Below are 111,601 nucleotides of genomic sequence, written 5' to 3' on the forward strand. Positions count from 1 at the left end.
CAGCTCGAAGGAAATGTTCTTGAGGCCCACGCCATGCAGCTCGCTGGGGGCGAGGGTGAGATCATTGACGACCAGGCGCGGCACGGTGGTGCGTCGCTCGGCCGGCGGCTTCACTTGCTTGATCTCGGTTCCCACCATCATGCGGGCCAGCGAGGCAGCCGTCTCCAGCTTCGGATTGCAGGTCGCGACCTTCCTGCCGCTGCGCAGGATGGTGGCGGTGTCGCACAGCCGCTTCACCTCCTCGAGCTTGTGGCTGATGTAGAGGATGGCGCGGCCTTCTGCTTTCAGTCGCTCCAGCACGACGAACAGCTGGTCGGCCTCCTGCGGCGTCAACACGGCGGTGGGCTCGTCCAGGATGAGGAATTTCGGACTCTGCATCAGCGCCCGCACGATCTCGATGCGCTGCCGCTCGCCGACCGACAAATGCCAGACCTCGCGCTTCGGATCGAGCGGCAGTCCGTAGTCGCGCGCGACGTCCGCGAGCCGCGCTGACATGGCCTTGAATGGCTCTTTGCCGTCGAGCCCGAGCGCCACGTTCTCAGCCACGGTGAGGTTGTCGAACAGGGAGAAATGCTGAAACACCATGCCGATGCCGAGAGATCGCGCCTCGGCCGGGCCGGACAGCTTGATGGGCACACCCTGCCAGCGCAACTCACCGGCGCTCGGCTGCACCAGTCCGTAGATCGTCTTCACCAGCGTCGACTTGCCGGCACCGTTTTCGCCAAGCAAGGCGTGAATCTCGCGTGGCCGGATCTCGATGTCGATCTTGTCGTTGGCAAGGAAGTCGCCATAGCGCTTGGTCAACCCGATCGTCTGCAGGAGCGGAGGCGTAGGGTTCGGATCGGCCGGCGCGGGTTCAGGCATTTGCTGCGTCGTGGGCAGGGGAACGAAGATGCCTCAATTGTGATCTAATTTGCCGCGGCGCGTAAGAGGCGAAAAGCGCCATCCTCTGCCCAACTCTTGTCCAAGCGCCCATCGCGCGGCGATCGGCGAATGCAGCGCGCCCTTGGTTGCAAGCAGCGTACGCTGCAATCAGCTGTGATCGATAAAGCTCTGTGGCACTTTTGAGACACTGGCCGGAAATCGATCCGCCGCGGCAAGCTGCACGTTGGATGAGCAGCGTCATCCAATACGCGTCAGGGGCGCGCTTGCGCCCAGGCTTGCTCGCGAAAGCGCGCGGAAGGCCACGCGGGGGCTTTCGGAAAAACTTCTGCAATGTGAAGCGGCAAGATCGGAATTTGGGAGCATCGCGGCCGCGGCCAATCGTCCCATGTTCAGGCCAGCATCTGCTGTCGTCGCCGCTGCAATACGGCGGAACCTTGATCAAACTGCGGGCAAGTCCTGGAGAAAGTTGAGGCTTCTCCAGCCGGTCGAACGGCGCAACTGTGCATGCAAGTCGGGAATCGGCGCTTGTCAACTGGGGGTGTTCTGAATGTCGTTACGTCAAACAATCGCGGCGGCCGTCGCGCTGGGCGCGGTAGCGCTTAGCTCAGTCGGTGTCGCAGGGGCTGCTGACCTGCCCGCCAAGGCGATCGCGAAGAAGGCTCCGGCCGAGGTGCCGTTCTTCCTCGTCGTCGATAATCGCGTCACCTACTCCTACATCTTCGATGCCAGCCAGCCTGGTGCATGGAGCGTCAACGGCAACGGCACGTTCAACGCCAAGACCGCCAAGCAGGTCTATTCGTTCACCCATTTCGACGTCTGGGGTTACGGCACCAACTTCTTCACGATCTCGCTGTTCAAGTCGGACCACAACGACCCGGCGGGGCCCTGCACGCAGACCGGCGGCATCGTCTCGCCCAACGCGGGCTTCGCGTTCACGCCGGCGAGCTGCGCCGGTGCGACCGAGATCTACGGCCTGTTCCGCTCGACCTTCGGCTGGAACCAGATCTTCAACACCAAGGCCTTCACGGTGGGGCCGCTGCAGAACATCTCGTTCGAAGTGGGCATGGATGCCAATACCGAGAACCGCTACTTCGGCGCGGCCAAGCGTGACGTCGTCGCCGGTCTGCAGTTCGCGTTCAACCTGCCTTACAAGGGCTACTTCAACGTCGCTCCCTTGATGTACTGGGAGTTCGCCAACCACAACTCGTTCTCGCAGTGCGGCGCCGGCTGGTCGAACCCCTGCATCTCCGACGGCAACACCTCGTTCAAGCCAACCTGGGCGGTCGAGACCAACTACTACATGGATCTCGGTTTCCTGCCTGAGAGCATGCAGTTCTTCTCGATCTCGGGTCGCGCCGGCTGGTACGGCAAGAAGGGCACCGATACCGAGCCGCTCCCGGCCAGCGTCGCGAACGGCGTCTATCCGACCAAGGTCGAGTTCAACTCCGAGCCGATCCGCCTGACCTTCGATGCGTCGAAGGCGATGTGGGGTGAGAAGCAGAGCCACATGATCGACGTCTGGGTGGCCTATCGCTACTGGCAGAACAAGTTCGGCCTCGACCACAACAACGCGGTCGGCTGTTCCGTCGCCGGTGGCGGCGGCACTCGCGTCGCCACGGGCGCTTGCACCGAGTCGTCGCTCTACTCGGGCGTGACCGTGAAGTTCTGATACGGATCGAAGCACTCGAAGAAGGCGCCGCGGCTCGGTCGCGGCGCCTGCTTCATTTGTCCCAGGCTCCTTCATGCAGCGCCGCGGCTTCCTCCTCCAACAAGGGGCCGACAATCTCGGTTGCGCGCTGGCCGCTCGCGAACACCTCGCGGCAGGGCAGGTCGAGCGTCGGGTTCTCCGGATGGTTGCCGGTAAGGTCGCGTAGCCGCCGCTCGCTGAGGCCGTAGACCACGCGTCCGATGCCGGCCCAGTAGATGGCGCCCGCGCACATCGCGCACGGCTCTGCCGACGAATACAGCGTAGCCACAGCTCTGATCTCAGGGGCAATCGACGTGCAGGCCTGCGTCGCGACCAGTCGCTCTGCATGCGCTGTGGCATCGCGCGCTGGCAGGTAGCCGTTTTCACTTTCGATCAGGACCCTGCCGTCAGCATCGACGAGAATGGCGGCGAACGGGTGATTGCCGTGTGACATCGAGCGGAGGGCGACAGAGAAGCTGTGGCGCAGGAAATGCGCGTCGCGCGCCTGTGTGTCGGCAAATCCGTCTTCGTCCGCAGGGGCCTCGCCATCGATCTCCACTAGACTGCTCCGCTGTCTGTCCGGCGATCCTGAGCCGTCCGGACGAGCTTCGCAAGGGAGGCGATGTCTGCAACCTGCGTTGCGGGGCGGCGCACGAAGCGGGGCAGGCGGGCAGGCTACGATGGCCGCGAACGCGGATTCCAGGATTGCCGTCTACGCAGCGCCGACGATGATGAGAATGAGAGTAACGATATTGGGTGCGCGTCCGATTCTGCTCTTGGCTGGGGCATGAGATGCGTATCAAAGCCAAGCACCGGGCTCGTTCCTAATTTGGCGCAGCTACGACGCGTGGTGCGCTCAGCAGCACAATGACGAGCAGTGCGGCCAACATCCAGAACGCGGCCGGCAGGCTGGTGGCCGCGGCGACGAAGCCGATGCCGGCGGGCCCAAGCAGTACGCCGGAGTAGCCGGCGGTGGTGACGGCGGCGACGGCCAGCCCGACCGGCATCGCTGTCTGCGCGCCGGCCCGGCGGAACAGCACTGGGACCAGGTTCGATGCACCCAAGCCGATCAGCGCGAAGCCGGCCATGGCAGCAACAATCCAGGGAACCGCGAGCAGCACGACGAAGCCGGTGATCGCGATGACGCTGCCCCCCAGCAACGTCGCGCGATCGCCGATCCGTGCAACCACGGCATCGCCGACGAGACGCCCGGCGGTCATTGCGATCGAGAACATGATGTAGCCCAGCCCGGCTTGCGCGGCCGGCAGGCGGTCCGACCCGGCAAGCAACAGCGCGCTCCAATCGAGCATCGCACCCTCGACCAGGAACATGATCGCGGCGAGCGCCGCCAGCAGCAGCACTGCGCCGTGAGGAAGCACGAGCAGAGGGCCCGATTGCGCCGGTTTGCTCGCTATCAGTCGTGGGGCAGCCACGGTCATCGCGGCCAGGGCGAGCGCACAGCAGGCGAGCGTGCCGAGCAGCGGCGCGACATCGAACGCGAGCAGCGCAGTCATGACGCCGGAGCCTGCGAAGCCGCCGATGCTGAACTGCGCGTGGAAGCCGGACATCAGCGGACGCTCGCTCAGCCGCTCGACGTCGATCGCCTGGATGTTCACGGCGACGTCGAGCGAGCCGAGCGCCGCGCCAAAGGCGAACAGCGCAAGCCCGAGCGTGGCTGGCGTTGAGGCGATCGTCAGCGGGGGCAGCAGCATGCTCAAGGCGATGCCGCTGACGATGACGACGGGCTTGCTGCCGTAGCGGGCGCTCAGGAGACCTGCCGCCAACATCGATGCGACCGAGCCCACGCCGAGCGAGAGCAGCAGCAGCCCGAGCGTCGCATCGTCGACCCCCAGTCGCTGCTTGGCGAACGGCACCAGCGGCGCCCAGCAGGCGATGCCGAAGCCGGCGACGAAAAAAGCCAGGCGTGTCGCGAGCCGCGCCGCGCGGTGATCCGAACTCATCTGGAAGATTCCTGAAACTCTGAAGGCGCCGTCATCCGGGCGGGGTGGCGGTCATGATGGTAGCTCCCGCCCGTCTGAGCAGGGCGAGTCGGGCCGCCGGCGCATCATGCTCGACGGTGAGCTGGCTGATCGTCTTGGCGCCGGCGATACGGTGGGGGGCTCGGGTCTCGAGCTTCTCGTTGGTGACCATTGCGACGCTTACGCGGCTCAGCGACAGCAGCGTTCGCTTGAACGTTGCGTCAGTCGGATCAACCGCGCTGATGCCGCCTTGCGCCGATACAGCGCAGGCGCCGATGAAGCAGCGGTCGATGTTCAAGCGCTGTACCTGCATGATGGCGTCGGCGTCGACACAGCCGCCGACTGCGGGGTGAACGGAGCCGCCGATCACGATCAACTGCAGGTCCTGCCGATGCAGCACGGTTGCGGCAATGTCGATGGCGTTGGTCGCGACGGTGAGATCGAAATCATCGGGCAGGACTTCAGCGAGGGCGAGATTGGTGCTGCCACTATCGAGGAAGAGAAACTCCCCACGCGCGATGCTGCGGGCGGCCGACCGGGCGAGCGCCAGCTTGCGTTCGCGATCTTGCCCGATACGCGCCGCCATCGGTGCCATGCCGCCGACGATGGGCAATGCGCCGCCATACACGCGGCGGCAGCGTCCTTCGGCGGCAAGCGCGCGAAGATCGCGCCGGATCGCATCCTCGGAGACGCCGAACTCGTCGGCGAGGGCGGTCGCGATGACCGCTTGCCCCGCAGAGAGGCGGCCGGCGATCTGGTCGCGGCGCGCCAGTGGAAGGTCTGACATGCCGCTTGTTACCATGCATCAACAAGAATAACAACGTGCATAATCGTGCATGATGCAATTTGTTGTTTGCGTGGCCCGCCCGGCGTGCCATTGCCAGATGTGGAAGTGTTCGGGAGCAGGATGTGACCGCCGTCTATTCGTCAGCAACGCCGGCCTTTGTCGCCGTCGACTGGGGAACCTCCAGTTTCCGTGCCTGGCTTATGGCCGGAGACGGGACGGAGCTTGCCGAGAGCCGTGGTGGCGAGGGCATGCTGCATTGCGCGACATCAGGCTTCGCGCCGGTGCTGCGCGATCATCTGGCGAAGCTTGGCGCACCGGCCGATGTTCCGGTGCTGATCTGCGGCATGGCCGGCGCGCGGCAAGGCTGGGTCGAGGCGCCGTATCTGCACACGCCCACCCGTCTGGATGCGCTGTATGCCGGAGCGATCAGTGTCGACGCCGACCGCGACGTCAGAATTCTGCCGGGACTGGCGCAGGTTCGCGCGGACCGGCCGGACGTGATGCGCGGCGAGGAAACCCAGCTGCTCGGAGTCACCGAGCCGGATTTCACTGGGATCGTCTGCATTCCGGGCACCCACAGCAAATGGATCCAGATCGATGCCGGCGTGGTGATCGACTTCGCCACCTACATGACCGGTGAGCTGTTCGCGGTGGTCTCTCAGCATAGCATCCTGATGCATGCCGTCGAACCGGAAGCCTCGACCGTCGAGCACGACACGGCGTTCCGCGAGAGCCTCGCGGCGGCGCTGGCCGCGCCGACGGCACTGACGAACGCGCTGTTCCGGCTGCGCGCGGCGCAGCTCCTCGGCTTCGAGCGGCGGTCCGATGGAACTGCAAGGCTCTCCGGGATTCTGATCGGCAGCGAAATCGCCGATGCGCGCGCGCGGTTCGGCGCCGAGCTTCCACTCCGGTTGATCGGAGCGGGCCGGCTCGGCCGCCTCTATGGCGAGGCGCTGGCCGCTGCTGGTTTCGACGTGAATGAATGCGATGCCGAACAGGCGTCACGCCGCGGCCTGCTCAAGGCCGCGCGGCAGATCTGGGGAGCGCGTTTCTGAAATGACACAGTCCGTCGCCTGGCCGCATGTGAAGCGGTCGCTCGTTGCGATCCTGCGCGGTATCAAACCCGACGAGTCCGAGGCCATCGTCGATGTCCTGATCGAAGCCGGTTTCGAGCTGATCGAGGTTCCTCTCAACTCGCCGGAACCGTTCGTCTCGATCGAGCGTCTGGCATCTCGGTTCGGCAAGGACTGCCTGATCGGCGCAGGAACGGTCGTCAATGCCGCGGATTGCGTGCGCGTTGCGGAGGCCGGCGGGCGCCTGATGGTCAGCCCGAACGTCGACGTCGAAGTGCTGGCGACGGCGCAGGCCTATGACATGGTGACCATGCCCGGGGTCTTCACGCCGACCGAGGCCTTTCTGGCTTTGCATTGCGGCGCCTCGGCCCTGAAATACTTTCCGGCGTCGGTGCTCGGTCCGTCGGGGATTGCAGCGCAACTTGCAGTCCTGCCGAAAGGCGTCGTGGTCGGCGCCGTCGGCGGTGTGTCGGACAAGACGCTCGCCTCCTACGTCGCCGTCGGCGTGTGCGCCTTCGGTCTCGGCTCGAGCCTGTACAAGCCGGGCATGAGCGCGAGCGATGTGCGGGAGACAGCTCGAGCCTCGGTCGAGGCGTATGACGAGGCTATTCGCGGTCAGGGCTGAGCTGGTAACTCGTGACAGTTTCGTGACTGTTCCCGAAACCCGTTGTGAGGGCTCGGCGTTGTAGGTGAACATATTGTTCGTCCTTCGCAAGTGCCATGATCCGCGCCATCGGGAAGAAGATCACACCGGCAATTTCGGTGCCCTTTCGCAAGCAAAGTTCCGCCACGGCCATCCACGTCGAGCCGACCAAGGCGGACCGCATCATTGCGGACGTAGCTGCACGAACCACGGAACCGTGGCTGCAAAAGCTCGCACGCGGCCTCGCGTGGGGGGCGGACGAGAAGGTGTGGTTGGCCCTGACATCGGTGGCTTGGCTGGTGACGCGCGGCCAAAGCAGCCGCGTTCGCGCGACGACCACTCATGCATTGCTGGTCACGGTTGCGGCTTCGGCTCTGCCGCATGCCTTGAAGGCCATCTTCGATCAGACCGGCCGGATCGCACCACCTTGCGCGGCCATCTCCACGGCGTGGCGCCGTCCGGCCATGCACAGGACGCCTTTCCCTCGGGACATGCGCTGCACATGGGTGCGCTCTACTCCGCCGCCGGTCCGCTGCCGGCACGCGCAAGGATTGCGGTGAGGAGTGCTGCCGTCGGGCTCAGCATCACGCGCGTGATGCTGCTTGCGCATTGGGCCAGCGACGTCGTTGTCGGATTCATGCTCGGCGCTGCCCTCGAGCGCAGCTTGCGCCCGTGGACCGGCTACGAACCACCGGGAGCAAGCCGGACATGACCGAATACATCATCCGCTTCCTGATCGGCGGCGTCATCGTTTCGGCATTCGCGATGATTGGCGACGGGCTGCGTCCGAAGAGCTTTGCCGGATTGTTCGGAGCCGCGCCCTCGGTTGCGCTGGCGACGCTTGGCATTGCGATCGTCACACATGACGCCGCCTACGCGGCGGTCCAGAGCCGTTCGATGATGTTCGGCGCCGTCGCGCTCTGTCTCTACAGCATGATCGTGTGCCAACTGCTGATGCGGCTGCATCTGCGCGCGTTGACTGCGAGCCTGCTCGCGACGGTCGTCTGGCTGGTGGCGGCGCTCGGACTCCAGGCGGTCTTCTCCGGAGGCGCGTGATGCTGATCCGCATCTCGCCCTCGGCGCTGAAGGACGGCAAGTGGCACGAATACGTCATCCGCTTCGCGCTGGGCGGCGCCGCGACAGTCGCCGCGGGGCTCATTGCCAAGGCCTTCGGTCCTGCGATCGGCGGCCTCTTCCTGGCATTGCCCGCCATCTTCTGCGCCAGCGTCACCCTGATCGAGGCGCACGAGATCAGGCGCAAGCGCCAACAGGGATTCTTCGGCGAGCGGCGCGGACGCGAAGCGGCTGCGCTCGACACCGTAGGCGCGGTGCTCGGCAGCCTCGGCATGCTGGCGTTCGCGGCCGTATTCTCCACGCTGGTTCAGCTAAGCGTCGCGACCGCCTTCGTCGCCGCAGCGACGGCGTGGCTCGTCGTCTCGGTGACAGCGTGGGCGATCCGACGCAAGCTGCGCGTCGCAGCAACGGCCCGCAAGGCTGCGGGCCGTTGCGATACTGCTCGGCCGCAGCCTCCGCTGGTCAGCTCGCGGCGGCGTTGATCTCCAGCGATTCGCCTTCTTCTGCAGACTGGGTGAACGCCTGCAGCGCCTCCGCCATCCGCATGCGGCCGCCGACGCCGGTGATGACGACGTCGACCATCATGAACGACGAATGGAAGTGGCCGTGCGCCTTGAGCTGTCCGACCGGCACGCCCGCGGCGGCGAGGGCTTCCGCATAGGCAATCCCCTCGTCGCGCAGCGGATCGAACTCGCAGGTGACGATGTAGGCCGGCGGCAGGCTCTGCAGCTTGCCCCGCAACGGCGATGCGCGCGGATCGGTGCGATCCGCCGGCGAGCAGTAGATGTCCCAGAACCAGTAGATCAGCGACCGCGTCAGGAAGTAGCCGGTCGCATTGTCCGTGTAGGACGGACGATCGAAGCTGCAGTCGGTGGCCGGGCACAGCAGCAGCTGGCCGCCGATATCAGGCCCGCCGCGATCTCGCGCGAGCTGGCAGGTGACCGCCGCGATGTTGCCGCCGGCGCTCCAGCCTGCCACCAGCACCGGTCCCTCGCGTCCGCCGAGCTCGGCGGCGTGGTCGGCCACCCAGCGCGTCGCCGCATAGCCGTCCTCAGCCGCCGCCGGGAAGCGGTGCTCGGGCGCATGGCGATAGTTCACGCTGACGAAAATCATGTTGGACCGGCGGCACATGTCGCGGCAGAACGGATCGTCCGACTGCTCGTCGCCGAGGACCCAGCCGCCGCCATGGAAGTACACCACGATCGGATGCGGGCCGGGCGTCGCCGGACGATAGAGCCGGTAGGCCAGGGGACCGTCAGCGCCCTGCAATGTGCCATCCTTGACTTCGCCAACGGGACGTCCAGGCGGCCTCGTCGCGTTGAACTGCGCGACGAATTCACGGGCGCCGGCCGCGCCCATCGATTCGATCGGCGGCAGGTTCATCTCGGCCAGCATGTTCAGCACCAGCCGGACATCCGGCTGCAGCCGCACGATCTCGCCGTCATTGCATTGGGACGCGCCGTTCGGACCTGACAGCTTGAAGCCGAGCATGCCGCGGCTGACGATCTCGTTGCAGATGCCGCGATAGGGGCCGACGCCGCCGGTGTAAGGCATCAGCGTCTGCGGCTTGCCCGGCACGTTGGCGCCGGTGTACCAGGTGTTGGCGAGCCGATGCAGCGTCACGGTCGCGCAGTCTGCCATGTGGCGGGCCCAGCCGGCCTGCGCGGTCTCCGTGGGCTCAATGGTGGTGAAGCCGTCCTCGCGAAGGGCGATGAGACGGTCGACCACCCAGTCGACATGCTGCTCGATCGAGACCGCCATGTTCGACAGCACTGACGGGCTGCCGGGACCGGTGATCAGGAACAGATTGGGAAAGTCCGCGACCGTGAGTCCGAGATAGGTTTGCGGTCCGTTGGCCCAGACATCCTCAAGTGATTTGCCGCCGCGCCCGGTGATCGGATGCACGGCGCGGATCGCACCGGTCATGGCGTCGAAGCCGGTCGCGAACACGATGACGTCGATGTCGAAGCTGCGCCTGTCGGTCTTGATGCCATCAGCGGTGATGGACGCGATCGGCTCCTGGCGCAGATTGACCAGCGTGACGTTGGGGCGATTGAACGTCTGATAGTAGTTGGTGTCGAGGCAGGGGCGTTTGGCGCCGAACGGATGGTCATGGGGCGTGAGCGCTGCGGCGGTCTCGGGATCCTTGACGATCTCGTGGATCTTCTCGCGGATGAGATCGGCGAGCAGCGCGTTGCCGTCGGGGTCGACGCCCTGGTCGGCCCAGAGCTGCGTCAGCATGCCGACGAGGTCGCCAGAGGCCCACAGCTTCTCGAAGCGCTCGCGGCGCTCGGCCTCGCTCATCTGCCAGCTGAACTCGGTGGCCGGCGGAATCGGCACGCCGGTCATCGACCAGCGCGCCTGCTGGCGCAGCCCGTTGCGATCCTCTGCAAGCTGCGCGGCGCGATCGGCCGGGAGCGGACCATTATGCGCAGGCAGTGCGAAGTTCGGCGTGCGCTGGAACACCGTGAGCTGCGCTGCCTGCTCGGCGATGAGCGGGATCGACTGGATGCCGGAGGAGCCGGTGCCGATCACGGCCACGCGCTTGCCGCGGAGGTCGACGCCGTCGTGCGGCCAGCGGCTGGTGAAGTAGATCTCGCCCTTGAAGTCGTGCACGCCGTCGATTTCCGGCGGCTTCGGCTGCGACAGGCAGCCGGTCGCCATGATGTAGTGGCGGCAGGAGACGGCGGGGCCCTTGTCGGTCGTCAGCAGCCAGCGCTCCTTGGCATCGTCCCAGGAGGCGCCGAGGACACGGGTGCCGAAGCGGATGTCGCGGCGCAGATCGTAGCGGTCGGCGACGAAGCCAAGATAGCGCAGGATCTCCGGCTGGGTGGCGTATTTCTCCGACCATTGCCAGGCCTTCTCGAGCTCGGGATCGAAGGTGTAGCTGTAGTCGACGGTCTGGATGTCGCAGCGCGCGCCGGGATACCGGTTCCAGTACCAGGTGCCGCCGACGTCGTTTGCGGTGTCCAGCGTCACGGTCGAGAAGCCCGCCTTGCGCAGGCGGTGCAGCAGGTAAAGCCCCGCAAATCCGGCACCCACGACGGCGACATCGACCGTCTGCGTTTCACCGGCCGACACCTCCGACGCGCGTGTCTCGACAACCCCGTCTGACATGCTGACCTCCCGATGATTTTGTGATTGGAAGAAAGGCTAGCTCTGCTCGCATGGTTTGTCAGCAGCCAAAACAGCGATCTCCGGTTGTTGCAGTGCAGGCCGTGCGGTGCGTCCGGTATGCCAGGCGCTGATTTTGCATCGCAGGCCAAAATGCCGGTGCGGAGTGGACAAGACCCTGGGAAAGCGACAGAAAGCGTTCCTGCCGCGTCGCATTCACCAAGTTTCAACGCATCGCGACTGTAACAACCGCTACACTACGCCACACCCACGACTGAATCAGGCCAGGCCCATGCCGCTATCGCTGCCCAAGCAAAAGATCCGCGTTCTGCTCCTTGAGGGCGTGAACGACTCGGCCGTCCGCATGTTCGAGGCCAACGGCTATACGGAAATCGAACGGCTGCCGAAGGCGCTCGGTTCGGCGGAGTTGAAGCGTATGCTGTCGGGCGTGCACATGCTGGGCATTCGCTCGCGCACGCATCTCACCGCCGACGTGCTGCAGGCCGCCGACCGGCTGATGGTGGTCGGCTGCTTCTCCGTCGGCACCAACCAGGTCGATCTCGATGCCGCGAAGCGGCTCGGCATCCCCGTGTTCAATGCGCCCTATTCGAACACCCGCAGCGTCGCCGAGCTGACGATCGCCGAAGTCGTGATGCTGATGCGCCGAATCTTCCCGCGCTCGGTGTCGGCGCATGCCGGCGGCTGGGACAAGTCGGCCAATGGCAGCCGAGAGGTGCGCGGCAAGACGCTCGGCATCATCGGCTATGGCAACATCGGCTCGCAGCTGTCGAACCTCGCCGAGGCCATGGGCATGCGGGTGATCTTCTTCGATCTCACCGACAAGCTCCGCCACGGCAACACCGAGCCGGTCGAGAGCCTTGATGAGCTGCTGGCGATGAGCGACGTCGTGTCGCTGCACGTGCCGGAGACGCCGGCGACCGCCAACATGATCGGCGAGCGCCAGATCCGTCACATGAAGGACGGGGCCTATCTGATCAACAATTCGCGCGGCACCGTGGTCGACATCGAAGCGCTGGCCAGCGCGCTGCGCGAGGGCAAGCTCGCCGGCGCCGCGGTCGACGTGTTCCCGGCGGAGCCGGCATCGAACGCCGATCCGTTCGTCTCGCCGCTGCAGGGCCTGCCCAACGTGATCCTGACCCCGCATGTCGGCGGCTCCACCGAGGAGGCGCAGGACCGAATTGGTGGCGAGGTCGCGCGCAAGCTGATCGACTATTCCGACGTCGGTTCGACTTTTGGCGCCGTCAACTTCCCGCAGGTACAATTGCCGGCGCGCCCGACCGGCACGCGCTTCATCCATGTCCACCGCAACGTGCCGGGCGTACTGCGCCAGGTCAACGAGGCGGTGGCGCGGCACAACATCAACATCCTCGCGCAATATCTTCAGACCGATCCCGAGGTCGGCTATGTCGTGCTCGAAACCGACGTGGTCGGCGGCGAGGGCGAGGCGCTGCTGTCGGAGCTGCGCGCGGTGGAAGGCACGATCCGCGTCCGCGTGCTGTATGATCACGACCGGCCTTGAGGCCGTGGAGGCTGCTGCGCGATGACCGGCCAGTCTGCATCGTCTTCAGCCTCGTCCGTCGTTCTCAGCACGACGGTTCCCGCGCGCGTGCTGCGCCATGATCCGCAATATGGCATGTCGACGCTGTTCTTTGCCGATGGCGAGCTGCGCGTGCCGATGGTGGACGCGGCGATCGACGCCGGCGTCTCGGTGACCATCGAGGCCCGCGACGTCTCGATCGCGCTGTCGCGGCCGATGGACGTGTCGATCACCAACCGGCTGCCGGGCCGGATCGAGCAGATCCTGCCGCTCGAGCCGCCCTACGTGCGCGTCACCTTCGATCTCGGCGCGACCAGGCTGCATGCGCTGGTGACGCTGGAGTCGGTCGAGCGGTTGGCGCTGGAGCCGGATCTGTCCGCCTGGGCGATGATCAAGAGCGTCGCGATCGGACCCGGCGCGGTTCGGCCTTCGGAGCTGCCTCGGCCGCGCCGCTGGCCCGCTTCTGATAGCGGGGATCCGTAGCCTTCTGCAGCTCGCCGAGCGCGGCGGCCGTTGCGGTGCGCGTGCGCCGCTCCATCGAGCGGTACAGCGCGATCAGCCGCTCGCCGAACGGCGTGATCTCCGCGCCGCCGCCCCGGCGCCCCGGATGAGTCTCGAACACCGGCGTCTCGAAGGTGCGGTTGAGCGCATCGACCATCAGCCAGCATTTGCGGTAGGAGATGCCGCTCGCGCGCGCGGCGCCGAGGATCGAGCGCTCCCTCCGGATGATATCGATCAGCAGCAGATCCTCCGGGCACAGGCTGCCGCCATTGCCGAAGTTGATGGTCAATGCGATTTGAGCTTCGCGCTTCATCCCATTCCGATCCGCTCGCGTTGAGAGCCAACCATGTCACGGGTGGCTCGCGATGTCACCCAGCGGCCGTACCGCGCCTCGATCCAGCCCGGTCGGCGCGCGATATCGGCGTCAATGTGCTCGGCGAACGCGCCGGCAAAGCGCGTCCACGCGTCCATCATCGCCGGTGAGACCGCCGTGATGACCGGGAGGCCGGCTGCGATGGCGGAGCCGAAGGCATCGGCAAGGCCACCTCCTGCCGCTTCCTGCTTGCCGAACTTGCTGAGGATCACGATGTCGGTGCCCCGCGAGATCGACTGCTGCACGGCGGCGCAGGCGAGCACGAGGCCCTCCGGGTCGAGATTGCAGGCCTGCGACTCCGGGCCGAGATCCTGAGAGATCGCGAACACGCGGCCATCGTCGAGGCTGCGCAGCATCATGGCCTTGCACGGCCTGGCCTTGTCGGCGCTGCTCTCGATCACGCCGGAGACACGCAGGCCATTCTCCGAGAGCCGCTTGGCGAAATCGCCGAGCATCTCCTGGATCACGCTGGACGCTGCGCCCTGCAGCGCCACGATCTGACAAGTCCCGACGTCAGCGACACCCATGGCAGTCCTCCTCATACGTTGGCGGAGACGCGGCCCGCCTTCCGACCGGTTTGCATGATCTGGTGAAGGGCCGCGACGACGCTCGCCGCGATAGCCTGTCCGCGCTCGTCCATGCCGGTCCAGGCGGCTTGACGGCCGCGCGGATCGATCTCGAGCAGCTTGACGTTGGCCGGCACGCGTACGCCGTCGCGGGCGATGCCGCGCAGCGCGCCGTCGAGCGGTGCGAGCACCGGCGTGCCGCCGAGCGAGCCGAGCTGCAGGCCCTTGTAGACCCGGGTGCCGATGTCGAGCGGGGTGTGCCAGACGGCCTCCTGGTCCGAATAGACGAAACGCTCGCGGCCGGCGCCGCCGAGATCGCGTGCCTTGCCGTCCGCATCGCGCGTCGTGCCATGGGCCAAGATCGTGCCGGTCTCGCGGGGATGAGTCTCGATCGCGACGTCGCAATTGTGCCCGATCGCGAAACGCGGCCCGATGCCGACGGCGATACCGGCGACGCCGCGCAGATCCGGCGTCACCAGATGCTTTTGCATGCGGGCGTCGACGATGACGGCCGGATAGCGGAAGGCGATGATGTCGGTCAGATGCATCCCGGTCACGGCGGCCTGGTCTGGCTCACGGTGAATCCGCACGACATCGGTGATGCTCTCGGCGCGGGAGCCGATCACGCCGTCGAGGTCGCGCATCTCGCCGAACAGGACATCATGGAAGGCCATGCCGCGCCGGATCACCGGCGGAAAGGCGTCATGGCATAGTACGACCGCGAAGCGGGCATGATTGAGCTTGGCCGCGACGGCGGAGGCGATCTCGTTGGTGCCCAGCACCAGCGCAAGCGGCTTGGGCGCGTTCGGATGCCAGGTGACGGCGGCTTTCATGCTGATGACCTCTTGTTGCGAGATCCAGGTAGCAAGCACCGGGCCAGACGATGTCCTGCCGCTCAACTCGTTCATTGCATTGACGAAATCAAAGCGCCTGTCGCTTTGTCTCATCCGAAGTTGTATTGTTTACGATATAACATGAGGGGGGCTATTGTCACGTATGCAACATCGCGCGATGTTGCCGAATGCCAGGTGTTGGATTCAGGCGATAGGCTCTTCGCGGCGGACGAGCGCGACACCCTTGACCTGGGCATAGACCGCAAGCCCCGCCCGCAGGCCGAGCTCGTTCCACGAGCGCTGGGTGACACGCGTCAGCAGCCGCGCGCCGTGACCATCCTCGCCGAGTCCGAGCAAGGCCGTGACGCGGTGGTCCGACTGGCTGCGGATCTCGAGTATTCTGGCGCGGAGCACGTTGACGATGGTGCTGCGGCTCGGCGTTTCCAGCGCGAGACTGACGTCGTCAGCGAGCACGCGCAGGCGGCGGCGCGCGCCCGGCGTGAGGGGCTCGGCCGGGAGCAGGAACTGGCCGCCGGGGACTTCGAGTGTCGCCATGCCATCGGCCGTATCCTGGGCGGTGACGGTGGCGTCGAGGCTCACGGCGGCGTCGCGCGACAGCGCGAGCGGCAGCGACAGGTCGGCCTGCAGCACGGACAAGGGGCCCGAAGCCAGGACCGCGCCATTGCGCATCAGCACCAGCTGATCGGCAAGCCGCTCGACCTCAGCGAGGTCGTGGCTGATATAGAGGATCGGCAGGTCGAGGGCGGCGTGCAGCCGCTCCAGATACGGCAGGATCTCATCCTTGGTCATCTGGTCGAGCGCCGACAGCGGCTCGTCCATCAGCAGCAGCTTCGGTTGGCTGAGCAGCGCGCGGCCGATCGCGACGCGCTGCCGCTCGCCGCCGGACAGGTGGCGCGGCGAGCGGTCGAGCAGCCGTCCAAGGACGAGCAGCGCGACGACCTCGTCGAAGCCGATCGCGGCCGCGCTGCTCGAGCCAGGATGGCCGTACATCAGGTTGCGGCGGACCGAGAGGTGCGGAAACAGATTGGCTTCCTGGAAGACGTAGCCGATCGGACGCTGATGCACGGGACGAAAATGCTTTTCGTCCTGCCAGACCTCGCCGGCGACGGAGCATAGCCCGCCGGCGAGATGGTTGAGGCCGGCAATGCAGCGCATGACCGCCGTCTTGCCGCAACCGGACGGACCGAAGATCGCGGTCACGCCGCGCGCCGGAACCTCGAAGCGCGCGTTCAGCTCGAAGCGACCGAGCGTGCCGTGGAAATTGACCCTGACCGTGCTCATGACGTGCTGCGCGTCATCTTCTTCTCGATCAGCATCATCGTCAGAATGACGCAGAACGAGAACACGACCATGCCGAGCGCCAGCACGGAGGCCTCGGTCCATTGCGAGGTCTCGACATAGTCGTAGATCGCAACCGAGAGCACCTTGGTCTTGCCGGGAATGTTGCCGCCGATCATCAGCACGACGCCGAACTCACCGACGGTATGGGCGAAGCCGAGGATGGCGCCGGTGAGAAATCCGGGGCTCGCCAGCGGCACCGCGATGGTCCAGAACACGCGCCAGGGTGAGGCGCGCAGAGTGGCGGCCGCTTCCAGCGGCTTTTCGCCCATGGCCTCGAAGGCGTTGCGGATCGGCTGGACGACGAACGGCATCGAGAACAGGACCGAGCCGATCACCAGGCCCGGAAAAGTGAAGGCCAGCGTGCGCGCCCCCCAGAGCGAAGCCAGAGCGCCGCCCGGACCGCTGGGGCCGAGCACGACCAGCAGGTAGAATCCGAGAACCGTCGGCGGCAGCACCAGTGGGATCGCCACCAGTGCCGCGACCGCCTCCTTCCACCACGCCCGCGACCGCGCCAGCCACCATGCGATCGGCGTGCCCACGATCATCAGGACGATCGTCGCGAGCGCTGCCAGTTCGAGCGTCAGCCGGATCGGTTGCCAGATATCGGCGGAGACGTGGAGGTTCATGAATCCTAATGCTCAGGTGCCCGACTTCGGATCCAGAGCATAGCCGAACTTTTCGATGACCGCACGGGCTGCCGGGGTCTTGAGGAAGGCCAGGAATGCGGTGGCGGCCTCGTTGCCGGCGGACGCCTTCAGCAGCACGGCATCCTGGCGGATCTCGCCGTAGAGATTCTGCGGCACCAGCCAGCGCGAGCCGCCGGCGTTCGGCATCAGCTGCGACAGCGCGACGAAGCCGAGCTCGGCATTGCCGGTGTCGACGAATTGGTACGCCTGCGAGATCGTGTTGCCCTGGACGATCTTGGGCTGGATCGTCTCATAGAGCTTCAGCGCCTTCAGCGTCTCGACCGCGGCGGCGCCATAGGGCGCCGCGGTGGGATTGGCGATCGACAGCTTGTTGAACGCGTTCGCCTTCAGCGTTTCCTCGCCTTTCACCGCGTTGGGGTCCTTGCTCCACAGCACGAGCTTGCCGATGGCGTAGGTGAAACGGCTCCCGGCGACGCCGAGGCCCTCGTCGACCAGCTTCTTCGGCCGTTCGTCGTCGGCGGAGAGCAGGATCGCGAACGGCGCGTTCTCCTTGATCTGGGTGTAGAACTGTCCGGACGCGCCGAAGCTCATCACCAGTTCGTGCCCGGTCTTGGCCTTGAACAGCGCCGCGATCTCCTTGGCGGGCTCGGTGAAGTTGGCGGCCACGGCGACGTTGGCGCTGCCGGCGAACGCAGTCGCGCAGGTCAGAAGAATGGCCGCCGCGCACAGAGCGGCGGTGAGGGAGCGTGTCGATCTCATCGCATTGTCCTTGTTCATATCCACCGAGGCGGGTTCGTTTCGGTGAATTGCAAGTCCCGTTCCGACGCATGGGCCGGTGCCGACGCCAAGCTATATCCATTCGTATACATCAAAATAGACAGGTCGGCCAGTTCCCGTCAACCCGAGGCGATCTCGAGCGAACGCGATGCGCGTCAGTGTTCGACTTTCGACAATCGATGCCGGGCAGTGTCGGAAACATGACGGCCCGAGGACCTCGATCCTCGGGCCGCAGCGGGACTAAACCATCCGTTCCCAGAGCTGCCGCACCAGCATTCCTGCACGCTTCTCGATTGCTGCGGCGGCATCGAGCGCGAGGTCCTCGCGATAGCGGCCGGCGATCAGCTGCACGCCGATGGGCTGGCCGTCGTGGACCGTGACCGGCACGACGGCGCCGGGCAGGCCGAGCACGTTGATCGCCGAGATGAAGCGGATCTCGTCGAAGAAGATCTCGCGCACACGCTCGGGGCTGATGGTGTCGTCGCGCGGACCGGGCGTCGGCTTGACCGTGGTCGGCGCCAGCACGATCGGGTAGTCCTCGAAGAACAGCTGCCAGGCACGGATATGCGTCGAGCGCTGCGCCGTCGCGTTCATCCAGCCGGCGAGGTCGAGCATCTCGGCCTTGGCGCGCATCCCGCCCCAGGCCTTGTGGAAATCCTCCGACGTCACGGCCAGCATCTTGGCTTCCTGCATCACCACCACCTCGTTGGTGATGATGTCGCACCAGGTTTGCCAGACGCCGGAGATGTCGGGGACCTCGACCTCGCTGACCCGGTAGCCCGACCGCTCCAGATGATCCGCTGCCTGCCGCAGCGCCGCGTGCACGGACGGATCGACGTCCATGTCGTCAGGGATCTTGGCGAGCGCGACCTTGACCGGCCGCTTGGGCTCCACGCCTTCCAGTGGCGCTGGCACCCACCACGGATCGCGCGGATCGCGCCGGCTCATCACCTCCAGCGCCAGCCGGACGTCGGCGACGCTCCGCGCCAGCGGCCCCTGCGACGACATGAGATGTGCGAGCATCGGCCGCTCGGCAGCAGCGCTCTCGTTGTAGGCGGGGATGCGGCCCTGCGTCGGCTTGATGGTCACGACGCCATTGCAATGCGCCGGCCAGCGCAGCGACCCACCGATGTCGTTGCCATGCGCGATGGTGCCGATGCCCGCCGCGACCGCGGCTCCGGCGCCGCCCGACGAGCCGCCGCAGGTGATCTCTGGATCCCACGGGTTCAAGGTCAGCCCGTGCAGCGGGTTGTCGGTGAAGCCGCGGAACGAGAATTCCGGCGTGTTGGTGAGGCCGAGCACGATCGCGCCGGCCTGCTTCAGGTTGCGCACGACCGGCGCGTCCGACGGCGCGATGATCCCCATCTGCGATGGAACGCCGTTGGGATTCGGCCGCCCCTCGTAGTCGACGTTCTCCTTGATCGTGACCGGCACGCCATGCAGCAGGCCGCTCTTGTCGCGCGCCTTGTCGGCCGCACGCGCAGCCTTCAGGGCGTCTTCGGAGAGATCGACGACGACGGCATTGAGCTTCGGATTGACCTCATGCATGCGCGCGAGATGCGCCTCGGTCACTTCGACCGAGGAGACCGCGCCGGCGCGGATCGCAGCTGCCGTGTCGACCGCCGACCACTGCCAGACCGGTCCTTTCGGCAGCCGCGGTCTTGGCGCGGCTGCCTTCGCTTGTGGCCTGTGCTGCGGCTTGGCCTCCACGGGCTTCTTGTTGGCCGTGGCGGTCACGGCCGCGCGCTTCGGAGCAGGCTTGGCGGTCTTCGCCGCCGGCTTCTTCTTTGTTGCCGTTTTCGCCATTGTGTTCCCCCCCCAAGGTTGACGTTTCAGGCGATCGACATCATCAGCGGAGGCTCCACTTCGGCAGGCAGCGGGCTGACATAAGGTGTGCGCATCGTCCGCTTTTTCAGGTCGGCCTTGGCAGCTGCAATCAAGGCGGGTTCGTTGAGCGCCTTGATGCCCAGGCCGGCCATGGCCTTGGCAGCCTGCACCATGGCCTTGTGCGCGGCTGGCGTCTTGCCTTGCGCGACGACCTGCCAGGTGTGGAACGGCGTGCCGATCGCTACCGTCGGTGCATGCACCTGCACCGTCGGCACCACCCAGCTGACGTCGCCGACGTCGGTCGAGCCGATCTGCGGATTGCGCTTGGCATTGAGCGGCACCAGGAAGTCGGCCAGCGGCTTGTCGGTCGGGTCCAAGCCGATGCTGTAATAGACCGAGGCAATGTCCTTGTCGGTCAGGGTCGCCTGGATCTGTCCGGCGAAATCCTTGTCGGTCGCGTCGAAATGCGGCGGGCCGAGCTCCTCCATGATCCCATACAGCGCCTCTTCGAGCGGCGTGTTGGGCAGGATGTTGGAGACCGCGGAGATGATCTTCATCTCCACCTTGGTCTCGGTCATCAGCGCCGCACCTTGTGCGATCTTGTGCACACGCTCGACCAGCTCGTTCATGCCGGGCAGGTCTCGGGCACGGATCGAGTAGCGCACCCGTGCATGCGCCTGCACGACGTTGGGCGCGATGCCGCCGGTGTCCAGCAGCGCGTAGTGCACGCGGGCGTCGCTCGGCATGTGCTCGCGCATGTAGTTGACGCCGACATTCATCAGCTCGACCGCGTCGAGCGCGCTGCGGCCGAGATGGGGCGAGGCGGCCGCATGCGAGGTGCGTCCGGTGAAGATGAAGTCCGCGCGCGTGTTGGCGAGAGAGGGCGTCATCACCACTTCCCAGAAGCTCGACGGATGCCAGGTGATCGCGATGTCGGCATCCTCGAACACGCCCGAGCGCACCATGAAGGCTTTTGCGGCGCCGCCTTCCTCGGCCGGGCAGCCATAGTAGCGCACGCGACCGGGAACCTTGTTGGCGGCGAGCCAGTCCTTCACGGCGGTGGCCGCGAGCAGCGCCGCCGAGCCCAGGAGATTATGGCCGCAGCCGTGGCCATGGCCGCCGGTCTCGACCGGACGGTGCTCCGCAACGCCGGCCTCCTGGCTGAGGCCGGGCAGGGCGTCGTATTCGCCCATGAAGGCGATGATCGGGCCGCCTTCGCCCCATTCCCCCATCAGCGCGGTCGGGATGCCCGCGACCTTCTCGGTGATGCGAAAACCCTGGTGCTTCAACTCGGCGAGGTGTTCGGCGGACGAGCGGGCCTCAGTGTAGCAGACCTCGGGCATGCTCCACACCCGGTCGCTGAGCTCGATGAAACGGGTCTTGATCGCGTCGACGCCGCGCCAGATCTCGCTGCGGTTGTCCATCTCCGGTCCTTGTCCTTTGCTGCCGATGGGAAGCCGATAGAGGTATCAGCTAAGTTCCCGGGCGCCTAGCGATCCCGGGCGGGAGCAGCCATGCGGCATGCACCAGGCCGAGGGCGAGCGCGTCATCCTTTGAGCAGATGATGCCGCGATTGGATGCAGCGCGGTGATTGCGGCAGCGCAAGGTCAGGCGAAGCGACGACCCGTTCTCACATTTCGGAACTATCGCCGTGCGCCATTACCGGGATTGCCGAGGAACGATCGCGGGCGGGCTTGGTTCTCGCCGCCAGGAGCACGATCGCCAATGCGTGCAGGACCGATCGCGATCACCGTCGCATTGCTGCTGATTCTCGCAGCCGCCATCGTCTTCGCCTATCAGGGGCTGACCCTGCCGGGCGATCCGATGCCGCGAGAAGGATGGATCGCGCTCACGCTCGGCGTGGTGTTTTCGCTCATCGTGGGAATTGGGCTGATGGTGCTGTTGTTCTACAGCAGCCGCAAGGGTTACGACGAGCCGTCACAGTTCCGGGCTGATGATCATCCCGACTGAGACCGCTCAAGCTGGACGCGGCGGATGTTGCGTACGCGGATGCCGGTCGTGAAGCAGCTTGGCGAGCTCGTGCCTCAGATCGTCGTGACCGCGCATCGCCGTCTCGAACAGCGCCTCCTGGATGTCGCGCGGCATGTCGCCCCAGACGCCGATGGCGGCGTTTCCGAGCAGCTCTGCGAATCGCTTGTCGTCCATGCGGCACCTCCGCACGATCTGACGTGCGAGGACGGCAAAGGTTCCAGGCGAGGTTATTGCGTGGTGAACAGGACCAAGGCGATCGCGACGGAGAGCGCGACCGCGGACACCGTCCCCGTGGTCGACAGCACGCCCATGCGCCACAGCGCGCCGGCAAAAACGATGATGATCGGCGTCGCGGTGAGGAGGCCGAGCTGCGCTTCGGTCATGGGATCTGCTCCTGACGATGCCGGCTCTTAGCGTGCCTCGCGGGTCCGCTGTTTGCGCGCCGACAAAGAGTCCAACCGACGGTCCGACTAGCCTCTCGACGTTCAACTCGGAGGCAGGGATGTCGGCGCTCGCTTGTGAGCCGGAGCCGGAGGAACGTTGGGGCGTGCTGGATGGTCTGCCCGGCGACGCCATGATGTGGGTGCTGATCCTCAGCGAGCTCGTCGCCTTCGGCCTCCTGCTGGGCGGTTTCGTGGTGGCGCGGGCCCTCAACCCCGTCATGTTCGCGGTCGGGCAGGCGATGCTCGATAGCCGCCTGGCCGCTGTGAACACGGCCGTGCTGGTCACCAGCGGCTGGGCCGCCGCGCGAGCTGCTGCTTCGGCGCGGCACGCCTCGACCGGGAGCGCCCGGCGCTGGCTCGGGCTCGCCATGTTGCTGGGTGCCGTTTTCATCGCCGTCAAGCTGACGGAATATGGCGGCGAGATCGCCGCCGGCGCGGGCATGGAGACATCACCGTTCTTCACGCTCTACTTCCTACTGACGGGCTTTCACCTCCTGCATGTTCTGCTCGGCATCGTCATCCTGGCCGTCGTCGGCCGCGGCGCCACCGCCAATGGCGTCGAGACCGGGACCGCCTTCTGGCACATGGTCGACCTGGTTTGGATCGTCATGTTTCCGGTCCTCTATCTGGTCGGTTGAGCCATGTTCCGTGACCGTCTCGATCGGGCCTGGCTTCAACTGCTGGTCCTTGCCATTGCGACGCTTGCGGCGTCGCTGCTGCTGCCGAGCCGATGGCTCGTCGATGCGGCCGCACTGCTGCTCGCATTGGCAAAGGGCAGGGTGATCGTGCTCGATTTTCTCGGCTTGCGCGATGCGCCCGCGCTGTGGCGCGGCCTGCTCACCACGTGGCTGGCGGCTCTCGTTGCGCTTGCCGGGCTCGCGGTCGCGATCCGCGCGCTCATCTGATCGGCCATCGCCGCGCTCGTTGCGCTCCGACAAAGAGCCCCTCGGCATTGCCGGTAGATTGCTTTCACACCATCGAACTTCACCAAACGGAAAGGACGTGTCATGGCGGAACGCCTGACCAAGTCGGCCGCGCGGAACGTCTTTTACGGCGGTTCGGCCTTCTTCTTTGCGATCTTCCTCGGGCTCACAGCGCACAGCCACTACTACATGGTCACGACCTCGACCAATGCGTCGACGCTGTCCGACGGCGTCGCACGCGGCAAGCACGTCTGGGAGAAGAACTCCTGCATCAATTGCCATACCCTGCTCGGCGAGGGCGCCTATTTCGCGCCCGAGGTCGGCAATGTCTGGGACCGCTGGGGCGGCAGGCAGGACCCGGCCGCCGCGCGCGAGATGCTGAAATCCTGGATGCAGTCGCAACCCTCCGGTGCGCCCGGCCGCCGGCAGATGCCGCAGTTCAATCTGTCCGACCAGGAGCTCAACGACCTCGCCGACTTCCTGCAATGGGCCGACACGATCAAGCGTCAGGACTGGCCGCCGAACAAGGCCGGCTGAGCCGGCATCCCGCCCCCCGTCATGAGAGAGATCCGCGATGAGATATGAGACCCAGAAGGTCGCGATGCTGTATTTCTACGGCGCGCTGACGCTCTTCCTCGCCCAGGTCATCTTCGGCCTGCTCGCCGGCACCATCTACGTGCTGCCGAACACGCTGTCGGTCCTGCTGCCCTTCAACATCGTCCGCATGATCCACACCAACGCGCTGATCGTGTGGTCGCTGATCGGCTTCATGGGGGCGACCTACTTTCTGCTGCCCGAGGAGACCGAGACCGAGCTCTACAGCCCGCTGCTCGCCAAGATCCAGTTCTGGATGTTCTTCGGCGCGGCGGGGGCTGCCGTCGTCGGCTATCTCTTCCACTACCATGAGGGCCGCGAGTTTCTCGAGCAGCCCTTCATCATCAAGGTCGGCATCGTCGTCGTTTGCCTGATGTTCCTGTTCAACGTCACCATGACAGCCCTGAAGGGCCGCAAGACCACGGTAACCAACATCCTGCTGTTCGGCCTGTGGGGCGTGGCGATCTTCTTCCTGTTCGCCTTCTACAATCCGGCCAATCTCGCCGTCGACAAGATGTACTGGTGGTACATCGTCCATCTCTGGGTCGAGGGGGTCTGGGAGCTGATCATGGCCTCTATCCTGGCCTTCCTGATGATCAAGCTCAACGGCATCGACCGCGAGGTGGTCGAGAAGTGGCTCTACGTGATCATCGGGCTCGCGCTGTTCTCCGGCATCCTCGGCACCGGCCATCATTTCTACTGGATCGGCGCCCCCGGCTACTGGCAGTGGATCGGCTCCTTGTTCTCCACCCTCGAGGTCGCGCCGTTCTTCACCATGGTGATCTTCACGGTACAGATGACCTTGAAGGCTGGCCGCAAGCACCCGAACCGCGCTGCGCTGTTGTGGTCCGTCGGCTGCTCGGTGATGGCCTTTCTCGGCGCCGGCGTCTGGGGCTTCCTGCACACGCTGTCGTCGGTGAACTACTACACCCACGGCACCCAGGTCACCGCTGCGCACGGCCACCTCGCCTTCTTCGGCGCCTATGTGATGCTCAACCTCGCCGTGATGGCCTATGCCGTGCCGCAACTGCGCCAGCGTGCGCCCTACAATCAGTGGCTCTCGATGGCGAGCTTCTGGATCATGTGCACGGCGATGATGACGATGACCTTCGCGCTGACCTTCGCCGGCGTCGTCCAGGTGCATCTGCAGCGCGTGCTCGGCCAGAGCTACATGGACGTCCAGGACCAGCTCGCGATGTTCTACTGGGTGCGGCTCGGCTCCGGTGTGTTCGTGGCGATCGCGGCGCTGATGTTCGTCTGGGCCGTGCTGGTGCCCGGCCGCGCCAAGGAGCCCGTGATCCCCGGCGCGCTGCAGCCGGCGGAGTGAAATCCCGCAGGCGGCGGCCTCGATGCCGCCGCCCGCATCCCCCGATATCGGAGAGTGACCATGAAAGCCGCGCTGCACGCGATCGATACCGCCCCGTCGTTTCCCTCGTACACGCCGACCGGCAATGAATGCGCGCTGTTCGAGCATGCGTTCCGGCATCGCCTGCCGGTGCTCCTGAAGGGCCCGACCGGCTGCGGCAAGACCCGCTTCGTCGCGCACATGGCGGCGCGGCTGGAACTGCCGCTGCACACGGTGGCCTGTCACGACGACCTCACCGCCGCCGATCTCACCGGACGCTATCTGCTCAAGGGCGGTGACACCGTCTGGACCGACGGCCCGCTGACCCGCGCGGTGCGCGAGGGCGGCATCTGCTATCTCGACGAGGTGGTCGAGGCCCGCAAGGATGTGACCGTGGTGCTGCATCCCCTCACCGACGACCGCCGGATCCTGCCCTTGGAGCGTACCGGCGAGGAGCTGATCGCGCCCGACGGTTTCATGCTCGTGGTGTCCTACAATCCTGGCTATCAGTCGCTGCACAAGGCGCTCAAGCCGTCGACACGGCAGCGCTTCATCGCCATCGAATTCGGCTTCCTGCCCGCCGAGCAGGAGATCGCGGTGGTTGCCGCCGAGAGCGGGCTGCCGCCGGAGCGCGTGCGGCCGCTGGTGGCGCTCGCGCATCGCCTCCGCGCGCTGCAGGGCCATGACCTGGAGGAGGGCGTCTCGACCCGGCTCCTGGTCTATTGCGCAACCCTGGTTGCGGCTGGCACGCCCGTCGCCGACGCCGTGCTGGCCGCGATGATCGAGCCGCTCACCGATGACGCCGACGTCAAGGCCGCTTTGCGCGAGGTCGCGCGTGCCGTGATCGGGTGAGCCATGCTCGACTTTCTCGAACTGGAGGAGACCGTCGGCCGCGCCTGGCACCGCATGGTCGGCACGACCTCGAGCTATCCGGTCCATCCGGATCAGGCCGTCGCGCTGAACGAGATCAGCGGCCGCATCGCCGTGATGTTCCGCGCGCTGGGCGGCGAGAGCGGCGTGCAGGTCGCCGGAGCCAGGGCGCGCAAGTCGGGCCATCGGCTCGGCTGGCGCCAGCGCATTGGCCTCGGCGACGAATGCCTCGATCAGGCCGGGCGCGACGGCGCCACCGTGTTCCTGCCGGAGACCATCGCTTTGCTGCCGGATCGCGCGCTCAATGCGCGGCTCTATCACTGGCTCGCGGCGTGGTTCGCGACCATGGCGGTCGAGCCGATCGCGGAGCGCGATCCGCTGCGGCATGATCTGCTGGCGCTGCGCCGGGCCTGTGAGACGACCTCGCTGGTGCTGGCGCGCTTTCCGGGACTGGCGCGCACGCATGCGCAACTCGCCGAAGCGCTGGCTGCGGCGCGGCCGCGGCGGCCGCTGCCTCGGCTCGAGCAGCAGGTCGAGCATATCGTCATGGCGCTGCTCGGCGCCGGCGCGCCGCCCAAGGGCGCACTGTGGAATGCGGTCATCGCCGGCGGCGCGTTGCCGGAGGCCGCCCCGCCCGGCTATCGGCCGATGCTGCCGTGTCCGCTATGGGGCGATTGCTGGAGCCGCGATGCCGTTGCCGCGGCGCGCGATGACGACGAGACGCAGACGCCCGCGGAGCAGGAGGGGGCACCCGACACCCGCAAGCGCTTCGCGCGGCGCGAGCGCGACGACACGGCCAAGCGCGATCCGTTCATTCTCAACCGCTTCGAGAAGATCCTGGCGATGGCGGAGATGGTCAATGTCGATCGCCCTTCCGACGATACCGACGATGACGATGCCCGCAAGGCCGCCGACGATCTCGATGAGCTCGCGATCGCCAGGCGCAAGGGGCGTCCGGCGAGCAAGCTGAAATTCGATCTCGACCTGCCGCCCGAGGCGGTGGACACGGCCCGTCTCGGCGGCGGCCGACTGTATCCCGAATGGAATTATCGCGGCGGCGCCTATCTGCCGGACCATTGCCGCGTCGTGACCGGCGACGCCGCTGAGGCGGGCGAGGCGTGGGCTCCGGACGATGCGATGCGCCGGCGCATCCGCAGCGTACGGCGCAGGTTCGAGACCTTGCGGCCGCGTCATGAGGTGATGCGCGCGCAGGCCGATGGCCACGACCTGGACATCGACGCGCTGGTGCGCGCGCGCAGCGATCTCAATGCCGGCCATGGCGGACTTGATCGCGTGCATCTGGCGATGCGCCCGCTCGCGCATGATCTCGCGGTGACTCTCCTGGTCGACGTCTCCCTGTCCACCGATGCGTGGATCGACGGCGTGCGCGTGCTCGACGTCGAGAAGGAGGCGCTGCTGGTGCTGGCGCATGGGCTGTCGGCCTGCGGCGACAGCCACAGCATTCTCACCTTCACCTCGCGGCGCAACTCATGGGTCCGCCTGGAGACCGTGAAGGCATTCGGCGAGCCGATGAGCGGGCGGGTCGAGCGCCGTATCGGTGCGCTCAGGCCCGGCTACTACACGCGCATCGGCACGGCGGTGCGTCACGCCGCCGGCGAGCTCGCCGAGCGACCCGAGCGCAAGCGTCTGCTGCTGGTGCTGACCGACGGCAAGCCGAACGACGTCGATCACTATGAGGGACGTTTCGCGATCGAGGACACGCGCAAGGCGGTGCAGGAGGCGCGGCGCGGCGGCGTCGCGGTGTTCGGCGTGACCATCGATGCGTCGGCGCAGTCGTATTTTCCCACCCTGTTCGGCCGCGGCGGCTACGGCATCGTCGGCAACATCAGGCGACTGCCTGCAGCATTGCCCGCGCTGTATCGGCAGATTGCCCATTGAGGTCGGACGTTGGTTGCGAGTTGCGAGCTATCTCTCACTCTTCGGGAGCCAACTGATGGATTGCTCCCCTTCAGGTCGCCGGCTCGCGCAGATTCCGCAACGGCACCGGCAAATGACCCATCAGCTTGTCGAACTCGCCGGGGTCGAGCTTCTCCCAGAGAATCTCGAAGATGCCGCGTGCGGCCCTGAGCGGATCGACCGGAAATTGTGGCGGCAACTGACGGAAGATGTCATCGACGAAATATTCGAGATGACGGTCCTTGGTCGGCGTCGCCGCGTGATGCCAGCCTTCGTAGTAGATACCGCGAATGAGCAGCGGCAGCTGCGCGCCGAAGTTCACGGCGGTCGCCATCGGCAGGCGGTCGCGCAGCACGTGCAGCACCGCGCGCAGCGCGTTGTAGGCCTGCTGTCGGCTCGAGAGCGCGAGGCGCTGCTCGATGGCCTTCAGCCAGATGTTGGTTTCCTGGACGGTGTGATCCAGAGCCGTCACGCCGATCTCGCTCATGTGATTCTCCATGAATGCTGCACAGGATGAATGCTGCACAAGGACCGCTCGCGGGACGCCGAACGAGGCAACAGCGACGACTGATACGCTAGGACGCCTTGTAAGTAGGCGGCGCGTTCTCAGCGAGGATGTTGATCTGCATCAACGCGAATGTTGTGGCCGATCGTGAGGTAAATGGAGGGTCAACCGCGCCGGGCCGCCGTTGACGGTTCCCGCTCATCTGCGCCGAGCTGCCGACAGGATACCGGCGGCGGGGCGGCATCCGTGATCTCACGGGGATCGCGGGGTTCACACTGACAAACAGCAGGACAGCACATCGCGATCTCGCGGCGCAGGTTACGCCCGAGGCTTGCATGACGTCACCCTCTTCAAGTGAGAGGGCGCAGGGAAGGCCGGGAGCTCGCCGCCCCCATGGCCCCCGTGCGGAAAGAATGCACGGGGCAGGAACCACAGGTTCGGCTGAGACATCCCGGCCTTCCCTGCGCGACGGTGTTACGGCTTATACGCATTCTCCCCGGTGAACGGGCTGTCTTGCCACCGTCACCCGCGTGAGGCTGAAACCTCGTCACGAGCTTGACGCCAGCGTCGCGGCGCCAGGACCATGCGATTTCGCCGTCCGCGCCGTGCCGTTCGTCCGCAGGCATGACACCCGCTGCGACACGTCGCGTCCATCGCATCCCGCACTCCACGTCTCGTGACGTTCGCGACACGCCCCTCTTCATGAGGCGGGATGCGCGAAATGTCGTCCCGATTTGCCCGACGGTGCAAGCGGTTTATCTGCGGCAGACTGGCACGACGGGCAATTCGCGCATGGCGGTCATGCCGAGTCATTCATTCGATGCGCCGGGATTTTGCGTGACCTCGCTCAGTTGGAGCGCGCATCTCATGCTGGAATCGGGCTCCTGCCTTCGAGGCGGCGCGAGGTGAGCGCTGCGGGCACTGAGAGACATGCGACCACAGCGCTCGTCGTTCGCGGTGGCGAGCATGACTCCGAGCGTCCGGAAAGCTCGCAAATCTGGAACTCGCGCGACTCGTTCGCAGTGAACATCCCGAGATCATCGCGGGCCGGCGCTGCTCCGTCAGGTTGAACCGTAATCGTCCTGCTTGTGAAGAACACGTCTTCGCTTGCTCGTCGCGACAGACTCACCTTACATCGGAGTCGTCGGAGGCGGAGAGATCGCGTCTCGACACCCCTTCAACTCACGAATCGACGTCGGCTCGCAATGCTCAAGTCTGCCCAAGAGAAGTCTGTTCACAACAAGCCTGCTCAAGACAAATCCGGCAAAGACCTTCCGCTGACCGGCTATGCCGTCGTGGTCGATGGTCAGATCAAGACCGAGTTCAAGACAAAAGAGGGCGCGCACAACGGCGCGCATGACCTGAAGCGCCGGTTTCCGATGTTGCAGATCAGGGTGTACGACGCGGAGACGAAGCAGACCCACGACATCGAGTTGGCGCGGGCGTGAGTCGGCCTGCCGTGCGGGTCCTGGTGTCGTGAGGACGCAAGGCCGTTGCACCTTGTTGAGGTCATCGCAATCGTTGTCGATGTTTGAGTGCATGGAAAGCATGCTCCTGATCTAGCCGAGGGTGCGGTGCCCGCTACTGCGCCCTCGCCCGTTGTGGGAGAGGGCGCAGTAGCGGGCAGCCGCGTCGTGGCTGGAGTGCACGGAGACGGCTGTCGCGGCCTGCGCGCAAGATGCGCCGAGATGCGCCGTTGCGGTGTCGGGTGGTATGAGCCAAGCTTCCTCATCTCCGACCATGCGAGCAGCCATCATGACAGAAACCGCCTGGAACAGACTTTCCGCCGCAGCGCTTCGCGCGCTCGCGGCGCGCGACGCGATCGTGCTGTTGCCGGTGGCCTCGACCGAGCAGCACGGCCCGCATCTGCCGACGGGCGTTGACGACTTTCTGTGCAGCGAGGTCTGCCGTCGCACCGCGCTGGAGCTGGCTCCAGACTATCCCATCGTGGTCGCGCCGACCGTCTGGTGCGGGCTTGCCGACCATCACGTTCCGTTCGGCGGCACCTTCACCCTCGGTCTCGCCACCTACCACGCCGTGCTTAGGGACCTTTGTCGCTCGATCCTGAATGCCGGCTTCCGCCGCATCGTGATCGTCAACGGCCATGGTGGCAACATCCAGGCGCTGGCCACTCTCACCGGCGAATTGACGCGCGAGCTCAATGCGCCGATCGCGACGACGACCTATTTCATGGAAGGGCGCGAGGTGATGGCTGCGGTTCTCGAGGATCAGGAGGGCGTGATGCATGCCTGCGAAGCCGAGACCTCGATGATGATGGTAGTTCATCCCGGCCTCGTCGATGCCGCCAGGCTCGATGCGGCCCATGGGCCAAGCTTCGACATCATGGGCTCGCTGGTGCCGTCGCTGAAAATGTTCAGATCGTTCGCCGACATCACGGCCTCCGGCGTCGCAGGCGATGCGCGCAAGGCATCTGCTGCAAAGGGCGAGAAGCTGCTCGCCGGCTGCGCGGCGGCGCTGGCGGCGCGATTGCGGGCGGGCGAGCCATGGTCGACTGCAACAACTCCGCCGCCAGCCGCAAGATGACAGCGACGCGGAGCATCATCCCGGGAAGCCCGCCGCAGGCAGGCGTTTCGGATGATGGGCCGCAAATGATACGTCCACCGGTTTAATCATGGACGCACCGTGCCGATCGGCAAGCTCAGCCGCGTTCCGCGGAAGCGGCGAGACTCGGAGCCCCGATCGCGTCGACGCAACCGGCGAGACTCCGGCTCGCGTTGCGCACCTCGTTTCGAAACGTCTTCGCCAGATTCGACAGCGGCCTTGCCTCGGACCACAGCACATAGGCCGACACCGTGGTGCAGGGCGTGAACGGCCGTACCACGAGATCAGGCCCGCCCTGACGCGGCGAGAACGGATCGACCACGGCGACGCCGACGCCGGTCGAAGCCAGCACGCAGGCCGTGTTGCAGTAACGCACTTCGACGGTCGGCTGGAAGTCCGCATCGGCTTGCCGGAAGCTCTCGCGCACGGCTTCGCCGAGGCGCGTGCCGCGTTCGAGGCCGATCAGCGGGAACCCGACGAGATCCCGCGCGGAAATCACGTCGCATTCGGCAAGCGGATGCCGGGCCGGCATCACGCAGACCATCTCGCCGGTGTGCACGACCTCATGGGCGATCCCGGGATGGTCGGACAGTCCGAGCGCGAAACCGAGCTCGGCGACATTGCCGAGCACGCCCTCGATGATGCCCTCGTAGCGGCGCACGTCGAAGAACATTCGCGTCTGCGGCCGGCGCCGCAGGAAGCCTGACAAGGTCGGCGGGATGATGCTGTAGGCGAGCGGCGGCGTGGCGACGATCGACAGATGACCCGTCTTCTGCTCGCGCAGGTCACGCACGCGGTTTTCCAGCCGGGCGTGCAAGGTGAAGATCGCCTCGCTCTCCTCATAGAGCGTCATTGCCTCCGGCGTCGGAAACAATCGGTTATTGACGCGCTCGAACAGGGTGAAGCCGGCCTGGGCCTCCATCGCCTTGAGCGCGTTGCTGATCGCGGGCTGCGACAGCGCCAGCTCTTCGGCGGCGGCGACGGTGGTGTGATGGCGAATGACGGCCCGCAGGATCTCCAGCTGGCGCAGGTTCATGGCATGGTCGTCCTATAAGCCCCGGTGATGGTCTCGGCCAAAATATCATAGCGCGCGGCCGTGTGGGCAGATTGCAAATCCCGCGCCGCTTTCGCCAAATGATCCCTTCTTCCAGTGCGCGCATCCAGGCGGCGTTCCGCCTGATCGTTCGGCATGGCGCACAGATCGGAGGCACTATTGAGCCGTATCTTCCGCGCCGCCGCCGCCCAGATGGGACCGACCCAGCGCGCCGACAGCCGGACGCACACGCTGTCCCGCATGATTGCGCTGCTGGATCAGGCCGCCAGCCAGGGCGCGAAGCTGGTGGTTTTCCCCGAGCTCGCCTTCACGACGTTCTTTCCGCGATGGATCCTCGAAGACGAGGCGCTCGACGACCATTTCGAGCGGTCGATGCCAAACCCGGCCGTCGCTGCGCTGTTCGACCGGGCGCGAGAGGTTCGTGTCGGCTTCTATGTCGGTTATGCCGAGCTGACGCCGGACGGACGCCGATTCAACAGCTCCATCCTGGTCGATCCCGACGGCGAGATCATCAGCAAATATCGCAAGGTGCATCTGCCGGGCTCGGTCGAGCCGCGGCCGGGCGCCAGGTATCAGCAGTTGGAGAAGCGCTATTTCGGCTACGGCGATCTCGGCTTTCCGGCGGTGCGCGCCGGCAGCGAATGGGGCGGCGCGATCATGGGGATGATGATCTGCAACGACCGGCGCTGGCCGGAATCGTGGCGCGTGCTCGGGCTCCAGGGCGTGGAGCTGGTCTGCGTCGGCTACAATTCCGCAGCCTACGATCCCAATGGCGGCACCACCGAGGATGCCTCGCTGCGCACCTTCCATTCGACGCTGGTGGCGCAAGCCAACGCCTACATGAACGCGACCTGGGCGATCGCGGTCGCCAAGGCCGGCGACGAGGACGGCAGCGGGCTGATCGGCGGCTCCTGCATCGTCGATCCCAATGGCTGCATCGTGGCGAAGGCGACGACGCTCGCCGATGAGGTCATCGTCGCCGACATCGACCTCGATCTGTGCCGCCAGGGCAAGGACAAGATGTTCAACTTCGCGGCGCATCGCCGGCCGGATCAGTACAAGGTCATCACCGAGCGCGCCGGCGTGGTCGAGCCGGTCGCGGTCGATTAGCCGTTCACATGGGGGAGTGTCGCAGGATGCGCCGTTCGTCGTTCGCAGGTTTCGTCATCCTCGCCTCGCTCGCTCCGGCGGGAGCCGCGGAGCTGCCCGCCGAGATCAAGCAGGCTGGCGTGCTCAAGCTCACGGTCAACTCGACCTACGCGCCGATGGAATATCACGACCCCGCCACCAACGAGCTGAAGGGGCTCGACATCGACCTGGCCAACGAGCTGGCGAAGCGGCTTGGCGTCAAGATCGTCTGGAGCGAGACGCCGTTCGCCGAGCTGATCCCATCGCTGCAGACCAGGCGCGCCGACTTCATCATCTCCGGCATCTCCGATCGCGCCTCGCGGCGCGAGACCGCCGACTTCGTCGACTATCTGGTCACAGGCCCGCAATTCTTCGTGCTGGCGGAGAGCGATGCCAAGGTCGCGACCGATCTGTGCGGCAGGAAGATCGGCACCACGCGCTCGACCAGCTTCCCGCAGGAGATCGAGAAATGGAGCAAGGCGGTCTGCGAGGCCGCCGGCAAGCCGGCGGCGCAATATGTGCCGGGGGAGAACTCGATCGATGTCCGCAACCAGCTGAAGCAGGGCCGCATCGAGGCCGCCGTGCAGGGCAGCGAAACCTTGCCCTATGCGCAGTCGCAGGAGACCGGCAAGTATCGCATCGTCGGTGAGCCCATCGCCTTCGGCTACCAGGGCATCATGTTCCGCAAGGATGATGCAGGCTTTCGTGAGGTCGTGACCGAGCAGATCAAGGCGATGATCGCCGACGGCAGCTACAAGGTCATTCTCGACAAATGGGGTCTCGGCGCCAATGCGGTGCGCGAGCCGATGCTCAACGCGGCGCCGCAATGAGCCGGAGCGAGGCGCTGGCCGGCGGCTTCCCGGATCTGTCCGGACACAGGATCGCCCGCGAGGCGCACTGGGGCCGCTGGCTCGCGGCTGCGGTCATCGTCGTCATCCTCGTCGCGATCGGGTGTGCCTTCGCCAAAGGGCAGATCGAGTGGTCGTTCGTCGAACGTTTCCTGACCGCGCCGGTGATCCTGCGCGGCATCGTCAACACCATGGTCATGGCCGTCGCGGCGATGGCGCTCGGCATCGCGCTTGGCGTGGTCGTCGCGATCATGCGGCTGTCGCCCAATCCGGTGCTGAGGTCGGTCGCCGCCGGCTACACCTGGCTGTTCCGCGGCACGCCGCTGATCCTGCAGCTGCTGCTGTGGTTCAACCTCGCGCTGGTGTTTCCGACCATCGGCATTCCCGGCCTGTGGAGCGCGCGCGCCGTCGACGTGATGACGCCGTTCCTGGCCGCGCTGCTCGGGCTCGGCATCAACCAGGGCGCCTACACCTCGGAGGTGATGCGGGCCGGGCTGCTGTCGGTCGACGTCGGCCAATACGAGGCGGCGCAGGCGATCGGCATGGGACGGCTGCAGGCGCTGCGCCGGATCATCCTGCCGCAGGCGATGCGGGTGGTGATCCCGCCGCTCGGCAACGAGTTCATCGGCCTGGTCAAGGCGACCTCGCTCGCCAGCGTGATCCAGTATCCGGAGGTGCTGCACTCGGCCGAGAATATCTACTACGCCAATTCGCGCGTCATCGAGCTCCTGATCGTCGCCGGCCTCTGGTATCTGCTCGTGGTCTCGGTCCTGACGCCGCTGCAGATGCTACTCGAACACCGTTTTGCCCGCGGCATCGCGCGGGGTCGCTGATGACGCCGCTCGTCGCCATCCGTCAGGTCAGCAAGCGCTTCGGCGAATTCCAGGCGCTCAAGCAAGTCTCGCTCGATGTCTTCGAGGGCGAGGTGGTCTGCCTGATCGGGCAATCCGGCTCCGGCAAGACCACCTTGCTCCGTTGCGTCAACCAGCTGACCACGGCCGACAGCGGCGGCATCTGGCTCGACGGCGCGCTGCTCGGTTTCCGCGAGCAGGATGGCCGGCTGCATCGGCTGTCGGAGCGCGAGATCGCGCGGCAGCGCCTCGCCTGCGGCATGGTGTTCCAGCGCTTCAATTTGTTTCCGCACATGACGGCGCTGGAGAACGTCATCGAGGGGCCGGTGCAGGTGCAGAAGCGTGGACCGGCCGAAGCGAAGGACGAGGCCATGGCGCTGCTGCGGCGGGTGGGCCTCGTCGACAAGGCGGGCTCCTATCCATCGCAATTGTCGGGCGGCCAGCAGCAGCGCGTCGCCATTGCGCGCGCGCTCGCCATGAAGCCGCGGCTGGTGCTGTTTGATGAGCCGACCTCGGCGCTCGATCCCGAGCTGGTCGGCGAGGTGCTCAGCGTGATGAAGGAACTCGCGACATCGGGCATGACCATGCTGGTGGTGACGCATGAGCTCGGCTTCGCGCGGGAGGTCGCCGACCGGGTGGTCTATATGGATCAGGGTGTGATCGTGGAGAGCGGCCCGGCCCGTGAGGTGCTGCGCGCGCCGCGCGAGGCGAGAACAAAGGCATTTCTGGCAGCTGAAGTGGGGTGAGGTGATGGGTTTAAAGTCGATCATGTTGGCTGGGTTCATGAGCGCGGCCGTGGCGGGCGCGGCTCTCGCCGCCGAGCTGCCGGCCGAGATCAAGCAGAGCGGCCTGCGCATCGCGGTGGTGCCGAACTATCCGCCGATGGAGTTCAAGGATCCGGCCACCGCGACCTTGACCGGTTTCGACGTCGAGCTCGGCGAGGCCTTGGCCAAGAAGCTCGGCGTCAAGGCGGTGTGGCAGGAGACGAGCTTCGACCAGTTGATGCCGGGCCTCGCCACGCAACGCTTCGACATCATCCTGACCGGCATGACCGACTACAAGAGCCGGCAGGACACCGCGACCTTCCTCGACTATCTGCGCAGCGGTCCGCGCTTCTTCGTCCAGGCGTCGCGCGCGGCCGAGCTCAAGGAGCCGGCCGCGCTGTGCGGCAAGAAGGTCGGCGCCAGCAGGCGCACGATGTTCCCCAAGGACATCGCCGCCTGGAGCGAGAAGAACTGCGGCGCGAGCCCGATTCAGTTCGTCGGCACGGAAGGCTCGGCCGATGCGCGGACCCAGCTCAAGCAGGGCCGCATTGACGCCGCCGTGCAGGGCAACGAGACCTTGCCCTACATCATGGATCTCGAGCCGAACACCTATGTGCCGGTCGGCGCGCCGATCGCCTACCAATATACGGGGCTGGCGACGCCATTGAAGGCGGACGAGCTGCGCGAGGCCTTGCGCGCCGCGCTGGAGGGCCTGATCGCCGACGGCAGCTACAAGGCGCTGCTGGCCAAGTGGAAGCTCAGCGACAATGGAATCGAGAAGGTGCTGATCAATGCTGGACAGTAAGGCGCTCGCAGGCATTCCGCTCATTCCCGCCAACACCGCGCCGCCGGCGCCGGACTATCCATGGCCTGCGCCGTATCGCGCGGCCATGTTCCTGTCGTTCGACATCGACGCCGAGAGCGCCTGGACCTCGAAGGATCCGGCGCATGCCGCGCGTCTGGTGACGATGAGCTTTGGCGGCTATGAGGCGCGCGTCGGCACGCCGAAGCTGCTCGAGCTGCTCGCCGAGCTCGATCTCAAGGCGACGTTCTTCATCACGGGCTGGTCGGTCGACGCGCATCCGGCGATGGCGGAAGCCGTGCTGAAGGCCGGCCACGAGATTGGCCATCACGGCTATCACCATCTGTTGCCCGATCCCGGCGATCCCTTCATCGTCGAGGAGATCGAGCGCGGCTTCGAGGCGATCCAGCGCCGGCTCGGCGTCCGGCCGATCGGCTACCGCGCGCCGTTCGGCGAGTTCTGCGAGGAGCTGCTGACAGCGCTGGTGCGCCAGGGCATCGTCTATACCTCGTCGTTCCGCGATGACGTCAGGCCGTATCGCCATCGCCTCGCGGACGGCAAGCCCGGCACGATCGAGATCCCGGTGACCGCGAGCTATGACGACTGGATGCACGGCCTGTCGGCGCGGTTCTCGCCGCGCTCGATCTTTCCGAAAGAGCATGTGCTGTCGATGTGGAAGGACGAACTGGACGAAGTCCGCGACTGGGGCGCGATGGTGACGACCGTGCTGCATCCGCAGGTCTCGGGGCGGCCGATGCGTTTCCGCCTGTTGCGCGAGTTCCTGACCTACGCGAAGTCGTGCCAGGACGTGTGGATCACGACCGGGGCCGAGATCGCGGCGAACTATCAGCGTCATGAGGCGGCGGAAGCGAAGGACGCATGAGCACGACCGCGATCTTCGGCAGCTACGTGCTGGCGCGCAAGGACGGCGCGCAGGACGTGCTGCGCGACCGTTGGGTGCTGATCGAGGGCAAGCAGATCGCGGCCGTGACGGCCGATAAGCCTGCGGCGGACGAGGTGTTCGACCGGCCCGGCCGCTTCGTGCTGCCGGGCCTGTTGAATCTGCACAACCACATCTTCAGCGAGGCGATCGCACGCACGCTCACCGAGGACGGCAACGGTCGGCGCAACAACAAGAGCATCGTCTACACGGTGCTGCTGCCGCTGTCCAAGCGCGGGGCCGAGATCCTTTCGGTGGAGGAGCGGCTGGCGATCGGCCGCATGGGGGTGCTGCAGCTCCTGAAGGGCGGCGCCACCACGGTGATGGAGCCGTTCCGCAACACGATCCCGGAGCTGTTCGATGCGGCTCTCGAGATGGGCCTGCGCTTCTACGGGGCGCCCTATCTGTTCTCGACATCAGATGCCAAGGCGGATGCCTCCGGCGTCGTGACTTACGCGGGCAATGACGGCGAAGCCGACATGGCGATCTGGAATGCGTTGTATCAGCGCTGGCACGGCCAGGGCGACGGCCGTATTCGTCTCGCGATGAGCCCGCACGCGACCGATACTTGCGGACCGGATTTGTTGCGCGCGGCTGTGAGCCGGGCGCGCGAGCTCGACATTCCCATCACGACGCACATGGCGCAGAGCGCAGGCGAGGTCGCGACCATCGCGCAACGCTATGGCCGCACCCCGGCCGAATATCTCGATTGGCTCGGCCTGCTTGGTCCCGATCTGCTGGCCGCGCATTGCCACGCCTCGACCGATGCGGACCTTGCGCTGATGGCGGCGCGTGGTGCCGGCGTGCTGAACTGCCCGCGCGTGTTCGCACGCGCCGGCGTCACCGCCGCCTTCGGCCGCTTCGCCGCGCATGGCGTCCGCACGGCGGTCGGCACCGACGGCTACAACATGGACCTGCTCGGCGAGCTCAACGCGGCATCGATGATCTCGAAGGTCGCGCTGGGAAGCGCCGAGACCGCGAGCGCGCCGGAACTGATCGACGCGGTCACGGCGATCGCCGCCGCGATGATCAAGCGGCCTGATCTGGGCGTAATAGCACAGGGTGCGACCGCCGATCTCACCGTCGTCGACATGACGCATCCGCATCTCCAGCCGCTGCACGATCCCCGCCGCGGCCTGATCGCCCTCGCCAACCGCGCCAACATCGACCAGGTGATGGTCGACGGCCGGCTGCTGATCCACGACGGTCGCTATCTCCACGGCAACGAGGCGACCATCATGGCCGCAGGTGCTGCTGCGATCGAGAGGATCTGGGCGCTGCCGGAGGCGCAGGCCGCGTTCGCCGGCTGACCGCTGCTACCTCGTGCCGTAGGCGCGGTCGCCGGCATCGCCCAGACCCGGCACGATGAAGGCGTCGTCGTCGAGGCCCTCGTCGATCGCGGCGGTCCACAGCGCAACATCAGGATGCAGGCCGCGCACGCGCTCGACGCCTTCGGGGGCGGCGATCATGCAGACCATGCGGATGTCCTTGGCGCCGCGCTCCTTGAGCCGGTCGACCGCGGCGACCGCGCTGTTGCCGGTCGCGAGCACCGGTGTGACGACGACGGCGAGACGCTCCTGCAGGTCGGATGGTGCCTTGAAGAAGTACTCGACGGCGGTGAAGGTCTGCGGCTCGCGGTAGAGGCCGATATGGGCAACGCGCGCGGTCGGCACCAGGTCGAGCATGCCGTCGACGAAGGTGACGCCGGCGCGCAGCACCGGCACGAACACCAGCTTCTTACCGGCGATCTTGGCCGACTGCATCCGCGCCAGGGGCGTCTCGATTTCTACCTCCGTGAGCGGCAGGTCGCGCGTGACCTCGTAGCACAGGAGCATGCCGATCTCCTTGAGCAGCTCGCGGAACGACTTGGTCGAGATCGACTTGTCGCGGATCAAGGTCAGCTTGTGCTGCACCAGGGGATGATCGACGACCGTGACGCCTTCCATGGCTTTCATCTCCGAAGCGTAGGGTGGGCGAAGGCGCGAAGCGCCGTGCCCACCTGATATTAGCTCAGCTTGGAATGGTGGGCACGCTGCGCTTTGCCCACCCTACAGGCACTTCATCAGTTTCGTCATTGCGAGGAGCGGAGCGACGAAGCAATCCAGACTTCCTTCCTGGCCCTGGATCGCTTCCGTCGTCGCCCTTCGGGCTATGGCGGACAAATCGCTTCGCTCGCAATGACGGAGGCGCAAGATCGATGAGTTTAGCCTCAAACCCCCCTTAAAACACCGTGCCGTCGCTGATGATGGTCAGCGGCGGCGAGCCGTCCGGGCGGCGAGCGAAGGCGAGCTTGCGGCCGGCGCCCCAGCTGCCGCCTTCGAGGATTCGCGCCAGCGGCAGCTGCTCCGCGGTCTGGCCGGTGCGCTGACGGATCAGCAAGGCCAGACGGTCGAGCAGGGCGACGGTCAACGCGCGCCATTCCACCACCAGCGGCGAGTCGACTGCATGGGCGCGCGCGGCATCGGCAGGGTCGCGCAGCAGCAGCACGCCGCCATCGACGAACAGACCGCCATTGCGGTATTCGGCAAGGCCAGTGAGGCCGTCGATGTTCTCGACCACCAGGCCCGCGCGCTGCAACGGTTCGATCAGCGAATAGCTCAGCCATTGCGACAGCTTGTGCAGCGGGACGAGGTTGCTGATGCCATCGTCAGTCGGCAGTGACGGATGACGCCAGCAGTCCCCGAGACTGGTGCCGTTCAGCAGGATGCGCGAGGGCCAGATCCGGCCGAACTGACGCAACACCGATTGCAGGATCGCGTCCGCCTGAATGCGGCCGTCCTCAGCACGCGCGGCGAGGTCATCGAACAAGCCGCCAGGTCTTGGCGTGTCACAATTTGGGAAGATGCTCCGATCGGAATGGGGATTGACGACGGCGCCCAGCCTTCGCAGCAATTCGACCCGGCCTTCGAGCCCGACCAGTGGATTGTCGGCACCGACCTGAAAGCCGCGTTCGAGATCGCCGACGGTGAGCTGCTTCAGCTTCGCTGCATCGGCCCGCAGCGGATCGCTCGCGTCGGCCGAAAACGCACCGCTTGCGAACATGTCGAGGCTGGCCAGCGCCAGTCCCTCGGAGCGGCCGATACGCGTGTCACTCATGACATCATGGTAACGCCACGCCGCGCCGGCGCCCGCGTCGAGCAGCACGCTGGTGATGGCGAGATCGAACTCGGCGCGCGCCCGTGAGGCCGCATCATTCCACTGAATCTTGTCTGCGACAGCGGCCCAGCGATCGACGCCGCCGACCACGAAATGCCGCCAGCGCGAGTGGAACGGCACCTCGCCATCGGGATAGGCCTTGCTGGTGACGTCCAGCACGAGGTCGGCGATCGCATCGAGCTTGCCGATCTCGACCCGAAAATGCGGCAGCTTGTCGGCGAGACCGAGCACAAGCATCTGATGCGCCCGCTCGCGCACTGCGCGGGCTGAGAGGAGATAGGCGACGTCGTCCATGATCGGCTGCTGCGCTCAGTATTTCTCGAGCGGTCGGCCGACGGTGTCGCCGAGCGCCTCGGGCTTCTGCGGCTCCAGCGAGAAATAGCCGGCCGCCTTCTTCGCCGCGATCTCGACATGGGCATCCGCCGGAATCAGCTCGTCCGGGATCGGCACGCGCTCGACGATGTCGACGCCTTGGCCCACCAGTGCGTCATGCTTCATGTCACTCATCGAGATGAAGCGGTCGATGCGTTTGATGCCGAGCCAGTGGATGACGTCAGGCATCAACTGCTGGAAGCGCGCATCCTGCACGCCGGCGACGCATTCGGTGCGCTCGAAATAGGCCGCCGCGGCGTCGCCGTCCTCCTGGCGCTTGCGCGCATTGTAGACCAGGAACTTCGTCACCTCGCCGAGGGCGCGGCCCTCCTTGCGGTTGTAGACGATGATGCCGAGGCCGCCGTTCTGCCCGGCCGCGACACATTCCTCGATGCCATGGATCAGATAGGGGCGGCAGGTGCAGATGTCGGAGCCGAACACGTCGGAGCCGTTGCACTCGTCATGCACGCGACATGTAATCTTCGTCCGGCTGTCATTGAGCTTGTCGACGTCGCCGAACAGATAGACCGTGGTGCCGCCGATCGGCGGCAGGAACACCTGCAGGTCGGGCCGGGTCACCAGCTCCGGATACATGCCGCCGGTCTGCTCGAACAGGCCGCGGCGCAGATTGGTCTCGCTGGTGCCGAACCGCGCGGCCACGCCGGGCAGGTACCACACCGGATCGATCGCGATCTTGACCACCGACACGCTGCCGTTGGCGTGCACGACATCGCCATCATGAACGAGGCGCTTGGCCGCGAGCGCCGCATGCAGCTCCGGCAGCTCGATGCGCGCCTTGGTCACGGCGATCGTCGGCCGGATATCGATTCCTTCCGCGATCTCGCCGCCGAAATTCTCGGCGACCAGATGGCCCCAGGGATCGAGCGCGACGATCTTCGCCGGATCGCGCCACTGCGCGAACGGGCCGATGGTAGCGGCGGGATGGGTGTTGGTGAGATCCGGACGGCGGATCGGATCGAGCGCACCAGATGATACCGCGAGCGCGCGGTAGACCGTGTAGGAGCCGCCATGGCTGCCGATCACGTTGCGGTCCTGCGGACGCGACACCGTGCCGATGATCGGGCCGCGCTCGCGCGCGCTCTCGGCGCCCCAGTGGAGCGGGAAATTGTGCTTGGCGCCTGGCACCGGGTGCGAGGTCAGGCGAATGTGATCCGTACGGTTGGAGCGAGTCATCGGACAGCTACCCCCAAAACGGCAACGGCCCGCCTTGACGACGGGCCTGAGCAGAACGAGTTCACGTTTTCCATGCATCAATATAGCAGTTTTTCCCCGGCAAACAAGTGGTTCCCGGCGGCCGTCTATTTGTAAACGAATGGTATCGACCGCTGGCCGCGCGTTGCGGCGGACGGGCCTTGGCATGGCGCTTGCCTTTTCGCAGCCGGGCCGCCAGCTTGGCGCGCGTATGGAATCCCTGGCGGCAGCATGGACCTGATCATTCGCAACGCGGTGCTGGCGCAGCAGGGCGAACTGCGCCGCGCCGATATCGGAATTTCCGATGGTGTCATCGCCGCGATCGCGCCGTCGCTGCCAGCCGACGGCGCGGAGCGCGACGCGGAGAATTGCCTCGTCGTTCCCGGCTTCATCGAGACGCACATCCATCTCGACAAGACTTGCATCCTCGACCGCTGCACCATCCGCGACGGGACAGTCGCCGAGGCGGTGCGCGAGACCGCGGCCGCGAAACGCAACTTCACCGCTGATGATGTCTACGCGCGAGCGAAGCAGACGGTGGAGCGCTGCGTCAGCCATGGCACGATGCGCATGCGCACCCATGTCGAGCTCGATCCCGGCATCGGCTTCATCGGTTTTGAGGCGATCCGGCGGCTCGCGCACGATTATGCCTGGGCGCTCGATCTCGAGATCTGCGTATTTCCGCAGGAAGGTCTCACCAATTATCCCGGCACCGAGGAGCTGCTGATCGAAGGCCTGCGCCGCGGCGCGCGAACCATCGGCGCCGCCCCGTATTTCGACACCGACCCGCCGGCGCAGATCGACCGCATCTTCGCGATCGCGCGCGAGCACGACGTCGACATCGACATGCATCTCGATCTCGCCGAGACGCTCGATCACATGCAGATCGAATATGTCTGCCGCAAGACCGAGGAATATGGCTGGGGCGGCCGCGTCGCCGTCGGTCACGTCACGCAGCTGTCGCTGCTGCCGCCGCAGCGCTTCAAAGCCATCGCTGCGCAATTGGCCAATGCCGGCGTCGCCGTCACCGTGCTGCCGTCGACCGACCTGCATCTGATGGGCCGCCGCCACGATCATGCGATCCCGCGCGGCGTGGTCCCGCTGGAGCCGCTACGCGCTGCGGGTGTGACCTGCTCGCTCTCGACCAACAACGTGCTCAACCCGTTCACGCCCTATGGCGACGGCTCGCTGATCCGCATGGCTAATCTCTATGCCAATGTCTGCCACGTCTCACGCCCTGACCATCTCGCCGGCTGCCTGGACATGGTGACCCATGATGCGGCAAAGCTGATGCGGCTCGGCGACTACGGCATCACCGTCGGCGCGCTGGCCGATCTCGTCTGCATCGATGCAGCCGATCCGACCGAGGCGGTCTCGACCCTGGCGCAGCCGCTGTGGGGGCTGAAGCGCGGCCGCCCATCGTTCTCGCGGACGCGGCACGTGCTGCATCGGCCTGGGTGACGCCAGAGTTAGAATAGGAGACCAACCATGCGCGTGATCAACGTTGCCGCCGCCCAGATGGGGCCGATTCAGCGCGCCGACAGCCGCGAGGCGGTGGTGGCGCGCATGATCGCACTGCTGGACGAGGCCAAGCGCCGGGGGGCCGATCTGATCGTCTATCCAGAGCTGGCGCTGACGACGTTCTTTCCGCGCTGGTACTTGGAGAATCAGGTGGAGGTCGATAGCTGGTTCGAGCTGATGATGCCGAACGCCGCCGTGCAGCCGCTGTTCGATCGCGCCGCGCAGCATGGTATGGCGATGTATCTCGGCTATGCCGAGCTGACGCCGGATGGGCACCACTACAACACCGCCATCCTCACAGATCGCAGCAGCACCATCGTCGGAAAATACCGCAAGGTGCATCTGCCCGGCCACGAGGAGTTCGAACCGGAGCGCAGCCACCAGCATCTGGAGAAGCGCTATTTCGAGCCGGGTGATCTCGGCTTTCCGGTGTGGCGCGATCTCGGCGGCATCATCGGCATGGCGATCTGCAACGACCGCCGCTGGCCGGAGACCTATCGCGTGATGGGGCTGCAGGACGTCGAGCTGGTGCTGATCGGCTACAACACGCCGTCGGTGAACTCATTGAAGAGCGCCGAGGGCCTGCAGCAGCGCCTGTTTCACAATCGCCTCTCGGCGCAGGCCGGCGCCTATCAGAACTCGTGCTGGGTGGTGGCGGTCGCCAAGGCCGGCGTCGAGGACGGCCATCACCTGATCGGTGGCAGCCTGATCGTCAATCCCGACGGCGAGATCGTCGCGGAAGCCGTGACGGAAGGGGACGAGGTGCTGGTCGTGCCGTGCGATCTCGATGCGACGCGGTTCGGCAAGCAGACGATCTTCGACTTCGCAAGGCATCGGCGGATCGAGCATTACGGGCTGATCACCAGCCGCACGGGCGCGGTGCCGCCGGAGTGAACAACGAGTTTTTTAGCTGCCGGAGCTAAGCAGATCGCAGTTATTGTGCTCGACTCCAGCGACGACAATGGTGTCGTCCCGGCGAACGCCGGGACCCATACCGCGGAAGCTATCGAGGAACGTGACTGTTAGTTGCCTGCCTCACCGCAGCCGGTGGTTATGGGTCTCGGCTCAAGGCCGGGACGACAGCCGTGTGTGAGGCGACCGGTCGGGCAGATCAGCGAATGCAGAGCGCAAGGCTCAGCGCCACTCACCCGGCAAACGCCACCGCGCCGAGCGCCATCGTCACCGCAGCCTGGGTCGGATCGATCACCGGAATCCCCAGCGCCTCCTCTAAGCTCTTCCGGTGCCGCGCCATGCCGGCGCAACCCATCACGATGGCGCCGGCGCCGTCCTCCTCCTTCAGCGCGCGGCCGACCGCGATCATCTTCGCCAAGGTGCCTTCGCCTGACGCCGTCTCCGCCACGGTCATGTCCAACGGCCGTTCCGCGGCCAACCGATCCATCAAGCCCATCTGGCGGAGATAGCGGATGTGGCGGCGGATCGAGCGCTGCGCGATGGCGAGAACGCCGAACGTGTCGGCGCGGGTCAGCGCGGTGAGCACGCCGCATTCGGCGATGCCGAGCACCGGCCGTGCCGTGGCCTCGCGGCAGACATGCAGGCCAGGGTCGCTGTAGCAGGCGATCACGAACGCGCTGGACGCGTTGTCGCCCTCGACGAGACGCCGCAGCGGCAGGGTGACGCTGTCGGCGTCCTTCTGGCTCTCGATGCCGTATGGACCTTCCTTCAAGGTCTCGCAGACGATCTCCGGCCCGTCGGCGAACATCAGCGGCTTGAGCGCCGCCGCCAAGCCGTCGGTGACCACCTGGTTGGAGTTCGGATTGATCACGGTGATGCGCGGGCGGGACATGGGAGCTACCTGCTTCTTCAGTGTTGACGGCGCGTGACAGGCAACCACTATGCCATGGCTGACGCAATGGGGCCGATGCGGTCGTCTCGCGTCCACGGCGTTCCATCTGGCAGAACTAGGAGATCGCGATGACCGAGCCGGCCTATGACCTGATCATCCGGGGAGGGCGCGTCGCCACCACCACCGACACGTTCGAGGCCGACGTCGCGGTATTAGGCGAAACCATCGCGGCGATCGGCCGCGGCCTCGGCCGGGCCAGGCGCGAGATCGATGCGCGCGGCAAATATGTGCTGCCCGGCGGCGTCGACAGCCACTGCCATATCGAGCAGCTCTCGGCGGCAGGGATCGTCAATGCCGACACGTTCGAGAGCGCCACCACGTCGGCCGCCTTCGGTGGCACCACGTCCGTGATCTCCTTCGCGGCCCAGCATGTCGGCATGCAGTTGCCGCAGGTGGTCGAGGACTATCACGCGCTGGCGCGCAAGGGGGCCGTGATCGACTACGCGTTCCACATGATCGTCGCCGATCCGACCAGGGAGACGCTGGAGCGGGACCTGCCGGCGCTGATCCGCCAGGGCCACGGCTCGATCAAGATCTTCATGACGTACGACCGGCTCAAGATCGACGATGAGCCGCTGCTCGACATTCTCGTCGCCGCGCGCGAAGGCGGCGCCATGCTGTGCGCGCACGCCGAGAACCATGGCATCATCTCCTGGATGGTAAAGCGGCTGCTGTCGCGCGGCTACACCGCGCCGAAATATCACGCCATCAGCCACGCCCGCTTCTCCGAGGCCGAAGCGTTCAACCGGCTGATCGGCATGGCCGCCCTCGTCGATCAGCCGATCATGATCTTCCACGTCTCGACCGCGGAAGGCGCCAAAGTGATCCGGGATGCGCGCGGGCAGGGGCTGAAGGTGTTTGCTGAGACGTGCCCGCAATATCTGTTCATGACGGCTGATGATCTCGACAAGCCCGGCATCGAGGGTGCGAAGTGGATGTGCAGTCCGCCGCCGCGCCGCGCGCCCGATCAGGAGGCGCTGTGGCAGGCGCTGTCGCTCGGCGACCTGCAGACGATCTCTTCCGATCACGCGCCGTATCGGTTCGACGAGACCGGCAAGCTGCGCGCCGGCCCCAACCCCAACTTCAAGCAGATCGCCAACGGCCTGCCGGGCCTGGAGCTGCGGCTGCCGCTCTTGTTCGACGCGATGGTGTCTAAGGGGCGGCTGGGCCTCAACAAGTTCGTCGAGCTGACAGCGACGGCGCCGGCCAAGATCTACAATCTGCATCCGAGAAAGGGCGCGATCGCGATCGGCGCCGATGCCGACATCGCGCTGTGGGATCCGGACAAGCACGTCACGATCAGCGATGCCGCCATGCACGACCTCGCCGGCTACACGCCATTTGCGGGGCGCAGCGTGCAGGGTTGGCCGGTGACCGTGCTGTCGCGCGGCCGCGTCATCGTTGACGGCGGCAGACTGTCGGCCCAGCCCGGCTCCGGCCAGTTCCTCGCCCGCAGCGGTGGCGAGGCTGCGAAGCCGACGGGGCGCCTGGTCGCGGATATGGACCCGGAGCAGAATTTTGGGGTGAAGCTGCTCTAGGCGCGAAGAGCTGTTGGAGTCGCTGATCATGTTGACGCGGTCGCTCCGCTGTCCGCCGTCATGCCCGGGCTCGACCCGGGCATCCACGTGCTTCCCAGGATGCTGCCGGACGTGGATGGCCGGGACGGCGCTCGGCCATGACGTGGGGAGAGAGCTGAATGCCCTTCGTCGATCGCTGTCCACGCGAGGAACTCTTTGATGCATGTCCTGATCTTCGGCGGCGCCGGCTTCGTCGGGCTCAACATTGCGCAAGGCCTGCTGGAGCGCGGCCATGCCGCGACGATCTTTGACGCAGCAGGTTTGCCGGCGGCAGCGCAGCGCGCCCTCGCGCCGTATCGCGAGCGTCTGCACCTGGTGCAGGGCGACGTCACCGATGCGAGCGCCGTCGCGGCCGCGATCGCCAGCGGCTGCGATGCCGTCGTGCTCGGCGCCGCGATCACTGCCGGGCCCGAGCGCGATGCGGCTGACCCGGAGCGCATCCTCGCGGTCAATCTGCTTGCGCAGGTGCCGATCCTGCAGGCGGCGCGCGGCAGCGGCATCCGCCGCGTCATCAACCTGTCCTCGGCGGCCTCCTATGGCGCCAGCGGTCGGCGCTTTGCCGTCCTGGAGGAGACCATGCCGTGCGAGCCGGTGTCGCTCTATGCGATCACCAAGTTCGCCTCCGAGCGCGTCGCCGCGCGGCTGTCGGATCTGTGGCAAACCGACGTGATCAGCGTGCGCCTGTCGGCGGTCTTCGGCCCTTTCGAGCGCGCCGGCGGCGTGCGCGACACGCCATCGCCGCAGGCGCTGATCGCGGCCTGTTGCGCGCGCAATGCGCCGGCGCTGCTGAACGAGCCGGGCGACAAGGACTGGGTCTATGCGGTCGACGTCGCCGACGCCGTCTGCCGGTTGCTGGAAGCCGAGAGGCCGCAGCACAGGCTCTACAACATCTCCAGCACAGCCATGTTTACCGCCGAGGCCTGGGGCCGCGCCTTCGCGCAAGGCCGCTCCGGTTTCGTCTGCCGGCTCGCGGAGCAGGGCGAGGCGCCGACGGTGCCGGTGTTTGCTCCGAACCGCGGCCGGCTGTCGACGACGCGACTGGCCGAGGAGTTCGGCTGGCGCGCGCGCTTCGACTGCGCGGCATCGGCGGAGCATTTCGGCCGCTGGTTCGATCAGCACGGGAGAGATTGAGATGAGGCTCAAGGCGAAGGTCGCGGTCATCACCGGCGGCGGCTCCGGCATCGGCCGCGCCAGCGCCGTCATGTTCGCGCGCGAGGGCGCTTATGTTGCGCTGGTCGACCGCGACGCGGCAGGCGCGGAGGAAACCCTGTTGCTCCTGGCCAAGGCCGGAGGCCAGGGCCGCGTGTATGTCGGCGATGTCGGCGAAGCGGATTTTGCAAAGGCGACGGTCGAGAGCGTGGCAGCCGCGCGCGGCCGGCTGGATGTGCTGATGACCGCGGCCGGCTTCTCCTGCGGCGGCACCGTGGTCACGACCGATCCTATGGATTGGGACGCGGTGTTCCGCGCCAATGTCGGCGGCACCTGGCTGTGGGCCAAGGTCGCGGTGCCGATCATGCAGAAGCAGAAGGCCGGATCGATCATCACCGTGGCGTCGCAGCTTGCGGTCGCCGGCGGCAAAGGCAACAGCGCCTATATCGCCGCCAAGGGCGCGATCATCAGCCTGACCCGCACCATGGCGGTCGACTTCGCCGCCGATGGCATCCGCGTCAATGCGCTGGCGCCGGGCGCGATCGACACGCCGCTGCTGCGCCGGAGCTTTGCGCGCCACGCCGATCCCGAGCCGGTGCGCGAGGCCTCACGCCAGCGCCACGCCATGAAGCGCTTTGGCGCGGCAGACGAGGTCGCGGCCGCCGCGCTGTTCCTCGCCAGCGACGAGGCGTCGTTCACGACCGGCATCGTGCTGCCGGTCGATGGCGGCTGGCTGGCGGCGTAGCTCAACGCCTCGCAGTGCCGGATTTCCGATCGCGCCCGCGCAAAATGTCCGCAAGCGCGGCCGCGTTGCGTGATAGCGGCTCGAAGCGTGGCGTCAGCAGATGCGCGCGCATCGGAATTTTCGGTGCGAGTGGCCGTGCCGCGAGGTCGGGCCAGGCGCGGCCGCGCAGCACGAATTCGTCGACCACGGCAAGGCCCGCGCCGGCGCGGGCCATGGCGCAGGCGTCGGGCGTGTAGCGCACGATGGTGGTCGGCTCCGGGCCGCCGGCGAGGGCCGATGTGACGATGTGGCCATAAGGCGTCTGCCGGCCGAAGCCGACCAGCGGATAGGGCAGCATGTCCTTCGGCCTGATGCTGCGCAGCTTCGCCAGGGCATGATCGGCCGGCATGATCACGTGCAGCGCGCCCTCCGCGATCGTCTCGACCGCGACTGTCGGCTCGTCGACCGGCAGCACGGTGATGCCGAGATCGGCGCGGGCTGTGCCGACGCGGCTGACGATCTCCAGCAGGGTCAGCGACTCGAACTCGACACGCAGGTCGGGAAAGCGGCCGCGCAGCCGCGCCAGCGCCTCCGGCACCATGCTGTGTCCCGCGCTCGGGCTCGCCACCACGCGGATCGTCCCGGTGCCGCCCGCGCGCAACTCGTCGGCGAGATCGTTGATGCGCGCGACGCCGCGATGGACGTGCTCGACCTCGGCGAACAGCCGCCTGGCCTCCGGCGTCGGCTGCACCCGGCCGCTGATGCGCTCGAACAGCTTGAGCTTGAGGCCATCCTCGGTATAGGCCAGCAGCCGGCTGATCGCGGGCTGCGACACGGACAGCAGCCGCGCAGCGCCGCTGATCGAGCCTGTCATCATGATGGCGCGGAACACCTCGATCTGGCGCAGATTGAGCGGCATGCGACCTCTTGTCTCGCTGCGGATGGCTGTCGATTCTAGCTGCCGCTGCCGTCCCATAACAAGCTGTTATGGGCGGCGGACAAATCGGTATGGTCGGCTCCAGGCTCGCTTTGCTAAGCTTCGCTCGCCGGGTGACATGACTGATGGAGAGAGCGTGAGCGACAGCGAGCGTGTCGATCGCGATTGCGCGTGTTTCATCCGGTGGCCGGCATGAGCGCCGGTCTCGCCGCGCTGACGGCCCAGGTCCGCAGCGATCTTGCCAGGATCGCGCATCCCAGCATGCCATGGCTGACGCCTATCATCGGTCCCGATGGCCGACCTGCGCGCGATGTGTTGATCGTCGGCGGCGGCCAATCGGGTCTTGCCACCGCCTTCGCCCTGCTGCGCTCACGCGTCAGCAATATTCTCGTGCTCGACAAGGCCGAAGCTGGCCGCGAAGGACCGTGGCTCAGCTATGCGCGCATGCCGACCCTGCGCAGCCCGAAAGATTTCACCGGACCGGATCTCGACATACCCTGTCTGACCTATCAGGCGTGGCACGAGGCGAAGTTCGGCGGCGAGAGCTGGCGCAATCTTGACCTGATTCCGCGCGAATATTGGGCAGACTATCTCGCCTGGTATCGCGAGGAGCTCGACCTTCCCGTGCGCAACGGCTGCGAGGTCGTCGATATCGCGCCGGCCGCTGATGGACTGCTGCAGGCGACCGTGCGCAGCAAGGATGGTGAGGCGACGATCTACGCCCGCAAGATCGTGCTGGCGACCGGGCAGGAGGGGATGGGCGACTGGAGCATTCCGGAGCCGCTGCGCCATTTGCCCGCAACGCGCGGCGCCCATTCCGGCGCCGAGATCGATTTCGACAGCTTGCGCGGCCGCCGCGTCGCCGTGATCGGCGCCGGTGCCTCGGCGTTCGACAATGCGGCGGCTGCGCTCGAAGCCGGTGCGGCGCGCGTCGATCTGCTATGCCGCCGAGCGGAAATCCAGCTGATCCAGCCCTATCGCTGGCTGACGTTCCGCGGTTTCCTGCGGCATTTCTCCGAGCTCGACGACGTCTGGCGCTGGCGTTTCATGCGCGCGGTCCTCGAGTTGCGCGAGGGCTTTCCGCAGCACACCTATGATCGCTGCGCCCGTCATGCCGCGTTCCATCTACACGAGGGCGCGCCGATCGTGGCCGCGTGCGAAACGTCCGACGGAGTCGTGCTGCGGACACCGCAAGACGAAGTCACAGTCGATTTCGTAGTCAGCGCGACGGGCATCTCGATGGACTTCGCAAAGCGTCCGGAGCTGCAGAGCTTTGCCGCCAACATCGCACGCTGGTGCGATCGCTACACGCCCGACGCCAGCGAGCGCAACGACCGGCTCGGCGCCTTTCCCTATCTCGCCGACGACTATGCGCTGTGCGAGCGTGTGGCTGGCGCAACGCCGTGGATCCGCGACGTCCATGTGTTTGCCATTGCCTCGACGATGAGCTTCGGCGCGTCGGGTTCTTCCATCAATGCAATGACCACAGCGGTGCCGAAGCTCGTGCATGGGCTGACGCGCGGGTTGTTCAAGGCCGACATCGACAAGCATTGGGCCAGCTTCCAGGCCTACGATGTGAAGCAGGCCGAGGTGCGCCGTGGCACGTGAATTGCTGCTGCGATCTCATCTGATGCGCTCCCATCTGATGCGCTTGCGCCGCCGGTGACCGCTGGCAGGGTATTTCAGTCCCGGATTTTGAGACCAATGAGGGAACAAGGGCGATGAGTTTCGAGATGTCCAAACGTTCGTTGTTCGCTGCGACCGCCTTGCTCGCGGTGATGCTGGTTGCGCCATCGGCGCATGCGCAGAGCCGCGCCGAGACTCTGCGCTATGTCACCGGTGCCACCGTCAACACGCTCGATCCGAACATTCCGGGCTCGACGCGCGAGGCCTTCGCGCTGTCGATGTCGAGCTACGACCGGCTGGTGTCGTTCGGTCGCAAGCAGCTCAATGGTAAGTGGGTGTTCGATCTCGACACGATCACCGGCGAGCTCGCTGAATCCTATCAGGTCAGCGCTGACGGTTTGAAGATCACCTTCAAGCTGCGCCCCGACGCCAAGTTCCAGGACGGCTCGCCGGTGACGGCCGAGGACGTCAAATGGTCGCTCGACCGCTGCGTCAGCGCGCCGATCCTCGGCAAGGCGCAACTGCTGACGGGCTCGCTGACGTCGGCCGATCAGTTCAAGGTCATTGATCCCCTGACGTTCGAAGTGACCTTGCCGAAGCCGGACAAGCTGGCGCTGCCGAATCTCGCGACCGTCTATCCGATCATCATCAACTCCAAGCTGGCCAAGGCGCATGCGACGGCTGAAGATCCCTGGGCGCTGAACTGGACCAAGGAGAACGCGGCCGGCAGCGGCGCCTACATCGTCGAGACCTTCAAGCCCGGCGAGCAAGTGATCGCCAAGCGCAACGAGGCCTGGAACCGCGGCACGCCGGACAAGCCGGCGGCGTTCAAGCGCCTGATCATCCAGTCGGTGCCGGAGCCGGCGACGCGCGCCAACCTCGTCGAGCGCGGTGATGCCGATCTGGTCATCGATCTGCAGGCGAGCGACGTGCAGTCGCTCGAAGGCAAGGGCAAGCTGAAGGTGATCTCGACGCCGCAATACAATGCGGTGACCTTCATCTCGATGAACAACACCATTCCGCCGTTCGACAACGTCAATGTGCGTCGCGCCATCGCCTCTGCGCTGCCCTATGACGACATGTTCAAGGCGGCCTTGTTCGGCCGCGGCGCGGCGCTCTACGGCGCGACGTGGGCTGACGGCAAGCCGCCGAGCGGCGGCTATCCGATCCCGCAGCCGATCAAGCTCGATCTGGAGAAGGCCAAGGCCTATCTGAAGGACGCCGGCATGGCGGACGGCTTCTCCACCACCTTCAGCTTCAATGTCGGCCAGGCGGCGACCGCCGAGCCGATGGCCGCATTGGTCAAGGAATCGCTCGCCAAGATCGGCATCAAGGTGGACATCCAGAAGCTGCCGGATGCGCAGATGTCGACCGCGATCAACGAGAAGAAGCTGCCGTTCTTCACCGAGGGCATCGTCGCCTGGCTGCCCTCGACCGACTACTTCTATCGCAACTTCTACACCGGCAAGCAGCGCTGGAACTACTCCTCGACCGACAATGCCGAGCTGGAGAAGATCGCGCAGGAGGCGCGCTTCGAGGCCGACAAGGCGAAATATGAGGAGCAGGGGAAGGCGCTCAACGCCGTCCATTTCGACCAGATGTTCCAGATCCCGATCTGGCAGGCGGCGCAGGACGCGGTGATGCAGCCGACGGTGGATGGCTATGTCTACCAGTTCACGCGGCAGGTCGATTATCGTAACCTGAGCCGCAAGTAACGGGGACGGCTGATAACCATGGGCACGATCGGCGCAACCTTGGCTCGGGCGGGACGGCGCTTCGTCTCGTCGCTGCCGGCGCTGTTCGGCGTCCTGGTGTTCACCTTTCTCTTGATGCGCGTGCTGCCGGGGGACCCGGCCGTGTTCTTTGCCTCCGGTCCCAATGCCGGCCAGGAGGAGATCGAGGTGATCCGCCGGCAGCTCGGGCTCGACAAGCCGCTGCCGAACCAGCTCGCGATCTATCTGTACGACGTCGGCCGCGGCAATCTCGGCCGTTCGATGATGACCGGGCAGGCCGTTGCCAAGGACCTCAAGGAGCGGCTGCCGGCCTCGCTGGAGCTGACGTTGACCGCGCTGCTGATCGCGCTGGTCTCGGCGGTGCCGCTCGGCGTCGTCGCGGCGCTCAGGCCCGGCTCGCTGGTCGATCATGGCGTGCGGCTGTTCTGCTCGCTCGGCGTCTGCGTGCCGACCTTCGTCTCCGGTCTGCTGCTGATCTACGTGTTCTATTATCTGCTCGGCTTCGCGCCGGACCCCACGGGCCGCATCGACATCTTCGCCACGCTGCCGCCGCAGTGCACCGGTTTCCTGATCATCGATTTCCTGCTCGCCGGCGATCTCGAGGGCTGGTGGGCGGCGGCGCGGCAATTGATGCTGCCGGCGCTGACCATGGCGCTGTTCGTGATCGCGCCGCTGGCGCGGATCACCCGCGCCTCGATGCTGGTGTCGCTCGGCAGCGACTTCGTGCGCACCGCGCGCTCGGTCGGGCTGTCGTGGTGGCGCATCGTCGTCACCTATGCGCTGCGCAACGCGATCCTTCCGGTGATCACCATCGCAGGCATCGTATTCTCGACCATGCTCGGCGCCAACGTGCTGGTGGAGAAGGTGTTCTCCTGGCCGGGCGTCGCCTCCTACGCGCTCGATGCGCTGCTGGTGTCGGACTACGCGCCGGTGCAGGGCTTCGTGCTGCTGATGGCGACGATCTTCGTGATCGTCAATCTCCTGGTCGATCTGCTCTATGGCATCGCCGATCCCAGGGCGACGGTGGCGTGAGCATGAGCACGATCGAGACCGCGTCGACCCTGCGCCATACCGCGTTCGTGCTACGCGGCAATCCGGTCACCGCCGTCGCAGCCGGCGGCGCGCTGCTGCTGGCACTGATCGCGATCTTTGCGCCGTGGCTCGCGCCTTACGATCCGGTCGCGTCCGAGGTCTCCGCCGCGCTGCAGCCGCCGAGCGCCGCGCACTGGTTCGGCACCGACCAGCTCGGCCGCGACGTGCTAAGCCGCCTGATCGTCGCAAGCCGGCTCGATCTCACCATCGCGGTGACGGCGGTCGCCGTGTCCTTCGCGCTCGGGTCGGTCGTCGGTGCGCTGTGCGGCTATGCCGGCGGCCGGCTCGACAAGGCGGTCGGCCGTTTCGTCGACGTGCTGATGGCGTTCCCGCTGTTCGTGCTGGCGATGGCGATGGTGGCCGCGCTCGGCAACCGCGTCGAGAACATCGTGATCGCGACCGCGATCATCAATCTGCCGTTCTACATCCGCTTCGCCCGCGCCGAAGTGAACATCCGCCGTAATCTCGGCTGGGTCGAGGCCGCGCGGGCCTGCGGCGAGAGCCACATCGCCGTGGTGCTGCGCTTCCTGCTGCCGAACGTGCTGCCGGCGATGGCGGTGCAGATATCGCTCAATCTCGGCTGGGCCATTCTCAATGCCGCGGGCCTCTCCTTCATCGGCCTCGGCGTCAAGCCGCCGACGCCGGAATGGGGCATCATGGTCGCCGAGGGCGCACGCTTCATCTCCACGGGGCGCTGGTGGCTGGTGGCGTTTCCCGGACTTGCGCTGATGAGCGCGGTGCTGTGCTTCAATCTGCTCGGCGACGGCCTGCGCGACATCCTGGATCCCCGGATGCGCACGTGATGTCTCGTCAGAACCAAGCAGAGCCGGGCGCATCCGAGGATGCGCACGTGACGGCGCCGCTGCTCGAGGTCGAGAACCTCAAGGTGACCTTCTCGACTCGTCGCGGCCTCGTCGAGGCGGTGCGCGGCGTGTCGCTGTCGCTGCAGCCCGGCGAGATGCTGGGCCTTGTCGGCGAGAGCGGCTCCGGCAAATCGGTGACCGGCTTTGCCATCACCCATCTGCTCGACAAGGCCGGCCGCATCACCGACGGCTGCATCCGCTTCAAGGGCCAGGACATCACCCGCGCCGGCGGCGCCGATCTGCGCAGCCTGCATGGCGCAGCCATGGCGATGATCTTCCAGAACCCGCGCGCCGCGCTCAACCCGATCCGCACCGTCGGCCAGCAGATTGCGGATGCGATCCTCGCCCATCGCCGTCTGTCGCGGCAGGAGGCGCAGGCCGAGGCTCTGAGCTTGCTCAAGGCTGTGCAGATCCGCGATCCCGAGCGGCGCATGGGCGCCTATCCGCATGAGCTGTCCGGCGGCATGTGCCAGCGCGTGATGATCGCGATCGCGATCTCCTGCAGTCCGCAGCTCCTGATCGCCGACGAGCCGACCACCGGCCTCGACGTCACCACACAGAAGGTGGTGATGGATCTGCTCGCTCATATCGCCGCCGACCGCGGCATGGCGACGATCCTGATCACGCATGATCTCGGGCTGGCCGCGCGCTACTGCGCGCGCGTCGTGGTGATGGAGCAGGGCAGGCTGGTCGAGCAGGCCGAGCCGCTGACGCTGTTCTATCGCCCGCAGCACCCCTACACCAAGCGTCTGGTCGCGGCATCGCCGACGGCGACCTCGCGCGTCGAGGATCTGGTGCCCGATGGCGAGAGGATTCCGTTGGTCGAGATAAGCGAGCTGCCGCCTCCGCCGCACGGCACGCCGCTGCTGCTCGACGTCAAGAACATCGTCAAGCGCTTCGACGACGGCACCGTTGGGGTGGCCGACTTCTCGATGACGATGCGCGGCGGCGAGAGCGTCGGCCTGGTCGGCGAGAGCGGCTCGGGCAAGAGCACGACCTCGCGCATGATCTGCCGCCTGATCGATCCCAGCGAGGGCGAGATCCTGTTCGACGGGCGGCCGATCGGCCAGATCCCGGCACGCGACTTCCACGCGAGCGAGCTGCGCAAGGACATTCAGATCGTCTTCCAGGATCCGAACGACAGCCTCAATCCGCGCTATACCGCGTTCGACTGCGTCGCTCATCCGTTGTTTCGGCTGATGAACATGCGCAACGGCGACAAGCTGCGCCAGCGCGTGGAGGAATGCGCAGACCGCGTCGGGCTGCCGCGCGAGCTGTTGTCGCGCTTTCCGCACCAGCTTTCCGGCGGCCAGAAGGCGCGCGTCGGCATCGCGCGGGCCATTGCCTGCCGGCCGCGGCTCCTGGTGCTGGACGAGCCGACCGCGGCGCTCGACGTCTCCGTGCAGGCCGTGGTGCTGCAGCTCCTGAACCGTCTTCGGCGCGAGGACAATCTCGCCTTCCTGTTCGTCAGCCACGATCTCAACGTCGTGCGCATGATGTGCGACCGCACCATCGTGCTGCGCACCGGCCTGATCGTCGAGCAGGGCGAGAGCCGGGCGCTGTTCGCCAACCCGCAGACCGACTACACCCGCGAGCTGGTCGAAGCCGTGCCGCACATCGCGCCGCCAGTGGCGCTGGCGCCGGCCTGAACGCACCCATAACAATCGATTATGGACGCCGGACAACTTGGTATTGGGATCGCGATCGGCTGGCCTGTTAGTTTGCGGGCATCGGCCTCTCAAGCCATCAAAGGGTCAAAGCGCTGATCATGACGGAGCTGATCGAAAGGCTGCGGAGCGCCGTTGGCGACGCCCATGTTCTCGTCGCAGCCGACGATCAGGCGCCTTATCTGCGTGACTGGCTCGGCAAGTATCACGGCGCGGCGATTGCGGTGGTGCGCCCCGGCTCGACCGCGGAGGTTGCGGCCGTCATGGTGGCCTGCGCCGAGGCGCGCTCCGCCGTGGTGCCGCAGGGCGGCCACACCAGCCTGTCCGGCGGTGCGACGCCGGATGCGGGCGGAAGGGCGGTCGTGCTGTCGCTGGCGCGGATGAACCGTATCCGCGCGGTCGATGCCATCGGCCAGACCATCGTGGTCGATGCCGGCGTCGTACTGGCCAAGGTGCAGGACGCCGCGCGCGCGGCCGGCTTGCTGTTTCCGCTCAGCCTGGGCTCCGAGGGCAGTTGCACCGTCGGCGGCAATCTCGCGGCCAATGCCGGCGGCGTCGCCGTGCTGCGTTATGGCGTGATGCGCGAGCTGACGCTCGGCCTCGAGGTGGTGCTCCCGGACGGCCGGATCTGGGACGGCCTGCGCTCCTTGCGCAAGGACAACACCGGCTACGCGCTGCGCGATTTGTTCATCGGTTCGGAAGGAACGCTCGGTATCATCACCGGCGCCGTGCTCAAGCTGTTTCCGCAGCCGACCGCGCGTGCGACCGCCTTCGTCGCCGTGGCCGATGCAGCCGCCGCACTCGCGCTGCTGCGGCTGTCGCGTGCGCATTGCGGCGACCGGCTCACCGCGTTCGAGTTCCTGACCGCGGCGACGCTGGAGATGATCCTGCGCCAGATGCCGGACACGCGGCTGCCATTCGCGGCGCTTCCCGGCGCGGCAGTGCTGATCGAACTGAGCGACATTGGTGACGAGAGCGCGCTGACCGTGCGGCTCGAAACTGCGCTGGCCGAGGCGATGGCGAACGGGATCGCCTCAGATGCCGTGGTTGCTCAGGACGGCACGCAGGCGAAGGCTTTCTGGCGCGTGCGCGAAAGCGTGTCGGAGGCGCTGGTGCGCGAGGGCAAGGCGGTCAAGCACGACATCGCCGTCCCCGTCGCCGAGATCGCCGATTTCGTTGATGTGATGGATGCAGCAGTCCGTGCGGCGCTGCCGGGCGTCCGGCCCATGGTGTTCGGCCATCTCGGCGACGGCAACCTGCACTACAACCTGATGCGTCCGCTCGATATGAGCGAGGCGCAGTTCTACGAGCACGGTGCGTGGATCACCCGTATCGTCCACGACGAGATCACCCGCCGCAGGGGCTCGATCAGCGCCGAGCACGGCATCGGCCAGCTCCGTATCGCCGAGATGCCGCTGTGCAAGCCGCCGCTCGAGCTGGAACTGATGCGACAGCTCAAGGCTACGCTCGATCCGCACGGGCTGATGAATCCGGGCAAGCTGTTGCCGAACGTTTAGTTCGATGCTGATGTCGCCCGTTCGTCCGGCCAGAGCCGACGTGACGTCAGCCTACGTCTTGCCGGATCCGCGCGACAGTCGCACGGGTTCCATTCAGGAAGAGGCTACCGAGTGCCGTCTCAACCGCACGCGCGAAACGAGGATCGTTCGGCAACCCGTGGCCGAAGACTGACGTAACCGACAACAACGCCGGCGCGAGCCGGCTCGCGACCGGGCCGGCGTCATCCGCCAGCGCACGCAGCCGTATCGCAAGCGGGTCGCGCAGCGCGATCGGCTGGCCGTGCTCGTCAGTGCCGCTGACGTAGCGCATCCATCCCGCAACGGCGAGCGCGAGCCGGGTGATCGGCACGCCGCGCGCCAGCCGGTCACGGATCGTGCCGAGCAGGCGCTGCGGCAGCTTCTGCGAGCCGTCCATCGCGATCTGCGCCGTGCGATGCTTGAGCGCCGGATTGCGGAAGCGGTTGAGCAGCGCGGCGCGATAGGCCGCCACGTCGAAGCCACCGAGCGCGGGCAGGGTCGGCGTGACCTCGTCGCGCATCATGTCCTCGACGAGACCGGCAAGATCAGGCTCGGCCATCGCCGCGGCGACTGTCTCGCATCCCATGAGATAGCCGAGATAGGCGATCGTGGAGTGTGCGCCGTTGAGCAGCCGGAGCTTCATCAGCTCGAACGGGGCGACGTCGTGGACGAACTGCGCGCCGCTGACGTCCCATGCCGGACGGCCACCGCCGAAATCATCCTCGATGACCCATTGGCTGAACGGCTCGGTGACGACAGGCCAAGCGTCGTCGAGGCCGAGCGCGGCGCTGACATCACTGCGGTCGGCGTCGGTGGTGGCCGGCACGATGCGGTCGACCATGGTCGAGGGAAAGCGGACATTGTCCGCGATCCACCGGGCGAGATCACGGTCGACGAGCTCGGCAAAGGCGATCGCGAGGCCGCGCAAGGTGTGGCCATTGGCGGGAAGGTTGTCGCAGGCGAGCACGGTGTAGGGCGGCAGGCCCCGCTGCCGCCGCAGCCGCAGGCCGCCGACGATGAAGCCGAGCGTGCTTCGCGGATGCGTGAGATTGAGAGCGTCATGACGGATGTCGGGGTCATCGGCGCGCAGCGCGCCGGTGGCCGGATCGTGGCTGTAGCCCTTCTCGGTCACCGTCGTCGAGACGATACGCACCGCGGGATCGGCCAGCCGTGCGATCAGGCCCGCAGGATCTTCCGGCGCGACCGCAACGCCGGTGAGCGCGCCGATGACGCGCCGCGCATGGCCGGCGCCATCGCTGGCCGTCACGCTGTAGAGGCCGCCTTGCGGTTCGAGCGCATCGCGGGTGTCGGGTGAGCGTAAGGAGACGCCGAGGATGCCCCAGCGCGGATCGTCCTTGAGCAGCGCGTCGGTGTAGACGGCCTGGTGGCCGCGATGGAACGCGCCCAGTCCGAGATGGACGATCCCGGTCGCGACCGTCGTACGGTCGTAGTCCGGCCTGACGATGCCGGCGGGCAGGCGGTGGAGCGTGGCGGTGCCGAGGCGGTCCATGTTTTGGATCAGATGGTTTGCATCAGAAGATCAGCTGCACTTTGCAGCATTCAGTCTGGTTGTGCTCGAACGTCTCGAACGCGGTGGCGTAGGCGTCGAGCCTGAAGCGGTGGGTGATGAGGCGCTCCGGCTGCAAGGTGCCGCTGGCGAACCAGTCGATCACCTTGGCGAACTTGCCGCTGTTCAGCCGCGAGGCGTGGATCGAAAGCTCCTTCGCCGTGACCTTCTGCTGCACGATCGTGGACGGCTCGGCCGAGAAGCCGAGCAGGCCGATCCGCGCGGCGGGCGAGGCGATCTCGATCGCGTCAGCGAGAATGGCGGGATGGCAGGCGGCATCGATGATCAGCGTCGGCTTCAGGCCGGCGTCCGCGAGCGCTGCGGGCAGGGCGGTCTGCGCGGTGTTGATGACGCGATCGGCGCCATTGTGCCGCGCCGCGTCGAGGCGTTGGTCGATGCGGTCGGTGACGATCAGTTCCTTGACGCCATAGACGCGCTTGAGCACCTGGATCACGGTCAGCCCAATCGGCCCGGCGCCATAGACCAGCGCGACATCGGAGGCAAACACGCTTGTGTGGTCGGTGATGTTGGCGGCGATCGAGAACGGCTCGACCAGCGGCGCCTTGTCGTCGTCGACGCTGTCCGGCAGCAGATGCGCGTTCGCAGCCGGCACGCAGGCATATTCGGAAAAGCCGCCGTCGCGGTGGACGCCGAGCACGGCGAGTTCAGCGCAGACATTGGGACGGCCGACCGAGCAGGGATAGCAGTGGCCGCAGGCGACGACCGGATCGACCACGACGCGAGCGCCGAGCCGTGCGTCGACACCGTCGCCGAGCTTGTCGATGCGGCCGAAGAATTCATGGCCGATGACGCGCGGATAGCGCGCAAACGGGTTGCTGCCGTGAAGGATGTGGATGTCGGAGCCGCAGATGCCGGCGCGCTCGACCTTGATTCGGATCTCGCCGGCGGCGGGCTCGGGGATGGCGCGGGTTTCAATCGACAGGCGGCCGGGCCGCTCCACCACGAGGCTCTTCACGCGTTCCTCCATCCCCTCAGTGCTCATCTCGAAAGTGAGCCGCCGTCATATACCAACCTCGATACTTGGATACAAGTTATCTATTGAAAGCAGATTTGGTATCCATTATAGGCTGACGTTATAGGAATGACATACACAAGGCCCCCAAGCGGGCCGGCAGGGGAGGTTTGCCAATGTCTTTGCCCACATCCATGTCCCGTCGCTGCTTCGTCGGCACCGCACTCGCGGGGGCGTCTGCCCTGGCGTTCGGGCCAGCCCAGGCACAATCGGCCAAGTATCGCCTGCGTTACGGCACGGCGTTTCCCGCCACCCATCCCGGCGTCATCAGAATCATCGAGGCGTCGGAGGTCATCAAGAAGCAGACCAGTGGTCTGGTCGACCTGCAGGTCTATCCGAACAGCCAGCTCGGCAGCGAGCCCGACATGTTCTCGCAGGTGCGCAGCGGCGCGCTCGACTTCATGTCGACGTCCGGCGTGAACCAGACCGTGGTGCCGATCGGCGGCATCAATGCCATAGCCTTCGCGTTCGAGAGCTACGACCAGGTGTGGTCGGCGATGGATGGCGATCTCGGCAATCATGTGCGCGGCGAGTTCGCCAAGGTCGGCCTGCACGTGCTCCCGAAATGCCTCGACAATGGCTATCGCAACATCACCTCCGGCGCCAAGCCGATCGCCTCGCCCGACGATCTCAAGGGCTTCAAGATCCGCGTGCCCGGCAATCCGCTGTGGGTGACGCTGTTCAAGACGCTCGGTGCTGCGCCGACGCCGATCAATTTCGGCGAGCTTTATGCGGCGCTGCAGACGCACATCGTCGACGGCCAGGAGAATCCGCTGGCGCTGATCCAGAGCGCCAAGCTCTACGAGGTGCAGAAATACATCGCGCTGTCCGGCCATATCTGGGACGGTCACCACATCTTCGCCAATGCGACGCGCTGGAACGGTCTGCCCGCCGACGTGCGCGACGCCATCACCGCGGCGCTGTCGGAGGCCGCCGTGAAGGAGCGGCAGGACATCCAGAGCTTCAACGAAAAGGCGCAAGCCGAAATGCAGGCGGGAGGCGTCGCGTTCAACAAGGTCGACACCAAGCCGTTCCGTGACGCGTTGCGCACCGCCGGCTTCTACACCGAGTGGAAGACCAAGTTCGGCGCCGAGGCCTGGGGCCTGCTCGAGAAGTCGGTCGGCCAGCTCTGAGGCTGGCATCGCGCGCGGACGCGCAAGCAATCTGCGGGGAGGATGCAATGGCCGTTGACATGACAGCGACGACTCCTGTGCCGTCGCATGGCGCGTTCGCGCGTTTCGATCAGCTGCTCGGCCGCACGGTCGAGGCGCTGGCCGCTGCTCTCGTCGTTGCCGAGCTGGTACTGCTCGGTGCTGCGACGGCCGCGCGCTACGTCTTCAATGCGCCCTTGATCTGGTCCGACGAACTCGCGACCGTGCTGTTCGTGTGGCTGGCGATGCTCGGTGCCGTCGTCGCGCTGCGCCGCGCCGAGCACATGCGGCTCACCGCCTTTGTGCGCAACCTCTCGCCGGCATGGCGGGCACGCACCGATGCGCTTGGGCTGATGCTGGTCTGCACCGTGCTGGTCGCGCTGGTGATGCCGTCCTGGCATCATCTCGAAAGCCATATGATCAGCCGGATGCCGGTGCTCGAGATCAGCGAAGGTTTTCGCGAGGCCGCGATGCTGGTCGGTGTGCTGCTGATGCTGCTGACCGCCGTCGACCGGCTGATCGAGCAGGCGAGCTTGCCTCAGATCGTCGGCGCATTGGCGCTGGTGCTGGCGGGGGCAGGCGTGCTCTATGCCGCCGCGCCCGTGCTGGAGGATCTCGGCAACTACAATCTCGTGATCTTCTTCTTCGTCCTCGTCGCGGCTGCGATGGTGATCGGCGCGCCGATCGCTTTCGCCTTCCTGCTCGCGACCGTCGCCTACTTGCATTTCAGCACCACGGTGCCCGTCTCGATCGTACCCGGCCGGGTCAGCGAGGGCATGTCGCACATGGTGCTGTTGGCGGTGCCGATGTTCGTGCTGCTGGGAGCGCTGATCGAGATCGCCGGGCTGGCGCGGGCGATGATCCTGTTTCTCGTGTCGCTGATCGGCCATCTCCGCGGTGGCCTGCAATATGTGCTGCTCGGCGCGATGTACCTGGTCTCGGGCATCTCCGGCGCCAAGGCGGCCGACATGGCGGCGGTCGCGCCGGCGCTGTTTCCGGAGATGAAGCAGCGCGGCAGCCGGGAGGGCGATCTGGTGTCGCTGCTGTCGGCCTCGGCCGTGATGTCGGAGACCATTCCGCCCTCGATCGTGCTGATCACGGTAGGATCCGTCACGGGCGTATCGATCGCCGCGCTGTTCACCGGCGGGCTGCTGCCGGCGGTGGTCGGCCTGATCGCGCTCTCCGTCGTGGTCTTCATGCAGACCCGCAAGGAGGACATGAGCGGCGCGCAGCGCTTCGATGCCAAGACGCGGCTGAAGCTGTTCGCGATCTCGATCCCCGGCCTCGGCCTGCCGATCGTGATCCGCTCGGCGGTGGTCGAGGGCGTCGCCACCGCGACGGAGGTCGCTGCCATCGGCGTCATCTACACGGTGCTGGTCGGCATCTTCATCTATCGCCAGTTCGACTGGAAGCGGGTCTATCCGATCCTGGTCGATAGCGCCTCGCTGTCCGGCGCGATCCTGCTGGTGGTGGGTGCGGCCACCGGCATGGCCTGGGCGCTGACCCAGTCCGGCTTCTCGCAACAGCTCGTCGATCTCATGGTCGCCGTACCCGGCGGCCGCTGGGGCTTCCTCTTGATCTCGGCCCTCGCCTTCGTCGTGCTCGGCAGCGTGCTGGAAGGCGTGCCGGCCGTGGTGCTGTTCGGGCCGCTGCTGTTCCCGATCGCGCGGATGATGGGCGTGCACGAGGTGCACTACGCCATCATCGCGGTGTTCGCGATGGGGCTCGGCCTGTTCACGCCGCCGTTCGGCGTCGGCTTCTATCTCGCCTGCGCCATCGGCCGCGCCTCGCCCGACGAGGTCATCCGCCATGTCTGGCCGCATCTCGCCGCGCTCGTGGTTGCGCTGCTGCTGATCGTGTTCCTGCCATGGATCTCGATCGGCTTCCTGTGAATCGGATAGACTGCCGTTATGGATGACGATCTGACACCGCTGACGCGAATGGACGGCAAGGCCGGGCGGCGGCTCGCCGACCAGGTTTATGAGCGGCTGCTCGAGGACATCGTCTCCGGCGCGCTGCCGCCGGGGACGCCGATGGCCGAGCTCGATCTGTGCGAGCGGCTCGGCGTCAGCCGCACGCCGGTGCGCGAGGCGCTGATCAAGCTCGCCGATGTCGATCTGGTTCGAATCTATCCGCAGAGCGGCAGCGTCGTCGCGCCGGTGTCGCGCGAGGCGTTCGGAGAAGCCCAGTTCATCCGCGAGCATCTCGAATGCGCGCTGGTCGCCGAGGCCGTGCGCTACATCGATGCGACGTCGCTGCGTGAATTGAACGAACTGATCGACAAGCAGAAGGCGGCCGCGACTCCCGCGGAGTTCTACGCCCATGACGAGGCGTTCCACCAGACCATCGCCCGCACCAGCCGGCATCCGCATGTCTGGCAGGTGATCCGCCAGACCAAGATCCATTTCGACCGCGTCCGGCATCTGACCTTGATCGAGGATGCCGGCCACATTCCGCTCCTGATCGCGCAGCATCAGGAGATCCTGGACGGGCTCGCGGCCTGCAACGAGGCCCAGGCGGTGGCAGCGATGCGCCGTCATTTGCGCGAGGTGTTCCGCCGCGCTGACGGCATTTTCGCACGGCAGGAAGAGTTGGCGCAGGCCGAGCCGCGCACAAGGACGCGGCGGCGGCGCTGACCGCGCGCGTTTTGGAAGGTGGACGACATGGAACAGACGTGGCGCTGGTTCGGACCGGATGATCCCATCACTTTGCCGCAGGTCCGCCAGACCGGCGCGACCGGCATCGTGACCGCGCTGCACCACATTCCCTATGGCGTGGCGTGGAGCACGGATGAGATCGTCAAGCGCATCGGCATGATCGAGGGTGATTCATCGCTGCGGCTGCGCTGGAGCGTGGTCGAGAGCCTACCCGTGTCGGAGGCGATCAAGCTCGGCGAGGACGACCTCACTGACCTGTTCGACAATTACCGGCAGTCGCTGCGCAACCTCGCGGCCTGCGGCGTCACCACCGTCTGCTACAATTTCATGGCCGTGCTGGACTGGACCCGCACCGAGCTCGCCTTCCGCCTGCCGGGCGGCGCCACCGCGCTGCGCTTCGATCAGGATCGCCTGGCGGCGTTCGACTGCTATATCCTGCAGCGGCCGGACGCTGAGGCCGAGTTCTCCTCCGACGTGCTCGACCGTGCCCGCGCGTGGGTGGCGCAGGCATCGGAATCCGACAAGGACCGTCTGCTCGCGACCATCATGGCCGGGTTGCCCGGAGCCTATGATCGCTATGACGTGCCCGGCCTGCGCCGCATGCTGGAGAAATATCGCGGCATTGGCCATGCCGAGCTGCGCGCCAACTACGCGCGCTTCCTGCGCGAGGTGGTACCCACGGCGGAGGAGTGCGGCGTCAGCCTGTGCGTCCATCCGGACGATCCGCCGCGGGACCTGTTCGGCCTGCCGCGCGTGGTGTCGTCAGCCGATGATCTGCAGTTCATCGTCGACGCCGCCCCGTCCAAGGCCAATGGCATCACGTTCTGCACCGGCGCGCTCGGCGCCGGCGGACAGAACAACGTGCCGGCGCTCGCCGAGCGCTTCGCTCCGCACATCCGCTTCGTGCATCTGCGCAACGTCACCAAAATGCTCGACGGCTCGTTCATGGAGGCGGAGCATCTGCGCGGCGACGTGGACATGGTTGCGGTCGTGACGACCTTGCTGAAGGAGCAGGCTCGCCGCAAGGCCGAGGGTGAGCCGGACTGGCGGATTCCGTTCCGGCCCGACCACGGCCACGAACTGGCGGACGACATCGGTCGTGGCACCCATCCAGGCTATCCGCTGGTCGGCCGGCTCAAAGGTCTTGCCGAGATCCGCGGCGTCATGACCGCGGTAGCGGCCATTAACCGTCTCCCGGTTTGATCGGCAGGGCAGGATAACGCGCTTGTCAGGGCGCGTCGCGTGACCGAGGATGCCGGCCCGAAGCCTTCCACGAGTTGAACCGATGTCGACCTCGCTCTTCGATCTCTCCGGCAAGACCGCGCTGGTGACCGGGTCCTCGCGTGGCCTCGGCCGCGCCATCGCCGAAGGCTTCGCCAAGGCTGGCGCGCGGCTCGTCATCAACGGCACCGACCCGGCGCGCACGCTGGCAGCCGTGGAGGAATTCCGCGACGTGGGCCATCAGGCCGAGGCCTGTCCGTTCGACGTGACCGACGAAGAGGCCGTCGTCCGCGCCTTCGCGCGCTTCGATGACGAGGGGATTGCGATCGACATCCTCGTCAACAATGCCGGCATCCAGCACCGCAAGCCGCTGGTCGAGTTCACGACCGACGAGTGGCGTCGGATCATCGAGACCAATCTCACCAGCGCCTTCGTGATCGGGCGCGAGGCCGCCAAGCGGATGATCCCGCGCAAGAGCGGCAAGATCATCAACATCGGCTCGCTCGGTAGCGAGCTGGCGCGGCCGACGATCGGACCCTACACCACGGCCAAGGGCGGCATCCGCAACCTGACCCGTGCGATGGCGGTCGAATGGGCCGCGCATGGCATCCAGGCCAACGCCATCGGCCCCGGCTACATGCTGACCGACATGAACCAGGCGTTGATGAGCAATCCCGACTTCAACAATTGGCTGATGTCGCGCGTCCCGGCGAAGCGCTGGGGCCGTCCGGATGAGCTGGTCGGCACCGCAATCTTCCTGGCCTCCGAGGCCTCCACCTACGTCAACGGCCAGACCATCTATGTCGATGGCGGCATGCTGGCGTCGATGTAGGATCGGCCGGGACAACGAGCCAGGGAGAACAGCCGATGCGAGCCGTCGTGATTCATGCGCCCAAGGATCTGCGCATCGACAGCTATCCCGATCCGGCGCCCGGAGCAGGTGAGGTCCGGGTCAAGATCGAAGCCGGCGGCATCTGCGGCTCGGACCTGCACTACTATCATCATGGCGGCTTCGGCACCGTCAGGATCAAGCAGCCGATGGCCCTGGGCCATGAGATCGCCGGCATCGTTGCCGCGGTGGGCAGCGGCGTCAGCGGCCTTGCCGAAGGCGCGCGCGTCGCGGTCAATCCGAGCCTGCCGTGCGGCAGATGTGTCTATTGCCGCGAGGGGCTGCGCAACCAGTGCCTGGACATGCGCTTCATGGGCAGCGCGATGCGCGATCCCCACGTGCAGGGCGGCTTCCGCGAGTTCGTCACCGTCGATGCCGCGCAGGCTGTTCCGATCGCGCCGTCGCTGTCGCTCGGTGAAGCGGCGATGGCCGAGCCGCTGTCGGTGTGTCTGCATGCGGCGCATCAGGCTGGCTCGCTGCTCGGCAAGCGGGTGCTGGTGACCGGCTGCGGCCCGATCGGTGCACTGTCGATCCTGGTTGCGCGTTACGGCGGCGCCGCCGAGATCGTGGCCACTGACGTCGCCGATGCGCCGCTGGTGGTCGCGCGCGCCCTCGGGGCCAGCCACGCCTTCAATGTCGGCGCGGGGCCGTCCGCGCTCGATCCGTGGCGCGCCGGCAAGGGCACGTTCGACGTGCTGTTCGAGGCGTCCGGCAACCAGGCCGCGCTGCGGGCCGCACTGGATGTGATCAGGCCCGGCGGCATCATCGTCCAGCTCGGGCTCGGCGGCGAGATGACCCTGCCGGTCAACACGCTGGTCACGAAGGAGCTGCAATTGCGCGGCACGTTCCGGTTCGACCGCGAATTCGAGCTGGCGGTGCGGCTGATGGGCGAGGGGCTGCTCGACGTCAAGCCATTGATCTCGGCCGCGCTGCCATTCGAGCAGGCGGTTGCCGCCTTCGAGCTCGCCAGCGATCGAAGCCGGTCGATGAAGGTTCATTTGACGTTTTGATGGATGGATCGACGCCGATGAAAGTCGCCTGCATCGGAGAGTGCATGGTGGAGTTCGCGCAGGAGGACGGCAGTCTGTTCCGGCGCGGCTTCGGCGGTGACACGCTCAACACGGCGCTCTATCTGGCCCGGCTCGGCGTGCCCACCTCCTACGTCACGGCGCTCGGCGATGATCCCTTGAGCGCTGCGATGCTGACGGCCTGGCAGGGCGAGGGCATCGACACCTCGGAGGTGCTGCAGGTCGAGGGCCGCGTGCCCGGCCTGTACATGATCGAGCGCGATGCCAAGGGCGAGCGCAGCTTCCTCTATTGGCGCGACCGCGCGCCGGCGCGCGAGCTGTTCGATCGCGCCGACCGCGACATGCTCGACAGGCTCTCCCGCTTCGACTGGATCTATCTCTCCGGCATCAGCCTCTCGCTCTATGGCGAGACCGGCAAGGCCAAGCTGCGCGAGCTCTTGACGGTGGCGCGCAAGCGCGGCGCGCGGGTCGCCTTCGACGGCAACTATCGGCCGCGCGGCTGGGCCAGCCGCGAGGTGGCGCAACGCGCATTCCGCGCGATCCTGCCGCTGGTCGACGTCGCGCTGCCGACGCTGGAGGACGAGCAGATGCTGTTCGGCGATTCCGATGCGTCGGTCAGCCTGCGCCGCTTCAAGGACGCCGGCGTGGGCGAAGTCGTCGTCAAGCGCGGCGCGCGCGGCTGTCTGATCCATGCCGATGGCGTGCTGGTCGACATTGCGCCGCCCGCGGTGCTCAAGCCGATCGACACCACGGCGGCCGGCGATTCCTTCAATGCGGGTTATCTCGCCGCGCGCATCAAGGGCGCGCCGCCACGGAAGGCGGCGTTGGCGGGCCACCGGCTGGCGGGGGCCGTGATCATGGCGCCGGGGGCCGTGATTCCGGCAACCGCGATGCCGCGGGACATTCTGGCGATGAGCGAGGCGTGATGAGCACTCTGGACAAGCGCGCGAAGCTCGATGCGGTGCTCGCGCTGGCGCCGGTGATCCCCGTGATCACCATTGACGATGCGGCGCACGCCGTGTCGCTGGCGCGCGCCCTTGTGAGCGGTGGTCTGCGCGTGATCGAGATCACCTTGCGCACGCAAGCCGGTCTCGATGCTGCGCGGGCCATCATTGGCGAGGTGCCGGATGCCGTGGTCGGAATTGGCACGGTGCTGACACCAGCGGACTACGAGCGCGCGGCCAGGCTTGGCGCGGCGTTTGCGATCAGTCCGGGGCTGTCGATCGAGCTGCTGGATGCGGCGAAAGCCGGCGAGCTGCCGTTCGCGCCGGGCGTCCAGACCGCGTCGGATCTCATCGCCTGCGTGACGCGCGGCTATGAGCTGGTGAAGTTCTTTCCCGCGGTGCCGGCCGGCGGACTTGCCGCGCTCGATGCGCTGGCGGGGCCATTCCCGAGCGTGCGCTTCTGCCCGACCGGCGGCATCAATGCCGGCAATGCTGCGCAATGGCTCGCGCACAAGAAGGTCGTCGCAATCGGCGGCTCCTGGGTCGCGCCAGCGGCGGACATCAGGGCCGGCGCCTGGGCCGCGATCGAGCTGCGCGCCCGCGAGGCGACCAAGCTGCGGTAGCCGAACGCTGCTGACAACTTAAGATTTCATTGGTGTATGCTGTCGCTCTTGGGCAGTGTGCGCGCGCGGGCTCGCACATCCTTTTCAAAAAGTATTACAGTCAAATAATATGACTAGTCAGCCCTGAGGTTCCGTGGAATAACCGGGCACGTCGGCCGTTGAGGCCGGCTGAAAAGGTGCGACGACACCGCTCGAAGCGGTGGCGCATCCAAAACAGATCATTTTGGGAGAGAACGCCTGATGACCCTGAAAGCCCTCTTTGTGGCCTCTGCGACGGCCGCCTTGTTGCTTGCCACGTCCGCCAGCGCTGCCGAACTGACCGTCGGCTTCTCGCAGATCGGATCCGAGTCCGGCTGGCGCGCCGCCGAGACCTCCGTCTCCAAGTCGGAAGCCGCCAAGCGCAAGATCAACCTGAAGATCGCCGACGCGCAGCAGAAGCAGGAAAACCAGATCAAGGCGATCCGCTCCTTCATCGCGCAGGGGGTGAATGCGATCTTCCTCGCGCCGGTCGTGGCCTCGGGCTGGGATGCCGTGCTGAAGGAAGCCAAGGAAGCCAAGATTCCGGTGGTGCTGCTCGACCGTGACATCGATCCGTCGGGCAAGGACCTCTATCTGACCGCCGTCACCTCCGACAGCGTGCATGAAGGCGAGGTCGCCGGCGAGTGGCTCGCCAAGACCGTCGGCGGCAAGGCCTGCAACGTCGTCGAGCTGCAGGGCACGGTCGGCGCCAGCGTCGCCACCAACCGCAAGAAGGGTTTTGACGCGGTCGTCGCCAAGAATGCCAACCTGAAGGTCGTGCGCAGCCAGACCGGCGACTTCACCCGTGCCAAGGGCAAGGAGGTGATGGAGAGCTTCATCAAGGCCGAGAACGGCGGCAAGTCGATCTGTGCGGTCTACGCCCATAACGACGACATGATGGTCGGCGCGATCCAGGCGATGAAGGAAGCCGGGCTCAAGCCGGGCAAGGATATCCTGACCGTCTCGATCGACGCCGTGCCGGATATCTTCAAGGCGATCGCCGCAGGCGAAGCCAATGCGACCGTCGAGCTGACGCCGAACATGGCCGGACCGGCCTTCGACGCCATCGTTGCCTACAAGGAAAAGGGCGCCACGCCGCCGAAGTGGATCCAGACGGAATCGAAGCTCTACACGGCCGCTGACGAGCCGCAGAAGATCTACGACAGCAAGAAGGGCCTCGGCTACTGAGCCTGGCTGTTGAGCCGTCGTCCCGGCGCTCGCCGGGACGACGGACGACAAGTCGCTGGCGTCCGCACATCGTGCGGACGTCAACCTTCCTGGTGATCGCCAAGTAGTTCGTCATGTCTGATAGTTCAGCTCCGCCGGCGATGCGTCCAGCCCTGCTGGAAATCCGCGGCCTGGCCAAGAGCTTCGGTGCGCTGAAAGCGCTTGATGATGTCGACTTCACGCTGGGTGAGGGCGAGATTCACGCGCTGCTGGGCGAGAACGGCGCCGGCAAGTCGACCCTGATCAAGGTGGTCACCGGGGTGTTCGCGCGGGACGCCGGCACCGTGCGGCTGGCGGACCGCGAGATCGCGCCGCGCTCGGCCAAGGACGCCGTCGATGCCGGCATCGCGACCGTCTATCAGGAAGTGAATCTGCTGCCGAACCTCTCGGTGGCGCAGAACCTCTATCTTGGCCGGCAGCCGACTCGGTTCGGCGTCGTGCGCGAGGCCGAGATGCGGCGGCGCGCGCATGCGCTGCTGCTGGATTATGGGTTGGACATCGACGTCGGCGCACCGCTTTCGAGCTACTCGGTCGCGGTCCAGCATATCACGGCGATCGCGCGCGCCGTCGATCTGTCGGCGCGCGTCCTCATTCTCGACGAGCCCACGGCAAGCCTCGACCGCCACGAGGTCGAAATCCTGTTCAAGGTGATGCGAAAGCTCGCGGCTGATGGCATCGGCATCATCTTCGTCAGCCACTTCCTCGATCAGGTCTATGAGATCTGCGACCGCGTCACGGTGCTGCGCAACGGCCGGCTGATCGGCTCGCGCGAGATGGCCGGTCTGCCGCGGCTCGACCTCATCCGCATGATGCTGGGCCGCGAGCTCGCCGAGACCACCGGCGAGCGCGCCGCCAGCCAGCCCGAGACTGCCCGCGAGGTCTGTGTCAGCTTCAAGGGCTATGGTAAGCAGGGTTATCTCGCTCCGTTCGATCTCGAGCTGCGCCGCGGTGAGGTGGTTGGGCTTGCCGGCCTGCTCGGCTCCGGCCGCACCGAGACGGCGCGACTGGTGTTCGGCGCCGAGCGTGCCGACAGCGGCGCGGCCACCGTCAACGGCGAGACCGTGCGGCTGAATTCGCCGCGCGACGCCGCCGGGCTCGGCTTCGGCTATTGCCCGGAGGAGCGCAAGACTGAGGGCATCGTCGCCGATCTGACCGTGCGCGAGAACATCATCCTGGCGCTGCAGGCCCGGCGCGGCCTGCACCGGCCGCTGTCGCGGCGCGAGCAGGATGAGATCGCGATGCGCTACATTCGCATGCTCGACATCAGGCCGCCCGATCCGGAACGGCCGATCGGGCTGCTGTCCGGCGGCAATCAGCAGAAGGCATTGCTTGCGCGCTGGCTTGCGACCTCGCCGAGGCTTCTCGTGCTCGACGAGCCGACCCGCGGCATCGACGTCGGCGCCCATGCCGAGATCATCCGCCTGGTGCGCGAGCTCTGCGAGCAGGGCCTGGCGCTGCTCGTGATCTCCTCCGAGCTCGACGAGATCGTCACCTATTCCAACCGTGTCGTGGTGCTGCGCGATCGCGCCCATGTCGAGGAGCTGAAAGGGGAGGCCGTCGAAGTCTCCAGCATCCTCGCGGCAATCGCCGCCGATGGCGAGCCGGCGCACGAGGCTGCATCATGACGCTCCGGATTCCGCGCCGTGGTCTCGCGCAAGCCCTGGCACTGATCGTGATCTTCATCATCGATCGCGCAGTGTCGCCGCAGTTCTTCAACCTGCATCTGCAGGATGGCCGGCTGTTCGGCAGCGTGATCGACGTGCTCAACCGCGGCACGCCGGTGGCGCTGCTGTCGCTCGGCATGGTGCTGGTGATCGCGACCGGCGGCATCGACCTTTCGGTCGGCGCCGTGATGGCGATCGCGGGCGCCACCGCGGCGAGCCTCGCCGATACGCAGCCGCTGCCGGTCGTGATCGGCTCGGCGCTCGCCGTCGGCCTCGTCTGCGGGCTGTGGAACGGCATCCTCGTCGCCGTCCTGCGCATCCAGCCGATCGTCGCCACGCTCATCCTCATGGTTGCCGGGCGCGGCATCGCGCAGCTCATCACCGAGGGGCGCATCGTCACGTTCACGTCGCCTGACCTGGTGTGGATGGGCAACGGCGCCGTGCTCGACCTGCCGACGCCGATCGTGATCGCGGTCGGCATGCTGCTGGTGACGGGGGCGGTCGTGCGCGGCACCGCGCTCGGGCTCCTGATCGAGGCGACCGGGGGCAATGCACGCGCGAGCGAGCTCTCCGGCGTCGGCACCCGCGCCATGATCCTGTCGGTCTATGTCTGGTGCGGACTGTGCGCCGCGCTCGCGGGCGTCATTGCGGCCGCCGATATCATGGGCGCCGACGCCAACAATGCCGGGCTGTGGCTCGAGCTCGATGCGATCCTCGCCGTGGTCATCGGCGGCACCTCGCTGTTCGGCGGGCGATTCAGCCTGGTGCTGGCGGTCGCCGGCGCGCTGATCATCCAGGCCATGAACACCGGCATCCTGCTGTCGGGCTATCCGCCGGAGCTCAACCTGCTGGTCAAGGCCGTCGTCGTGCTCGCCGTGCTGCTGGCGCAGTCGCCGCGGCTCGGCGATCTCTCGCGCTTCACCGCGCGCTGGCGGAGGATGAAGCCATGAGAGCATCGACCTCGGTTGCGATCACGGCCTTTGTGCTGGTCGCCGGCTTCGCGTTGTGCGCGTTGCAATTCCCGAACATCGCCTCCACCCGCGTCGTCGCCAATCTGCTCACCGACAACGCCTTCCTCGGCATCGTTGCGGCGGGGATGACCTTCGTCATCATCTCCGGCGGCATCGATCTGTCGGTCGGCTCGGTGATCGGCTTCACCACGGTGTTCGTGGCGCTCGCGATCGAGCGCTGGGGCATCCCGCCCTTTGCCGCGTTCGCAATGGTGCTCGTGCTGTGCGCGCTGTTCGGCGCCGCGATGGGCGCCGTCATCCACGTCTTCGACCTGCCGCCTTTCATCGTGACCCTCGCGGGCATGTTCCTGGCACGCGGCGTCAGCTTCCTGCTGTCGACCGAGTCGATTCCGATCACCGCGCCGATTTACAGCGCCGTGTCCGATTTCGCGATCCGGCTGCCAGGCGGCGGACGACTCACCGCGATTGCGATCGCCATGCTGGTCATCCTGGTCTTGAGCGCGCTGCTGCTGCACCTCACCCGTTTCGGCGCGAACGTCTATGCGCTCGGCGGCAGCCGCGCCGCGACGGCCCTGATGGGCATTCCGGTCGGACCGATGACGATCCGCATCTATATGCTGTCGAGCGTGCTTGCCGGCCTCGCCGGCATCGTCTTCTCGTTCTACACCGCGGCCGGCTATTCGCTTTCTGCGGTCGGTGTCGAGCTCGACACCATCGCCGCGGTGGTGATCGGCGGAACATTGTTGACGGGCGGGCAGGGCTCCGTCATCGGCACCTTCCTTGGCGTCCTGATCCAGGGCATGATCCAGACCTACATCAACTTCGACGGCACGCTGTCGAGCTGGTGGACCAAGATCGCCACGGGGGTTCTGTTGTTCGTTTTCATTGCGCTGCAGCAAGGTCTGATGGCGCTGGCGCGCCGCTCGTCCGTCAAACCGGCGGGGGCGAGGACATGACCTCGCAACTCGTCTCGATTCCGACACGGCGCGCGCATTCCAACCATGCCGAGGTCGCCCGCAGCATCGGCATCGACATCATCTCCGGCCGTTTGGCCGAGGGAGCGCGCCTTCCCGGCGATGCCGAACTGACGGCGACGTTCGGCGTGTCGCGTCCGGTGCTGCGCGAAAGCGTGAAGACGCTCGTTGCAAAAGGGCTGCTGTCGACCAAGGCGCGCGTCGGCACCGTGGTGCGCGGACGCTCGGACTGGAACATGTTCGATCCCGACGTGCTCGCCTGGCATCTGGATGCCGGCATAGACAAGCGCTTCCTCGCCGACCTTGCCGAGATCCGGCTGGCGATCGAGCCGCGCGCTGCGGCGCTCGCTGCCGAACGCCGCAGCGAGGACGATCTTGCCGCGATGAGCAAGGCGATGGCGCAGATGGAGCGCGAGCCGTCGACCTCGGTCGCCTTCGCCGAAGCCGACCTCGCTTTGCACATCGCGATCGCCAATGCCTCCGGCAATCCCTTCATGCGCTCGATCGGCGCCGTCATCGAAGCCGCCTTGCGCGCCTCGTTCGTCCTGAGCGCCCCGATCGAGACTGCCGATCGCGACACCGTGCTGGTCTGGCACCAGCGCATCATCGACGCGATCGCCGCTCGAGACGCCGAGGGCGCCTCCGAGGCGATGATCGAAGTCATCTACAACGGCCGGCGGCGCCATGCCCAGTCGGCTGCACGAACGGACCGGGAATGAGCAACGACAACGAGAAGAAGACGCTGCGGAGCCAGGCGTGGTTCGGCCGCCAGGACAAGATGGGCTTCTATTATCGCTCATTCCTGAAGAACAGCGGCACGCCGCAGGACCGGTTCGAGGGCCGTCCGGTCATCGGCATCTGCAACACCTGGTCGGAGCTGACGCCCTGCAACGCGCATTTCCGCGTCATCGCCGAGCATGTCCGGCAGGGCGTGCTCGACGCCGGCGGCTATCCGCTCGAATTCCCCGTCTCCTCGCTCGGCGAGGTGACGATGCGTCCCACCGCGATGCTGTTCCGCAACCTCGCCTCGATGGATGTCGAGGAGGCGATCCGCGCGCACCCGCTCGACGGCGTCGTGCTGCTGATGGGCTGCGACAAGACCACGCCGGCGCTCTTGATGGGCGCCGCCTCGGCCAACCTGCCTGCGATCGGTGTTTCAGGCGGGCCACAACTGCGCGGCGTCTATCGTGGCCAGATCATCGGCTCCGGCACCAACATCATCTCGATGAGCGAGCAACTGCGTGCCGGCGAGATCACGCTGAAGGAATTCCACGAGGCCGAGGCCGGCATGAACCGCTCCGCCGGCAGCTGCATGACCATGGGCACGGCCTCGACCATGGCGTCGATGGTGGAAGCGCTCGGCATCGGCTTGCCGGAAAATGCAGCGATCCCTGCTGCGGACGCGCGCCGCAACCTGCTGGCGCGCATGGCCGGCCGCCGCATCGTCGAGATGGTTGCTGAGGATCTCAAGCCGTCCGACATCCTCACGCGGCAGGCGTTCGAGAATGCGATCCGCACGCTGGCCGCGATCGGCGGCTCGACCAACGCCGTGGTGCATCTGCTCGCCATTGCTGGCCGTGTCGGCGTCGAGCTGACGCTCGATGATTTCGATCGGCTCTGCCGCGACGTGCATTGCCTGGTCGACCTGATGCCGTCGGGCCGCTTCCTGATGGAGGACTTCTACTACGCCGGCGGCCTGCCGGCCGTGTTGCGCGCGCTCGGCGAGCGCGGCCTGCTGCACAAGGACGCCCGCACCGTCAACGGCAAGACGCTATGGGACAACGTCGCCGCCGCGCCGAACTGGAACGCCGACGTCATCACCCCGTTCGACTCGCCGTTCAAGACGGAAGCCGGCATCGCGATCCTCACCGGCAATCTCGCGCCCAACGGCGCCGTCATCAAGCCGTCGGCGGCCTCGCCGGAGCTGATGAACCATACGGGACGCGCGGTCGTGTTCGAGAGTGTCGAGGAGATGCATGACGCCGTCGACGACGACAATCTCGACATCGATGCGTCCTGCATCATGGTGCTGAAGAACTGTGGACCGAAGGGCTATCCGGGCATGGCCGAGGTCGGCAACATGCCGCTCCCGGCGAAGCTCCTGCGCCAGGGCGTGCGCGACATGATCCGCATCTCGGATGCGCGCATGTCGGGCACCGCTTACGGCACCGTCGTCCTGCACGTCGCGCCGGAGGCCACCGTCGGTGGACCGCTGGCGCTGGTGAAGAATGGCGACATGATCACGCTCGACGTCGCCGCCCGCGCGCTGCATCTGCATGTCAGCGACGAGGAGCTGGCGACGCGCCGCGCCGCATGGACGCCGCCGAAGCCGCATGCGGCTCGCGGCTATCAGAAGCTCTACATCGATCACGTGCTGCAGGCGGATCGCGGCGTTGATTTCGATTTTCTCGTTGGCCGCAGCGGCTCGCCGGTGCCGCGCGACAATCACTAGAGGTGCCGCATGACCGCTTCCGCCAAAAAGCTCTACAAGGGCGTCTTCCCGGTCGCGCCGACCATCTTCGACGCTGACGGCCGCCTCGATCTCGAGGGCCAGAAGCGCGCGATCGACTTCATGATCGATGCCGGCTCGCACGGCATCTGCATCCTCGCCAATTTCTCCGAGCAGTTCGTGCTGACCGATGACGAGCGCGATCTGGTGATGACCACGGTGCTGGATCATGTCGCCGGCCGCGTGCCGATCATCGTCACCACGACGCATTTCTCGACCTTTGTCTGCGCCGAGCGCTCGCGCCGCGCGCAGGAGAAGGGCGCGGCCATGGTCATGGTGATGCCGCCCTATCACGGCGCCACCTTCCGCGTGCCTGATAGCTCGATCTACGAGTTCTATCGCGGCGTGTCGGACGCGATCTCGATCCCGATCATGGTGCAGGACGCGCCGGTCGCCGGCACGCCGCTATCGGTGCCGTTCTTGGCGCGCATGGCCAAGGAGATCGAGAACCTCGCTTATTTCAAGATCGAGGTGCCGCGCGCGGCCGACAAGTTGCGCGCGCTGATCGAGGCAGGCGGCACGGCGATCGAAGGTCCGTGGGACGGCGAGGAGGCAATCACCCTGATGGCCGATCTCGACGCGGGCGCCACCGGCGCGATGACCGGCGGCGGCTATCCCGACGGCATTCGTAAGATCATCGATCCGTATTTCGCGGGCGACCGCGAGGCCGCGGCGGCGGCCTATGAGCGCTGGCTGCCGCTGATCAACTACGAGAACCGGCAGTGCGGGCTTGCCACCTGCAAGATACTGATGAAGGCGGGCGGCGTGATCCGCCACGACACCTTGCGCAGCCCGCAGCCGCCAATTCATCCGGCGACCCAGAAGGGACTGATCGAGATCGCGCGCCGGCTCGACCCAGTCGTGCTGCGCTGGGGACGCTAGAGATGCGCGAGCTTCGTGTCGCCATCGTGGGCTTCGGCAAGATCGCCAGGGATCAGCACGTGCCGGCGATCGCCGCCACCGAGGGCGTGACGTTGACGGCAGTGGCGAGTCGCAATGCCTCGCTGCCCGGCCTGCCGCATTTCGGCACGATCGAGGAGCTGCTGCGCGACGGACCCGAGATCGACGCGGTCGCGCTGTGCACCCCGCCGCAGGTGCGCCGTGCGCAGGCGCTCGCCGCGCTGGAAGCCGGCAAGCATGTGATGCTGGAGAAGCCGCCGGGCGCCGCCGTCAGCGAGCTCGATCCGCTGGTCGCGCTTGCCGCCGCGAAGCGGCGCACGCTGTTCGCGACCTGGCATTCACGTTACGCGCCCGCCGTCGAGCCGGCGCGCGCGTGGCTGTCTTCCCGCCAGATTCGCAGCGTGCGGATTGACTGGAAGGAGGACGTGCGCGTCTGGCATCCGGGGCAGGGCTGGATCTGGGAGCCGGGCGGGTTAGGGGTGTTCGATCCCGGAATCAACGCGCTGTCGATCCTGACCCGCATTCTGCCAGAGCCGGTGTTCGTGACCGAGGCGGAACTGTCGTTCCCGTCCAACCGCCAGGCTCCGATCGCGGCCAACCTGTCACTGTCGACGGCGAGCGACCTGCCGATCGCGGCCGAGTTCGACTTCCGCCAGACCGGGCCGCAGAGCTGGGACATCCGGATCGAGACCGACGCAGGCCAGTTGAAGCTGTCGCTGGGCGGCGCGCGGATGACCGCGGACGACCAGCCGATGGTCGACGAAAGGGAGCGGGAGTATCCCGGCCTCTACCGTCGCTTCGTCGAACTCACAAGGACCGGTGCGAGCGACGTCGATCTGACGCCGCTGCGGCTGGTGGCTGACGCTTTCCTGCTCGGTCGCCGCCACGTCGTCGAGCCGTTCGAGGACTGACGCCATGGCGGAGCAGGCACGGATCACCCGGGATGTCTTCGGCACGCTGCCGGACGGCCGCGAGGTCGAGCGCGTCACCTTGCGTGGCGCTCACGGTTTCGAGGCGCGGATCATCACTTACGGCGCGGCGCTGCAGGCGCTGCTGGTGCCGGATGCGCAGGGCCGCGTCGACGACGTCGTGCTCGGCCACGACGACCTGCTGAGCTACCTCAAGCTCCGGAAATTTTTCGGTGCAACGGTCGGACGCTACGCCAACCGTATTGCCAAGGCGCGCTTTTCGCTCGACGGTCAGGACCTGCGCCTCGACGCCAATAATGGTGCGCATGCATTGCATGGCGGCCCCGACGGCTTCGACCGCAAGCTCTGGCAGATCGTCGCCACCGAAGACGGCGCCCAGCCCTCGGTCACGATGCTCTATGTCAGTCCCGACGGCGAGGCCAACTATCCGGGGCGGCTCGACGTCCGTGTCACCTATCAGCTGACGGGACCGACGGAGTTGGCCGTCAGCTTCAGCGCCCGGACGACCCGGACGACGATCGTCAACCTGACCAACCACAGCTTCTTCAATCTCGACGGCCTGGCCGCCGGCACCGGCATTCTCGATCATCGTTTGACAGTCGAAGCCGACCACTATCTCGCGATCGACGAGACTGCGATCCCGCTGGCGGGGCCGCCGCATTCCGTCGTGGGGACGCCTTTCGATTTCCGCGACGCGCATCCCATTGGTGCGCGCATCCGTGCCGACGATGCGCAGATCAAATGTGGCCGCGGCTATGATCATAATTTCTGTCTGCGCGACGGCTCTGGCGTGCGTTTCGCGGCCCGGCTCGAGTCGCCGCGCTCCGGGCGGATCATGGAGTTGCTCACCGATCAGCCTGGCTTGCAGGTCTATTCAGGCAACTATCTTGACGGGACCGTGAGCGGCAAGGGGCGTGTCTATCGTCAATCCGACGCGCTCTGCCTGGAGCCGCAGGTCTGGCCTGACAGTCCGAACCGTCCGGATTTTCCAAGCGCGCGCCTTGGGCCCGACGACGTCTATGAGCACGAGACCGTGTATCGCTTCTCAACCGCGGGAGCGCCCAGATGATCGAGCAGGTGCCGACCACGATCCTCTGCGACGAGCGCTGCCATCTCGGCGAGGGGCCGACCTACGATCCCCACACCGACACCGCCTGGTGGTTCGACATTCGGGAGGGCCTGCTGTTCGAGGCCAAGATCGGCAGCGGCGAAGTCCGCCGCCACGGGCTCGGCAGGATGGCGAGCGCGCTCGGCCGCATCGATGCCGACAGGCAGCTGATCGTGGCCGAGGACGGACTCTACATCCGCAGCGTCGCCGACGGCGCGCTGTCGCTGCATCTGCCGCTCGAAGCCGACAATCAGGCGACGCGGTCGAACGATTCGCGGGTCCATCCCTCCGGCACGTTCTGGATCGGCACCATGGGCCGCAACGCCGAATGCGGCCTGGGCTCGATCTATGCGCTGCATCGCGGCGAGATCATCCGGTTGTTCCCCAACGTCACCATTCCCAACGCGATCTGCTTCTCGCCGGATGGCGCGATCGGCTATTTCGCCGATACGGATGAGAACGTCCTCTACCGTGTCGCGCTCGACCCGGAGACGGGCCTGCCGCGCGGCGCGCCGGAGGTGCTGCTGCGCCATGCCGGTCCCGGCGGCCTCGATGGCGCCGTCGCCGACGCGGAGGGGCGGATCTGGAACGCCCGCTGGGGCGGTGGTTGCGTCGACGTCTACAGCCCGCAGGGCGAGCATCTGCGCTGCATCGCGGTGCCAGCCAGCCAGGCGAGCTGCCCGGCCTTCGTCGGTCCCGATCTGTCGCGCTTGCTGGTCACGTCGGCCTGGCAGGACATGGACGAGCCGGCCAAGGCGGCCGACCCCGGCCATGGCCAGACTTTCCTTCTTGACGTCGGCGCTCACGGTCGCGCCGAGCCCGACGTCAAGCTGTCGATCTGAGAGGAGGAACAATCAGTCAAGCGTCGTTCAGCCTAACAGCTAACTGGTATCAAGATACGCAATCGGGTATCTCTTGTCCAAATTCGAAAATCCAAAGGGAGTGAAGACATGTCGAGAATGAAGACCATCATGGCCGCCGCCCTGGCCGGCCTCGGCGCGATCGCGCTGTCCAGCGCCGCACTGGCCCAGAGCAAGGGGACCGTCGGCATCGCGATGCCGACCAAATCCTCGGCGCGCTGGATCGACGACGGCAACAACATCGTGAAGGTGCTGAAGGAGCGCGGCTACACCACCGACCTGCAATATGCCGAGGACGATATTCCGAACCAGCTCTCGCAGATCGAGAACATGGTGACCAAGGGCGCCAAGGTGCTGGTGATCGCCGCGATCGACGGCACCACGCTGTCGGACGTGCTGAAGCAGGCCAAGGCCAAGGGCATCACCGTGATCGCCTATGACCGCCTGATCCGCGACACGCCGAACCTCGACTACTACGCGACCTTCGACAACTTCCAGGTCGGCGTGCTGCAGGCGCAGTCGATCGTGGACAAGCTCGGGCTGAAGGACGGCAAGGGGCCGTTCAACATCGAGCTGTTCGGCGGCTCGCCGGACGACAACAACGCCTACTTCTTCTACAATGGCGCCATGTCGGTGCTGCAGCCCTATCTCGACTCCGGCAAGCTCGTGGTCGCCTCCGGCCAGAAGGGCATGGACAAGGTTGCGACCCTGCGCTGGGACGGTGCCACCGCCCAGGCCCGCATGGACAACTTGCTCAGCGCCTATTACGGCAACAAGCGTGTCGATGCGGTGCTGTCGCCCTATGACGGCCTCTCGATCGGCATCATCTCGTCCTTGAAGGGCGTCGGCTATGGCAGCGGCAACCAGCCGATGCCGGTCATCTCCGGCCAGGACGCCGAGGTGCCGTCGGTCAAGGCGATCCTGCGCGGCGACCAGTACTCGACCATCTTCAAGGACACCCGCGACCTCGCCAAGGTGACCGCCGACATGGTCGATGCTTCGCTGAGCGGCAAGGAAGTCAAGGTCAACGACACCAAGACCTACAACAACGGCGTCAAGGTCGTCCCGGCCTATCTGCTCAAGCCGGTCGTGGTCGACAAGAGCAACTGGGAGAAGGTCCTGATCGAAGGCGGCTACTACAAAAAGTCGCAGGTCGAGTGATCTCATGGCCGGCGAGCGCGGCCATGCGCTCGCCGGCTCCTCTTATCTCAACGACTTCAAGTGTTGCGGGATACAGCGCGATGACGGCAATCCTCGAGATGCGCAGCGTCAGCAAGAGCTTCGTGGGCGTGCAGGCGCTCCGCGACGTCAGCTTTACGGTCGCGGCGGGCGAGATCCACGCCCTCGTCGGCGAGAATGGCGCCGGCAAGTCGACCCTGATGAAGGTGCTGAGCGGCGTCTATCCCTACGGCCGCTATGAGGGCCAGATCATTTTCGAAGGCGAGGAGCGGCGCTTCCGTGACATCAACGATTCCGAGGCGCTCGGCATCATCATTATCCACCAGGAGCTCGCGCTGATTCCGCTGATGTCGATCGCCGAGAACATCTTCCTGTCGCATGCGCCGTCACGCTTTGGCGTCATCGATCGCGACGAGGTCTACCGGCGCACCCAGCAATTGCTGGCTCAGGTGGGATTGAAGGAATCGCCGGATACGCTGATCACCGATCTCGGCGTCGGCAAGCAGCAATTGGTCGAGATCGCCAAGGCGCTGTCCAAGCGCGTCAAGCTCTTGATCCTGGACGAGCCGACGGCGAGCCTGAACGAGGCCGACAGCCAGGCGCTGCTCGACCGCCTCGTCACCTTCCGCGAGCAGGGCATCTCGTCGATCCTGATCACGCACAAGCTGAACGAGGTGGCCCGCGTCGCCGATCGCATCACGGTGCTGCGCGACGGACGCAGCGTCGACAGCATCGATTGCCGCGCCGAGCCGGTCCTGGAGGACCGGATCATCAAGAGCATGGTCAATCGCGACATGGCGCACCGCTTCCCTGAGCGGCAGCCGAAGATCGGCGAGCCCGTGTTCACGGTCGAGAACTGGTCAGTCTACCATCCGCAGCATACCGACCGCCAGGTAATCAAGAACGTCGATTTCCAGGTGCGCCGTGGCGAGATCGTCGGCATCGCCGGCCTGATGGGCGCGGGGCGCACCGAATTCGCCATGAGCCTGTTCGGCCGCTCCTGGGGCGTCAACATCACGGGCCGCGCCCGCCTCGAAGGCCACGACGTCACTCTCAACAGCGTACCGGCCGCGATCGACGCTGGCCTCGCCTATGTCACCGAGGACCGCAAGCAGCTCGGCCTGATTCTGGCCGACGACGTGCGCAAGAACATCACGCTGGCGAGCCTCGCGCAGGTCGCGCCGAACGGCGTGATCGACGACATCGCCGAGCTCAAGGCGGCGTCCGGCTACCGCGGCCGGATGCGGATCCGCTGCTCCGACGTCTATCAGGAGGCCAGCCAGCTCTCCGGCGGCAACCAGCAGAAGGTCGTGCTGTCGAAATGGCTGATGACCGATCCCAAGGTCTTGATCCTCGACGAGCCGACGCGGGGCATCGACGTTGGCGCAAAGTATGAGATTTACTGTATCATCCAGGAGCTCGCGGATGCCGGCCGGGGTGTTGTCGTGATCTCATCGGAGATGCCGGAGCTGCTCGGAATCTGCGACCGCATCTGCGTGATGAATGACGGCGCCTTCGTCGGCGAGTTCGCCGGGCCGGAGGCGACGCAGGAAAAGATCATGCGCGCCATCATGCGTAATGAAACCATCAAGAACCAGGAGACGGCCGCGTAAGCGGTCGGGAGGACGCCAGCAATGACCGACAAGACGGTTTCGCTCCCGGAGGAGAAGTCGCATAGCGGCTTCCTGAAGAACAATCTGCGCAGCTACGGCATGCTGCTGTCGCTGTTCGTGATCATGCTGTTCTTCCAGTTCATGACCGACGGCACCCTGCTGCAGCCGCTCAACCTCACCAACCTGGTGCTGCAGAACAGCTATATCGTCATCATGGCGCTGGGCATGCTGCTGGTGATCGTGACCGGGCACATCGATTTGTCGGTCGGCTCGGTTGCGGGCTTCGTCGGCGCCGTCGCCGCCGTGCTGATGGTGCGCTATCACGTCGACTTCCCGCTTGCGATCATCGCCTGCCTGATCGTCGGCGCCGCGATCGGCGCCGCGCAGGGTTATTGGGTGGCCTATTTCGGCATTCCGTCATTCATCGTCACCTTGGCGGGCATGCTGGTGTTCAAGGGCCTGGCGCTGGCGCTGCTGCAGGGGCAATCGGTCGGGCCGTTCCCGGGTACGTTCCAGAAGCTGTCGTCCGGCTTCATCCCTGAGTTCATGCCGAGCGCGGCGCATCTTTATCCCACGTCGCTCGCGATCGGCGCGGTGCTGACGCTCATTCTGGTCTATGCCAGCGTCAAGGGCCGTGCGCGCGAGGTGGAGCACGGCATCGAGGTCGAGCCGTTCGGCTTCTTCGCTGCCAAGAACGTCGTGCTGGCCGGCGCACTGATGTATTTCACCTATCTGATCGCCTCGCATCGCGGCCTGCCCAACGTGCTGGTCATCATGACCGCGCTGATCGCGCTGTACGGCTTCATGACGCGCCGCACCGTGGTCGGCCGGCAGATCTATGCGGTCGGCGGCAACGCCAAGGCCGCCAAGCTGTCGGGCATCAAGACCGAGCGGCTCGTGTTCATGACCTTCGTCAACATGGGTGTGCTGGCGGCGCTGGCCGGCCTGATCTTCGCCGCCCGGCTCAACACCGCGACGCCGAAGGCCGGCCTCGGCTTCGAGCTCGACGTCATCGCGGCCTGCTTCATCGGCGGTGCCTCGGCCTATGGCGGCGTCGGACGGGTCGGCGGCGCTGTCATCGGCGCCATGATCATGGGCGTGATGAATAACGGCATGTCCATTCTCGGCGTCGGCATCGACTATCAGCAGGTCATCAAGGGCCTGGTGCTGCTCGGCGCCGTCTGCATCGACGTCTACAACCAGCGCCGTTGAGTTCGGCGCGCAGCTCCCGGTGAAGCTGTAACGACCTAGGGAGCAAAGCGACGCCGAAGGCGGCGCCTGCCCACCACGTCTCGCGACCCGCGTGAAAGCGGTGGGCACGCGGCATTCGCGTCGCGAATGCGGCTTTGCCCACCCTGCGCATTCACCAGAACTACACCACGTGGAAATTCGACACGCTGTCATTGGCGAGCTGAGCGACGAGTTGCAGCTCCCAGTCGATATAGGCCTGCATCGCTTCGGCGGCGTTGTCGGTGCCCTCATAGGGACGCTTGTAGACGTCGTCGGCAAGCGAGATCCATGAGGACCGATCGCTCTCCAGCACATGCCCGGCAGCCGTCCAGGCGCGCGTGCCGCCGGTGAGCACTCGGAGCTCACGCGTCGTCGCGGCACGTGCATCCGCAAGCGCAAACGCGGCTTCGCTGCCGTCGTTGCTGGTCAGCACGATCGGACCGTCGCCGGGCAGCTTGGCGAGATCATCCGCAAAGCGCGACGCCAGCACGAAATGTGCGCCCGGAATGTGTCCGGCCTTGTAGCTCGGACTGCGCGTGAGATCGACGATCGTCCACGCAGCGGGATCGGCCGCGAGTTGCTCGGCGCTGATTGCCGCGTCGCCAAGCTGCGGCAGCGGCGGTCGGCGTGCGGCGCGGATTTCCGTTTCGGTCGCTCCAACGACATCCGGTCCCACGACCGCCACGTCCCAGCCCATCTGCTTCAGCCATGACGCCGTCATGCGTGCGCGCACGCCGTCATCGTCGAACAGCACCAGACGGGCGCCGCGCACGCCCACCCACTCGTCGGTCGCCTGCACCAGCTGGCCGCCCGGTGCCGACGCGAAGCCGGTCGGATGGCCGGCGGCATGTTCCTCGGGCGTGCGGACGTCGAGGCAATACAGCGTGCGCACCCCGGCTTCGGCCTGATGGCGCGCGAATGTCGCGGCATCGAGCACGCCGACGCCGACGCGCTCGGCCCAGGCCTTGGCATCAGCCAGCGCGGTCGCGTAGCTCGTCCGTGGCCGCTCCAGGACGCGCGCGGTCTTGCCGCGCTCGACCTGATGGCCGGCAAGTGTCCAGCCGATCGTGCCGTTGCGCAACGCATAGATCTTGTTCGGCAGCCCGGCATTGATCAGCGACTGCGTGCCGATGATCGAGCGCGTGCGTCCGGCGCAGTTGACGATGATCGTGGTGTCGGGCGACGGCGCGACCTCGCGCGCCCGAAACGCCAGCTCGCCGCCGGGGACGCTGACCCCGCGCGGAATGCTCATGGTGCGATATTCCTCGAAGCGGCGGGCATCGAGCACGACCAGGTTCGACTCGCGCTCGATCAGCGCCTTGGCGTCGTCGGCCGACAGCGACGGCGTGTGCCGGATGGCCTCGACCAATTCGCCGAACGCCTTGCTCGGCACGTTGACGTCCCGGAACACCTCGCCATGGCGCGCATAGCCCGACAGCCCGCCAGCGAGCATCGCGACGTCGGTGTAGCCCAGTGCATGAATGCGCGGCACCGCGCGGGCGGCATAGCCTTCGCCATCATCATAAACGACGACGGCTACATTCAGACGCGGCACGAGGTCGAGGATGCGCAGCTCGATCTGCGACAGTGGCAGCGACACCGCGAAGAACGGGTGCGACAGCGAATAGGGGCCTTCCTCGCGGACGTCGAGCAGTGCCACCTCCTCGCCGGCGCGCCAGCGCCGCCGCAACTCGGTCGGTGTGATGATGCGGAGACCGTCAGGCGGCGGTGCGGTCGGGCCAGAGGTTGGGGACGGTGTCATTCGAATATCCGGAAATGAAGTCTCGGGCGGCGCTGGTCTCCGCATCGTACACCGTGCGGCGGATGCGGCCGATATTGCCGCCATAGACGTGGATGCTGATCGAGGAGCGGTCCGCCAGACCGTTGGAGATCGCGTGGATGTCGCCAATGTGTGGCGATACCGCGGCCGTTTGTCCAGCCCGCAGCCGCTCCGGCGCAGCCTCGCGCAACGTGCCGTCCGGCTGCCGCGCATAGCTGACCGAGAGTTCCTCGCCGCGCAGCACGCCGACGAGGCCCCAGACGCGATGGTCGTGCACCGGCGTGCCCTGGCCGGGGCCCCACACGAAGCTCACGATGGAGAACCGATCGAGCGGATCGGCATACAGCAGATATTGTCGGTAGCGGCCGCCGTCGGCGACCGCAAAGGCCTGAGGCAGCCAGTCGTCATGCGCGACCAGCTCCTTCAGTTTCGGTGCGAGCGCGGCGAGCAGCTCCGGCTCGTTTGTCGTGCTTGCGACGAGGCGTGCCGTATCGGCGACGAAGTCGCGGAAGCGCGCAATGTCAGTCATGTCGGGCTCGTGTCGTATCGAGGCGGGAGGCCGCCGATGGGCGGCGCGATGGGCGAGGGATCTGGTCCCACTCAGACGTGAGGGCCGAGCATCGCGATGTAGAACAGGTCCTCATTGGACAACTCGGCGGCCGGGCGCCGGGTGAGGATGTCGTGCGCTTTGAGACGGCTGTCAGCGCGCCCTTGCGGCAGCAAATGACCGAGCCAGCCTCCGAACCATGAGACGTAGCGCATGAGAGTCTCCGCGCGGATTGATTACGTCCTTGATATCATGCCTCGACCGGCATCGAACAGAGCCCGGCACGGCTCCGCATCACTTTGGCAGATCATGCCTGCTGAAGCGCCTCGCCGGCAAATTCCTTTTCCGCATCGTACGCGTCGCGCTGCTCTGCTTCTCCATCGGTCGCGTCTGCGCCGGCATTCCGGCCCGTCAGGCTTTCGTGCCAATGGGTGCGGAATGCCATCCATGATGCGTGATCCTGGAAGGCAACCTCGGCGAACCACTCGACCGTGACGGCGCCGCTCGGCCAGTAGCGTTCCTGGTCATGCCAGCACACGACAGGCCAGCGCGGATTGCGGTAGGAGCGGCCGGTCTCATCATGCAGCGATGGCCGGCCGAGATGATCGATCAGCCATGACATCACCTCGGGCAGGAACGTGGCGGCAAACGACACGCCATGGCGGCCGAGCCGCTGCGGCATGCGCATGACGCGCTGATCGATGATGGCGAAGGCCGGCGGCACCGCGCCGACATTGAACTGGCGGATCATCAGCAGGCGGAAGCCGCAGTCGCAGAGCTCGGCAGGCACGGCATGGATCGCCGTCGGCTGAAGTGGAGCCGCGATGTTCATACCAGTGCTCCCTGCGCCTGTCCGAGCGCGAGGTCGATGGCGTGCTGCAACGCTGTGCGCGTCGGCACATCGCTGCGTTTCAGATAGGCGGTCAGAACGCGTGCCATCCCTGCCTCCCGTCGGCATCTGCACGTTGCTGGTCTCAGCCTGCGCAGATCGCCTTGCGCGGAGACGGACATTCGACCCGAATCCGACGCGACGAAAATCAACAATCCCCGACATTGCTGCCGGTCAGGGAGGGTAGATCAAATTTCGTGCCAGATGCGGCGATCAGTGGAGACGATGGCCGTCGGCGTCGTGTTCCGGCGTCGCGAGCTGCGCGATCGGGCTGGATTGGTGGTGGATCATCCGCCAGGCGCCGTCGATGCGGGCGAAGTGATTGGCCGCCGCGAGCGCCGCGCCGTCCACCAGCTCGATGCAGAGCACGTGGCCATGATCGCCGTCGGCGATCGCGTGCGGGTCCGCGCAGACGATGTTCGGCCGGCCTGGGTTGGCGAGGATGTCGCGCCAGCTGCCGATCACGGCGGCGCGGCCAACGATCGCCGGCCAGCCCGGATGAATGCAGGAGATGCCGTCGCGATCGGCCCAGAGGGCAACGAGTGCCGCGAAATCGCCGGCCGTGAAGGCAGCATAGAAGGCCGCATTGGCGGCCAGGATCTCGCGCTCGTCGCTCATTGTGATGGCGTGAGCCAAGCCGGTGCGAAAATCAAGCAATGTTTGGAAACGCACATCCACTGGTGCGCAAAAACTTGCAAGCTTCTTGCAGGACCCGGTCGAGACGCGATCGCAACGCATCAGCCGAGGTCCTGCCATGCTCGAAACGGCCATTGTCGGAGGTGGATTGTGCGGAATGGCACTCGCGCGCAGCCTGCAGCAGCGCGGCAGCACGTTCGCTTTGTTCGAAGCCCGACATCGCCTGGGCGGACGTGTGCTGTCGGTCAGGAGCAAGGCGGGGCTTGCGCTGGACCTCGGCCCGACCTGGTTCTGGCCGGACACCCAGCCGCTGCTGACCGGCCTGATCGCGGAGCTCGGCCTGTCCGACTTTGCCCAGCACGATGACGGCACGGTTCTTCATCTGAAGGAGGCGGACAAGTCGGCCGAGCAGATCGGCGGGCCGCCGGTCCACCAGGGCGCGCGCCGGCTCTCCGGCGGCATGACGAAGCTGGTCGAGGCGCTGGCGCGTGATCTGCCGCAGCCCTTCATCCATCTCGGCCATGAGCTGGTGCGCATCGTCGATTGCGGCACGCATGTGCGGCTGATCTTTGCCACATCAACGGAATCGGTCGCGATCGAGGCCAAGCGCGCCGTGCTCGCGCTGCCGCCGCGGCTGCTGATCGATCACGTCGGCTTCTTTCCCGAGCTGGACGACGCGACCTTCGATGCGATGCGCGGTGCCGAGACCTGGATGGCGGCGCAGGCCAAGGTCGTGATCGCCTACGACCAGGCGCATTGGCGCGACCAGGGGCGGTCCGGCAATGCGTTCGTCAGCCACGAGCAGGCCGTGATCGGCGAGATCTTCGACGCCTGCGATGCCGGCGGCGACCGTGCTGCGCTCGGCGGCTTCCTCGCCTTCTCGCCCGATCTGCGCGCGACCTTCAGTGTCGGGCTGCCGCTGCTGATGGACAGCCAGATGGTGCAGCTGTTCGGCTCCGCGCTGGAAGGCGGCGAGCAGCACTATCAGGACTGGGCGGCCGAGCGCTTCACCTGCGGCGCATTGGATCGCACCACGCCGCGCGGCGAGCACAGCGAGATCGCCAATCCGATGCTGCGGCGGGCGCTATGGGACGGGCGGCTGCACCTCGGTGGCGCCGAGACCGCAAGCCACGCGGCCGGTTATCTCGAAGGTGCCCTGAACGCCGCCAAGCGCATCGAGCGTGCGATGGCCCGGAGCATGGGCGAGATCGCCGGGCCGCGGCCGGCCGTGGCGATCGGCGACGGGCTGTCGGGCAACGCAGCGAGCCTCGCCTGGTTCGGCGCCTGGGTCGCCGCGCAGCGTGATGCCGCGTTCGACGATTATCGGCAGCGGCTCAACCGCAGCCTCGCTACGCAGCAGCGCGAGCAACTGACCCAGCTCGCTGTTCTCGGAGCCACCGAGGGGGTGTTCGCGGCGGCGCTGCAGGTGCTGGACGCACTGACCTTCGACATGCGCGACGTCGCCGTCGAACGCGGGCGCTCCGCCCTGATGCCGGAGATCCAGAAACCGTTCCGCGATGTCATGCAGTCGCTGCTCGACGATGCCATAGCCTTCAATCGCACCTCCTGCGCGCTGTCGAACTTTCCGTTCGAGCACAAGCCGTCGAAGGACTACGTGCAGACGATCCTGCGCGACATCGCCGCCGCCTGGCAGGAGTTCTCGCTCGCCGCCAACCGCCTGCTGCTGGCAAAGGCGGAAGATGTGATGCGCACGCCGACGAGAATGTCGTCGTGAGTCCGACAGCGTCGAGGTGCGACCGATGAAGCTGCAGATCGAACGTCCGACCATCCTGGCGATGGCGGCGGCCTTCCCGCGTCTGGCCTCGTTGACGGAGCAGCTGCGTTTCGGCGACAAGGTCGAGGTCAATATGGCGCAACTCGCGACCGCCGAGCTCGACTTCCTGCGCGACAGCTACCAGAAGGCCGGTCCCGAATGGCACGCCCGTGCGGCGCAGATCGCCACTCTCCAGCGCGCCTTTGCCGATTCCGGCGCCCGCTTCTCCGAGCACGAACTGGAATCGGTGCTGCCGGCGATTGCGCGCTACCTGATCTCGGACGCCATCCGCGGCTGGATGTTCACGGCCAACGTCGCCAGCCGGCCGCTGCCCTATGTCGTGACGCGACTCGACTACACCGCACCGTCGAATGACGAGGCCGGCCGCGTCTTCATCGAGCTCAAGGCCAACGCCAAGGGCGCGATCACCACGTCCACTCTGCGCATCTCCGCCGGCGACATCGTCGGCAGGACGGTCGCCGAAATCTTCGCCGCCAAGGGCTTCCTCAAGGAAACACCCGAGCTGATATCCGCCTATGACGAGACGGCCGAGCGCTATTTCGCCTGGCGCGGCCGCTACGGAGCGCAGTTCTCCGGCCGCGGCATCGGCTTCTTCGCCGATGATCCGAACTCCTCGCATCGCGACATGGACTGGTCGCGCAAGGACGTGATCGTGCTGTCGTCCGGCGGCGGCAGCGCGCGGCTCGTCAACGACGAAGGCATTCTCACCGAGCGGGCGCTGACGCTCGAGGTCACGGGCGACATACTCGGGCAGTACCTGCGCAAGGCTGCCAAGAGCAATCTCTATGACGCCGAGCAGGAGGTCGAAGAATCCAGGGCGGCGATCCCGAAGGGCATCTTCTGCCGCATTCCCGTCCATCCCTATATGCTGATGTTCCATCTCGACCTGCACCATTATCTCTGGGTGCATGCCGACGACATGGTGCCCTACGCCTATCAGCCCGAGCTCAAGCAGAAGCTGGTGCTGCCGGAGGAGCAGACCGACCTGATCGACATCCTCACTGCCGAGATGGACCTCTTGATGGACGACATCGTCGCCGGCAAGTCCGGCGGCACCACCGTGCTGTGCGCGGGGCCGCCCGGCGTCGGCAAGACGCTGACGGCGGAGGTCTACGCCGAGATCATCGGCCGGCCGCTGTACCGCGTGCATTCCGGTCAGCTCGGGCTGAACGTCGCGGCGATGGAGAGTGCGCTGAAGGATGCGCTGACGCGCGCGCAGCGTTGGGGCGCGGTCATGCTGATCGACGAGGCCGACGTCTACATCAAGCGGCGCGAGGACGACATGACGATGAATGCCGTCGTCGGCGTATTCCTGCGTGTGCTGGAATATTTCAACGGGCTCTTGTTCCTGACCACCAATCGCATCGACGACATCGATGAAGCGATCGTGTCGCGCTGCATCGCGCTGATCAAGTTCCAGGCGCCGGACGCGCAAGCGCGCGGCCGGATCTGGCGGGTGATGTGCGCGCAGTTCGGCTTGAACGTCGATGCCGGCTTGGTGGAGCTGCTGGTGGACACGTTCCCGGGCGCGTCAGGCCGCGACATCAAGGGGCTGGCAAAGCTGGTCGCCAAATATTGCCACCACAAGAGCGTCCGCCCGACCATCGAGGTCTTCCGCCGCTGCGCCATCTTCCGCGGCATCGATCTTGGCGACCACGAGCTGCTGCCGGAGGCCGCGGAGTAGATCGGCTACAACTGGCTGGCCTGCCCCAAGGTCGCCGGATTGTACCCTTCCTCGCGCAGCACCCGCTGCACGACCGGGCGCGCGAGCATGCGGCGGTAGTGCGCGAGCAGGTTGGCCGGCAGCGCAATGCCGGTCTTGTCGGCCCAGAACTCGACATAGAACAGGATCGGATCGGCGACCGAGAATTCGCCGCCGAGATAGGACTGCCCGTCGAGCATCTTGTTCAGGATCGCAAAGCCCTTCACGACGATGTTGCGGCCGAGCGCGCGCACCGACTCCTGGTCGGCCTCGTTGCGGCTGAAGGTCGGCGTGGCGAAGATGCGCGCGAAGCCGTGGCCATGCACCGTTCCGGCAATGTAGCTCATGGCTTCGAGCAGCCGCGTTTCGGTCTCGATATCCGAAGGCCACAATCTGGCGCGCGGCCTGGAGCGGCCGAGCCAATAGGCAATCGCCGGCACTTCCGTCAGCACGCTGCCCTCGCTGCGCACCAGCGCCGGAATCGTCGATTTCGGGTTGATGGCCACATAGTCCGGTTTGAAATTGTCGCCGGCCGGCAGGTTGACGATATGGGCCTCGAACACCTCCTCGAGCTCTTCCAGAATGATGTGGATGCCGGTCGAGCACGATCCCGGCGTCATGTAGAATTTCATCGCGGCCATCATTGTCTCCAAGCCGACATCGCGCGTGTCTTCGATGCCTACGGCATGCTTCATGCAAGGATCGGGACAGATCGAGAATGATGCGCCGTGGCTCGACACGTCGGGCTGCTGCCGTCAGGTTTGCGACAGGAGACGTCATCGCGGTCCCGTATCTCCGTCGCGCCGGTCAGGGAGCGCCGCGCATGACGGAACGTGAGCCGGAAATCTTCGTGATCTGTCCGACCGCCGGCATCGCGCCGGGTGAAGCCAAGGCGTTCAGCCTGTCGCGGATCGGCGACAATGGCGAGGCGCGGCCGTTTCCTATCGTGATCATCCACACTGTGTCCGGTGGCTTTGTCGGCTACGTCAACTGCTGCCCACACGAGGGCAAATGGCTGAACATCGGTAGCGGCCAGTTCTTCAATCCGGATCGGACGCTGCTGCGCTGCGGACGGCATGGCGCAACGTTCGAGATCGACACCGGGCTGTGCAACGCCGGTGCCTGCGCAGGGCAGAGCCTGGAGCCGATTGCGCTCGCTGTCATCGACGGCGAGGTCTGCCTGTGCGGCGTCGCGCTGGTGGAAGATATTCCCGACCCGTTCGACGACCTCGACGAGACCATGGAGATCATGATCCACCCGGATTGACGGATGGGGTTTCCAACGTCATTGCGAGGAGCGAAGCGACGAAGAAATCCAGAATCCTACCTGAGCCCTGGATTGCTTCGCTTCGCTCGCAATGACACTCACTACGTGATGTCGTTCGGCGGACCCTCAGAACCCATCCGCCTTCTTGCCCCACGGATGGGTACCCGACACAAGCTGTGCCTTGATGCCGGCCTTGTCGACATCGGCCCGGGTTCTGAAAAAGGTCGCCTCGTGCACCAGCGTGCCGTTCTTGGTCGTCACCGCGACATAGCGCGCGACAGTGTCGATGTCGCACAGATATCCGCCGCCGGGATCGGCGGCACTGCGCAGGTTGCCATCCCAGTCTACGAAGAATCCTTCACTCATCTCTTTCTCCAACCTCGTTCAGTCAGGTCTCGGGCTGATCGGCGACGAGCTGCGCATAGGCGCTCTCGACGATGGCCCAGCAATGCAGCAGGCGCTGATGTTCGGCCTTGCCGATGCTCACCGTCTCGCCATGATCGTCGGCTGCAGCCGTCGCCGCCTGCAGCGCATCGAACAGCGCCTTCTCGAGCTGGTAGATGCGCTCGCTGGCGCGTTCCAGATAAGGAATGGGATTGGCGTGGACATTGGCCTCGTGCAGCGCATCGAGGCTGAGCAGCGTCCGGAAGCGGCGCTCGACCTGGCGCTGCTGCATGCCGAAATCGTGCTCGATGACGGTCACGGCCGGACCTCGGGCGCGGGCGCCTTTGAAGCCGCCGCCTTGGCCGCATTCCGCAGCAGGTTCAGGCATTCGAGCGAAGCGGCCATGTCGAGCGCGGAAAAACCGTCGAGCGTCTCGGTGCGGATGTCCGCGCCCTTGGCCAGGAGATGCGCGACCACATCGGCCTTGCCGGAGGAGGACGCATACATCAGCGCTGTCGCACCATTGTCGTTGCTGTTGTCGAGATCGATGCCGGCCTCGACCAGCGCGTCGATGGCGTCGAGATGCCGGCCGACGCAGGCGAGCCACAGTGCGTTATTGCCGTCCGCGTTCCTGGCGGCGATGTCGGCGCCGGCAGAGAGCAGCTCGCGGATGACGCCGACATTGCCGAGATGCGCCGCCTTCATCAGCGGCGTGGTCCGATTGGCGATGATGGCGTCGATGTCGTCAGCGGGAAAGCCCTGGGCGGCGAGCCACGCCGCCAGGACCGGACTGACGTTCGCCGCGCCGCTCCGCGCGGGACAACGCTGGCGCCACGCCTCATAGCCGCCGTCGAGGCTATAGACCTCAGTGAAGCCGAAATCGGAGAAGGTCTGCGCGTAGTCCTGGCTGGCGTTGCCGTGATAGCAGTAGATCAGGATCGGCGCGCGCCTGCTCGTGCCGGCGATCATCTCGGCGAGATTGCGCTGGGTGAGATGCCGCGCGCCGGCCATATGCGCGGTGTCGAACGAGGCGGTGTCGCGGACGTCGAAGCGCAACACATCGTCGCGCTGCAGCAGCTCGGCTGCGTGGTCGACATCGATGCGCTGAAACGGAATACGCGGTCTCATGGCAGGACTCCCGCTTCATTGCGCGTTCGGCCGGGATAGGCCGCCAGCGTCGTGATGCGATCATCGGTCAGGGGACGGCCGACCGTGAAGTGATAGAGCACCTGGAACTGCTCTCCGACCACGCCGAGCATCTCGTGCACGGAGTCGTCGAAGAAGCAGCCGATGCCGGTGCCGCGCAGGCCCGCCGCCTCGGCTTCGAGGTAGAGCACGTGGCCGATCAGGCCAGCCTCCCAATGCAGTTGCCGATAGCGCCACGGATGGTCGCTGACGGCCGGCGTGAACTCGGCGAGCATCGCCATCGCAAAGCAGCCGTCGCCCGCGATCGCCTGGTGACAGCTAGCGGTGCGGATCACGCCGCGGCTGTCGGTCGGCAGCAGCCGGAACAACGGCAGATGATCAGGCACGCGCTCGACCGGCTGCCAGTCGAAGTCGGGACGCAGCGCGCGCCGCAGGCTGGTCTCCGCCTCGCTGCCGCGCGGCAGCGCATAGAGCCCGGGCGTGAGCCCCTCGACGCGATGGACGAATAGCAGCGGATGCAGCCGCGACGCGAACGGCCAGATGGTCCATGGCGGCGTAGCGCGCGGCAGCAGCGCGTCGAGAAGGTGAAGCAACGTTGCGAGATCCATCGTGAACCTGGCGTCGAAGCGTTGCGCGCTGCGACGACCGAGAATGAGCTCGGCCGCACGCGCCTGTGATTGCCGCGTCAGCGGCGGGCACCGCCACGGAGTGGAGATCGCATCCTGCGCCGCGCCGGCCGTGGCCGCGCTCACCTCGGGGATGATGGGCCAGCGGTAGAGCGGATGGCGATCGAGCCGGTTCGCCTGACCTTTCCACGTGTCGTCGATCGTGGCGAGTGATGGCAAACCGGCAGGCGATCGCGAGCTCGCATCGCGCGGCGCGATCGCGAGCAGCACATCGGCATTCTCGGTCTCGACGCCGGCGAAATCATCCGCGCGATCGAGTCCCATCAGCGCTGCGAGTCTCGCACTGTCGATGCCGTCGATCACGCGCGCGTACCAGCCGAGCGCAGCGGCGGCGTAGCTGACGGCGCCGATCGCATGTCCGAGGTCGAGCTGGCAGTAGCGGAACGCGCGCTCGCCATATTTCCACGCCTCGCGCCAATGGATCGAGGACAGCGCGAGCCAAAGCCGCGGCTCGCCATGCGATGGCCTGCCGCGGCGGCAACGTTGCTCCAGCACGTGATCGCGGCTGACATAGTGATGAAGACCGTCGCTGAGCCCTGTCACATTCTCCGCGATGACATAGGCCTCGGTCGGATGCAGATTGCCGCTGGAGGGATTGCAGCGCAACGCCCAGCGGTCCGGGCCGTACTCCTTCCAGGCCGCCAGCCCGAACGACAATTCCAGCAGCAGCGCGACGCCGTCGATCGTCAACGGCTGGACCGGCGCCGTGGCGTCGCAGGCATCGGCGAAGCTCACGGCGAGACGGTCCGAGGTCAGCGGCAGATCGGTGCGCGGGCTGCCGGCGAACTCGCGGAACGGATTGGGCTGCGCGTCCCAGTCCAGCGTCTCCGGCCCCGCCGCATAGCGCTTGAGGCTGTGCTTGGTGCGGGCGTGATAGGCCAACGCGATGTCGGCGGCGGCTGGAACGTCCGCCGTGCCGGACTGTGACACGGACATGCTTCCTCACAAGGCGCGACCTGCGCGTTCGCGCATGTTGGACGGTCGCTTGGTGACTGCGTCAGGCGGAGCAAAAAACGTTCCGAACAGCCGCAACTGCTTCCCCGTCGTTCTGAGCCCGTTGGGCGCAGGCCCGGAATTCAGAGCCACGGCCGGCGGATATGGATTCTGGGCTTGCCGCTGCGCGTCGCCCCGGAATGACACGCCGACACAGCGTGTCCGATTCCGAACAGCGCGATCAGAACTGTCCGCTTCTCGACATATCAATGCCGGTGCGTGGTGCCCGATGCGCTGTCGTCGATCAGCACGGCGACCTTGGCCGCGATCGACAGCCACGCCCGATGCGCGGCGATCTTGTGGCCGAGCCTGAAGCCGTCGGCCATGCGGGCCGCGAACGCAGGCCCGTCGGTCCCATGCTGTTGCGCGATGATCCACGCGGTCTGCCACAGATCGGTCTCGGTCGTCACGGTGCTAGAGATCCAGCACCAGCCGGTCGCCCTTGCCGCGCGATACACAAGGCAGGAAGTAACCTTCGGCACGTTGCGCCGCCGACAGGCGCTTGTCGCGATGGTCGACCTCGCCCTCGACGACCCTGGTCTTGCAGGTGCCGCATAGGCCCTGCTCGCAGGAGGTCGCGATCTTGACGCCGTTCTCCTCGAGGAACGCGGTCACGGTCTTGTCGCCGGGGATCTTGAAGGTCGCGCCGGTGCTCTTGATGGTGACGTCGAACACCTTGTCGAGCAGCGCCGCGGCCGCCTTCGCGGTGAAGCGCTCGGCATGGATGCGCTCCTCGGCAAATCCCTTCTGCTTGGCCAGCGCGACGATCGGATCCATCCACCAGTCGACGCCGCAGATGAACAGCTGGGTGTCGTCGGGCCGGTCCGCCAGCAGCTCGGCGGCCTTCAGCAGCTGATTGTCCTCGGTGGCTTCCTTGTAGTATGTCGTATCTTCGGCGAAGGCCGAGGCCTCGATGGTGCTACGGAACGAATCCGGCGACATCAGCGCGAACACGTAGTGCAGCTCGAACGGGATGTTCTTCGCCTTCAGCGTGTCCGCGATCGACAGGATCGGCGTGACGCCGATGCCGCGCGCCACGAGCAGCGCGCGCTTGGTGTCCTTCGGGATCTTGAAGCGGTTGCGTGGGCGGCTGACCTGCAGCTTGTCGCCTTCGTTGATATCGAGATGCAGCGCCTTGGAGCCGCCGCGGCTGTTGGCATCCTTCCACACGCCGATGCAGTAGCGATTGCGTTCGGCGGCGCTGTTCAGCAGCGAATATTGCCGTGTGAGTCCGTTCGGCAGGGTGACGTCGATATGGCTGCCGGGGGTGAAGCCCGGCAGCGGCTGATCGTCCGCCGGGACAAGTTCGAATGAGGCCATGTTGTGCGCCTCGATGGCCTTCCTGGCCACGACGACGGTGTGCAGGCTGTCGGACATCTGACAACTCCATCTTGCGAACCGGCTCATGAGAGGCCGATGCAAGGGGAGGGCCAAGCGGCGTTCGCCGCGGGGCGCGGCGGCTTTTCCGCTTGTGCACGCTGCGACGAGCGCAAGGTCCTGGAGCGCTGGGCCAAGGCGCGCGGCATCAACGCCGGAGACATGACCTGCGTCGCCGCTGCGGGGCGGCGGCGCCGGTCGTCCGTGCCAATGTCAATGGGCGTCGATCGCGTCCGCCTTGGCGCCGCCGGCGACGGAGTAGCGCATCGGCACCTTGCGGGTCTTCAGAAAGGCTTCCAGCGTCTCGCCGCGAAACGCCGCATAGACCTCCGGGTTGGAGACGCCGATCACGGCGGCCATCTTCTCCAGCACGAAGAAGCTGACGCCGCGTCGGATCATCTCGATCCAGCGGCGGTTCTTGATGAGCTCGCGCTCCTCGTCCGTGAGACGGTGCTCGTCCGCCAGTGCGTCGAATTCCTCAACGAATCTCTTGCGATGCGCGGGGATGACGAGCCGGTGCAGGAAGTCGTTGATGCGGAAATTGGCCTGGCTGCGGCCATGGGTGAACGGGTAGGTGCCGGTCAGCATCTCCGCGCCCGCGAGTTCATGGCCGATGTGTGCGCGATAGGCCGCGACCTCCTGCGGGTCGGGCGCGCCGCCGAGATCCTCGAACACCAGCGTGGCGATGTTGGTCACCGACGGCGCGTAGGTCTGTTTGTGCACGAGCCTCACACTGTCCGACAGCGCACCGCGCATGATCAGCCACATGATGACCTCGGCGCCTTCCATGCCGCCCTTGACCGCGTAGTCGGCGATGCGCATCGCCGTCAGCTGCTCCGGGTCGTTCTCCAGCAGATCGAGGAATTCGTTGTCCCAGTCTTCGTTCAGAAAGCCGGCGCGCTCGCCGTGAACCTGGTGCGACAGCCCGCCGGTGGCGAAGATGGCGACCTTCAGGTCTTCCGGATAGCTCTCGATCGCCTTGCGCAGGGTCTTGCCGAGCTTCCACATCCGCTTCGCATTGGGAATCGGCAATTGCAGCACGCCGACTTGCAGCGGCACCACCATGCCCGGCCACGGGCCGCTGGCATCGCCCATCATCGACAGCGGCGACAACAGGCCGTGATCGACCGGCTTGCCCTGGAAGAACGACATGTCGAACTCGTCCGCCATCATCGCCATCGCGATGTGCTGCGACAGGCCGAGGTGGCCCTTCGCCGGCGGCACGTCGCGCGGTCCGCCGCCTTCGTCGGCGGCGATATAGCGGTCGTCAATGCCGAGCGCGAAGGCGGAGTAGTGATCGAAGAAGAACGAGGTGATGTGATCATTGTAGATCATGAACAGGACGTCGATGTCCTTCTGCTTCACCCAGTCGCGCACGACCGCGAAGCCGTCGAAGATCGGCTTCCAGGCCGGGTCGTTCTGCTTGTTGGTGTCGAGTGCGAAGCCGATGGTGGGCGAGTGCGAGGCGCCGATGCCGCCGATGATCCGGGCCATGTGTCCCTCCGCGAAATGGGGCCGCCGTGGACTGTGACCCGCGGCCGTGCTGGGACGGACCTTACGAAGTTTCCCATGCTAGACAATCATGCTAACGTGCACGGATCGTTTCTCTCGATGAACGAGCGGCTCTAGGATGAAATGGCGGATCGAGGACATTCCGGTGTTCCATGCGGTGGTCGCGACCGGCGGCATGACCGGCGCCTCGCGGTCCCTGGGCATGCCGAAATCCTCGGTCAGCAAATCGGTCGCCCGGCTCGAGCAGGATCTCGGCATCCGGCTGTTCGACCGCAACTCGCGGCGCGTCCGGGTGACCCGCGAGGGCGAGCTGTTCTTCCAGCAATGTCAGAAGATCCTGGATCAGGTCTCTGAGGCCGACGCGGTCATGACCGGGCTGGTCGGCGTGCCCAGCGGCCGACTGTCCGTGGCGCTGCCGCCGGCATTCTGCGAGGAGATCCTGGCGCCGCAGCTCGCCGAATTCCACCGCCGCTATCCGCGCATCGAGCTCGATGTCGAGGCCACCACGCGGGCGATCGACATGCTGGCCGACCGCTTCGACATCGCGGTCGTGGTCGGCGTGCAGGAGAATTCCGAACTGGCGCAGAAGGTGCTGATCGGCGGCCGCCTGATCTGGGTGACCAGCCCCGCTTATCTCGCCGCGCACGACATCGGCGACGACGTCCGCGCGCTGGAGCGCCATCTCATGATCTGCGAGCGGCGCTATGGCGACCGCACCCTGATGATCAAGCAGCACGGCCATCTCGTCCGCTTCGACGTCGGTGCGCATGTCGCCCGCATCAACAATCCGCTCGCGGTGCGCCGCGCCGTCGCCCACGGCGCCGGCATTTCCTTTCTGCCGGAGCACTATTGCGTCGAGCTGCTCGGTGAGGGCCGGCTGGTCGAGATCGGCAGGGGGGTCGTGTTCGACACCCGCGCCGCCCAGCTGACCGCAATCTTTCCGAGCCGCAAGCTGATCTCCTCGCGCGCCCGCGCCTTCCTCGACTTCCTCGAGGAGATCTGCGCCGCGTCCGCGCACACCCTGATCGGTCAGACCTGAGGTGCGCCGTCCGCCTGTCTCACGCAAGCCGATGGAACGACGGCGGCAATGGCTCTCGCACCAGCTCGCTCAGATCGAGCGTTTCACCGCTGTCGGCGATATCCGAGAACAACACCTCGATGAAGGGATGCTGACGGTTGGATGCGGCGCCGCGCCGATATTTCCTGCTCACGATCCGCTCGATCGCAGCAAGGTTCAATTTTCCCAGCGCATTGTATTGGACACGAAACAGGCTCTGCCGGCCGCCCGTGTGCTCGATCGACTCGGCCCAGATGTCCATCACCTTGCGGCTGACGAAGGCCTCGACGCCGACGGCGCCATCCTGGGCGAGCAGGCGCAATCCGTCCATCGTATGCGGCTGCTCATCGACGCTAAATTGGCTCAGCGACATCGGAGATCCCTTTCTGTTGCGTGCATCGGCGGTCTCGCGGGAGAGTCGAGAACGGCGATCGGCGCGTCGAACGTGTAGGAGAGCCCTGACGGCGCATAGTTCAACTGAACCTCGCCGCCGAGCTGCACGCCGAGCGTTTCGATCAGCCGGGTTCCGAAGCTTCGGCTGGCGGGCTGTTGAACGACCGGGCCGTGTCTTTCGGTCCAGGCGAAGCGGACCCGGCGTTGGTCGACGGTCCAAAGCAGATCGACGCGTCCTTCCGGCACGGACAGCGCACCGAACTTCAGGGCGTTCGTGCACAGCTCGTTGAGCGTCATCGCGATGGCGATGACGGCATCCGGCGTCACCAGCACGTCGGGCCCGGTGATCGCAAAGCGTGAGTCGTCGGGCGTGTCGAAGGCCTGGACGGACGTACGGATCACCGTGCGGAGATCGCCGCTGGACAATTTCGCTTGCAGGAGGAGATCGTGTGCCCGTCCGAGGGCCAGGAGCCGCCCGGAGATGGCATGCTGTGCATCCTTGGTCGCCGGCACGTTGCGGAGGCTCTGGGAGACGATGGCGGTGACGGTCGCGAGCGTATTCTTGATGCGATGGTGCAGCTCCTCAAGAATGAGCTTTTGCAGCCTGCTCGCCGTCTCGCGTTCTCTCGCCTCGATTTCGGCCTGCTCGGACCGGGTCTTGGCATTGCTCTCGGCCTCGACGAGCAGGCGCTTCAGCCCGATGATTTCCGTCAGCAGAAAGTCGGGATCCACGACCGTGCCGTGAGGAGGCTCTGTGGTGAGGTTGATCTCGAGCATTGGCTGACATGTCCTTGTACCGGATGCCGCCCTCGGAGGGCACGATGGTACGCAGGAGCAGGCCGCCCCAGCGTCACTTCGTTCGCGAGCGGACACTTCCGTTGAAATGCCCGAGTATCTCGGCGGCGTTTGCGAGGATGGTCGCCTTCCTGATCGCGGCAGCGCGCTCGCCGCCCTGCTGCATCAGGCCCGCCGTCTCCAACGCATTCTCCGCCCTGGTGGCGAGCGTCGCGTGCAGCGATGACCGCTCTCGCTTGGCCGGCTCGGAGGGCTTGTCGGGGTGAACTGGCGCAAGCGCCCCGCTGCGAACGGCGGCCACCGGATCAGAATCGCGGCGACGATCAGCAGCCCAAAGAATGGCGGCGCCAGGAGCGGTCGCACCAACCACGCGCGCACTGGACGTGGTGGTGTTCGAAGAGGTGTTCGAGGTTTTCGACATGCTGTCCGCCTTCTGATCGCGGCGGGAGCGCATGGCTCTCAGTCACCGATGGCAGCCGGGGGACGCGCGATGATCATCAACATATGGTGTGCGCGCGCGCGATAGCGAGGTCCCGCCGAAACTATTTGTCGTGAGGATCTGGTCGCCGCCATCGCCTGAAGCGAGAGCGAGTCTGGCCTGGCGGCTCATCCGACGTTCGTAGCATCGTTGCATCGACATGCGAACGTCGGACGCCTGGCTCATTTGTGGATCATGTGCAGTTCTGATCGCGATGCCTTGGCATGAGTCAGAACGTCGGACGTGTCATCGGCCGATTCCGACGCTCACGCCGGGCGCGCGGATGCCGATGCCGCCACGATCTTCATAGCCACGCTCTTCATAGCCACGCCGCTCGTGCCGGCCATAGCCGTAGGCGCCGCGGTCTTCGCGGATGATGACACGGCGTTCGCGGCTTTGGCGCCAGCAGCGGCCGTTCTCGTTGCAGACCAGGCGAACCTGCTGGATGCTGCTCTCCGGGAGGACCGATATACCGGCCGTGAGCGGGGCAGCGGAGGCGGCTGCAGCCATCAATGTGCTCGCGGCTACTGCGAGAGTGATCGTAAGAATCTTCATGGTGATGAGATGTCTCCGGGTGGGGGGATTGCGTCATGGAACCAATCTGCTGGCAATCCCATGGTTCCCCCCGGCGGTCGTTTGTTTCGTCCCGAGGCTCTGGCGTCGAACCGCTTCCTGCGCGCCATCGTGGCGGCAGCCTGCGCCCGTGACGCCGGAGCGCGGCGATGCTGCGCTCCGGCGGGCGAGGTCATCCCCGCCGCGCCGCCTCGATGGCGGCGACGTCGATCTTCTTCATCGCCATCATCGCGGCGAACACGCGCTTGGCCTCGGCTCCGCCGGCTGCCATCGCGTCGGTGAGCGCGCGCGGCGTGATCTGCCAGGAGATGCCCCATTTGTCCTTGCACCAGCCGCATTGGCTTTCCTGGCCGCCATTGCCGACGATGGCATTCCAATAGCGGTCGGTCTCCGCCTGATCGTCGGTGGCGATCTGGAACGAGAACGATTCGTTGTGGGTGAACGCGGGGCCGCCATTGAGGCCGAGACAGGGGATGCCACACACCGTGAATTGCACTGTCAGCACGTCGCCGGCCTTGCCGGACGGATAGTCGCCCGGCGCGCGGTGCACCGAGGCCACGTGGCTGTCGGGAAACACCTCGGCATAGAACCGCGCGGCCGCCTCGGCGTCCTTGTCGAACCACAGGCAGATCGTGTTTTTGTTCGTCGGCATCGCAGGGGTCCTCTCCGGTCCGGGTGCAGGCCACGCTTCAACCTTGGATAGGCGGCCATTTGGGAGTGCTCAAGCCAGCTCGTATCGATGCGGCTGACCCAAGGACGGTCCGCATGCGCACATGCCGACACGACGGCCGGCGTTTCCAGCAGATTTTTTTCAGGTGGTCTGCAGCGGGTCGGTTCCGCCAACGGTTGTGGTCTTGGCGCAGTCATATCGTATAGACTTGTGAGGCTTGCCGCCGCGGGTCCAGCCGCAGGGGGAATTGCATGAAAGCCATCACGCCGTCCGTGATATCGGACGCGCTCGTCCTGCTGGCATTCGTTTTCGCAGCCGGGAGCGCCGCCGCGGCGGCCGGGTTCGCCTGCGTCGCGAAGATGTCGCAGCAGCTCACGCCGGCCAATCTGGAGAATCTGATCACGCGAACCTGCCTTCATCTCGTTCCGCTCGTGATCGGCGACGCTGTCGATCGGGCAGGGCGTGTGATCTCGATCCGGATTCGTCAGCCGTGAGGCCAGTCGAGGCTCGGGCCGCCGTAGCCGGATTTGCGCCGCGGATATCTGCTCCGCCGTGACAAGCTGCCAGGTAACCTTTCCAGGTCCGCGATCGAACCGTCGGAACGACATGGTCCGGAGCGGTCAGCGGAGGTATCCGATTGCAAATCACACGCCCGCGCATCGTGCGCATCACGCACCGGCCGAGCGGCGAGGTGATTGCCGAGGGGCCGGTCGGACTCTGGGGCATCACGCCGTTCGAAGGAAATCTCTACATCCGGCGGCGTTACCTGAAGACGGGCCATCTTCGGCTGAACTGGATCCCCGGGCTGTGCATCTACAAGTTCTTGTACGTTTGGCTGGACCTTCGGCTTCCGGATGGCCGGCGTGAGCCGTCGATCGGCTGGCTGTACTGGCTACCCAATCCGCTGTTCTTCTTCATCGCATTCCGTCCCGCCGTGCCGCAGTCGTCGCCCGTTCTCGTCGTCGAGGAGGTGACGGAATGAGCGTGGCGAGCCGGCGCGATGTGACCGGCGGCCTGCTGTCGGTCCTCATGGCGGGCGCGGGATCCGCCCTGGCTGCGCCGCCTCACGATGACGTGCCGGCCTTCGCGGACGGGCGCCATCAGCTCATCTTGCTGCGGCCGCAACAGAGCCTGCCGCCGGTGAGGCTGTTTCGCCTCGAGGGCGGGACGCTCGATCTGGCCGCGCTGCGCGGCGCGCCGATCCTGCTGAACTTCTTCGCCTCATGGTGCGCGGCCTGCCGCACCGAACTGCCGGTGCTGGATCAACTCGCGCGCAGCGTCGCCCATGATCGCCTGCAGGTCGTCGCGGTGTCCGAAGACCGGAGCGATCGCGACCGTGTCGGTCGTTTCGTCGGGTCGCTTGGGCTGAAGACGCTGCCGATCTGCCTCGATCCGAACGGATATGTGGCCCAGCAGGGCGACGGCAGCGGCAGGACCGCGCCGTTCATCCTCCATGGAATGCCGATCACCTACCTGATCTCCGCTTCGGGCCTCGTCATCGGATACCTCCAGGGCGCCGCCGATTGGTCGTCGTCGGCGGCCGCCGATCTATTCGTCTATCTCAGGCGCAATTGAGGGACGCCATCTCGAACGCGGCGACGTAACCTTCCGCCGCATCCGAGCGAACCAATGTGCAGGCGTGCCGATGGCCGCCAGACGCCTGCAATGTCCGCAGGCTGAACCCTGAGAATGGAGGAACACGCATGTCCAATCGCACGCTGTCCGCAATGATTGTCGGCGCATTCGCGGTCGCCGCCGGCACGCTTGCCGTGACGTCCGCCTCGGCGGAGATGATGGCCAAGGGCGACATGGAAAAGATGATGAAGGCCAAGCAGGCCGAGACCATGAAGGCCATGAAGGACGGCAAGATGGAGAAGTGCTTCGGCGTCGCGCTGAAGGGCCAGAACGATTGCTTCGCAGGCGCCGGCACGACCTGCGCGGGCACGAGCACGGCGGACTATCAGGGCAATGCCTTCAAGCTCGAACCCAAGGGCACCTGCACGACGATGCAGACCCCGAAGGGATCGGGAAGCCTCACGCCGAAGGCCTGATGCCGCGGGCGGGCTGCGCGCGGCCCGCCTCACTTCTTGATCGGAGACTGCACGTGTCACGCTCGCAATTCTCGACGGCTGCAGGGATCCCTGCACGGGGGGGCGTCGGCCTGAAGGCCGAGCACTACCGCTGCATCGTCGAAACATCGCCCGACATCGGCTTCTTCGAAGTGCATGCCGAGAACTACATGGGCGCGGGCGGACCGCCGCACCGCTACCTCATGGCTATTCGCGAGCGCTATCCGCTGTCGCTTCACGGCGTCGGATTGTCGATCGGCGCCGATCGCCCGCTCGACCAAGCCCATCTCGGCCGCCTCCGCCAATTGATCGCGCGCTACGAGCCCGGATTGTTCTCGGAACACCTCGCGTGGTCGTCGCACGAGTCCGGGTTCTTCAACGATCTGCTTCCGGTCCCTTACACGACGGAAACCCTGAACCGCATCTGCGCCAATATCGACGAGGTGCAGAGCGCGCTCGGCCGCCGCATGCTGCTCGAAAATCCGTCCACCTATGTCGCGTTCGCGGAGAGCAACTGGTCCGAGCCCGCCTTCATTGCCGAGATCGCGCGCCGCACCGGCTGCGGACTCCTGCTCGACGTCAACAACGTGCACGTCGCCGCAACTAATCAACAGTGGGATCCGTATTCCTATCTCGACGCATTTCCGCTTGGGCATGTGCTGCAGATCCATCTCGCCGGTCACGCGCGCGAGGCCGACGAGCACGGACAGCCGCTCCTTATCGATACCCATGACCGTCCGGTCGACGACGTGGTCTGGGCGCTGTATGCGCGCGCCATCCGGTCGATCGGCCCCGTGCCGACGCTGATCGAGTGGGACGCCGAGGTGCCACCCTGGCCGGTGCTCGCGGAAGACGCCAGCCGCGCCGAGGCGATCATGCGCATGCAAGTGACGGAGGTGGCGTGATGCCGCCGCCTGCTGAACGTCTTGGCAGCTTTGCGCGGGCGCTGCTCGACCCCGAGCAGCTGGTGCCCGCCGGCCTGGTCGGGCCGGACGGCACGCCGAGCCGGCGACGGTTCGGCGTCTACCGCAACAACGTCGTGGTCGGCTTGACGGCCACGCTGAAGGACGCCTATCCCGCAGTGCATCGCATCGTCGGAGCGGAGTTCTTCCAGGCCATGGCGCGCCGCTATGTCGTCTCCGAGCTTCCGCGCTCTCCCATCCTGCTCGATTACGGCGCCGGCTTCGCCGCGTTCATCCACGGCTTCGCGCCGGCATCGGCGCTGCCCTATCTGGCGGATGTCGCGCGGATCGAGCGCGCCTGGACGGAGGCCTATCACGCCGCCGAGGCCGGGTCGGTCACACCGGCGGCCTTCGCAGCCGTTGCGCCGGCCGATCTGCCCGGGCTTCGCCTGCGGTTTCATCCGTCGTTGCGGCTCGTCGGCTCATCGTTTCCTGCGCTCACGATTTGGCAGATGAATGCGGCGGGAGGAATTCCTGGCCCAGTAGATCTCGACGCCCGAGAGGCCGCGCTGATCGTCCGTCCGGACGCTGATGTCGTGGTCCGCTCGATCCCCGCGGGCAGCCTCGCTTTCGTCGAGGCCCTCCTGGCTGGCCGATCGGTTCTGACGGCGCTCGAGAATGCGCTGCGCGCCGACGTCCGGTTCGAGCTGGCCGGAACTCTCCACGACCTGATCCACAGCGGAGCCGTGATCGGCTTCGACCTCGCGCCGATGGCGGGGACGGCATGAGAACGGCCGCAACCATTCCAGCCCTCGCCGTCGTCGTGCGTGACGTCGCGGATCGGCTCGCTCGCCTGGCGGGGACCGTGGCGCCGCCGGTGCTGCGGATCGCGCTGGCGGTCCCGTTCTTCAGATCCGGCCTGACCAAGTGGGATGGGTTGCTGTCGCTGTCGCCGGCCGCTTCCTATCTGTTCGAGGATGAGTTCAAGCTGCATGTGTTCGGGCAGGCCTACGATTTTCCCTGGCCTACGGCCTTCGCGTTCTTCGATGGCGTGGCCGAGATCGTGCTGCCCGTGCTTCTCGTGGCCGGGCTCGCGACCCGGCTGAGCGCGCTCGGGCTTCTAGTGATGACCGCAATCATTCAGCTCGTGGTCCCCGACGGCTGGGCCAATTTTCATCTGCCATGGGCTGCGATGGCCGTTGCGATCATCGCCCTGGGGCCGGGGCCTGTCAGTCTCGATCATCTCGCGGCGTCGTTCGGTCGAAAGGCGGAGGGCGCCGATGAGCGGTGATCCGGGCGGTCCCGCACCGCGGCTGAGGCTCGTCGCGGCCGGCCATCAGGCGCGTGCCGAGGTCAGGCCGGGGCGGCGGGCGCTCGATTGGGCGATCCTGATGGCGCATGCCCAGGAGGGTGACCGCGTCGCCTATCAGCGACTGCTGCAGGAGATCACGCCGTATCTGCGCTCGCTCGCGGCCCGGCGCTGCAACGACCGCAGCGACATCGAGGACGCGGTGCAGGACGTGCTGTTGACCATTCATTCGATCCGCCACACCTATGATCCGACGCGCCCGTTCGCGCCGTGGCTGGTGACCATCGCCAACCGCCGGCTGATCGATCGGGTGCGGCGGCAGGTCCGCCAGCGTGGGCGAGAGATCGCGCTGGCGCCGGAGCACGAGATTGCAGCCGAGCCCGAGACCAGTGCGGAGGCGGCCCCTGACCGCCGCGAACTGGAGCGGGCGATCGGCAACCTTCCGCCGGCCCAGCAACAGGCCGTGCGGCTGCTTAAGCTCAAGGAGCTGTCGCTCAGGGAGGCGTCGGCGGCGACCGGAATGTCCACGACCTCCTTGAAAGTCAACATGCACCGCGCTCTGAAGAGCCTTCAGAAACTGCTCATTCCGCGGAACGAGCCATGATCAAGACCGATGACCTGATCGACTCTCTTGCGACCGACATGCGGCCGGTGAGACGGCTGCGGCCGCCGCTGCTGCGCGCCTGCGGCTGGCTGCTGGGAGCAGCCGCCATCGTGGCGTTGCTCGCCGTCAACCAGGGGATCCGTCCGGATCTGGCGCAGCGCCTGCACGATGCGCCCTTCGTCACCAGCCTGCTGGGATCGATCCTGACCGGCGTGCTGGCGGTGATCGCGGCGTTCCTGATCAGTCTTCCCGACCGCTCGCGACTCTGGATGCTCCTGCCGCTGCCGGCGCTTGCGCTCTGGCTGTCCAACATCGGCTATCAGTGTCTGACGGACTGGGTCTCGATCGGTCCCGACGGCATGAGTCCGGGCGAAGCGGCGCGCTGCTTCACGACGCTCGCGGTGACGAGTCTGCCGCTGTCGCTGGCCTTGCTGGTGATGCTGCGCTATGCCGCGCGGCTTCGTCCCACCATGGTCGCTCTGATGGGAAGCCTCGCCGTCTCTGCGATCACGTCGACGGCGCTCGCGCTGTTCCATACCATCGACGCCTCGGTGATGATCCTGATGTGGAACGTCGGAACGGCGGTCCTGCTCATGGGGGTGGCCGCCCTGTTTGGCCGCCGCATGTTCCTCTCGATCGCGCCACGCGTCTTTGCCCAGGACTGAGCTCGCAGTGCTGCGCGCCACGAACATGGGCGGCAGCGGGCGTAACCTTTGTCGCGTTCGAAGCGAACAGCCAGCAGGGCTTCGGCGCGGGCAGGCCCGCCAGGACGCGCATCGCGCGCGTCGACATGCACGCGGCGCCAGGAGAATAGGACGATGCAACGATCGAAGAATCTGATCTCGTGGGCCGGCCCGGTGCTGCTGCTCGCGTCATTCGCTGCCTCCGGCCCCAGCATGGCGGCCGATGCAAGCCATCTGACCTTCGTCACGCATGCTGCATTCTTCTCGGCCGAGACAAAGCAGCCGAAGTCGGTCGATCCCCATGCCTTCGTCGCGGACGCGGCAGCGCCGGTCGCCGTCGGGCCGCAGAACATCTCGCATGTCGCCGGCTTCCGGCCAGCGTTCATCGATCAGGATGCGATGACCGTTGCAATCTCCAATGCCAAGGGAGAGGCGATCGGCTTCACGCTCGGCGACTGGCTGGCGGCGAGCGGCAGCGTGACGCTCACGCCGGCGGCTGGCGGCAAGGTCGAGATTGCCATGAGCTTCGATCATCTGAAGCCGGGCGGCCATTACAGCCTGTTCGAAAACCATTTCGACCAGAAGCCTGTCGGCTTCACGCCGCTCGACGGCACTGCCACGACCAACGACTTCGTGGCCAGCGCAGATGGCAAGGCCAAGCTGACGATCATGGCGCCGCAGCCTCTGACCCACGACAACGCCGTACTGCTCGTCTATCACAGCGACGGTGCGGCTCATGGCGCGCAGCGCGGCGACATCGGCGTCAATGCCCATCATCAGCTGATCGCACGGATTCCGGAATAGGCGGTCAGAGAGCTGGCGCATGATGGCAAGGCCGGCGAGGTGACCCGACGATTCGTAGGCCATCATGCACGGCTGTGGGGGAGGGGGATCGCAGATGGACAAGAGCGCAGTGCTGGCGGCGCCTGCGGCCGTCCTCTGAGACCGCCGCTTGCCGCGGCCCTCGGACCATGAGAGCTCAGCAACGGCTGCAGACATCAACGACGCAAATGCGATCGCTTTGGTCGTTCAGGGGAAAGGCCTTAGGAGCGACCGAACGGCCGAACGATGAGCTTCTCGCGCTGTTTCGGGGGCAGGCGGCCTGCCGATTGGAAAGATTTTGGTTGCTGTTTTTCAGAAACTGTGCTTATGTCGGCGCATCCCGCCTCGAGCAGAGGGACGTACGCGTCGTCACGAACGTGGAGGTGGGCTGCGATGGACGTGATGGCTGTGCCGACGAGCGCAGTGGTTACGTACGGCGAAGTCGTGTGGTCCTGGCCTCTCGACGCTGAGGTCAAGTCCGTGAGCGTTGCTTGACGGCACGCGCGGGCGATGGGGGCAAGAAAGCCGATCCCCAGGGAGAGCACGAAGGACACCGTTAACACCGTCGCGCGGGGAAGGCCGGGTCTGTCCGGCTGTACCTGTGGTACCTGCCGCCTGCATTCTTTTGAGCAGGCGGGCCACGGGCCTCAGCCGAGGTCCGGCCTTCCTCGCGCCCTCTCTTTGTTCAGAGGGACACGAATGCTGCATCACCCGGGCACGACGTGCCGCGGGATGAAAGATGCTTATCACTTCGCCTCCGTGATGAGGCCGAAGGTGTCGACATTTACTCAACTGTTGTCCCGGACAAGCGCGCAACGCGCGCGCCGATCCGGGATCATAACCCCAAGGAGATGTGCGAGGCACGATGGTCGACCATTCTCGCCCAGCCGCATCCGCCGCGGCGTATGGATCCCGGGTCGGCGTCCGGCAACGCTCCGCGTTGTCGGACTTGCCCGGGACGACACTGAATGCTTGGCGCGTCTTGGACTTCATCACCAGCAATGTGAGTTTTGCAGCGCTGCTCCGATCCATGTATCCAGCAGCCGCACAACACAGAGGAAATGCACATGACCAAGACCGCCGCCGAAATCGAGGACGACCGTCAGATCCGCGAGCTGTTGCAGAATTGGGCGATCTGGCGCGATGCCGGCGATTGGGAGCGTTTCCGCACGGTGTGGCATCCGGATGGGCGGATGATGGCGACGTGGACGCAGGGCACCGGCGACGAGTTCATCGAGATCAGCAAGGCGGCCTGGGCCAAGGGTGTGAACATCCTGCACTTTCTCGGCGGCATCTCGGTCGATCTCGCCGGCCAGCGCGCGATCGCGCAGACCAAGATGACGATCTCACAGCGCGCCGAAGTCGAAGGCGTCGTTTGCGACGTGCTCTGCACCGGCCGCTTCTACGACTTTCTCGAGAAGCGCGCGGGCAAATGGGGCATCGTGCTGCGCCAGCCGATCTATGAGAAGGATCGCATGGACCCGGTGACACCCGGCGCGGTGCCGGCGCTGGATCGTGCGCTGCTCGAGCAGTTTCCCGTGGGGTATCGGCATCTCGCCTATCTGCAGACGCGCATCGGCTACACGGTGAAGCGCGACATGCCCGGGCTGAAGGGGCCGGAAGTCGAAGCGCTCTATGCACGCGGCGCCGCGTGGCTTCGGGGCGAGCACTCGTGATCGTCGAACCCTGCCTCGCTAGCGCCGCGCTGCCTGCGGAATCTGCTCTCGCCGTGGGGCGGCTGATCCCTCGTGCCTGTGGTCCCGTTGCCAGGCAAAGATGCCAAGGGATCGAGCGCTCGCTGGGCGGCGAAGGCCGAAGCCGAACGGGTGACATCTGGTCGAGGACCGGCGAGGAATCAACGCAAGTCACTGAATCAGAAAGGATTGTCTGTCAGCTTCGTTCCTTCTGGCGGAACCGCCGCGCGGCTGAGAAGGTGTTTTGTATACAGAAATGGCAGATGTGGACATGGAACAGGCGGAACTTGC

Annotated in this window: 114 protein-coding genes (1 of these 114 cut by a window edge); 72 read left to right on the forward strand and 42 right to left on the reverse strand. The window is 66.2% G+C overall.

The window, feature by feature from the left end; all coding sequences use genetic code 11:
- Positions 1–864 carry the 5' portion of an ABC transporter ATP-binding protein gene (locus QX039_RS06370; RefSeq protein WP_315738534.1) on the reverse strand. Its footprint begins 702 nt before the window's first position, so the window shows 864 of its 1,566 coding nt (coding positions 1–864); its start codon is at positions 862–864; its stop codon lies off the left edge, out of view.
- A 568-nt stretch (positions 865–1,432) separates the two neighbouring features.
- Between QX039_RS06370 and QX039_RS06375 the strand changes: the two genes are divergently transcribed.
- Complete coding sequence (locus QX039_RS06375; RefSeq protein WP_315738533.1) at positions 1,433–2,554, forward strand: hypothetical protein; 1,122 nt, start codon at positions 1,433–1,435, stop codon at positions 2,552–2,554.
- A gap of 52 nt (positions 2,555–2,606) precedes the next feature.
- Here the strand turns inward: QX039_RS06375 and QX039_RS06380 are convergent, their stop codons facing one another.
- The 3 genes from QX039_RS06380 to QX039_RS06390 all read right to left on the reverse strand — a co-directional run bounded on the left by QX039_RS06380 (position 2,607) and on the right by QX039_RS06390 (position 5,353).
- Positions 2,607–3,125: a nucleoside deaminase gene (locus QX039_RS06380; RefSeq protein WP_409998870.1), complete on the reverse strand. Its 519-nt coding sequence runs from the start codon at positions 3,123–3,125 to the stop codon at positions 2,607–2,609.
- Between the two features lie 271 nt (positions 3,126–3,396).
- The gene (locus QX039_RS06385) at positions 3,397–4,533 is read right to left on the reverse strand and encodes an MFS transporter (RefSeq protein ID WP_315738532.1); all 1,137 of its coding nucleotides are present in this window, start codon (positions 4,531–4,533) and stop codon (positions 3,397–3,399) included.
- Between the two features lie 31 nt (positions 4,534–4,564).
- Positions 4,565–5,353 carry a DeoR/GlpR family DNA-binding transcription regulator gene (locus QX039_RS06390; protein ID WP_315772019.1) on the reverse strand — a complete coding sequence of 263 codons (789 nt, stop codon included), beginning with the start codon at positions 5,351–5,353 and terminating at the stop codon, positions 4,565–4,567.
- Between the two features lie 107 nt (positions 5,354–5,460).
- Here QX039_RS06390 and QX039_RS06395 point away from each other — a divergent pair, with 107 nt between their 5' ends.
- The 6 genes from QX039_RS06395 to QX039_RS06420 all read left to right on the forward strand — a co-directional run bounded on the left by QX039_RS06395 (position 5,461) and on the right by QX039_RS06420 (position 8,610).
- A complete protein-coding gene (locus QX039_RS06395; RefSeq protein ID WP_315738530.1) occupies positions 5,461–6,393 on the forward strand; it encodes a 2-dehydro-3-deoxygalactonokinase in 933 nt (310 codons plus the stop codon).
- A 1-nt stretch (position 6,394) separates the two neighbouring features.
- Positions 6,395–7,036 (forward strand): 2-dehydro-3-deoxy-6-phosphogalactonate aldolase, encoded by a 642-nt coding sequence (locus tag QX039_RS06400; protein ID WP_315738529.1) that lies wholly within the window; start codon positions 6,395–6,397, stop codon positions 7,034–7,036.
- Positions 7,037–7,131: 95 nt separating this feature from the next.
- Entirely contained in the window at positions 7,132–7,614 is a 483-nt protein-coding gene (locus QX039_RS06405; RefSeq protein ID WP_315772092.1) for a hypothetical protein, read from the forward strand.
- Positions 7,503–7,766, forward strand: coding sequence for a phosphatase PAP2 family protein (locus QX039_RS06410; protein ID WP_315738729.1), 264 nt, complete (start codon positions 7,503–7,505; stop codon positions 7,764–7,766). Before QX039_RS06405 ends, QX039_RS06410 begins: the two co-directional genes overlap by 112 nt.
- Positions 7,763–8,110 (forward strand): DUF3147 family protein, encoded by a 348-nt coding sequence (locus QX039_RS06415; RefSeq protein WP_315738528.1) that lies wholly within the window; start codon positions 7,763–7,765, stop codon positions 8,108–8,110. The genes QX039_RS06410 and QX039_RS06415 overlap by 4 nt, the downstream gene beginning before the upstream one ends.
- On the forward strand, positions 8,110–8,610 hold the full coding sequence (locus QX039_RS06420) for a DUF3147 family protein (protein WP_315738527.1): 501 nt from the start codon (positions 8,110–8,112) through the stop codon (positions 8,608–8,610). The genes QX039_RS06415 and QX039_RS06420 overlap by 1 nt, the downstream gene beginning before the upstream one ends.
- On the opposite strand, the gene QX039_RS06425 is transcribed toward QX039_RS06420, so the two are convergent.
- Positions 8,591–11,245 (reverse strand): flavin-containing monooxygenase, encoded by a 2,655-nt coding sequence (locus tag QX039_RS06425; protein WP_315772021.1) that lies wholly within the window; start codon positions 11,243–11,245, stop codon positions 8,591–8,593. The two genes, QX039_RS06420 and QX039_RS06425, sit on opposite strands and share 20 nt — an antisense overlap.
- Before the next feature lie 289 nt (positions 11,246–11,534).
- Here QX039_RS06425 and serA point away from each other — a divergent pair, with 289 nt between their 5' ends.
- Positions 11,535–12,782: a phosphoglycerate dehydrogenase gene (gene serA, locus QX039_RS06430; RefSeq protein WP_315738525.1), complete on the forward strand. Its 1,248-nt coding sequence runs from the start codon at positions 11,535–11,537 to the stop codon at positions 12,780–12,782.
- 21 nt (positions 12,783–12,803) lie between these two features.
- The gene (locus tag QX039_RS06435; RefSeq protein WP_315738524.1) at positions 12,804–13,283 is read left to right on the forward strand and encodes a TOBE domain-containing protein; all 480 of its coding nucleotides are present in this window, start codon (positions 12,804–12,806) and stop codon (positions 13,281–13,283) included.
- On the opposite strand, the gene QX039_RS06440 is transcribed toward QX039_RS06435, so the two are convergent.
- The 8 genes from QX039_RS06440 to QX039_RS06475 form a co-directional block, all read right to left on the reverse strand.
- Positions 13,192–13,614 (reverse strand): LysR family transcriptional regulator, encoded by a 423-nt coding sequence (locus tag QX039_RS06440; RefSeq protein ID WP_315738523.1) that lies wholly within the window; start codon positions 13,612–13,614, stop codon positions 13,192–13,194. The two genes, QX039_RS06435 and QX039_RS06440, sit on opposite strands and share 92 nt — an antisense overlap.
- A complete protein-coding gene (locus tag QX039_RS06445) occupies positions 13,611–14,201 on the reverse strand; it encodes a DUF2478 domain-containing protein (RefSeq protein ID WP_315772023.1) in 591 nt (196 codons plus the stop codon). Before QX039_RS06445 ends, QX039_RS06440 begins: the two co-directional genes overlap by 4 nt.
- Before the next feature lie 11 nt (positions 14,202–14,212).
- Entirely contained in the window at positions 14,213–15,073 is an 861-nt protein-coding gene (locus QX039_RS06450; protein WP_315772025.1) for a xanthine dehydrogenase, read from the reverse strand.
- 204 nt (positions 15,074–15,277) lie between these two features.
- Positions 15,278–16,375, reverse strand: coding sequence for a molybdenum ABC transporter ATP-binding protein (modC, locus tag QX039_RS06455; RefSeq protein ID WP_315772027.1), 1,098 nt, complete (start codon positions 16,373–16,375; stop codon positions 15,278–15,280).
- Complete coding sequence (gene modB, locus QX039_RS06460) at positions 16,372–17,061, reverse strand: molybdate ABC transporter permease subunit (RefSeq protein ID WP_315772029.1); 690 nt, start codon at positions 17,059–17,061, stop codon at positions 16,372–16,374. Before modB ends, modC begins: the two co-directional genes overlap by 4 nt.
- Positions 17,062–17,073: 12 nt before the next feature.
- Positions 17,074–17,841 carry a molybdate ABC transporter substrate-binding protein gene (modA, locus tag QX039_RS06465; RefSeq protein WP_315772031.1) on the reverse strand — a complete coding sequence of 256 codons (768 nt, stop codon included), beginning with the start codon at positions 17,839–17,841 and terminating at the stop codon, positions 17,074–17,076.
- A gap of 258 nt (positions 17,842–18,099) precedes the next feature.
- Positions 18,100–19,665 (reverse strand): amidase family protein, encoded by a 1,566-nt coding sequence (locus tag QX039_RS06470; protein WP_315772032.1) that lies wholly within the window; start codon positions 19,663–19,665, stop codon positions 18,100–18,102.
- Between the two features lie 26 nt (positions 19,666–19,691).
- Positions 19,692–21,110 carry a M20 family metallopeptidase gene (locus QX039_RS06475; protein WP_315738516.1) on the reverse strand — a complete coding sequence of 473 codons (1,419 nt, stop codon included), beginning with the start codon at positions 21,108–21,110 and terminating at the stop codon, positions 19,692–19,694.
- Between the two features lie 301 nt (positions 21,111–21,411).
- Between QX039_RS06475 and QX039_RS06480 the strand changes: the two genes are divergently transcribed.
- Positions 21,412–21,657: a hypothetical protein gene (locus tag QX039_RS06480; RefSeq protein ID WP_315738515.1), complete on the forward strand. Its 246-nt coding sequence runs from the start codon at positions 21,412–21,414 to the stop codon at positions 21,655–21,657.
- Positions 21,658–21,663: 6 nt separating this feature from the next.
- Here the strand turns inward: QX039_RS06480 and QX039_RS06485 are convergent, their stop codons facing one another.
- Together QX039_RS06485 and QX039_RS06490 are read right to left on the reverse strand one after the other, a co-directional pair.
- The gene (locus QX039_RS06485) at positions 21,664–21,852 is read right to left on the reverse strand and encodes a hypothetical protein (RefSeq protein WP_315738514.1); all 189 of its coding nucleotides are present in this window, start codon (positions 21,850–21,852) and stop codon (positions 21,664–21,666) included.
- 53 nt (positions 21,853–21,905) lie between these two features.
- Positions 21,906–22,061, reverse strand: coding sequence for a hypothetical protein (locus QX039_RS06490; protein WP_315738513.1), 156 nt, complete (start codon positions 22,059–22,061; stop codon positions 21,906–21,908).
- Between the two features lie 119 nt (positions 22,062–22,180).
- On the opposite strand from QX039_RS06490, the gene QX039_RS06495 reads away from it, so the two are divergent.
- From QX039_RS06495 to QX039_RS06520, 6 genes are all read left to right on the forward strand, one after another.
- The gene (locus tag QX039_RS06495) at positions 22,181–22,759 is read left to right on the forward strand and encodes a cytochrome c oxidase subunit 3 family protein (RefSeq protein WP_315738512.1); all 579 of its coding nucleotides are present in this window, start codon (positions 22,181–22,183) and stop codon (positions 22,757–22,759) included.
- 3 nt (positions 22,760–22,762) lie between these two features.
- Positions 22,763–23,026, forward strand: a complete 264-nt coding sequence (locus QX039_RS06500; protein WP_315738511.1) for a cytochrome C oxidase subunit IV family protein — start codon at positions 22,763–22,765, stop codon at positions 23,024–23,026.
- 102 nt (positions 23,027–23,128) lie between these two features.
- Complete coding sequence (locus QX039_RS06505) at positions 23,129–23,581, forward strand: cytochrome c (RefSeq protein ID WP_315738510.1); 453 nt, start codon at positions 23,129–23,131, stop codon at positions 23,579–23,581.
- A 37-nt stretch (positions 23,582–23,618) separates the two neighbouring features.
- Positions 23,619–24,965 carry a cbb3-type cytochrome c oxidase subunit I gene (locus QX039_RS06510; RefSeq protein ID WP_315738509.1) on the forward strand — a complete coding sequence of 449 codons (1,347 nt, stop codon included), beginning with the start codon at positions 23,619–23,621 and terminating at the stop codon, positions 24,963–24,965.
- Positions 24,966–25,025: 60 nt separating this feature from the next.
- The gene (locus QX039_RS06515; protein ID WP_315755402.1) at positions 25,026–25,835 is read left to right on the forward strand and encodes a CbbQ/NirQ/NorQ/GpvN family protein; all 810 of its coding nucleotides are present in this window, start codon (positions 25,026–25,028) and stop codon (positions 25,833–25,835) included.
- 3 nt (positions 25,836–25,838) lie between these two features.
- Entirely contained in the window at positions 25,839–27,752 is a 1,914-nt protein-coding gene (locus QX039_RS06520; RefSeq protein ID WP_315772034.1) for a nitric oxide reductase activation protein NorD, read from the forward strand.
- Positions 27,753–27,822: 70 nt separating this feature from the next.
- Here the strand turns inward: QX039_RS06520 and QX039_RS06525 are convergent, their stop codons facing one another.
- Positions 27,823–28,257 carry a DUF2267 domain-containing protein gene (locus QX039_RS06525; protein WP_315738506.1) on the reverse strand — a complete coding sequence of 145 codons (435 nt, stop codon included), beginning with the start codon at positions 28,255–28,257 and terminating at the stop codon, positions 27,823–27,825.
- A 1,223-nt stretch (positions 28,258–29,480) separates the two neighbouring features.
- On the opposite strand from QX039_RS06525, the gene QX039_RS06530 reads away from it, so the two are divergent.
- The gene (locus QX039_RS06530; protein WP_315738505.1) at positions 29,481–29,723 is read left to right on the forward strand and encodes a hypothetical protein; all 243 of its coding nucleotides are present in this window, start codon (positions 29,481–29,483) and stop codon (positions 29,721–29,723) included.
- 307 nt (positions 29,724–30,030) lie between these two features.
- Positions 30,031–30,819, forward strand: coding sequence for a creatininase family protein (locus QX039_RS06535; RefSeq protein WP_315772036.1), 789 nt, complete (start codon positions 30,031–30,033; stop codon positions 30,817–30,819).
- A gap of 115 nt (positions 30,820–30,934) precedes the next feature.
- On the opposite strand, the gene QX039_RS06540 is transcribed toward QX039_RS06535, so the two are convergent.
- Positions 30,935–31,873, reverse strand: coding sequence for a LysR family transcriptional regulator (locus tag QX039_RS06540; protein ID WP_315772037.1), 939 nt, complete (start codon positions 31,871–31,873; stop codon positions 30,935–30,937).
- 153 nt (positions 31,874–32,026) lie between these two features.
- Here QX039_RS06540 and QX039_RS06545 point away from each other — a divergent pair, with 153 nt between their 5' ends.
- From QX039_RS06545 to QX039_RS06575, 7 genes are read left to right on the forward strand one after another with little or no spacing between them, the layout of a single operon-like run.
- Entirely contained in the window at positions 32,027–33,001 is a 975-nt protein-coding gene (locus QX039_RS06545) for an N-carbamoyl-D-amino-acid hydrolase (RefSeq protein WP_315772038.1), read from the forward strand.
- Between the two features lie 26 nt (positions 33,002–33,027).
- Positions 33,028–33,849 carry an ABC transporter substrate-binding protein gene (locus tag QX039_RS06550; protein WP_315772040.1) on the forward strand — a complete coding sequence of 274 codons (822 nt, stop codon included), beginning with the start codon at positions 33,028–33,030 and terminating at the stop codon, positions 33,847–33,849.
- Positions 33,846–34,700, forward strand: coding sequence for an amino acid ABC transporter permease (locus QX039_RS06555; protein WP_315772042.1), 855 nt, complete (start codon positions 33,846–33,848; stop codon positions 34,698–34,700). Before QX039_RS06550 ends, QX039_RS06555 begins: the two co-directional genes overlap by 4 nt.
- On the forward strand, positions 34,697–35,464 hold the full coding sequence (locus tag QX039_RS06560) for an amino acid ABC transporter ATP-binding protein (RefSeq protein ID WP_315772090.1): 768 nt from the start codon (positions 34,697–34,699) through the stop codon (positions 35,462–35,464). Before QX039_RS06555 ends, QX039_RS06560 begins: the two co-directional genes overlap by 4 nt.
- A gap of 4 nt (positions 35,465–35,468) precedes the next feature.
- On the forward strand, positions 35,469–36,287 hold the full coding sequence (locus tag QX039_RS06565) for an ABC transporter substrate-binding protein (protein ID WP_315772044.1): 819 nt from the start codon (positions 35,469–35,471) through the stop codon (positions 36,285–36,287).
- Entirely contained in the window at positions 36,274–37,167 is an 894-nt protein-coding gene (locus QX039_RS06570) for a polysaccharide deacetylase (protein WP_315772045.1), read from the forward strand. Before QX039_RS06565 ends, QX039_RS06570 begins: the two co-directional genes overlap by 14 nt.
- Positions 37,164–38,534: an amidohydrolase family protein gene (locus tag QX039_RS06575; protein WP_315772047.1), complete on the forward strand. Its 1,371-nt coding sequence runs from the start codon at positions 37,164–37,166 to the stop codon at positions 38,532–38,534. Before QX039_RS06570 ends, QX039_RS06575 begins: the two co-directional genes overlap by 4 nt.
- 6 nt (positions 38,535–38,540) lie before the next feature.
- Here QX039_RS06575 and upp read toward each other — a convergent pair whose 3' ends face one another.
- From upp to QX039_RS06590, 3 genes are all read right to left on the reverse strand, one after another.
- Positions 38,541–39,170 carry a uracil phosphoribosyltransferase gene (gene upp, locus QX039_RS06580; protein WP_315738496.1) on the reverse strand — a complete coding sequence of 210 codons (630 nt, stop codon included), beginning with the start codon at positions 39,168–39,170 and terminating at the stop codon, positions 38,541–38,543.
- A gap of 274 nt (positions 39,171–39,444) precedes the next feature.
- Positions 39,445–40,674 carry a URC4/urg3 family protein gene (locus tag QX039_RS06585; RefSeq protein WP_315772049.1) on the reverse strand — a complete coding sequence of 410 codons (1,230 nt, stop codon included), beginning with the start codon at positions 40,672–40,674 and terminating at the stop codon, positions 39,445–39,447.
- Positions 40,675–40,689: 15 nt separating this feature from the next.
- Positions 40,690–41,946, reverse strand: a complete 1,257-nt coding sequence (locus QX039_RS06590) for a GTP cyclohydrolase II (protein ID WP_315738494.1) — start codon at positions 41,944–41,946, stop codon at positions 40,690–40,692.
- A gap of 249 nt (positions 41,947–42,195) precedes the next feature.
- Here QX039_RS06590 and QX039_RS06595 point away from each other — a divergent pair, with 249 nt between their 5' ends.
- Together QX039_RS06595 and QX039_RS06600 are read left to right on the forward strand one after the other, a co-directional pair.
- Positions 42,196–43,425 (forward strand): amidohydrolase family protein, encoded by a 1,230-nt coding sequence (locus QX039_RS06595; protein WP_315772050.1) that lies wholly within the window; start codon positions 42,196–42,198, stop codon positions 43,423–43,425.
- A gap of 27 nt (positions 43,426–43,452) precedes the next feature.
- Complete coding sequence (locus QX039_RS06600) at positions 43,453–44,379, forward strand: N-carbamoyl-D-amino-acid hydrolase (protein WP_315772052.1); 927 nt, start codon at positions 43,453–43,455, stop codon at positions 44,377–44,379.
- Between the two features lie 250 nt (positions 44,380–44,629).
- On the opposite strand, the gene QX039_RS06605 is transcribed toward QX039_RS06600, so the two are convergent.
- Positions 44,630–45,289: an aspartate/glutamate racemase family protein gene (locus QX039_RS06605; RefSeq protein WP_315772054.1), complete on the reverse strand. Its 660-nt coding sequence runs from the start codon at positions 45,287–45,289 to the stop codon at positions 44,630–44,632.
- 128 nt (positions 45,290–45,417) lie between these two features.
- Here QX039_RS06605 and hydA point away from each other — a divergent pair, with 128 nt between their 5' ends.
- The 3 genes from hydA (at position 45,418) to QX039_RS06620 (ending at position 48,820) form a co-directional block, all read left to right on the forward strand.
- On the forward strand, positions 45,418–46,887 hold the full coding sequence (hydA, locus tag QX039_RS06610) for a dihydropyrimidinase (protein ID WP_315772056.1): 1,470 nt from the start codon (positions 45,418–45,420) through the stop codon (positions 46,885–46,887).
- 198 nt (positions 46,888–47,085) lie between these two features.
- Positions 47,086–48,057: an NAD(P)-dependent oxidoreductase gene (locus QX039_RS06615; RefSeq protein WP_315772057.1), complete on the forward strand. Its 972-nt coding sequence runs from the start codon at positions 47,086–47,088 to the stop codon at positions 48,055–48,057.
- Between the two features lies 1 nt (position 48,058).
- Positions 48,059–48,820 carry an SDR family oxidoreductase gene (locus QX039_RS06620; RefSeq protein ID WP_315738488.1) on the forward strand — a complete coding sequence of 254 codons (762 nt, stop codon included), beginning with the start codon at positions 48,059–48,061 and terminating at the stop codon, positions 48,818–48,820.
- Between the two features lies 1 nt (position 48,821).
- On the opposite strand, the gene QX039_RS06625 is transcribed toward QX039_RS06620, so the two are convergent.
- A complete protein-coding gene (locus tag QX039_RS06625; protein WP_315772059.1) occupies positions 48,822–49,718 on the reverse strand; it encodes a LysR substrate-binding domain-containing protein in 897 nt (298 codons plus the stop codon).
- Positions 49,719–49,928: 210 nt separating this feature from the next.
- Between QX039_RS06625 and QX039_RS06630 the strand changes: the two genes are divergently transcribed.
- The 6 genes from QX039_RS06630 (at position 49,929) to QX039_RS06655 (ending at position 58,234) form a co-directional block, all read left to right on the forward strand.
- A complete protein-coding gene (locus QX039_RS06630) occupies positions 49,929–51,344 on the forward strand; it encodes an NAD(P)/FAD-dependent oxidoreductase (protein WP_315772062.1) in 1,416 nt (471 codons plus the stop codon).
- Between the two features lie 113 nt (positions 51,345–51,457).
- A complete protein-coding gene (locus QX039_RS06635) occupies positions 51,458–53,077 on the forward strand; it encodes an ABC transporter substrate-binding protein (protein ID WP_315772063.1) in 1,620 nt (539 codons plus the stop codon).
- An 18-nt stretch (positions 53,078–53,095) separates the two neighbouring features.
- On the forward strand, positions 53,096–54,127 hold the full coding sequence (locus QX039_RS06640; RefSeq protein WP_315772065.1) for an ABC transporter permease: 1,032 nt from the start codon (positions 53,096–53,098) through the stop codon (positions 54,125–54,127).
- A gap of 2 nt (positions 54,128–54,129) precedes the next feature.
- Complete coding sequence (locus tag QX039_RS06645) at positions 54,130–54,990, forward strand: ABC transporter permease (protein WP_315738483.1); 861 nt, start codon at positions 54,130–54,132, stop codon at positions 54,988–54,990.
- 47 nt (positions 54,991–55,037) lie between these two features.
- A complete protein-coding gene (gene nikE, locus QX039_RS06650; RefSeq protein ID WP_315738482.1) occupies positions 55,038–56,699 on the forward strand; it encodes an ABC transporter ATP-binding protein in 1,662 nt (553 codons plus the stop codon).
- A gap of 119 nt (positions 56,700–56,818) precedes the next feature.
- Positions 56,819–58,234 (forward strand): FAD-binding oxidoreductase, encoded by a 1,416-nt coding sequence (locus QX039_RS06655; RefSeq protein WP_315738481.1) that lies wholly within the window; start codon positions 56,819–56,821, stop codon positions 58,232–58,234.
- 46 nt (positions 58,235–58,280) lie between these two features.
- On the opposite strand, the gene QX039_RS06660 is transcribed toward QX039_RS06655, so the two are convergent.
- Together QX039_RS06660 and QX039_RS06665 are read right to left on the reverse strand one after the other, a co-directional pair.
- Positions 58,281–59,762 carry a mannitol dehydrogenase family protein gene (locus QX039_RS06660; RefSeq protein WP_315738480.1) on the reverse strand — a complete coding sequence of 494 codons (1,482 nt, stop codon included), beginning with the start codon at positions 59,760–59,762 and terminating at the stop codon, positions 58,281–58,283.
- Between the two features lie 22 nt (positions 59,763–59,784).
- Positions 59,785–60,795 (reverse strand): Zn-dependent oxidoreductase, encoded by a 1,011-nt coding sequence (locus QX039_RS06665; protein WP_315738479.1) that lies wholly within the window; start codon positions 60,793–60,795, stop codon positions 59,785–59,787.
- Positions 60,796–60,968: 173 nt separating this feature from the next.
- Between QX039_RS06665 and QX039_RS06670 the strand changes: the two genes are divergently transcribed.
- From QX039_RS06670 to mmsB, 21 genes are all read left to right on the forward strand, one after another.
- A complete protein-coding gene (locus QX039_RS06670; protein ID WP_315738478.1) occupies positions 60,969–61,985 on the forward strand; it encodes a TRAP transporter substrate-binding protein in 1,017 nt (338 codons plus the stop codon).
- A 47-nt stretch (positions 61,986–62,032) separates the two neighbouring features.
- A complete protein-coding gene (locus tag QX039_RS06675) occupies positions 62,033–63,895 on the forward strand; it encodes a TRAP transporter large permease subunit (RefSeq protein WP_315738477.1) in 1,863 nt (620 codons plus the stop codon).
- Positions 63,896–63,913: 18 nt separating this feature from the next.
- The gene (locus QX039_RS06680) at positions 63,914–64,639 is read left to right on the forward strand and encodes a GntR family transcriptional regulator (protein ID WP_315738476.1); all 726 of its coding nucleotides are present in this window, start codon (positions 63,914–63,916) and stop codon (positions 64,637–64,639) included.
- Positions 64,640–64,666: 27 nt separating this feature from the next.
- Positions 64,667–65,863, forward strand: coding sequence for a mannonate dehydratase (uxuA, locus tag QX039_RS06685; protein WP_315738475.1), 1,197 nt, complete (start codon positions 64,667–64,669; stop codon positions 65,861–65,863).
- Between the two features lie 82 nt (positions 65,864–65,945).
- Positions 65,946–66,713, forward strand: coding sequence for an SDR family oxidoreductase (locus QX039_RS06690; RefSeq protein ID WP_315738474.1), 768 nt, complete (start codon positions 65,946–65,948; stop codon positions 66,711–66,713).
- A gap of 35 nt (positions 66,714–66,748) precedes the next feature.
- Positions 66,749–67,780, forward strand: coding sequence for an L-idonate 5-dehydrogenase (locus QX039_RS06695; RefSeq protein ID WP_315738473.1), 1,032 nt, complete (start codon positions 66,749–66,751; stop codon positions 67,778–67,780).
- Positions 67,781–67,827: 47 nt separating this feature from the next.
- Positions 67,828–68,724 (forward strand): sugar kinase, encoded by an 897-nt coding sequence (locus tag QX039_RS06700; RefSeq protein ID WP_409998871.1) that lies wholly within the window; start codon positions 67,828–67,830, stop codon positions 68,722–68,724.
- Entirely contained in the window at positions 68,721–69,365 is a 645-nt protein-coding gene (eda, locus tag QX039_RS06705) for a bifunctional 4-hydroxy-2-oxoglutarate aldolase/2-dehydro-3-deoxy-phosphogluconate aldolase (protein ID WP_315738471.1), read from the forward strand. Before QX039_RS06700 ends, eda begins: the two co-directional genes overlap by 4 nt.
- Positions 69,366–69,605: 240 nt before the next feature.
- The gene (ytfQ, locus tag QX039_RS06710; protein WP_315738470.1) at positions 69,606–70,571 is read left to right on the forward strand and encodes a galactofuranose ABC transporter, galactofuranose-binding protein YtfQ; all 966 of its coding nucleotides are present in this window, start codon (positions 69,606–69,608) and stop codon (positions 70,569–70,571) included.
- A gap of 113 nt (positions 70,572–70,684) precedes the next feature.
- Entirely contained in the window at positions 70,685–72,235 is a 1,551-nt protein-coding gene (locus tag QX039_RS06715; protein ID WP_315738469.1) for a sugar ABC transporter ATP-binding protein, read from the forward strand.
- Positions 72,232–73,224, forward strand: coding sequence for an ABC transporter permease (locus QX039_RS06720; protein WP_315738468.1), 993 nt, complete (start codon positions 72,232–72,234; stop codon positions 73,222–73,224). The genes QX039_RS06715 and QX039_RS06720 overlap by 4 nt, the downstream gene beginning before the upstream one ends.
- Positions 73,221–74,201 carry a galactofuranose ABC transporter, permease protein YjfF gene (yjfF, locus tag QX039_RS06725; RefSeq protein ID WP_315738467.1) on the forward strand — a complete coding sequence of 327 codons (981 nt, stop codon included), beginning with the start codon at positions 73,221–73,223 and terminating at the stop codon, positions 74,199–74,201. The genes QX039_RS06720 and yjfF overlap by 4 nt, the downstream gene beginning before the upstream one ends.
- On the forward strand, positions 74,198–74,938 hold the full coding sequence (locus QX039_RS06730) for a FadR/GntR family transcriptional regulator (RefSeq protein ID WP_315772067.1): 741 nt from the start codon (positions 74,198–74,200) through the stop codon (positions 74,936–74,938). Before yjfF ends, QX039_RS06730 begins: the two co-directional genes overlap by 4 nt.
- Positions 74,935–76,671 (forward strand): IlvD/Edd family dehydratase, encoded by a 1,737-nt coding sequence (locus QX039_RS06735; protein ID WP_315738465.1) that lies wholly within the window; start codon positions 74,935–74,937, stop codon positions 76,669–76,671. Before QX039_RS06730 ends, QX039_RS06735 begins: the two co-directional genes overlap by 4 nt.
- 9 nt (positions 76,672–76,680) lie before the next feature.
- A complete protein-coding gene (locus tag QX039_RS06740; protein WP_315738464.1) occupies positions 76,681–77,610 on the forward strand; it encodes a dihydrodipicolinate synthase family protein in 930 nt (309 codons plus the stop codon).
- A 2-nt stretch (positions 77,611–77,612) separates the two neighbouring features.
- Positions 77,613–78,539 (forward strand): Gfo/Idh/MocA family oxidoreductase, encoded by a 927-nt coding sequence (locus tag QX039_RS06745; RefSeq protein ID WP_315738463.1) that lies wholly within the window; start codon positions 77,613–77,615, stop codon positions 78,537–78,539.
- A gap of 4 nt (positions 78,540–78,543) precedes the next feature.
- Positions 78,544–79,626 carry an aldose epimerase family protein gene (locus tag QX039_RS06750; RefSeq protein WP_315738462.1) on the forward strand — a complete coding sequence of 361 codons (1,083 nt, stop codon included), beginning with the start codon at positions 78,544–78,546 and terminating at the stop codon, positions 79,624–79,626.
- Positions 79,623–80,507, forward strand: a complete 885-nt coding sequence (locus QX039_RS06755) for an SMP-30/gluconolactonase/LRE family protein (protein ID WP_315738461.1) — start codon at positions 79,623–79,625, stop codon at positions 80,505–80,507. Before QX039_RS06750 ends, QX039_RS06755 begins: the two co-directional genes overlap by 4 nt.
- 108 nt (positions 80,508–80,615) lie before the next feature.
- On the forward strand, positions 80,616–81,686 hold the full coding sequence (chvE, locus tag QX039_RS06760; protein ID WP_315738460.1) for a multiple monosaccharide ABC transporter substrate-binding protein: 1,071 nt from the start codon (positions 80,616–80,618) through the stop codon (positions 81,684–81,686).
- Between the two features lie 80 nt (positions 81,687–81,766).
- Positions 81,767–83,317, forward strand: coding sequence for a multiple monosaccharide ABC transporter ATP-binding protein (mmsA, locus tag QX039_RS06765; RefSeq protein WP_315738459.1), 1,551 nt, complete (start codon positions 81,767–81,769; stop codon positions 83,315–83,317).
- A 21-nt stretch (positions 83,318–83,338) separates the two neighbouring features.
- Positions 83,339–84,529 carry a multiple monosaccharide ABC transporter permease gene (gene mmsB, locus QX039_RS06770; protein ID WP_315738458.1) on the forward strand — a complete coding sequence of 397 codons (1,191 nt, stop codon included), beginning with the start codon at positions 83,339–83,341 and terminating at the stop codon, positions 84,527–84,529.
- Between the two features lie 160 nt (positions 84,530–84,689).
- Here mmsB and QX039_RS06775 read toward each other — a convergent pair whose 3' ends face one another.
- From QX039_RS06775 to QX039_RS06795, 5 genes are all read right to left on the reverse strand, one after another.
- Positions 84,690–86,309 carry a rhodanese-like domain-containing protein gene (locus tag QX039_RS06775; RefSeq protein WP_315738457.1) on the reverse strand — a complete coding sequence of 540 codons (1,620 nt, stop codon included), beginning with the start codon at positions 86,307–86,309 and terminating at the stop codon, positions 84,690–84,692.
- The gene (locus QX039_RS06780) at positions 86,266–86,856 is read right to left on the reverse strand and encodes a cysteine dioxygenase (protein ID WP_315738456.1); all 591 of its coding nucleotides are present in this window, start codon (positions 86,854–86,856) and stop codon (positions 86,266–86,268) included. Before QX039_RS06780 ends, QX039_RS06775 begins: the two co-directional genes overlap by 44 nt.
- A 71-nt stretch (positions 86,857–86,927) precedes the next feature.
- Positions 86,928–87,089 carry a hypothetical protein gene (locus tag QX039_RS06785; RefSeq protein WP_315738455.1) on the reverse strand — a complete coding sequence of 54 codons (162 nt, stop codon included), beginning with the start codon at positions 87,087–87,089 and terminating at the stop codon, positions 86,928–86,930.
- 92 nt (positions 87,090–87,181) lie between these two features.
- Positions 87,182–87,700: a hypothetical protein gene (locus tag QX039_RS06790; protein WP_315738727.1), complete on the reverse strand. Its 519-nt coding sequence runs from the start codon at positions 87,698–87,700 to the stop codon at positions 87,182–87,184.
- Positions 87,701–87,976: 276 nt separating this feature from the next.
- Positions 87,977–88,381 (reverse strand): nuclear transport factor 2 family protein, encoded by a 405-nt coding sequence (locus QX039_RS06795; protein ID WP_315738454.1) that lies wholly within the window; start codon positions 88,379–88,381, stop codon positions 87,977–87,979.
- A 136-nt stretch (positions 88,382–88,517) separates the two neighbouring features.
- Here QX039_RS06795 and QX039_RS06800 point away from each other — a divergent pair, with 136 nt between their 5' ends.
- Together QX039_RS06800 and QX039_RS06805 are read left to right on the forward strand one after the other, a co-directional pair.
- Positions 88,518–90,134 carry a flavin monoamine oxidase family protein gene (locus QX039_RS06800; RefSeq protein ID WP_315738453.1) on the forward strand — a complete coding sequence of 539 codons (1,617 nt, stop codon included), beginning with the start codon at positions 88,518–88,520 and terminating at the stop codon, positions 90,132–90,134.
- Between the two features lie 25 nt (positions 90,135–90,159).
- A complete protein-coding gene (locus QX039_RS06805; protein WP_315738452.1) occupies positions 90,160–91,878 on the forward strand; it encodes an ATP-binding protein in 1,719 nt (572 codons plus the stop codon).
- 5 nt (positions 91,879–91,883) lie between these two features.
- Here the strand turns inward: QX039_RS06805 and QX039_RS06810 are convergent, their stop codons facing one another.
- Positions 91,884–92,528: a glutathione S-transferase family protein gene (locus QX039_RS06810; RefSeq protein WP_315738726.1), complete on the reverse strand. Its 645-nt coding sequence runs from the start codon at positions 92,526–92,528 to the stop codon at positions 91,884–91,886.
- A 191-nt stretch (positions 92,529–92,719) separates the two neighbouring features.
- Between QX039_RS06810 and QX039_RS06815 the strand changes: the two genes are divergently transcribed.
- On the forward strand, positions 92,720–93,163 hold the full coding sequence (locus tag QX039_RS06815) for a Rieske (2Fe-2S) protein (protein WP_315738451.1): 444 nt from the start codon (positions 92,720–92,722) through the stop codon (positions 93,161–93,163).
- A 126-nt stretch (positions 93,164–93,289) separates the two neighbouring features.
- Here the strand turns inward: QX039_RS06815 and QX039_RS06820 are convergent, their stop codons facing one another.
- The 7 genes from QX039_RS06820 to QX039_RS06850 form a co-directional block, all read right to left on the reverse strand.
- Positions 93,290–93,529, reverse strand: a complete 240-nt coding sequence (locus QX039_RS06820; protein WP_315738450.1) for a hypothetical protein — start codon at positions 93,527–93,529, stop codon at positions 93,290–93,292.
- 22 nt (positions 93,530–93,551) lie between these two features.
- The gene (locus QX039_RS06825; RefSeq protein ID WP_315738449.1) at positions 93,552–93,866 is read right to left on the reverse strand and encodes a hypothetical protein; all 315 of its coding nucleotides are present in this window, start codon (positions 93,864–93,866) and stop codon (positions 93,552–93,554) included.
- A complete protein-coding gene (locus QX039_RS06830) occupies positions 93,863–94,606 on the reverse strand; it encodes an ankyrin repeat domain-containing protein (RefSeq protein WP_315738725.1) in 744 nt (247 codons plus the stop codon). The genes QX039_RS06825 and QX039_RS06830 overlap by 4 nt, the downstream gene beginning before the upstream one ends.
- A gap of 65 nt (positions 94,607–94,671) precedes the next feature.
- Positions 94,672–96,315 (reverse strand): nitroreductase family protein, encoded by a 1,644-nt coding sequence (locus tag QX039_RS06835; protein WP_315738448.1) that lies wholly within the window; start codon positions 96,313–96,315, stop codon positions 94,672–94,674.
- 263 nt (positions 96,316–96,578) lie between these two features.
- Entirely contained in the window at positions 96,579–96,782 is a 204-nt protein-coding gene (locus tag QX039_RS06840; RefSeq protein WP_315738447.1) for a hypothetical protein, read from the reverse strand.
- A gap of 4 nt (positions 96,783–96,786) precedes the next feature.
- Positions 96,787–97,749: a PDR/VanB family oxidoreductase gene (locus tag QX039_RS06845; protein ID WP_315738446.1), complete on the reverse strand. Its 963-nt coding sequence runs from the start codon at positions 97,747–97,749 to the stop codon at positions 96,787–96,789.
- A gap of 213 nt (positions 97,750–97,962) precedes the next feature.
- Positions 97,963–99,243 carry a gallate dioxygenase gene (locus tag QX039_RS06850; protein ID WP_315772068.1) on the reverse strand — a complete coding sequence of 427 codons (1,281 nt, stop codon included), beginning with the start codon at positions 99,241–99,243 and terminating at the stop codon, positions 97,963–97,965.
- A gap of 136 nt (positions 99,244–99,379) precedes the next feature.
- Between QX039_RS06850 and QX039_RS06855 the strand changes: the two genes are divergently transcribed.
- The gene (locus tag QX039_RS06855) at positions 99,380–100,300 is read left to right on the forward strand and encodes a LysR family transcriptional regulator (RefSeq protein WP_315772070.1); all 921 of its coding nucleotides are present in this window, start codon (positions 99,380–99,382) and stop codon (positions 100,298–100,300) included.
- A gap of 19 nt (positions 100,301–100,319) precedes the next feature.
- Here the strand turns inward: QX039_RS06855 and QX039_RS06860 are convergent, their stop codons facing one another.
- The 5 genes from QX039_RS06860 to QX039_RS06880 all read right to left on the reverse strand — a co-directional run bounded on the left by QX039_RS06860 (position 100,320) and on the right by QX039_RS06880 (position 103,209).
- On the reverse strand, positions 100,320–100,691 hold the full coding sequence (locus tag QX039_RS06860) for a signal transduction histidine kinase (protein WP_315738443.1): 372 nt from the start codon (positions 100,689–100,691) through the stop codon (positions 100,320–100,322).
- Positions 100,682–101,488, reverse strand: coding sequence for a sensor histidine kinase (locus QX039_RS06865; protein ID WP_315772072.1), 807 nt, complete (start codon positions 101,486–101,488; stop codon positions 100,682–100,684). The genes QX039_RS06860 and QX039_RS06865 overlap by 10 nt, the downstream gene beginning before the upstream one ends.
- Before the next feature lie 73 nt (positions 101,489–101,561).
- Positions 101,562–101,927: a hypothetical protein gene (locus QX039_RS06870; RefSeq protein ID WP_315738441.1), complete on the reverse strand. Its 366-nt coding sequence runs from the start codon at positions 101,925–101,927 to the stop codon at positions 101,562–101,564.
- A 303-nt stretch (positions 101,928–102,230) separates the two neighbouring features.
- Positions 102,231–102,539 (reverse strand): hypothetical protein, encoded by a 309-nt coding sequence (locus QX039_RS06875; protein WP_315772076.1) that lies wholly within the window; start codon positions 102,537–102,539, stop codon positions 102,231–102,233.
- A gap of 190 nt (positions 102,540–102,729) precedes the next feature.
- Positions 102,730–103,209 carry a VOC family protein gene (locus QX039_RS06880; RefSeq protein WP_315772077.1) on the reverse strand — a complete coding sequence of 160 codons (480 nt, stop codon included), beginning with the start codon at positions 103,207–103,209 and terminating at the stop codon, positions 102,730–102,732.
- Between the two features lie 269 nt (positions 103,210–103,478).
- Here QX039_RS06880 and QX039_RS06885 point away from each other — a divergent pair, with 269 nt between their 5' ends.
- From QX039_RS06885 to QX039_RS06935, 11 genes are all read left to right on the forward strand, one after another.
- Positions 103,479–103,721, forward strand: coding sequence for a hypothetical protein (locus QX039_RS06885; RefSeq protein WP_315772079.1), 243 nt, complete (start codon positions 103,479–103,481; stop codon positions 103,719–103,721).
- 143 nt (positions 103,722–103,864) lie between these two features.
- Complete coding sequence (locus QX039_RS06890) at positions 103,865–104,209, forward strand: hypothetical protein (RefSeq protein ID WP_315772081.1); 345 nt, start codon at positions 103,865–103,867, stop codon at positions 104,207–104,209.
- Positions 104,210–104,229: 20 nt separating this feature from the next.
- Positions 104,230–104,802 (forward strand): TlpA disulfide reductase family protein, encoded by a 573-nt coding sequence (locus tag QX039_RS06895; protein ID WP_315772083.1) that lies wholly within the window; start codon positions 104,230–104,232, stop codon positions 104,800–104,802.
- A gap of 128 nt (positions 104,803–104,930) precedes the next feature.
- Positions 104,931–105,278, forward strand: a complete 348-nt coding sequence (locus QX039_RS06900; protein WP_315738435.1) for a DUF2282 domain-containing protein — start codon at positions 104,931–104,933, stop codon at positions 105,276–105,278.
- 53 nt (positions 105,279–105,331) lie between these two features.
- Positions 105,332–106,201 carry a DUF692 domain-containing protein gene (locus tag QX039_RS06905; RefSeq protein WP_315738434.1) on the forward strand — a complete coding sequence of 290 codons (870 nt, stop codon included), beginning with the start codon at positions 105,332–105,334 and terminating at the stop codon, positions 106,199–106,201.
- Positions 106,201–106,986 (forward strand): DNA-binding domain-containing protein, encoded by a 786-nt coding sequence (locus QX039_RS06910; RefSeq protein WP_315738433.1) that lies wholly within the window; start codon positions 106,201–106,203, stop codon positions 106,984–106,986. Before QX039_RS06905 ends, QX039_RS06910 begins: the two co-directional genes overlap by 1 nt.
- Positions 106,983–107,489: a DoxX family protein gene (locus tag QX039_RS06915; protein WP_315738432.1), complete on the forward strand. Its 507-nt coding sequence runs from the start codon at positions 106,983–106,985 to the stop codon at positions 107,487–107,489. Before QX039_RS06910 ends, QX039_RS06915 begins: the two co-directional genes overlap by 4 nt.
- Entirely contained in the window at positions 107,479–108,111 is a 633-nt protein-coding gene (locus QX039_RS06920; protein WP_315738431.1) for a sigma-70 family RNA polymerase sigma factor, read from the forward strand. Before QX039_RS06915 ends, QX039_RS06920 begins: the two co-directional genes overlap by 11 nt.
- Positions 108,108–108,776: a DUF1109 domain-containing protein gene (locus QX039_RS06925; protein WP_315738430.1), complete on the forward strand. Its 669-nt coding sequence runs from the start codon at positions 108,108–108,110 to the stop codon at positions 108,774–108,776. The genes QX039_RS06920 and QX039_RS06925 overlap by 4 nt, the downstream gene beginning before the upstream one ends.
- A 153-nt stretch (positions 108,777–108,929) precedes the next feature.
- A complete protein-coding gene (locus QX039_RS06930) occupies positions 108,930–109,598 on the forward strand; it encodes a hypothetical protein (protein WP_315738429.1) in 669 nt (222 codons plus the stop codon).
- Between the two features lie 1,085 nt (positions 109,599–110,683).
- On the forward strand, positions 110,684–111,292 hold the full coding sequence (locus QX039_RS06935) for a nuclear transport factor 2 family protein (RefSeq protein WP_315738428.1): 609 nt from the start codon (positions 110,684–110,686) through the stop codon (positions 111,290–111,292).
- The last annotated feature ends 309 nt before the right edge of the window (positions 111,293–111,601 follow it).

It is taken from the genome of Bradyrhizobium sp. SZCCHNR1043 (assembly GCF_032489675.1).
In the GTDB taxonomy this organism is placed as follows: Bacteria; Pseudomonadota; Alphaproteobacteria; order Rhizobiales; family Xanthobacteraceae; genus Bradyrhizobium.

Excerpts from the sequence above, each read along its gene's own strand:
- QX039_RS06505 (WP_315738510.1), top strand. The coding sequence starts at position 23,129 with ATGGCGGAACGCCTGACCAAGTCGGCCGCGCGGAACGTCTTTTACGGC.
- QX039_RS06645 (WP_315738483.1), top strand. The coding sequence starts at position 54,130 with ATGAGCACGATCGAGACCGCGTCGACCCTGCGCCATACCGCGTTCGTG.
- QX039_RS06925 (WP_315738430.1), top strand. The coding sequence starts at position 108,108 with ATGATCAAGACCGATGACCTGATCGACTCTCTTGCGACCGACATGCGG.
- QX039_RS06805 (WP_315738452.1), top strand. The coding sequence starts at position 90,160 with ATGAAGCTGCAGATCGAACGTCCGACCATCCTGGCGATGGCGGCGGCC.
- QX039_RS06390 (WP_315772019.1), bottom strand. The coding sequence starts at position 5,353 with ATGGTAACAAGCGGCATGTCAGACCTTCCACTGGCGCGCCGCGACCAG.
- QX039_RS06540 (WP_315772037.1), bottom strand. The coding sequence starts at position 31,873 with ATGAACCTGCGCCAGCTGGAGATCCTGCGGGCCGTCATTCGCCATCAC.
- QX039_RS06620 (WP_315738488.1), top strand. The coding sequence starts at position 48,059 with ATGAGGCTCAAGGCGAAGGTCGCGGTCATCACCGGCGGCGGCTCCGGC.
- modC (WP_315772027.1), bottom strand. The coding sequence starts at position 16,375 with ATGAGCACGGTCAGGGTCAATTTCCACGGCACGCTCGGTCGCTTCGAG.
- QX039_RS06680 (WP_315738476.1), top strand. The coding sequence starts at position 63,914 with ATGGATGACGATCTGACACCGCTGACGCGAATGGACGGCAAGGCCGGG.
- QX039_RS06635 (WP_315772063.1), top strand. The coding sequence starts at position 51,458 with ATGAGTTTCGAGATGTCCAAACGTTCGTTGTTCGCTGCGACCGCCTTG.
- QX039_RS06485 (WP_315738514.1), bottom strand. The coding sequence starts at position 21,852 with ATGGACGACAAGCGATTCGCAGAGCTGCTCGGAAACGCCGCCATCGGC.
- QX039_RS06445 (WP_315772023.1), bottom strand. The coding sequence starts at position 14,201 with ATGGGTGTCGCTGACGTCGGGACTTGTCAGATCGTGGCGCTGCAGGGC.
- QX039_RS06935 (WP_315738428.1), top strand. The coding sequence starts at position 110,684 with ATGACCAAGACCGCCGCCGAAATCGAGGACGACCGTCAGATCCGCGAG.
- QX039_RS06475 (WP_315738516.1), bottom strand. The coding sequence starts at position 21,110 with ATGGACAACCGCAGCGAGATCTGGCGCGGCGTCGACGCGATCAAGACC.
- QX039_RS06745 (WP_315738463.1), top strand. The coding sequence starts at position 77,613 with ATGCGCGAGCTTCGTGTCGCCATCGTGGGCTTCGGCAAGATCGCCAGG.
- QX039_RS06720 (WP_315738468.1), top strand. The coding sequence starts at position 72,232 with ATGACGCTCCGGATTCCGCGCCGTGGTCTCGCGCAAGCCCTGGCACTG.
- uxuA (WP_315738475.1), top strand. The coding sequence starts at position 64,667 with ATGGAACAGACGTGGCGCTGGTTCGGACCGGATGATCCCATCACTTTG.
- QX039_RS06405 (WP_315772092.1), top strand. The coding sequence starts at position 7,132 with ATGATCCGCGCCATCGGGAAGAAGATCACACCGGCAATTTCGGTGCCC.
- QX039_RS06815 (WP_315738451.1), top strand. The coding sequence starts at position 92,720 with ATGACGGAACGTGAGCCGGAAATCTTCGTGATCTGTCCGACCGCCGGC.
- QX039_RS06735 (WP_315738465.1), top strand. The coding sequence starts at position 74,935 with ATGAGCAACGACAACGAGAAGAAGACGCTGCGGAGCCAGGCGTGGTTC.
- QX039_RS06575 (WP_315772047.1), top strand. The coding sequence starts at position 37,164 with ATGAGCACGACCGCGATCTTCGGCAGCTACGTGCTGGCGCGCAAGGAC.
- QX039_RS06595 (WP_315772050.1), top strand. The coding sequence starts at position 42,196 with ATGGACCTGATCATTCGCAACGCGGTGCTGGCGCAGCAGGGCGAACTG.
- QX039_RS06585 (WP_315772049.1), bottom strand. The coding sequence starts at position 40,674 with ATGGACGACGTCGCCTATCTCCTCTCAGCCCGCGCAGTGCGCGAGCGG.
- QX039_RS06555 (WP_315772042.1), top strand. The coding sequence starts at position 33,846 with ATGAGCCGGAGCGAGGCGCTGGCCGGCGGCTTCCCGGATCTGTCCGGA.
- QX039_RS06915 (WP_315738432.1), top strand. The coding sequence starts at position 106,983 with ATGAGAACGGCCGCAACCATTCCAGCCCTCGCCGTCGTCGTGCGTGAC.
- QX039_RS06470 (WP_315772032.1), bottom strand. The coding sequence starts at position 19,665 with ATGGCGAAAACGGCAACAAAGAAGAAGCCGGCGGCGAAGACCGCCAAG.
- QX039_RS06520 (WP_315772034.1), top strand. The coding sequence starts at position 25,839 with ATGCTCGACTTTCTCGAACTGGAGGAGACCGTCGGCCGCGCCTGGCAC.
- QX039_RS06385 (WP_315738532.1), bottom strand. The coding sequence starts at position 4,533 with ATGAGTTCGGATCACCGCGCGGCGCGGCTCGCGACACGCCTGGCTTTT.
- QX039_RS06810 (WP_315738726.1), bottom strand. The coding sequence starts at position 92,528 with ATGAAATTCTACATGACGCCGGGATCGTGCTCGACCGGCATCCACATC.
- QX039_RS06615 (WP_315772057.1), top strand. The coding sequence starts at position 47,086 with ATGCATGTCCTGATCTTCGGCGGCGCCGGCTTCGTCGGGCTCAACATT.
- QX039_RS06740 (WP_315738464.1), top strand. The coding sequence starts at position 76,681 with ATGACCGCTTCCGCCAAAAAGCTCTACAAGGGCGTCTTCCCGGTCGCG.
- QX039_RS06545 (WP_315772038.1), top strand. The coding sequence starts at position 32,027 with ATGGCGCACAGATCGGAGGCACTATTGAGCCGTATCTTCCGCGCCGCC.
- chvE (WP_315738460.1), top strand. The coding sequence starts at position 80,616 with ATGTCGAGAATGAAGACCATCATGGCCGCCGCCCTGGCCGGCCTCGGC.
- QX039_RS06910 (WP_315738433.1), top strand. The coding sequence starts at position 106,201 with ATGCCGCCGCCTGCTGAACGTCTTGGCAGCTTTGCGCGGGCGCTGCTC.
- QX039_RS06755 (WP_315738461.1), top strand. The coding sequence starts at position 79,623 with ATGATCGAGCAGGTGCCGACCACGATCCTCTGCGACGAGCGCTGCCAT.
- QX039_RS06780 (WP_315738456.1), bottom strand. The coding sequence starts at position 86,856 with ATGACTGACATTGCGCGCTTCCGCGACTTCGTCGCCGATACGGCACGC.
- QX039_RS06850 (WP_315772068.1), bottom strand. The coding sequence starts at position 99,243 with ATGGCCCGGATCATCGGCGGCATCGGCGCCTCGCACTCGCCCACCATC.
- QX039_RS06750 (WP_315738462.1), top strand. The coding sequence starts at position 78,544 with ATGGCGGAGCAGGCACGGATCACCCGGGATGTCTTCGGCACGCTGCCG.
- QX039_RS06775 (WP_315738457.1), bottom strand. The coding sequence starts at position 86,309 with ATGACACCGTCCCCAACCTCTGGCCCGACCGCACCGCCGCCTGACGGT.
- QX039_RS06820 (WP_315738450.1), bottom strand. The coding sequence starts at position 93,529 with ATGAGTGAAGGATTCTTCGTAGACTGGGATGGCAACCTGCGCAGTGCC.
- QX039_RS06875 (WP_315772076.1), bottom strand. The coding sequence starts at position 102,539 with ATGAAGATTCTTACGATCACTCTCGCAGTAGCCGCGAGCACATTGATG.
- yjfF (WP_315738467.1), top strand. The coding sequence starts at position 73,221 with ATGAGAGCATCGACCTCGGTTGCGATCACGGCCTTTGTGCTGGTCGCC.
- QX039_RS06785 (WP_315738455.1), bottom strand. The coding sequence starts at position 87,089 with ATGCGCTACGTCTCATGGTTCGGAGGCTGGCTCGGTCATTTGCTGCCG.
- modA (WP_315772031.1), bottom strand. The coding sequence starts at position 17,841 with ATGAGATCGACACGCTCCCTCACCGCCGCTCTGTGCGCGGCGGCCATT.
- QX039_RS06450 (WP_315772025.1), bottom strand. The coding sequence starts at position 15,073 with ATGAAAGCCGCCGTCACCTGGCATCCGAACGCGCCCAAGCCGCTTGCG.
- QX039_RS06510 (WP_315738509.1), top strand. The coding sequence starts at position 23,619 with ATGAGATATGAGACCCAGAAGGTCGCGATGCTGTATTTCTACGGCGCG.
- QX039_RS06525 (WP_315738506.1), bottom strand. The coding sequence starts at position 28,257 with ATGAGCGAGATCGGCGTGACGGCTCTGGATCACACCGTCCAGGAAACC.
- QX039_RS06400 (WP_315738529.1), top strand. The coding sequence starts at position 6,395 with ATGACACAGTCCGTCGCCTGGCCGCATGTGAAGCGGTCGCTCGTTGCG.
- QX039_RS06860 (WP_315738443.1), bottom strand. The coding sequence starts at position 100,691 with ATGTCGCTGAGCCAATTTAGCGTCGATGAGCAGCCGCATACGATGGAC.
- QX039_RS06515 (WP_315755402.1), top strand. The coding sequence starts at position 25,026 with ATGAAAGCCGCGCTGCACGCGATCGATACCGCCCCGTCGTTTCCCTCG.
- QX039_RS06375 (WP_315738533.1), top strand. The coding sequence starts at position 1,433 with ATGTCGTTACGTCAAACAATCGCGGCGGCCGTCGCGCTGGGCGCGGTA.
- QX039_RS06930 (WP_315738429.1), top strand. The coding sequence starts at position 108,930 with ATGCAACGATCGAAGAATCTGATCTCGTGGGCCGGCCCGGTGCTGCTG.
- mmsA (WP_315738459.1), top strand. The coding sequence starts at position 81,767 with ATGACGGCAATCCTCGAGATGCGCAGCGTCAGCAAGAGCTTCGTGGGC.
- QX039_RS06420 (WP_315738527.1), top strand. The coding sequence starts at position 8,110 with ATGCTGATCCGCATCTCGCCCTCGGCGCTGAAGGACGGCAAGTGGCAC.
- ytfQ (WP_315738470.1), top strand. The coding sequence starts at position 69,606 with ATGACCCTGAAAGCCCTCTTTGTGGCCTCTGCGACGGCCGCCTTGTTG.
- QX039_RS06655 (WP_315738481.1), top strand. The coding sequence starts at position 56,819 with ATGACGGAGCTGATCGAAAGGCTGCGGAGCGCCGTTGGCGACGCCCAT.
- QX039_RS06865 (WP_315772072.1), bottom strand. The coding sequence starts at position 101,488 with ATGCTCGAGATCAACCTCACCACAGAGCCTCCTCACGGCACGGTCGTG.
- modB (WP_315772029.1), bottom strand. The coding sequence starts at position 17,061 with ATGAACCTCCACGTCTCCGCCGATATCTGGCAACCGATCCGGCTGACG.
- QX039_RS06835 (WP_315738448.1), bottom strand. The coding sequence starts at position 96,315 with ATGTCCGTGTCACAGTCCGGCACGGCGGACGTTCCAGCCGCCGCCGAC.
- QX039_RS06855 (WP_315772070.1), top strand. The coding sequence starts at position 99,380 with ATGAAATGGCGGATCGAGGACATTCCGGTGTTCCATGCGGTGGTCGCG.
- QX039_RS06495 (WP_315738512.1), top strand. The coding sequence starts at position 22,181 with ATGTCGGCGCTCGCTTGTGAGCCGGAGCCGGAGGAACGTTGGGGCGTG.
- QX039_RS06625 (WP_315772059.1), bottom strand. The coding sequence starts at position 49,718 with ATGCCGCTCAATCTGCGCCAGATCGAGGTGTTCCGCGCCATCATGATG.
- QX039_RS06490 (WP_315738513.1), bottom strand. The coding sequence starts at position 22,061 with ATGACCGAAGCGCAGCTCGGCCTCCTCACCGCGACGCCGATCATCATC.
- QX039_RS06415 (WP_315738528.1), top strand. The coding sequence starts at position 7,763 with ATGACCGAATACATCATCCGCTTCCTGATCGGCGGCGTCATCGTTTCG.
- QX039_RS06870 (WP_315738441.1), bottom strand. The coding sequence starts at position 101,927 with ATGTCGAAAACCTCGAACACCTCTTCGAACACCACCACGTCCAGTGCG.
- QX039_RS06695 (WP_315738473.1), top strand. The coding sequence starts at position 66,749 with ATGCGAGCCGTCGTGATTCATGCGCCCAAGGATCTGCGCATCGACAGC.
- QX039_RS06435 (WP_315738524.1), top strand. The coding sequence starts at position 12,804 with ATGACCGGCCAGTCTGCATCGTCTTCAGCCTCGTCCGTCGTTCTCAGC.
- QX039_RS06480 (WP_315738515.1), top strand. The coding sequence starts at position 21,412 with ATGCGTGCAGGACCGATCGCGATCACCGTCGCATTGCTGCTGATTCTC.
- QX039_RS06600 (WP_315772052.1), top strand. The coding sequence starts at position 43,453 with ATGCGCGTGATCAACGTTGCCGCCGCCCAGATGGGGCCGATTCAGCGC.
- QX039_RS06530 (WP_315738505.1), top strand. The coding sequence starts at position 29,481 with ATGCTCAAGTCTGCCCAAGAGAAGTCTGTTCACAACAAGCCTGCTCAA.
- QX039_RS06800 (WP_315738453.1), top strand. The coding sequence starts at position 88,518 with ATGCTCGAAACGGCCATTGTCGGAGGTGGATTGTGCGGAATGGCACTC.
- QX039_RS06920 (WP_315738431.1), top strand. The coding sequence starts at position 107,479 with ATGAGCGGTGATCCGGGCGGTCCCGCACCGCGGCTGAGGCTCGTCGCG.
- QX039_RS06675 (WP_315738477.1), top strand. The coding sequence starts at position 62,033 with ATGGCCGTTGACATGACAGCGACGACTCCTGTGCCGTCGCATGGCGCG.
- QX039_RS06425 (WP_315772021.1), bottom strand. The coding sequence starts at position 11,245 with ATGTCAGACGGGGTTGTCGAGACACGCGCGTCGGAGGTGTCGGCCGGT.
- QX039_RS06730 (WP_315772067.1), top strand. The coding sequence starts at position 74,198 with ATGACCTCGCAACTCGTCTCGATTCCGACACGGCGCGCGCATTCCAAC.
- QX039_RS06570 (WP_315772045.1), top strand. The coding sequence starts at position 36,274 with ATGCTGGACAGTAAGGCGCTCGCAGGCATTCCGCTCATTCCCGCCAAC.
- QX039_RS06565 (WP_315772044.1), top strand. The coding sequence starts at position 35,469 with ATGGGTTTAAAGTCGATCATGTTGGCTGGGTTCATGAGCGCGGCCGTG.
- QX039_RS06795 (WP_315738454.1), bottom strand. The coding sequence starts at position 88,381 with ATGAGCGACGAGCGCGAGATCCTGGCCGCCAATGCGGCCTTCTATGCT.
- QX039_RS06640 (WP_315772065.1), top strand. The coding sequence starts at position 53,096 with ATGGGCACGATCGGCGCAACCTTGGCTCGGGCGGGACGGCGCTTCGTC.
- QX039_RS06535 (WP_315772036.1), top strand. The coding sequence starts at position 30,031 with ATGACAGAAACCGCCTGGAACAGACTTTCCGCCGCAGCGCTTCGCGCG.
- QX039_RS06440 (WP_315738523.1), bottom strand. The coding sequence starts at position 13,614 with ATGAAGCGCGAAGCTCAAATCGCATTGACCATCAACTTCGGCAATGGC.
- QX039_RS06630 (WP_315772062.1), top strand. The coding sequence starts at position 49,929 with ATGAGCGCCGGTCTCGCCGCGCTGACGGCCCAGGTCCGCAGCGATCTT.
- QX039_RS06900 (WP_315738435.1), top strand. The coding sequence starts at position 104,931 with ATGTCCAATCGCACGCTGTCCGCAATGATTGTCGGCGCATTCGCGGTC.
- serA (WP_315738525.1), top strand. The coding sequence starts at position 11,535 with ATGCCGCTATCGCTGCCCAAGCAAAAGATCCGCGTTCTGCTCCTTGAG.
- hydA (WP_315772056.1), top strand. The coding sequence starts at position 45,418 with ATGACCGAGCCGGCCTATGACCTGATCATCCGGGGAGGGCGCGTCGCC.
- QX039_RS06590 (WP_315738494.1), bottom strand. The coding sequence starts at position 41,946 with ATGACTCGCTCCAACCGTACGGATCACATTCGCCTGACCTCGCACCCG.
- QX039_RS06605 (WP_315772054.1), bottom strand. The coding sequence starts at position 45,289 with ATGTCCCGCCCGCGCATCACCGTGATCAATCCGAACTCCAACCAGGTG.
- QX039_RS06880 (WP_315772077.1), bottom strand. The coding sequence starts at position 103,209 with ATGCCGACGAACAAAAACACGATCTGCCTGTGGTTCGACAAGGACGCC.
- QX039_RS06845 (WP_315738446.1), bottom strand. The coding sequence starts at position 97,749 with ATGTCCGACAGCCTGCACACCGTCGTCGTGGCCAGGAAGGCCATCGAG.
- QX039_RS06660 (WP_315738480.1), bottom strand. The coding sequence starts at position 59,762 with ATGGACCGCCTCGGCACCGCCACGCTCCACCGCCTGCCCGCCGGCATC.
- upp (WP_315738496.1), bottom strand. The coding sequence starts at position 39,170 with ATGGAAGGCGTCACGGTCGTCGATCATCCCCTGGTGCAGCACAAGCTG.
- QX039_RS06550 (WP_315772040.1), top strand. The coding sequence starts at position 33,028 with ATGCGCCGTTCGTCGTTCGCAGGTTTCGTCATCCTCGCCTCGCTCGCT.
- QX039_RS06885 (WP_315772079.1), top strand. The coding sequence starts at position 103,479 with ATGAAAGCCATCACGCCGTCCGTGATATCGGACGCGCTCGTCCTGCTG.
- QX039_RS06715 (WP_315738469.1), top strand. The coding sequence starts at position 70,685 with ATGTCTGATAGTTCAGCTCCGCCGGCGATGCGTCCAGCCCTGCTGGAA.
- QX039_RS06500 (WP_315738511.1), top strand. The coding sequence starts at position 22,763 with ATGTTCCGTGACCGTCTCGATCGGGCCTGGCTTCAACTGCTGGTCCTT.
- mmsB (WP_315738458.1), top strand. The coding sequence starts at position 83,339 with ATGACCGACAAGACGGTTTCGCTCCCGGAGGAGAAGTCGCATAGCGGC.
- QX039_RS06690 (WP_315738474.1), top strand. The coding sequence starts at position 65,946 with ATGTCGACCTCGCTCTTCGATCTCTCCGGCAAGACCGCGCTGGTGACC.
- QX039_RS06670 (WP_315738478.1), top strand. The coding sequence starts at position 60,969 with ATGTCTTTGCCCACATCCATGTCCCGTCGCTGCTTCGTCGGCACCGCA.